Here is a 115,343-nt window from a genome sequence, read left to right on the forward strand (position 1 = left end):
CTGTCAGATCCGTCTAGAAGCTTATGAAAACGGCACTATGACTACTGGTTTTTATGAAACGTATCGTGCTTTTGTTAGTACCGCAACTACTGAAGGTTCTAAAGATGAAGTAGTAAAAGCTACTTTCACCCTAGCTATCGATGGTGCTCCACTTGAAGAAGGTCTACTACCGAAAGGTGAATAACAAATAGGGGGCTAAATGCCCCCAAACTAATATAAAGGATTATGTAAATGAACTACTTAGATAAAATTAAAAACGCAATGAAGCCAAAACTACAGGAAGTAGAAATTAATGGTATTACTTTTTGGGTTCATCGCCCTTCTGTAGCTGATTTCGCTAAATGTGACTCAGCAGAGAATACAATTATTCATTGTGTTAAAGATGAAAACGGCGATCCAATCTTTGCTAATGAAGATGTAGATGGACGTGTAAACGTAAATCAACTTGATTACGTACTAGCAGGTAAACTAAATGCCGCAGTAATTAAACTAACCGTAGAAGATGAAACTGATTCTATCGAAAAAAAATAATTACCTCCCCAGATCTACGCTATTACCTCAAGATGATTAATAAACGTGGTCTATCACCAGAAGAATTTGAAGAAGTAGATGAAGAACTATTTAAATATTTGATGATTTATGATTCTTTCATTGAACCTTCTGGTGCTCGTTTTGAAATGTTAAAACACGCTCACCTATGCCAAACAATTACCCTTAATAATTCGAATATGACTAAGGACGTGGCAAAAAGTATTAAGACTATTGATTATGATTTCCTAGGTATTCTGGATGGGGGTACTACTAAAGAGCGTAAAGAAGCTAGAGAGAAACAGAAATCTAGTGAAACACAAAGTTACCTCGCAAATAAAATGCAAAAGTTAAAGGATAAAAAGAATGGCAAATAATGGTGAAGATATCCGCGTTAGGTTATTAGGTGATCCCAGTAATCTAAAGCGTGCAATGCGTGAAGGTACAGACGCAGTAGAAGATTTTGGTAGTAGGGCAGGCGGGGCAGTGGAGGAATTCACAGGCCGCTTTACTGGTATGGCTGCTGGATTCGGCACGGCAATGACAGGTATAGCCGCTGCTGCTGCTATCGGTATTGGTGGATTAACCACTATGGTTAATTCAAGCCGTGATTATGTTCGTGAAATGAATGAAATCAGTAGGTCTACTGGTCTATCCGTAGTACAGCTACAACAGCTTGGAAATGCTTTTAGTGGCCTTGGGCTACAAATGGATAAATTCGGAGACTTTAACAAAGATACACTAGATAAATTAGGTGATGCTTTCCGTGCGGGTGGTGGTGTATCTGATGACTTAAAAGAATATGGTTTAAATCTTCAGGACTATAACAAATATCTAAAACAGGCTGATGGTGGTATGAAAGCAGTTATTCATACTTTCTATGCTATGCGTGATGCAGGTAAATCACAGGGTGAAATTGTCAACGTAATGGAAACATTGGCAAGTGATTCATCACATATGATTAGTACTTTACAAGGTTTCAATAGTGAATCCGAAGCAATGACCTATATACAAAGTCAGAACGCCGCAGTAAGTAATGAAGCCGCAGAGAAATACGCAGAATTTGATAAGAATCTAACCAAACTTACTACTAATATTAAAGGTACTATCGCAGATGGTTTAACTCCACTAGTTAATGCTATGAATGGTGTATATGATGCAGCAAACCAAAAGCCGCACGATGCAGGACTATTCACCGATTTAAATAACCGTATTAAAGAGTCTAAAGGTTCTCTACAGGATATGTTAGATATTTGGGAGAAACTACGCCAAGCTGGAGCATTAAACTATCAAGGTGCGGCACTACATACAGGTTCAATGGATAACGGTACTAAAGATCCGTACGCACAGCAAAAAGCAAATTTAGAAGCATTGGCAAATAACCTACAAGGTGATCTAGCTGCTATTAATGCTCCTAAAGGTGGTTGGGAAGATGTAGGTAAAAAACAGGAAGATGCAGCCAAGAAAGCCGAGCAATTACGCAAGCAAGCAGAAGCCGCACAAAAAGCCGCAGATACTAAACGCCTACAGGCACAGCGTAATCTAGAAAACGCACTAGCACAGGTTGGTGAAGATGGTTTTAAGATCCGTCTACAACAGTTCGATAGACAACAAAAAGCCCTACTTAAGACAATTGAAGATAGTGCTAAAGTGTTGGGAATATCACCTAGTGAATTGAAAAGCTATAAAGATGCCGCTAATGCAAGTGGTGCTACTAAACGTAATGATCTTATTAATGGAATGATTGGATATAGTGATCCTAACCAAAGTCTAAAAGATACTAATGGTTTAATTGGTTCCGGTGCTTTAAATGATTCACAGAAAGGCTATCTAGCTAATCAACAGAATCAACGTATCTCTGGTAGTAATCCATTCTCTGATGCTGCCGCAGCGAACCAGAAACAGCAATTAGCAGATAATAATGAAGCCCTACAATTAGAATTAAAACAGAATGACTTACTATTAGCAGGTCATGAAGATTATGAAAAACGTAAGGCAGAAATTACGGCTAAGTATAACGCTCAGGCTATAGATATTGAAAACCAGAACGCACAGGCACAATTACAGATCTTTGGTGACACTGCCGACAGTCTAGCTAATGGTATGGCTGCTGCTTTTGGTGAAAGTTCGGGTGCTGCTCAGGCGGCCTTTGCGATCAGTAAAGGTATTACGATGGCACAGACTGTACTATCTATCCAATCAGCATTAGCACAGGCGTTAGCAACTCCATTCCCTGCTTCATTGGCAAACTATGCTCAGATTGCTAGTTTAGGTATGAGTATTATCTCAACTGCTAAAGGTGCTAGTAGTGGTCAATTCCACGGCGGTATAGATTCAGTGCCAGCAAGTTATGATAATAAATCATTCATGCTTAAAAATGGTGAACGTATCGTACAGCCCGAAGCTAATAAAAAGCTTACGGCGTTTCTTGATAATCAGGCTAATAACTCTAGTAGTAGTGGTGATGGTATTACTATCTATTCCCCACTAATCGTTAAAGGTAACGTAGACGATCCAGAAACCTGGAATAAGATGATGAAGAAAAACCAGAATAACGTAGCACAAGCTGTTAGATCTAGTCAGAAAAGAAATACATAATCCAAGGGGGCTACGGCTCCCTTTTTTATTATAAATACAGGAGACATTTTATAAGGAAATAAAAATGGCGACTTTCACTAATTCAATTAAAGTGACCAATGTAACTCTATCTAGTACCGTACCCCAATATTCACAAAGGGCGTGGACGGGCGTAGAACTACGTAGATTAGTTGGTATTCAATACTACAAACTTCAATTCACACTTAATTTTGAAGTAAAAAACCGCCGTGAGGTTCAGGCATTCATTGCAGAATATCAGGCAGGAAAACCATTTACACTATCACTAGGTAGTGCGGGACTATATCAGGGTACACAAACAGGTGCTGTAACTGCTACCGCTGCCGCTACTACTGGTTCAATGGTAATTAGTACTAATACGAATAACTTACAGGCTGGTGATATGATTCAATTCACAAGCCATAAAAAGCTATATCAAATCGTATCTAAGACGGCTAATAGTATCACTATCTTCCCACAACTACGCCAGAACGTAGGGGTGAATGAAGTTATCAACTATAACAACCTCGTAATTGAAGCACGTCTAGACGTAGATCAAACCTTTGATATGGGTATTAGTAATGTTACCTCTATTCAATTCAACGCAACGGAGAATTTGTAATGGATGATTTACTAACTAATCCCGATTTAATTAAATATTGGAATCAATTTATGGGGGGTAATAAGACGGTACTAACCATCGCTAATATTATGGATCTTGCAATTCATGTAACGGCTTTTGAAGTATTACCCCGTTCTATGAGTGCTATCTATTGGAATGATGGTTTTGCTACCCTAGAAATGGATGGTAAAACATATACCCCATTCCCAGACTTAGTACAGGATTCTTTACCTTCATTCTCAGAAGAGAAAGGTATTAGCAATGACGCAATTGATTTCACTGTTTCAAACGTAGATAACGCTACTCGTATTGCTGCTATGGCGGGTGATCTTGATAATGCCAAGATTAATATCTTACTCGTTATCCTAAACCCATATACTAGTGAACCACTATATAGTCAATTACTATTTTCTGGCTATGTAGAAAATTTTGAATGTACGGTTAATCCATTTAGTGAAGTTAATGAAATGAAAGTAACCGTGAATAGTATCTATCAACGTCTAGACCGTACACCCAAAACCCTAGCGGCAAATAGTGTTTACCAATCTTATTATCCAGGTGATCAAATTATGTCACTACTAGGACAAGTAAACAAAGAAGATCAAGTATGGAGATATAAGTAATGGATCATAACGCAGTAGTTCAAATTTGCCAGGATGCTCTAGATAACCCATTTAAGCAGGGTACTAATGATTGTAATGTCGTAGTACTAAAACTTGTCGATCTATTAACTGGTTCGGATTGGTATTCTCAATGCCGATTTAAGACGCTTAAAGGGGGCTTGAAGCAATTGAAGGAACTAGGGGTAGAAACTACCTTTGAATTAATTCAAGACTGCTTAGAAGCCGTTACACATCCCATAGACGGGGATATATGGCTAGATCCTGCTGATGCTCACACTATGTGTATTGTCATATCTGGACGCCTACTAGGGGTAAATACAGAACATACAGAATTTAAACTAGTACCAAAACGTAAGGATGGTACGTATTACAGAATAAGGAAATAAAATGGGTGGTGGTGGATTAGGCGGTATTTTTTCCGCAGTTCTAACGGCGGTAGTAGTTGCTGCTGCCGTCTACTTTAGCGGTGGTACGGCACTTGCCGCTATTGGTTGGGGTGCAGCCGCAGGTGCGGTATCACTAGTAGCTACTAGTATGCTTTCACAGATTGGTGCTCAGGGTTATGGTGATGTAACTTCATCATTAAGCCGTAGTACATCGGGTACAACTGGTTTACCCGTAATATATGGTGGTCAATTACCACATAAGAGTGAAACAGATCAAAACGGTTCATTCGTACTAACTGGTACTATCAACAACTGGTATAACGTACCAAATGGTAGTTCTCAATATTTCTTCTCCGCACAGGTAGTAGCCTCTACGGGTGTTGAAAAGTATATTGAACAAATCTATTTCGATAACGTTCCCGTACTAGAAACGGCAATTAAAGCAGATGGTGTAGTAAGTGCTGGTATGTTACAAGAGAAATTCCGTGATGTATTACAGCTAGAGGTACGTTTCGGATCTGATGATTATACAACTACTTCTACACTTGCAAAACAATATGCGGGTACTAAGTGGACAGATAAATTTTATGGTAAAGGTGTAGTAGCCGTATATGCTGTAATTAAGAAAACACAAAATTCATTAGAGAATAACATCCTAACGAATGATAACTATAACATGACAGTAGAGTTAAAAGGCCAAGAGATCTACGATTTCTACACAGGTACTAAATTTGCTACGTCATGCCCCGTTAGCCAGATTTATGATTATCTAACTAACCCTATCTATGGTATGGGACTAGACACCCAATTAATTAACACAGATTCATTTATTGAAACTGCCGCATATTGTAATAGTGTGGGGCTATATTCAAATGGTGCTATTAGTTATCAAGATACTTATAAAAAGAATATCGAAAACATCCTACAGACATTTGCTGGTATTACCTATGTACACGCCGGACAAATCTGTCTAACTGTAGACCGTAAAACACTATCAGTTCATACATTTGATGAATCTAATATTGTTGGTGATTTAAAAGTTACTACGTCGGGAAATCAGGACTACTACAATACCCTAGATTGTCAATTTACCTCTGTTAAGAACTCATACGCAAGTGATGTAATTCGTATTCCTTCTGATATTAGTACAGATGATGTTATTAAATCTGATGGTCAAGTAATCCCCCTAAGCCGTGATTTCTCCTGGATTTATTCAGAAGCTACCGTAGAGAAGATTGCCAATAGTGAACTACGTAAGGCACGCTTTGCGGGTAAAACTGTTACCTTTACATCTAGTGAAGCATGGGATCTTAAAGTATGGGATGCTATTACTATTCAGAATACAGAATTAGGTATTAATGGTAAATTCAAAATTCTAAACAAATCAGTAGCAACTGACCAACAAAATATTGGTTATTGCCAGATCTCAGCCGTTGAATATCCAGATGCTATATTTGATGGTACGGACGGGTTAGTATTCCCTCCTGCTGGTTCTATTACTGGTGGTGCGGGTAATGTACTAACAGTTATTCCACCAACTAACCTAAGTGTAAACCGTAAAGGTTCTATCACTACTGGTAACGTGGTTACGGTCGATTGGGACGCTACCGTAGATCCTAATGTTCGAGGATATTATGTGTACTATAAATTGTCTAGTACTAACGTATGGACATTAGCAGGTAGTACAGCCCCAGCTATTACAGAATTTGATATCTACGGATTAGATAGTACGGCTAGTTATGATTACGCGGTTGAAGCCTATAACATCCTAAACCGTAAGTCTGATAAATTAACTCTAATGGGTATCGTAGCTGGTTTTAACTTTACTCTACCTGCCGTAACTGGTGTAGTACTCGCTAATAATACGGCTAGTGCTTTAGTAACAGATTCGGGTGATTTCAATATACGTTGGGATAATCAGAAAAACATCCGTGTAAATGGACGTGCCTTTAATGATTACTTCCGTTATTACATTATTAACGTATATAACGGTACTAGCCTTGTTAAGACATTCTACACTCAGGAAAACTTCTTCAATTATACTCTAGCATTGAATGAAGCTAAGATCCGTAAACCAACTATTGGTATTATCGCACAAGGTTATAGTACGGGTACGTATTCCCCAGAGGTTAAAATTACCGTAGAGAATAAGCAATGTGTACAGGCTACCGGATTAACACTAGGTGGTGGTTTTGGTAATCTATTCGTTTCTTGGACTAAATCAAATGAACGTGATTATGCTGGCTGTATTATTTCAATGACAACAGGTAATACTTCTAGGCTATTCATTTCAAATAAACCAGAATTTGATACAGTGCCTAATATTACTGATGGTGATTATAAAGTTAAGATTGCTTTCTTTGATATATTCGGACAAGACAACGTAGTATATACACCAGAACAAACTATTTCGATTAATTCACGTTATCAATATACACAGGAAGATGCTGATGAAATCAATACTATCCTAAATCTTGATAAACGTGTTGATGATGCGATTAGTGAAGCCGTAGATACTTCAAATAAGTATGCTAGTACTATTGTAAGTCAAAGTGAAAGTAGAACGGATAGTAAGATTGCTGCTAGTGATGGTAGGACTGATGCTAAAATAGTTGCGAGTGAAAAGACAATCACTACGAATTATACCACTGCTGATAACGCATTAAGCCAACGTATTAGTACCGTAGAAACTACGGCGAACGGTAACAAGGCAAACGTAACAGCATTACAGAAAACCGTTAGTGATAACCAATCGGCTAACGCAACCTCAATACAGCAGGTTAACGCACGTGTAGATACTACAAATAGTAATCTTGCGACTACTAACAGTAATTTGAGTACCACTAACCAAAACGTAGCTAGTGTATCTTCTCAGATGTCAGCTAAGGCCGATAAATCTACGGTAGATGCTAGTTATTCATTACAAGTTAATGCTAATGGTACGGTAGCGGGTATTCGTCTTGTAGCAAGCCAGGGTACTAGTAATAACTCTGCGATCTATTTTGCGGCAAATAAATTTATTGTTGCGGGAACTGATGCGGCTACTACTGGAGGCACAGCACCATTCGCAATCGTGAACGGTACTACATATCTAAAAACCGCAATGATTCAGCAAGGTAGTATTGGTTCAGCATATATAGCCAATGCCGCGATCACGAATTTGAAATTAGCTAGTGGTTCAGTCAATACAATTAATATAGTAGATGGTTCAATTTCTCAAGCGAAACTAGGTACAGCCGTAGTCGGGTCAGCCCAGATCGCCAATACTATTCAATCTACTAACTATGTAGCTAACTCTACTGGCTGGCAGATAAATAAGGCAGGTACGATACTTATTAATGGTTCTACGTCCGGTCAAGGTCGCATGACAATAGAAAGTGATCGTATCTCTGTTTATGATGCAAGCGGCACACTAAGGGTAAGAATGGGGAGATTATAATGGCATATGGAACACAAGTTTTAGTAGGTAGTACAGATATGGTTTCAATTGTAGATCCGGCGGTCTACTTGGACGTATTAAGCACTCCTACGAATGGTTCTAAAAATTATACAGTCCCGTCAGGTTATACCCTTCAATATATTGTAGGTGTTAATAATGGCAACTCTCAACCCACTGTAACAGTAAGTGGTAGTACTATTTCTTGGAATGGTATTTCTTCTAGTGCTATGTTGTGGGTATTTGTAGGGAGGTAATTATGGCTTATGGTGGACAAATATTAAGGAGTGATGGAACTTACTGGTTAACTCCAGATCAAACACCCCTTAATATGGTTAAAAGGCAAGACGTGAGCTACACGGCAAATAGTAACGTTCAATATTATGATACGGGTGTAGCTACATCTCGCCCGTGTTGTATTTTCTCCCGTTTAACTACGGGTGATCAAAATGGGCGTAACTTTGGCGGTTATCTAATACAAAGGAATGGTACGTGGCAATTCCAATTAAACGGTACACAGGGACCAATTACCGTACGTTGGTATGTCTTTAGTAACTATGTCGTAGCTCCTACGGCATATGATATAGCATATTATAATTCGAGTGGTACGGCGGTATGGAATGGCTCTAGCCGTCCCCTACAGCTTTACCGTGCGACAGTGACAAAAAACAATTCTGTAGCGGGTGGATATACGGTACTAAACGCAGGGCAAACTATTGCTATTATGCCTAGTTTCTCTGGTAGTGCGGTAGAGGGCATGATCCCAGGAACACCCCCACAATATTTCATTGCTTCATATTGTTATAAAGCCGTTGGTAATTTAATTAAAATTGATTTAGCAAGTATGATCACATCCTCTACGGGTGATTCATATGTACCTTTCTATATTGGTGTATGCTTCTACATTAGAACAGCATTATATGACTTATAAAAACAAAGGAAAAAGTATATGGATTGGTATAATTTTATTGCTGTTTTAATTGCTGGTATTAGTTTTCTATACACATATCTAAAAGGTAACTCTGATGAAATAGATGATATCGTTTCTCGTTTGGCACATTTAGAAGGTGTTGTAGATAACTCAAAAAAAGATATCGACCGATTAGAACAACAACAATCAGATCTGGATGATGCTATAGATAAAATGCGGGTGGATATTCACAAGCTTGATCTTAAAGTAGAACGGATTTTAGCAATTTTAGAAAAGTAAAAAAGGGGCATTAAGCCCCTTTGTTATTTCCAGTTTAATTGATTATTCATATCATCTACACGTGATTTTGTCTGCTTATACCATAGTGAATCTTTTGATTCTCTACGCATACCTTCACGATCTCCAATCTTTGCCGCTGCCAGTAGTTTTTTAAATTTACTAGTACCGGATAATCCCAACTGGAAGATCATTATAATAAGATAATCTTCAATATCCTTTGGAAGTGTGCCTAGATTAAGTGTAAGTAGTCCTGCTTTAGCCTTTTCGATATCATGAGCTAATAGTATATCTGCTTCAATCGGTGTAATCCCCTTACTGAAATCTTCACCTTTCTGTACTAAGTGACCGTACCCAATAGTAGGGTATCCAAGTGAATCTTTATAAACCCAGAATTTACCGTTTTTATAGTACCCAAGATGTTTTTGATAATCTAGGGAACCTTCATATAGTCGTAATCTTTCTTTTATATCTGCCATTACTAAATATTCCTATAGTTAATTTATATGGAAATATTTATGGAATGGAAACCATTTAACCCCGATGAATGGAGTATCTCAGATATTAATAGCGGTCAATATGCCGCTTTTGTATATCTAATGAAAGTAGAAGATGATTTCTACATCGGAATGAAACAAGTTTATAAAGGCATTAAAGACATTAAGAAACTAAAGCCTACGACAAAAGAATCTAACTGGCCTGTTTATACTAGTAGCAGTAAATCAGTAAATACAATGATAGAGAATGGGGCAGAGTACGAAAAGTATCTACTATGGTGTTTTCCTACGGCTAATCAGGCCGCAGTAGTAGAAGCTACCTTAATTGGTATTTTTGGTTCTCGTAGTGATTGTCTAAATAAAGCAATTATGTGTAAGGCAAGACTACCGAAGGATAACGGGGCAACATTCAAAATCATTCAGGAACTAATAGAGGTTTTATTATGAGCATTCAAGGGATAAGTAATACAAAAAGATATATAAACACACAGGGAAATAACTTAGGTAAAGATTTCCAAAAAACATTAATCAATCAGATGCGTACACTATCCCAGAAAATGCAAAATGATTTATCAAATAGTGTAGATAAGGGGGCAGTAGCTTTTACTAAGCGTGCTATTCTCTTTACGTATAAGACAAGCCCGTATGGGGGAGTTACATGTACTATTCTGGTTAAGAGACTACAGGCACGTTATCTATATGATGTAATAGTAGAATCTCGTAACTTTTCTAAATTCATCCCTACTAGTGCTGCTAGGTTAAGCCGTGAAGGTAACATACTTGGACTTAGAAATAATATTCGTAAAGGTCGATACAAGGTAGTTAAACAACGTGGTAAAGAAAGGCTAATTGATACTCAGGCTAAGAAACGTGATAAACGCGTTATTGGTTTAAGGGAAACTAAAAGCCGCCAAATCATCTATAACTTTTATGATGAAGCAGAGCAGGGTATTAGAATGATTATTAGTACAACACGTGGACACTTTAAGGTGGTAAAAGGATGAATATAGAAGATCATTTTGAAGGTGAAACACCGTACATCCAATTGAACGGTGAAACACCATTTGCAAATAGTAAACCAATTCAAAATTGTTTTATGAATAAGAAAGTTAAAAAGGAATTAAGCAAGAGCGGTTATTCTAGTAATAGTTATATGAATGTTATGTTTGAAAAGAAGAAAGCATTAAGAACTGGTGATACCTATACATGGTCATTACGTGATAGGGAATTTAATGTAGTACTACTAGATAAAACAGAACTATTCGTAAAAGGTAAACGCTTCTATGCTTACTGTATAGGAATAATTGAATAATGTTTAGTATTATCGCAGAACTACTATCTAAGGGAATGGACTTCTTTCTAAAGAGACAAACTATAGCTAAAGATGTACATACTACTAATGCCGAAGGGCAGATTGAAGTAAACAAAGAAGAGATTGAAAAAGTATCGTTTCATTGGCGTAACGCCCTTGGGTTCGTGATCACCCTAATCATTCTCTACAACTGGATTATCGTACCCGTACTTGATGCGTTAGGTATCGTCGTGATCCAAGTGCCACTAGGTCAACTAATGCAAGTCTTGCTTATCATGGTTGGTGGAAGCTAAGAAAGCCCCTTATGGGGCTTTTTCTATTTTCTACTTTTGACTACAGATACAATCATTAGTATAAGCACGATGCCACCAACTATACCATAACCCCAACGATCATTTATATTTGCTTGGTCGTCTGCTATTGATGCTACTAGTGCTACTAGTGCTACGGCAACGCCAGATAAAAACCAGAAATCTATTAATTGGTTTTTGTATTTAATAGGTTTTACGTGTTTTCTAATTATAGTGAAACCTGGGGTAATTGTAATTATCAATGCAATAACACCTAGTGTGCCTAATGTAGTAAGTCCAATGCATTTTAGTACTACTAGAGTTACTACTAATAAAACAATAGTTATTATATATGCTATAGATAAGTTTAATATTTCACGTAACCTTTCCATTTAATCCCCTAAATACTCGTACAGAAATTTGTATGGAGTATTTTATGGCAAGAGTAACAAAAAGGGAATCTACTAATCATAATAGGGTGATGGAGCTAGTACATTCCGATAAACAACTAACGCAAGATGATAAAGAGTTTATCTTCAATAACTATCAGGGTGATGGTATCGGTGCTACTGGTGCTTTCTTTACTCCCGAAATGCTAGCGTGGGATTTCATACTTGATGCTGGATGTAGTGGAGACTGCATAGAACTATGTGCGGGTATTGGTAGACTTAGTTACTATCAATTTCTACGCAATAACCCTACACACATCACATGTGTAGAACTCAATCCAGAATACGTACAGATCGGAAAGAGGGTCTTACCAGAGGCAGAATGGATCACTGGTGATGCACTCCAATACACACCAGATCGTTTCTATCGTGTCGCCTATGGTAATCCACCATTCGGTAAGATCAACACTTCAAAAGCGTATACAGGCCGTTATACAGGCTCAGAATTCGAATACAAGGTGATTGAACATGCTTCACAATTTGCTTCATACGGGGTATGGATAGTACCGCAAGGTTCCGCAGGTTTTAGGTATAGTGGGGTTCATTGTTATGAACGATACGAGAAATCCAAGTATCAGAAATTCACTAGTGAAACTGGTTTAACGTTAAAGCCAGGGTGTGGCATTGATACAAGTATCTACAAGGATGAATGGAACGGTACAAAGGTGATATGTGAAAGTGTCTGTGTAGATTATGACGGTACTAACATGTGATTCCGTGGTGAACTTACTGTACTAACTACGAACAGTCCGTCGTACCGCCGCCGATGTCCACCACCAGCACCCGTTTCTCTTCCGTCAGCGTGGCTTCAAAATCCAGCCCCGCCGCAACCGGCTCATACTGGAACACCACGTCACGGAAGCCTGCCCGGTGCGCTGCACGCTCAAGGATCCCCTGCGCCTGCTGGTTGGCTTCGTCGCCGCCCAGCCCCTGAAAGTTAATCGGACGGCCAATCACCGCCTGGGTGATGGCATCCGGCACCTGGGACTGCGCCTGATTGCGGATGTGCAGCATCATCGCGCAGACCAGATCTTCAAACATCGCCACCTGCTGCGGCTTCAGGCCGCTGGCGCCGAGGAAGGATTTCGGCGATTTAACGAAGTAGACCTCTTCCGGGTCTTCAATGTACTGCCCGAGGGAAGAGAGGCCGAACTGCACGCTGGACGGGGTAACGTCGATATCTTCCTCGCGGTTAAAGCTGACCGCACGGCGCAGCAGCGCCTGGGTCTCCGCCGCCGTGGCCGGAACCTGATGGTGGCGGAACAGCCACTCGCTCACCGCTTCACGCGTGGGCGCACAAAGCATTGACGGCAACAGCGTACTGCCGTTTTCCATTTTCAGGAGCTGCGGTTGTCCGTTTTGCATTATCGCAACCGAGCAGTTTGCGGTGCCGTAGTCGAATCCAATAAACACAATAAATCCCCATGCCGGTGAGAAGGGGCGAGACTTTAGCGAAATGTCTGCCAGGCGACAACAGGAATATGAAAGCAAGGCGCAAGGCGATCTTTCGGTTTATGCTGAGGTAAATACAAAAGGAGAGACGATGTACACCCTGAACTGGCAACCGCCCTACGACTGGTCGTGGATGTTTGGCTTTCTTGCCGCGCGTGCGGTCACGGGGGTTGAGACCGTTACGGAGGATTACTACGAGCGCAGTTTTGGCTATGCCGGGCACCAGGGCGTTTTCCGGGTTACGCCAGACAGCGCAACCCCTACGCTGGCGGTGTCGCTCAGCCCTGGCCTGATCCCGGTGGCGGATATCTGCCTCGACCGCATCTCCCGCCTGTTTGACCTCGATTGCGACCCGCTGCACATTGCGCAGACTCTCGGCGAGCTCGGCGCGGCGCGGCCGGGCTTACGTTTGCCCGGCGCGATGGATGCATACGAGCAGGGCGTGCGCGCCATTCTCGGGCAACTGGTGAGCGTGGCGATGGCGGCAAAACTGGCGTCACGGGTGGTGGCGCTGTGCGGTGAACCCATTGAGGATGCGCCGGGCTATCTCTGCTTTCCTCCGCCAGAGGTGCTGGCCGCGGCAGATCCGCTGGCGTTGAAAGCCCTCGGGATGCCGCTCAGGCGTGCGGAGTCGTTGATTCATCTGGCGCAGTCGGCGGTGGACGGTGAATTCCCGCTGTTCCCGCCTGCGAACGTTGAGGCCGGGATGAAGGCGCTACAACAGCGCCCCGGCATCGGGCGCTGGACCGCGAATTATCTGGCCCTGCGTGGCTGGCAGGCGAAGGATGTTTTCCTGCCGGATGACTATCTGATTAAACAGCGCTTTGCCGGTATGACGCCCGCGCAGATCCGTCGCTATGCCGAACGCTGGCAGCCGTGGCGCTCGTATGCGCTGTTACATATCTGGTACACCGACGGCTGGTCGCCGTCAGTTGATGGCGAAATAGCTGGTATTCAGCAGTAGATCAAGCGGCTGCGCTTCCCCGATGGTGTCGCCGTAAATAAAATCAACGCCGATGCCCGACAGCGTATCCATCATGATCGACTGATGGCATGGCCCGGCAATGGTTTTTATGCCCAGACGCTGGGCGTGGCCCTGAATGATTGTCACCATCATCTCATCCATCAGATTGCCGTGGACGTTGGTCACCATGTCTGTATCCAGCAGCAGATAATCGGCGGTGTTGGCGCTGAGCTGGCTGAAGACGTTCATATCGCGTCCGACCCGGGTCAGCACCACGCGACAGCCGGCCTGACGAAGCTTTTGCAGACCCTGCTGCACGTTTTCATCCGTATTGCTCAGCACATCAACGGCGATCGCCAGATGCAGCAGCCGCGCCGGCAGCGGACCTCTGGTGATCAGGTCGAGCAGCTCATCCACCAGCGTGACGCTGGCTAAACCCGCTTCTGAGAGCGGCAGCGCGACGCCCATTCCTTTGGCCGCCACCTGTGCGGCATAGGTACGGAAAAATTCGCTGAATATCCGTCGGTCCAGGGCGTGCAGCAGCTCCGGCTCCGCCAGCCCGGCGCGGAAGGCATGCTCTTCCAGCACTTCTCCCTGGCTGGTCCACAGCCGCAAGGAAATCAGCCAGAAGCTACTGCTCTCGGGAATGCGCGGCGAGGCGACGCTGCGGGCGATCATCAGCAGATGGTTATCTTTAATCATGTGCCACTGCTCATCCAGCGACATCATGCTGCGCGTGCTGTGGATCCGCTCCTGCTGGGGTTCGTAGACGGTGACCACGCCGCGCCCGCTGTTTTTCGAGGCGTAGCAGGCGATATCGGCCTGAGACATCACTTCCGCAGCCTGGTAATTGGTGTCGTCAATCAGCGTAATCCCCGCGCTGGCGCCAATGCGGTGCAGGCGTCCTTCCCAGGAAAAATGATAGTTGTTGATGGCGTCGATCAACCGGCCCGCAATATAGCGTGCGCTTTCGACGTTGCAGTCCGGCAGCAGCAGGCCAAACTCGTCGCCGCCCAGACGCGCCAGCACGTCGCTGGAGCGCAGCATGGTCAGCATTAGCGAAGAGAGTTCGCGCAGGAGAGCGTCGCCCGCCGCGTGGCCTGCCGTATCGTTCACCGCCTTGAAACGGTCAAGATCGATAAAGACCAGCGCGTGACGCTGATGGGTCTCCTGTACCGTCTGCAACAGGCGCTTAAGGTGGTTTTCAAAGCTGACGCGGTTCGCCAGGTGGGTAAGGGCGTCATGGGAAGCGCTGTAGCTCAGCTGGCGCAGCATTTTGCGCGACTCGGTGACGTCCTGAATCACCAGCACCGAGCCGATGGTGTGTCCTTCCAGAGTGCTGAGGGGGGTTATGCTGTAATGAATGTCGAAACTGCCGCCATTGCGGCAGTTAAGCACCACATCCTGTTCGATATCGGTACGGGACATATCGCCGCTGTGGATGTTTTCCATTAACGGACCGTTCTCGCCGAAGGTAATGTGCAGCACCTTCAGAATGGGCTGACCCAGCGCTTCGCTTTGCGACCAGCCGCTCATCTTCTCGGCGACCGGGTTCATAAAGGTGATGTTCATGTCGATGTCGGTACACAGCACCGCTTCGCCGATAGAGTCGAGGGTGATATGCAGGCGCTCTTTTTCCTGGAACAGCGCCTCGTTCAGCTGCTTCACCTCGGTCATATCCATGTTGATCCCTAACAGCCGCTCCACTTCGCCCTGTTTGTTCAGCACCCGGTTCGCCAGCGAACGAATGTGGCGAATGCCATCCTTGACGCGAATGCGAAATTCCAGCTTGAAAGGTACCCTGGCCTGGAGTGACTCACGCAGGACCTGTTCGGCGTGCGTACGATCTTCAGGCACCATGGCCGCATGCCAGAGCTGCCAGGTGGGTTTAATGTGCGGGGGGATTTCGTAAAGCTCAAACATCCGTTTATCCCAGCTGATCACGTCCGGCTCCAGATCCCACTCCCAAATCCCGATGCCACCGGCTTCGTTAGCGAGAGTGATACGCTCCATCAGACGCTTATTCACCCACTCGGTCTGTTTCAGATCGTTGATGTCTTCAATCTGGGCAATAAAGTAGAGCGGCGTGCCGTCGGCATGGCGCACAACGGAGACGGCCAGCAGCGCCCACACCACCTCGCCGCTGCGGGTGTAGTAGCGTTTTTCGAGGGTGTAGGTGTTGATCTCGCCGTGAATCAGCTGTTGCAACTGCTCCAGGTCGGTATTTAAATCTTCCGGCCAGGTTAACTGCTGGAACGTGAGCGACTGAAGCTCAGACTGGCTGTAACCGAGGAAATTGCACAGCGCCTTGTTGGCCTGGAGCCACTGGCCCTCAACGCCCACCAGCGCCATACCAATCGCGGAATACTCCATCGCATTGCGAAAACGTTCTTCGCTTTCCGTAATATGTTTACGCTCGGCCCTGAAGGCATACATCACCATCGTCATAATGTTGGCGGGAAGCAGCATCATCAGGAAGGGGAGCCACGGCGCGTTGAAGGTGACGATCATGCTGGAGGGCGTCATGGAGAGCGGATTTCGCGCCATCATCAGGGACACCATCATGATGGTGAATAAAAATATCAGGAACGCTTCCATACGCGGCAGACGCACCGCGCTCCACATCAGCAGAACGATAATGCAGGTGAATGGCCACGGCAGCCAGGTGATTGCCGTCCAGCTAAGAACCAGCGTGACGACCAGGGTCACCAGCGTTTCCAGCAGCAGTTTCGGGTTGCGGTGGCGCAGCAGGTAATGCGGCTTAAACAGCAGACCTAACGGCACCAGCGCCAGTGCGCCAATGGCTTCTGAAAGTACCCAGACAAGGAAATTACGCAGCGGCTCCGCGCTCGGCACCAGAAAATGAACCAGAACGCCCCCCACCAGCGGCGGCACCAGGGCACTGCCGAGGGCAAGCCGGACCCAGTCGTTGAGGTTTTGCAGCGGATTATACCAGGGGAGCAGCTTACGCAGTAACAGCGCGCCAACCGTGGCCTCAATGATATTGATCGCCGTGTAGGTGATGTTGATCGATGCCCATGAGAAGAGCATCCACGAGGCAAAAATATTGCCAAAGGAGCAGGCGAGCGCAATGCCGGGCCACATTTTTCCCGCATGGCGGTAAAACGCCACCATCATAATTGAAGTCGGGAACCATAGTGGCGCCAGCAGCGTACCGAAGCGAGTCAGCTCGAGGGAAAATAAGGTGAAGATGAACGTGACCAGACCCAGACAGACAAGCCGCAGTAAAGGATGTGGGGTAGTAACCAAAACCCGCTGGTATTGTTTATTCATTACCGCTCTATCCAGGGACGCCATGTTGTCAGGAGCCAGGTCCGGACGCGTGAAATTAATAATTTGGTTTATGCTAGTACAAACATTTTACAATTCATATGCTGAGTGGTCAGATTTTGACTTCATAGACTTATAAAATAGTTACTCTGCGAAGAAGGGTGATGAAATGGCGAAAAACCGCGCGTAAAAATTTTGCTAAAGGCGTGAAACAGCGCTTTTCAGCCCGCCTCGCATAACCTGCGCATTCGACTGGTATCACGCCCCCGAAATCCCTATAATTGCCGCGTTTGACGCTCCGGCGTCGTCCTTCCTTACATCCAGGTTAATCAGGTCGCTAAATTTATGACTGATAAGTCTCATCAGTGCGTCATCATAGGCATCGCCGGCGCATCGGCTTCAGGTAAAAGTCTTATTGCCAGTACGCTTTATCGCGAACTGCGTGAACAAGTGGGTGATGAGCATATCGGTGTGATTCCCGAAGATAGCTATTACAAAGATCAATCCCATCTTTCGATGGAAGAGCGCGTAAAAACCAACTACGACCACCCCAGTGCGATGGATCACAGCCTGCTGTTCCAGCATCTGGAAGCGCTCAAGCGCGGCGAGGCGATTGAGCTGCCCGTCTACAGCTACGTGGAACATACCCGCACCCAGGAAACGATCCGTATCGAGCCCAAGAAGGTGATTATCCTTGAAGGGATTTTGCTGCTCACCGACGCCCGTCTGCGCGAATCTATGAACTTCTCGATTTTCGTCGACACTCCGCTGGATATCTGCCTGATGCGGCGTATTAAACGCGACGTTAACGAACGCGGCCGCTCCATGGACTCCGTGATGGCGCAATATCAGAAAACCGTTCGCCCGATGTTCCTGCAATTTATTGAGCCTTCGAAACAATACGCCGATATTATCGTGCCTCGCGGCGGTAAAAACCGTATTGCCATTGATATCTTAAAAGCGAAAATCAGTCAGTTTTTTGAATAAGCCGTGTGAATTGTGTACCGTTCAGAGATAACCTGGTTTTGCCCTGACGCCGTAAGGCTTCAGGGCGCGATGCACGAAAGGAGAAAGTGCCATGCGTCTTTGTGACCGCGATATAGAAGCCTGGCTGGATGAAGGCCGCCTGTCTATCACCCCGCGTCCGCCGGTTGAGCGTATTAACGGCGTGACCGTCGATGTGCGTCTGGGGAATAAATTCCGCACCTTCAGCGGCCACACGGCACCGTTTATAGACCTCAGCGGGCCGAAAGACGAAGTCAGTGCGGCGCTGGATCGTGTCATGAGCGACGAAATCGTCATCGAAGAAGGAGAGGCGTTTTATCTCCATCCTGGCGAACTGGCGCTGGCGGTGACCTTTGAATCGGTCACGCTGCCTGCGGACCTGGTCGGCTGGCTTGACGGACGCTCTTCCCTGGCGCGTCTGGGCCTGATGGTGCACGTCACCGCGCACCGTATCGATCCGGGCTGGTCTGGCCGTATCGTGCTGGAGTTCTTTAACGCCGGTAAATTGCCGCTGGCGCTTCGTCCGGGAATGATGATTGGTGCGTTGAGCTTTGAACCGCTGACCGGCCCGGCAGACCGTCCTTATAACCGCCGTCAGGACGCAAAATATCGCGACCAGCAGGGTGCGGTTGCCAGTCGTATCGATAAAGACTGATCTGTGAGTTCACTGAGGAAGCCATGAGAAGAGTTCTGACAACGCTGATGATTTTGCTGGTGGTGCTGGTGGCTGGCCTTTCAGCGTTGGTGCTGCTGGTTAACCCGAATGACTTCCGGGCCTACATGGTGCGGCAGGTGGAAGCGCGCAGCGGGTATGAACTCAAGCTGGACGGGCCGCTGCGCTGGCACGTCTGGCCTCAGCTCAGCATTCTCTCCGGACGTATGTCCCTCACCGCGCCGGGTGCCGCGCAGCCGCTGGTCACGGCGGATAACATGCGTCTTGATGTCGCGCTCATCCCGCTCTTATCCCATCAGCTCCAGGTTGAACAGGTGATGCTGAAAGGGGCGGTGATTCAGCTTACGCCGCAAACCGAAGCCGTTCGTCAGGCGGATGCTCCGGTCGCACCGCGTGAAAACACCTTGCCTGACGTCCCGTCTGACACCGGCTGGTCGTTCGATATTGGTAATCTGAAAGTTGCTGACAGCGTGCTGGTTTTCCAGCATGAAGATGACGAACAGATCACCGTACGCAATATCAACCTCAGGATGGAGCAGGATGCCAACCATCACGCCACCATGGAGTTCTCCGGGCGGATCAACCGCAATCAGCGCGATCTCAACCTGTCGATGAACGCGAACGTGAACGCCTCTGATTATCCGCACCAGCTGACGGCGGACGTTCAGCAGCTTAACTGGCAGCTGACCGGCGCGGATTTACCCGCGAAGGGGATTGCCGGCCAGGGCACGATGCAGGCGGTGTGGCATGAAGAGCGCAAACAGCTCGAACTGAACGCGCTCAACCTCCAGGCCAACGACAGTGCCCTGAAGGGGCAGGCGAGCGTCACGCTTGATGAGAAACCTAAGTGGGTGCTGGATCTGCAATTCGACAAGCTGAACCTCGAGAACCTGCTTCCGCCCCAACCGGTGAACGCGACCGATGAGGGAGCCACGCAGGTGGGGCAAAGCCAGGTCACGCAGTCGCGTCCGGTGATCTCCTCAAATCTCGATCAGCCTGACTACAACGGCCTGCGCGGATTTACCGCCGACATTCTGCTGAAAGCGAACAGCGTGCGCTGGCGTGGGATTGATTTTACTGACGTCAGCAGCCAGATGTTCAACCACAACGGCCTGCTGGTCATCTCCGAGCTCAGCGGAAAAATGGGAGCAGGGAACCTCTCCCTGCCGGGCACGCTGGATGTGCGCAAAGACGTTGCCAGCGCCGCGTTCCAGCCGCGTCTGGAAAACGTTGAGATTGGCACCATCCTGAAAGCCTTTAATTACCCGATTGCCCTCACGGGGCAGCTGTCGCTGGCAGGGGATTTCTCTGGTACGAAGATTGATGCGGACGCTTTCCGTCGTAGCTGGCAGGGGCAGGCGCACGTTGAGCTGAAAGATTCGCGCATGGAAGGGCTGAACTTCCAGCAGCTGGTGCAGCAGGCGGTAGAGCGCAGCAGCAGCGTGAAAGCGAATGAAAACTACGACAGCGCAACCCGTCTGGACAGCTTTACCAGCGAGCTTGCCCTCGACAACGGTCAGCTCTCGCTGGACGACATGCAGGGGACTTCGTCACTGCTGGCGCTGACCGGAACCGGCGCGCTGGATCTGGTGAAAGAGACGGCAGACACCCGCTTCAACGTCCGCGTGAAGGCTGGCTGGGAAGGCGAAGGCCAGCTTGTGGAGTTCCTGAAAGAGACGCCGATACCGCTGCGCGTGTACGGAAAATGGCAGGAGTTGAATTACAGTTTGCAGGTCGATCAGATCCTGCGGAAGCACCTTCAGGATGAAGCGAAACGTCGGCTGAATGACTGGGCGGACCGCAATAAAGAGTCTCAGTCAGGTAAGGACGTGAAAAAGCTGCTCGATAAGCTGTGATGCCTGTTGTGCCGGGTGGCGGCTTTGTCTTACCCGGCCTATAAAAGCCAGACACCGTAGGCCGGGTAAGCGAAGCGCCACCCGGCTTTTTTACACCTCAAAATCCATCTCATCTTCACCGCGCAGCGGTATCAGCTGCACCTTCTGCACGCGATGGCTCTCTACCTGCAAGGTTTTGATCATGTAATCCCCCACCTGGACCTCTTCGCCCGGCTGCGGAATACGTTGCAGATATTCCATCAGCAAACCGGCGATGGTGTGGTATTCGCGCTTCTCATCCAGCGGAAGCGGAACGAACTGCACCAGATCTTCGAGCGGCATATGGCCGTTGGCGGTCCAGCTGCCGTCGGCGTTTTTCTGAATATCGTGACGCGCATCGATCTCATCCACCTCATTAGGCAGATTACCGGCGATGGTTTCCATCACGTCGCTGAGCGTTACCAGCCCTTCCACAGAACCAAACTCATCAACGACAAACGCGAAGTGGGTACGAGCGTTGCGGAACTGCTCCAGCGCGGAGAGCAGCGGCAGCGCTTCCGGGAAGACCAGCGGCTGGCGCACCAGCGCCCGCAGGTTGAGCGGCTCGCCATGGAGCTGCTGTTGCAGGAGGTCAATCACGTGTACGACGCCCAGCAGCTCTTCTTCCTCTTCACCGCCGGTCACGACCACGCGGGTGTGCTGGTTTTTATCCAGCAGGGCGCGGATCTGCTCTTCCGGCGCCGTCAGGTCAATATGCTCAATGTCATGGCGGGAGGTCATGATACTGCTCACCGAGCGCTGGTTGAGGTTAAGCACGCGCTCTATCATCCGGCGTTCCTGCGGGTTGAAGATCTGCCCGTCGCTGTGGTCGGCAAGCATCGCCGCGGATTCAGCATCCAGCTCGGCATCCTCTTTTTTGCCGCTCAGCAGGCGCATCACCGTATCTGCGGTGCGCTGTCGTAATGTCTGGTTCGCGGAGAGAAAACGGCGACGGTTGAAAATGGCCAGCTGGTTGAGAAACTCAATCAGCACCGAGAAACCAATGGCGGCGTACAAATACCCTTTCGGGATATGGAAGCCAAAACCATCCGCGACCAGGCTAAAGCCAATCATCAGCAGGAAGCTCAGACAGAGGATGACGATAGTCGGGTGACTGTTCACGAAGCGCGTCAGGGCTTTACTGGCGAGCACCATCAGGGTGATGGCGATGATCACCGCGGCCATCATCACCGCCAGATGGTCAACCATCCCGACGGCCGTGATCACGGAGTCGAGAGAAAAGACGGCATCCAGCACCACTATCTGCGCGACCACTGGCCAGAATTTTGCACCGCGTCGCTGGGTGGGGTTTTCACTGTCTTTTCCTTCCAGCCGCTCATTAAGCTCAACCGTGGCTTTGAACAGCAGGAACAATCCGCCGAAAAGCATGATCAGGTCTCGGGCGCTAAAGCTCAGACCCTGCACGCTGAATAAGGGTTTGGTCAGCGTCACCAGCCAGGAGATTGAGGCCAGTAACAGCAGACGCATCACCATGGCGAGCAGAAGACCCGTCACGCGGGCGCGGTCGCGTTGTGAAGGGGGTAATTTATCGGCAAGGATGGCGATAAACACCAGGTTATCAATGCCGAGCACTAATTCGATGACGACCAGCGTCACCAGCCCGGCCCAGATTGATGGATCGGCAATCCATTCCATAGTAAATGCAATACCTTCTGTTATATGACTAATGTCACACTTCGATCATGGATAAAGCCGACGGAAATTGCAATGCCGGGGTGAGATTTCTCTTAATGCTACACTCAGGTAAACCCCATTTGCCGGGCGGTGTAAATAAGTTAATTGCGAAGATTTAATTACATAAGACGATATTTAGGATATATCGCAATAAATGGTCTGGCGATCTATTTTGTCAATATAAAGAAAATCCGAAAACCTTAAAACTTTGCTCTTAATATTAATCTTAAAAACGAATATTAGGACGGTTGTCTCCTTGCCTGCTATTAGGTTAGCTGCAACAATTCTTCCAGCATCAAATGTTAAATCTCCTTGTTGCTATTTTTGTTTCGGTCTTTGGTGAAGGTTATACATTATCAATCGCCCCTGTGAGGCGTTTGATATATTTCGCAAAAGGCCTTATCCAAGAGGGTGTCTAACCATAACGCATTGTTTAGTCAGTGGATTGGTAACTGAAAGCCAAGGGCGGTAGCGTGCCTGAAAGCGTGTGAATCAGCCTCAATTATTCTGTCAATAGCCAATGGATGAATAAGCTTTTTTTAGGACTGATGCCAGTTATATTGCTAAATGATTAACTGCATTCTGATTGTCACCACGACCCGCGCTTATTTTAATTGCACAGGATAATTACTCTGCCAAAGTGATAAATAATCAATGATGAAATCCAAAATGAAATTGATGCCATTATTGGTGTCTGTGACCTTGATGAGTGGTTGCACGGTCTTTCCCGGCAGCAATATGTCGACAATGGGCAAGGATGTGATTAAACAGCAGGATGCTGATTTTGATCTCGACAAAATGGTGAATGTGTATCCATTAACCCCACGTCTGGTGGAACAATTACGCCCACGTCCAAATGTTGCTCAGCCAAATATGTCTCTGGACCAGGAAATTGCCTCTTACCAGTATCGCGTGGGTCCGGGTGACGTCATTAACGTGACCGTCTGGGATCACCCTGAACTGACCACGCCTGCGGGCCAGTACCGCAGCTCAAGCGACACCGGTAACTGGGTACAGTCCGATGGCACCATGTTCTATCCCTACATTGGCAAAGTGCACGTCGCGGGCAAAACGCTTGCTGAGATCCGTAGTGATATTACCGGCCGCCTGGCGCAGTACATTGCTGACCCGCAGGTGGACGTTAATATCGCCGCGTTCCGATCCCAGAAAGCCTATATCTCTGGCCAGGTCAATAAATCCGGCCAGCAGGCTATCACTAACGTCCCGCTCACCGTTCTCGATGCGATCAATGCCGCAGGCGGCTTAACCGACGGCGCTGACTGGCGCAACGTGGTGCTGACCCACAACGGCAAAGAGCAGCGCATTTCGCTTCAGGCGCTGATGCAAAACGGTGACCTGACCCAGAACCGCCTCCTTTATCCGGGCGATATTCTGTACGTGCCGCGCAACGACGATCTGAAAGTGTTCGTGATGGGTGAAGTGAAGAAACAGAGCACCCTCAAGATGGACTTCAGCGGTATGACCCTGACCGAAGCGCTGGGCAATGCGGAAGGCATCGATCTGACCGCCTCCAACGCCAGCGGTATCTTCGTGATCCGTCCTATCAAAGGCGAAAACGCGAAGGGCAAGATTGCCAACATCTACCAGCTGGATATGTCCGACGCGACGTCCCTGGTCATGGCAACGTCGTTCCGTCTCCAGCCGTACGATGTGGTCTATGTCACCACCGCGCCGGTTGCCCGCTGGAACCGTCTGATCAACCAGTTGCTGCCTACCATCAGTGGCGTTCGCTACATGACGGATACGGCGAGCGACGTTCATAACTGGTAAGCCGCGATGTTTAACAAAATTCTGGTGGTGTGCGTGGGGAACATTTGCCGTTCCCCCACGGCTGAAAGGCTGTTGAAAAATTACCAGCCTGCGTTAACGGTCGACTCCGCAGGGCTGGGCGCGCTGGTCGGAAAAGGTGCCGACGAACGTGCAGCAAGCGTTGCCCTTGAGCATAACCTCTCACTCGACGGGCACGTTGCCCGTCAGGTCTCTGGCCGGATGTGCCGGGAATATGACCTGATCCTCGCGATGGAAAAACGCCACATTCACGCGCTGTGCGATATCGCACCGGAGATGCGCGGCAAGGTGATGCTGTTTGGTCACTGGGATGGTGAGCGCGAAATTCCCGATCCGTATCGCAAGAGCCGCGAGGCCTTTGAGGCGGTATATACCTTACTAGACCAGTCTGCCCGTCAGTGGGCGCAGGCACTGAAAGCTCAGCAGGGATAACAATGACAGAAAAAACAAGACCTTCTGCCGCCCCGACGTCGGGCAGTGATGAAATCGATATCGGTCGCCTGGTCGGGACCGTTATTGAAGCGAAATGGTGGGTGCTGGGTATTACCGCCATCTTTGCCGTGGCGGCGATCGTTTATACGCTGTTCGCGACGCCTATTTACAGCGCCGACGCGCTGGTGCAGATCGAACAAAATACCGGAAACTCGCTGGTTCAGGATATCGGCTCGGCGCTGGCCAACAAGCCGCCGGCATCGGAAGCCGAAATTCAGCTGATCCAGTCGCGCCTGGTACTGGGCAAAACGGTTCACGATCTGGGGCTGGATATCGCGGTCACCAAAAACACCTTCCCGGTATTTGGTGCTGGCTGGGATCGCCTGATGGGGCGCAGTAACGATACGGTAAAAGTAACCGACTTCGTGATCCCAAAAGGGGCAGGGGACCAAACCTTTACCCTGACCGTGCTAGGACCAAAACAGTATCAGCTGACCAGCGACGCGGGCTTCAGCGCGCGCGGCGAAGTGGGGCAGATGCTGACAAAAGAGGGCGTCAGCATCAAGGTCAGCGCAATTCAGGCGCATGAGGGCGGGGAGTTTACGGTCACCAAATTCTCGACGCTCGGGATGATCAACAACCTGCAAAACAACCTGACCGTCACCGAAAACGGCAAGGACACCGGCGTCCTGAGCATGACCTTCACCGGTGAAGACAAGGATCAAATTCGCGACATCCTCAATAGCATCACCCGCAACTATCTGGAGCAGAACGTTGAGCGTAAGTCAGCGGAAGCTGCAAAAAGCCTGGCGTTTCTCAGTAAACAGCTGCCGGAGGTGCGTGCCCGTCTGGATGACGCTGAGAACAAGCTGAACGCGTACCGTCAGGACAAGGATTCCGTCGATCTGCCGCTGGAGGCGAAATCGGTTCTCGACTCCATGGTGAATATTGATGCGCAGCTGAACGAGCTGACCTTCAAAGAGGCGGAGATTTCCAAGCTCTATACCAAACGTCACCCGGCGTACCGCACGCTGCTGGAGAAACGTCGTACCCTGGAAGAAGAGAAGGCGAAGCTGAATGACCGCGTGACCGCGATGCCGAAGACGCAGCAGGAAATTGTACGCCTGACGCGTGATGTGGAATCCGGCCAGCAGGTTTACATGCAGCTGCTGAACAAACAGCAGGAGCTGAAAATCACCGAAGCCAGCACCGTCGGCGACGTGCGTATCGTTGACCCGGCGATTACCCAGCCGGGCGTGCTGAAGCCGAAGAAAGCGCTGATTATCCTCGGCAGCATTATTCTCGGCCTGATGCTTTCCATTGTCGGCGTGCTGCTGCGCTCGCTGTTCAACCGCGGTATCGAAAGCCCGCAGGTGCTGGAAGAGAACGGGATCAGCGTGTACGCCAGCATCCCGCTTTCAGAGTGGCAGAAGTCCCGTGACAGCGTCAAAACCGTTAAGGGCGTCAAGCGTTACAAACAGAGCCAGCTGCTGGCCGTGGGTAACCCGACTGACCTGGCGATTGAAGCGGTGCGCAGCCTGCGTACCAGCCTCCACTTCGCCATGATGCAGGCCAAAAACAACGTTCTGATGATGACCGGTGTCAGCCCGTCAATCGGTAAAACCTTCGTCTGCGCCAACCTGGCGGCGGTGGTGAGCCAGACCAACAAGCGCGTGCTGTTGATCGACTGCGATATGCGTAAGGGCTACACCCACGAGCTGCTGGGGACCAACAACGTTAACGGTCTGTCGGAAATCCTGCTCGGTAAAGGGGAAATCAGCGAGAGCGCCAAGCCGACGTCGATTCCGAAATTTGACCTGATCCCGCGTGGCCAGGTGCCGCCGAACCCGTCTGAACTGCTGATGAGCGAGCGCTTCACGCAGCTGATTGAGTGGGCGAGCAAAAACTATGACCTGGTGCTGATCGATACCCCACCAATTCTGGCGGTCACCGACGCTGCCGTGGTAGGGCGTCATGCGGGCACTACGCTGATGGTCGCACGCTATGCGGTGAACACCCTGAAGGAAGTGGAAACCAGCCTGAGCCGCTTTGAGCAGAACGGTATTGAGGTGAAGGGGGTCATTCTGAACTCCATCTTCCGCCGCGCGACCGGGTATCAGGATTACGGCTACTACGAGTACGAATACAAGTCTGACAGTAAATAATAATCCCCCTCATCCTAACCCTCTCCCCAGGGGGGAGAGAGGACTGCATGGTGCAGCTTTTCTCCCTCTCCCTCCGGGAGAGGGTCGGGGTGAGGGATAAGGGGAAGACCATGACCACACAACGCCCTTTGATTTCTATCTATATGCCGACATGGAATCGTCAGCAGCTGGCGATCCGCGCGATTAAATCGGTCCTGCGTCAGGATTACGATAACTGGGAACTGATTATCGTGGATGACTGTTCCTCCTCTTACGAACAACTGCAAAAGTTTGTTGAAGACCTGAACGACCCGCGCGTGGTGTACACCCACAACGCCATCAACTCCGGGGCGTGTGCGGTGCGCAACCAGGCGATTATGCAGGCGAAAGGGCAGTATCTGACCGGTATCGACGACGATGACGAATGGACGCCAAACCGTCTGTCAATCTTCCTGTCGCACAAAGCGCAGCTGGTGACCCACGCGTTTCTGTATGCCAATGACTATGTTTGCCAGGGCGAGGTCTATTCGCAGCCGGCCAGCCTGCCGCTGTATCCGAAATCACCGTATTCCCGCCGCCTGTTCTACAAGCGCAACATTATCGGCAATCAGGTGTTTACCTGGGCATGGCGCTTTAAGGAGTGCCTGTTCGATACCGAGCTGAAGGCCGCGCAGGATTACGACATCTTCCTGCGGATGGTGGTGGAGTACGGCGAGCCGTGGAAGGTGGAAGAGGCCACGCAGATCCTGCACATCAATCACGGGGAGATGCAAATCACCTCGTCGCCGAAGAAATTCTCGGGCTACTTCCATTTTTACCGCAAGCACAAGGACAAGTTTGACCGTGCCAGCCGGAAGTATCAGCTCTTCACCCTGTATCAGATCCGTAATAAGCGCATGAACTGGCGCACGCTGCTGACGCTGCTGTCGGTACGTAACGGCAAGCGTCTGGCTGACGGGCTTCGGGGGAAATAATGTTTCTGGAAGATTGCCGCGCTAACAGCTGGAGCCTGCGCCCGTGCTGCATGGTTCTGGCCTACCGTATTGCGCACTTTTGCTCGGTGTGGCGCAAAAAAAATGTGCTGAACAATATCTGGGCCGCGCCGGTGCTGGTGCTGTACCGCATCATCACCGAATGCTTTTTTGGCTATGAAATTCAGGCCGCTGCCACCATTGGCCGCCGCTTTACCATTCATCACGGCTATGCGGTGGTCATCAACAAGTTCGTCGTCGCGGGTGATGATTTCACCATTCGCCACGGGGTGACAATCGGCAACCGCGGGCCAGACAGCCTGGCCTGCCCGGTGATTGGCAATAACGTCGAGTTGGGCGCCAACGTGGTGATGATCGGGGACATTACCGTGGGTAATAATGTGACGATTGGCGCAGGCAGCGTGGTGCTGGACAGCATTCCGGACAACGCGCTGGTGGTGGGCGAGAAAGCCCGCGTGAAGGTGATTAAATGAACATTCTGCAATTTAACGTACGCCTCGCAGAGGGCGGGGCGGCAGGCGTAGCGCTGGATCTGCACCAGCGCGCGCTGCAAAAAGGACTCCAGTCGCGCTTTGTTTACGGTTACGGTAAAGGCGGCAAGAAAAGCGTCAGCCATGATAACTATCCGCAGGTGCTGAAGCAGACGCCACGTCTGACCTCCATCGCCAATATTGCGCTGTTCCGCCTGTTTAACCGCGACCTGTTCGGCAACCTGAATAATCTCTACCGCACCGTCACCCGCACTCGCGGCCCGGTTGTGCTGCACTTCCACGTGCTGCACAGCTACTGGCTGAATCTGGAAGAGGTGGTGGCGTTTTGTGGCAAGGTGAAGGCGCACAAGCCGGATACCCGATTTGTCTGGACGCTGCACGACCACTGGAGCGTGACCGGACGTTGCGCCTTTACCGACGGCTGCGAAGGCTGGAAAGATAACTGCCAGAAATGCCCTACGCTCAGCAACTACCCGCCGGTGAAGGTCGATCGCGCGCATCAGCTGGTTGAGGGTAAGCGTCAGCTGTTCCGCGATATGCTCTCGCTCGGCTGCACCTTTATCTCCCCAAGCCAGCACGTGGCGGACGCTTTTAATAGCCTGTACGGAGCAGGGCGCTGCCAGATCATCAACAACGGTATTGATGTGGCAACGGAAGCGATCCTGGCCGAACTGATGCCCGTAGCCGTTACCCCCGGTAAGCCGAAAATTGCGGTCGTCGCCCATGACCTGCGCTACGACGGCAAAACCAACCAGCAGCTGGTGCGCGACATGATGGCGCTCGGCGACAAAATTGAGCTGCATACCTTTGGCAAATTCTCGCCGTTTGATGGCGCTAACGTGGTGAACCACGGGTTTGAAACCGACAAGCGCAAACTGATGAGCGCGCTGAACGGTATGGACGCGCTGGTGTTCAGCTCCCGCGTGGACAACTACCCGCTGATCCTGTGCGAAGCGCTCTCCATCGGCGTACCGGTGATTGCCACCCACAGCGACGCCGCGCGGGAAGTGCTGGAGAAATCCGGCGGTAAAACCTTCAGTGAAAATGAGGTGCTGCCGCTGGTGCAGTTGTCGAAGGCCGATATAGCGCAGGCTGTTTTTGGCACGGACCTGGAATCGTTCCGCAACCGTAGCCGCAAAGCGTACAGTGGACAACAGATGCTGGAGGAGTATGTCTCGTTCTATCAGAATCTGTAGTTATCTGCTGCTGCCGCTGATCTACCTGCTGGTCAACGTTAAGATTGCCCAGCTCGGTGAAAGCTTCCCGATCACTATCGTCACCTTCCTGCCGGTTCTGCTGTTGCTTTACGTTGACAAGCTTAACCTCAAAAAGCTGATGATTTCATTGGGCATCGGGTTTGGTCTGACGGCGTTTAACTACATCTTTGGTCAGTCGCTGGACGCCAGCAAATATGTCACCTCCACCATGCTGTTTGTTTATATCGTTATCATTATTGGCATGGTGTGGAGTATTCGCTTTAAAACTATTTCTCCGCACAATTATAGGAAAATCCTCAGGTTCTTTTATATTGTCGTCGGGCTGATTGTTGTGCTTGCGGCAATGGAGATGGCGCAAATTATTCTCACAGGCGGCAGTAGCCTGATGGAAATAATTTCGAAATATCTTATATACAGTAACAGCTATGTACTGAACTTCATTAAGTTTGGTGGCAAGCGTACAACCGCGCTCTATTTTGAACCGGCGTTTTTTGCTCTGGCATTAATCTCAATTTGGCTCAGCATCAAACAGTTCGGTATCAAAACCCCCAAGACCGATGCTATGATTCTTGCAGGAATCGTTCTGTCAGGGTCGTTCTCCGGGGTAATGACGTTTATTCTGTTTTACCTGCTGGAGTGGGCGTTCCAGTACCTGAACAAAGAGGCGATTAAGAAAAAACTGCCGCTGGCGATAATCTCTCTGACGGTATTTTTAGTGGGCGTAATATTTGCGTTTCCGTACATTTCTGAACGTCTGGGTGATTTGGGAACGGAAGGTTCGTCGTCCTATTATCGCATCATTGGTCCACTGGTGATGGTGGGTTATTCCTTAACCCATATTGATGGCGTAGTAAGATTCGGCTCACTTTACGAATATGTTGCATCATTCGGAATCTTTAACGGTGCGGATGTCGGTAAAACCATAGACAATGGTCTGTATCTGTTAATTATCTATTTTTCCTGGTTCGCCGTACTGTTGACACTGTGGTATCTGTTTAAAGTTTTCAAAATGATGATTAACGCGTTTGGTGATAACCAGAACTTTCGCGTGCAACTTTATCTGTTCACACCGGTGTCGTTGTTTTTTACCGGGTCAATATTTAGCCCGGAATATGCATTCTTAATTGTATGTCCGTTTATTTTGCGCAAAGCGCTGAATATTACGAGCGTATGACGAAATGAGGTGATTTATGTTTCTTAGCGTCATTACTGTCGCCTTTCGTAACTACGAAGGGGTGGTAAAAACCTGGCGCTCGCTGCGCAACCTGGCGCGCGATCCGAGCCTCACCTTTGAGTGGATCGTGGTCGATGGCGGCTCGAACGACGGCACGGCGGAGTTCCTGGAAAAACTCAACGGTGAGTTCAACTTACGTTATATCAGCGAGAAAGATAAAGGTATTTACGATGCCATGAATAAAGGCATCAACATGGCGCAGGGGCGTTACGCGATCTTCCTCAATTCCGGCGATGTGTTCCATGAAGATGTGGCGCTGTTTGCCCGTCAGCTGGCGCGCCAAAAAGAAGATGCCATGTTTATTGGTGATGCGCTGCTTGATTTCGGCGAGGGGAAAAAAGTGCTGCGCGGCGCGAAACCAGGCTGGTATATCTACCACAGTCTGCCGGCCAGCCATCAGGCTATTTTCTTCCCAATGAGCGGCCTGAAAAAACAGCCTTACGATTTGCGCTATAAAGTGTCATCAGATTATGCCCTGGCCGCCAGCCTGTACAAATCTGGCTACCCGTTCCGTCGAATTAAAGGACTGGTATCTGAATTTTCAATGGGTGGCGTGTCAACCTCGAATAATCTGGAACTGTGCCAGGATGCCAAAAACGTGCAGCGTAAAATATTACGCGTGCCGGGGTTCTGGGCGGAATTATCTTATTTCTTACGTCTGAAAACGACGGGTAAAGCGAAAGCCTTATATAACAAAGCCTGAGATATAAGGATACGTAATGCAGGAATTAAATGGATTCTCCGTGCCGAAAGGTTTTCGGGGCGGGAGCGGTATTAAAGTTCAACTGTGGTGGGCTGTACAGGCAACGTTATTTGCCTGGTCGCCGCAAATACTGTACCGCTGGCGCGCATTTTTACTGCGTCTGTTTGGCGCAAAAATAGGAAAAAACGTAGTCATTCGACCTTCGGTGAAAATTACTTATCCCTGGAAATTAACGCTTGGGGATTACGCCTGGGTTGGGGATGACGCGGTGTTATATACCCTTGGCGAGATTACGATTGGCGCAAATTCGGTGGTTTCACAGAAGTGTTATTTGTGCACCGGCAGCCACGATTTTATGAGCCCGCATTTTGATATTACCGCTTCGCCTGTTGTGATTGGTGAAAAATGCTGGCTGGCAACAGATGTCTTTGTTGCACCCGGTGTTTCTGTTGGCGATGGCACAGTAGTCGGTGCCCGCAGCAGCGTTTTTAAATCGCTTCCGGCAAATAAAATTTGCCGTGGCAACCCCGCAGTGGTGATACGCGAACGCGTTGAAACTGAAAAACTTTGATAAGTACAGAGGAATATAAACATGTCTAAAGTCGCTCTCATCACCGGCGTTACCGGACAAGATGGTTCTTACCTGGCAGAATTGCTGCTGGAAAAAGGGTATGAAGTTCACGGTATTAAGCGTCGTGCCTCCTCATTCAACACCGAGCGTGTCGATCACATTTACCAGGATCCGCATGCGGCAAACCCGAAATTCCATCTGCACTACGGCGACCTGACCGATACCTCCAACCTGACCCGCATCCTGCAAGAAGTACAGCCGGACGAAGTGTACAACCTGGGGGCAATGAGCCACGTTGCGGTTTCCTTCGAGTCCCCGGAGTACACCGCTGACGTGGATGCGATGGGTACGCTGCGTCTGCTGGAAGCGATTCGCTTCCTTGGTCTTGAGAAGAAAACCCGCTTCTACCAGGCATCTACCTCTGAGCTGTACGGTCTGGTGCAGGAAATTCCGCAGAAAGAGACCACACCGTTCTACCCACGTTCTCCGTACGCTGTGGCGAAACTGTACGCTTACTGGATCACCGTGAACTACCGTGAATCCTACGGCATGTACGCCTGTAACGGCATTCTGTTCAACCACGAATCTCCGCGTCGCGGCGAAACCTTCGTGACCCGCAAAATCACCCGCGCGATCGCCAACATCGCTCAGGGCCTCGAGTCTTGCCTGCACCTCGGCAACATGGATTCCCTGCGTGACTGGGGCCATGCGAAAGACTACGTGAAAATGCAGTGGATGATGTTGCAGCAGGAACAGCCAGAAGACTTCGTGATCGCGACCGGCGTGCAGTACTCCGTGCGTCAGTTCGTTGAGATGGCTGCGGCACAGCTGGGCATCAAGCTGCGCTTCGAAGGCACCGGCGTGGAAGAGAAGGGTATCGTTGTTTCCGTGACCGGCCACGACGCACCGGGCGTGAAGCCAGGCGACGTGATTGTCCAGGTTGATCCGCGTTACTTCCGTCCTGCTGAAGTGGAAACCCTGCTGGGCGACCCAACCAAAGCGCACGAGAAGCTGGGCTGGAAACCAGAAACCACCCTGCAAGAAATGGTATCCGAGATGGTGGCCAAAGATCTTGAAGCAGCGAAAAAACACTCCCTGCTCAAGTCTCATGGCTACGAGGTTGCCATCGCGCTGGAGTCCTGAGAATGACAAAACAACGTATTTTTGTCGCCGGTCATCGCGGAATGGTGGGTTCCGCGATTGTTCGCCAGCTGGAACAGCGCGGCGACGTTGAGGTGATTGTCCGCACCCGCGACGAGCTGAACCTGCTTGACAGCAAAGCGGTGCAGGACTTCTTCGCCAGCGAACGTATCGACCAGGTGTATCTGGCGGCGGCGAAGGTGGGCGGCATTGTCGCTAACAACACCTACCCGGCGGATTTCATCTACGAGAACATGATGATTGAGAGCAACATCATTCACGCGGCGCATCTGTACAACGTGAATAAACTGCTGTTCCTCGGCTCATCCTGTATCTACCCGAAAATGGCGAAGCAGCCGATCGCCGAGAGCGAACTGTTGCAGGGCACGCTTGAAGCCACCAACGAGCCGTATGCGATTGCCAAAATTGCCGGGATCAAGCTGTGTGAATCCTACAACCGTCAGTATAACCGCGACTATCGCTCGGTGATGCCGACCAACCTGTACGGACCGCACGACAACTTCCACCCGAGCAATTCGCACGTGATCCCGGCGCTGCTGCGTCGTTTCCACGAGGCGACTGCCGAAAACGCCCCGGACGTGGTGGTGTGGGGCAGCGGTACGCCAATGCGTGAGTTCCTGCACGTGGACGACATGGCGGCGGCCAGCATTCACGTCATGGAGCTGGATCGCGAGGTGTGGCAGGAAAACACCGAGCCGATGCTGTCGCACATTAACGTCGGGACCGGCGTGGACTGCACCATTCGCGAGCTGGCGCAGACCATCGCGCAGGTGGTGGGCTACAAAGGACGCGTGGTGTTTGACGCCACCAAACCGGACGGCACGCCGCGCAAGCTGCTGGACGTGACCCGTCTGCATCAGCTGGGCTGGTATCACGAGGTCTCACTGGAGCAGGGGCTGGCCAGCACCTACCAGTGGTTCCTGGAAAACCAGCACCGCTTCCGGGGGTAATGATGTTTTTAAGTCAGGAAGATTTTGCCACGGTAGTGCGTTCCACTCCGCTGATCTCAATTGATTTGATCGTGGAGAACGAACGCGGCGAGTTCTTGCTGGGGAAACGAACCAATCGTCCTGCACAGGGCTTCTGGTTCGTGCCCGGCGGGCGCGTGCAGAAGGATGAGATGCTTACCGATGCGTTTGAGCGTCTCACTCTGGCGGAACTGGGTCTGCAACTGCCGATGGCAGCGGGCCAGTTTTACGGAGTCTGGCAGCACTTCTATGACGATAACTTTTCAGGCACCGGGTTCACCACGCACTACATCGTGCTGGGGTTCCGCCTGAAGGTGAGTGAGGCAGACCTGCGTCTGCCTGATTCTCAGCATGACGATTACCGCTGGTTAACGCCAGAGGTGCTGCTGGCAAGCGACAACGTCCATGACAACAGTCGGGCGTACTTCCTTGCGGAACGTCAGGCCGAGGTGCCAGGTCTATGAAAATCCTCGTCTACGGAATTAACTACTCGCCGGAGCTTACCGGTATCGGGAAATACACCGGCGAGATGGTCGAGTGGATGGCGAGCCAGGGACATGACGTGCGGGTGATTACTGCCCCGCCGTATTACCCGGAGTGGAAGGTAGGCGAACGCTATTCCAGCTGGCGCTACCGCCGCGAAGAGGGCGCCGCGACCGTCTGGCGCTGCCCGCTCTACGTGCCGAAACAGCCCTCGACGCTGAAACGTTTAATTCATCTGGGCAGCTTTGCCCTGAGCAGTTTCTTCCCGCTGATGGCGCAGCGTCGCTGGAAGCCGGATCGCATCATCGGCGTGGTGCCGACGCTGTTCTGCACGCCAGGCATGCGCCTGCTGGGCAAACTCTCCGGCGCGCGCACCCTGCTGCACATTCAGGATTATGAAGTGGACGCCATGCTCGGGCTGGGAATGGCCGGGAAAGGCAAGGGCGGCAAGGTGGCGAAGCTCGCCAGCGCCTTTGAGCGCAGCGGCCTGCACAACGTGGATTACGTCTCGACCATTTCGCGCTCGATGATGAACAAGGCGCAGGAGAAGGGCGTCCCGGCGGAAAAAGTGATCTTCTTTCCGAACTGGTCCGAAGTGGCGCGCTTCCGCGATGTGACAGACCAGGATGCGCAGGCGTTACGCGCGCAGCTCGGGTTGCCTGCTGAGCAAAAAATCATTCTTTACTCAGGCAACATCGGCGAAAAACAGGGGCTGGAGAGCGTGATTGACGCCGCGCTTCAGCTGAGCGAACACCCGTGGATGTTCGTGATAGTCGGGCAGGGCGGCGGTAAAGCGCGGCTGGAAAAAATGGCCAGCGAGCGCGGACTGACCAACATCCGCTTCTTCCCGCTTCAGTCTTATGACGCGCTGCCCGCGCTGCTGAAAATGGCGGATTGCCATCTGGTGGTGCAAAAACGCGGCGCGGCGGATGCGGTGCTGCCGTCCAAGCTGACAAACATTCTGGCAGTGGGCGGAAACGCGGTGATTACGGCAGAAGCCGCAACAGAATTAGGCCAGCTGTGCAACAGCTACCCGGGCATTGCCGTTTGCGTGGAGCCGGAATCGGTTCCTGCGCTGGTGACCGGAATTGAGCAGGCACTCGCCATGCCAAAAGAGAACACGGTGGCACGTGAATATGCCGAACGCACGCTCGAGAAAGAGAACGTGCTGAGCCAATTTATTGCAGATATACGGGGATAAATCATGAGTCAAACCACTTTGTATCCGGTCGTAATGGCGGGTGGATCCGGGAGCCGGTTGTGGCCACTGTCCCGCGTGCTTTATCCAAAACAATTTCTGTGCCTGAAAGGCGACCTCACCATGCTGCAAACGACGGTTAACCGTCTGCATGGCGTGGAGTGTGAAAGCCCGGTGGTGATCTGTAACGAACAGCACCGCTTTATCGTTGCCGAGCAGCTGCGCCAGCTGAACAAACTGACCGAAAATATCATTCTGGAACCTGCCGGACGCAACACGGCGCCTGCCATTGCCCTCGCGGCGCTGGCGGCAAAACGCAGCAGCCCGGACTGCGACCCGCTGCTGCTGGTGCTGGCGGCTGACCACGTCATCCAGCAGGAAGAGGCCTTCCGCGACGCGGTACGCGCCGCGATTCCTTACGCTGAGAACGGCAAGCTGGTGACCTTCGGCATCGTGCCGGATCTCCCGGAAACCGGCTATGGCTACATTCGCCGCGGCAGCGTTACGCCTGGTGAAGGCGACAGCGTGGCCTTTGACGTGGCGCAGTTTGTCGAAAAACCGAATCTGGAAACCGCGCAGGCGTACGTGGCCAGCGGGGAATACTACTGGAACAGCGGTATGTTCCTGTTCCGCGCCGGTCGCTACCTGGAAGAGCTGGAAAAATATCGCCCGGATATCTTGCGCGCCTGCGAAAAAGCGATGGCGGTGGTGGATCCGGATCTCGATTTTATCCGTGTGGACGAAGAAGCCTTCCTCGCCTGTCCGGAAGAGTCCATTGACTATGCGGTAATGGAACGTACGGCAGATGCGGTAGTGGTACCGATGGATGCGGGCTGGAGCGACGTCGGCTCCTGGTCGTCACTGTGGGAGATCAGCGCGCATACCCCGGAGGGTAACGTCCATCACGGGGATGTGATCAGCCACAAAACGGAAAACAGCTACGTCTACGCCGAATCTGGCCTCGTCACCACGGTAGGGGTGAAGGATCTGGTGGTCGTGCAGACCAAAGACGCGGTGCTGATTGCCGACCGTAATGCCGTGCAGGACGTTAAAAAAGTGGTGGAGCAGATCAAGGCCGATGGCCGCCACGAACACCATATTCACCGCGAAGTCTACCGCCCGTGGGGCAAATATGACTCCATCGACGCCGGCGAGCGTTACCAGGTGAAACGCATCACCGTGAAGCCGGGAGAAGGGCTGTCGGTGCAGATGCACCATCACCGCGCCGAACACTGGGTGGTGGTGGCGGGGACCGCCAAAGTGACCATCGACGGTGAAGTGAAGCTGCTCGGTGAAAACGAGTCCATTTATATTCCGCTGGGCGCCACGCACTGTCTGGAAAACCCGGGGAAAATTCCGCTCGACTTAATTGAGGTGCGTTCCGGCTCCTATCTGGAAGAGGACGACATCATCCGCTTCCAGGATCGCTACGGGCGCGTGTAGCACTCCGCATCATGCCCGGTGGCGCTGCGCTTTCCGGGCCTACGAATGACAAAAATAAATTTGGCCATTACATGGTCAGGGCCAACTGTTGCCTGAAAAAGGGGTCATCATGGAAAAATTAACCTGTTTTAAAGCCTACGATATTCGCGGCAAGCTGGGCGAAGAGCTGAACGAAGACATTGCGTGGCGCATCGGCCGCGCGTACGGCGAATACCTGAAACCAAAAACTATCGTGCTGGGCGGCGACGTGCGTCTGACCAGCAAATCCCTGAAGCTGGCGCTGGCGAAAGGGCTACAGGACGCGGGCGTCGACGTGCTGGACATTGGTCTTTCCGGTACCGAAGAGATCTATTTTGCCACCTTCCACCTGGGCGTGGACGGCGGTATCGAAGTGACGGCCAGCCATAACCCGATGGACTACAACGGCATGAAGCTGGTGCGTAAGGGCGCGCGTCCTATCAGCGGCGACACTGGCCTGCGCGACGTGCAGCGTCTGGCCGAGGCCAACGACTTCCCGCCGGTGAATGAAGCCAGACGCGGCAGCTATAAGCAGATTAACCTGCAAAAAGAGTACATCGACCACCTGCTGGGCTACATCAACGTGGCGAACCTCAAACCGCTGAAGCTGGTGATTAACTCCGGCAACGGCGCGGCAGGCCCGGTTGTCGATGCACTTGAAGCCCGCTTTAAGGCGATGAACGTGCCGGTGACCTTCGTCAAAGTGCACAACACGCCTGACGGCAACTTCCCGAACGGTATTCCTAACCCGCTGCTGCCGGAGTGCCGCGACGACACCCGCAACGCGGTGATTGAGCACGGCGCCGATATGGGTATCGCCTTTGACGGCGATTTCGACCGCTGCTTCCTGTTCGACGAGAAAGGGCAGTTTATCGAAGGCTACTACATCGTTGGCCTGCTGGCGGAAGCGTTCCTCGAGAAAAACCCGGGGGCGAAAATCATTCACGATCCGCGTCTTTCCTGGAACACCGTCGACGTGGTGAAGGCCGCGGGCGGCGAGCCGGTGATGTCCAAAACCGGCCACGCGTTTATCAAAGAGCGTATGCGTGAGGAAGACGCCATCTACGGCGGCGAGATGAGCGCCCACCACTATTTCCGTGATTTTGCCTACTGCGACAGTGGGATGATCCCGTGGCTGCTGGTGACTGAGCTGCTGTGCCTGAAAGGGCAGAGCCTGGGTGAACTGGTGCGTGACCGCATGGCGGCGTTTCCGGCGAGCGGCGAGATCAACAGCAAACTGGCGCAGCCCGCTGAGGCCATTGCCCGCGTAGAGCACCACTTTGCCATTCATGCGCTGGAGATTGACCGTACCGACGGTATCAGCATGGCGTTCCCGCAGTGGCGCTTCAACCTGCGCTCCTCCAACACCGAGCCGGTAGTGCGCCTGAACGTGGAGTCCCGCGCCGATACCGCGCTGATGGAAGCCCGAACGAAGGACATTCTGGCGCTGTTGAATCAGTAAAAACTGCCCCTCACCCCCAGCCCTCTCCCCAAAGGGGAGAGGGTGTTCAAGTTCCCTCTCCCCTTTGGGGAGAGGGGTAGGGTGAGGGGTAAGGTTTAGAACTAAAGGAACAACGATGACAAATCTAAAAAAGCGCGAACGAGCGAGAACGAATGCATCGTTAATCTCTATGGTGCAGCGTTTTTCTGATATCACCATCATGGTCGGCGGACTGTGGGCGGTGTGTTGGGTCAGCGGGCAGTCGTTCTTATACATGCACTTGCTGATGGCGTTGATTGCGCTGGTGGTGTTTCAGATGATCGGCGGCATGACCGATTTTTATCGTTCATGGCGCGGCGTCAAAATGACCACCGAACTGATGCTGCTGCTCCAGAACTGGACCTTAAGCCTGGTTTTCAGCGCAGGCCTGGTGGCGTTCAGCCATGATTTTGATAACCGTCTTGTGACCTATCTCTGCTGGTATCTGTTAACCAGCATTGGCATGGTGGTCTGCCGCTCGCTGATCCGCTTTGGCGCGGGCTGGCTGCGCAACCGCGGGTATAACCGTCGCTTCGTTGCCGTGGCGGGCGACCTGCCGGTGGGACAGGTGTTGCTCGACAGCTTCCGCAAAGAGCCGTGGTTAGGTTTTGAAGTGGTCGGGATTTATCACGACGCGAAGCCCGGCGGCGTGCCGTCCGACTGGGCAGGTAACTACGAACAGCTTATTGACGATGCGAAAGCCGGCAAAATTCATAACGTCTACATCGCCATGCAGATGAAAGATGAATCCCGCATCAAGAAACTGATGCGCGAGCTGGCGGATACCACCTGCTCGGTGATCCTCATCCCGGATGTCTTCACCTTCAATATTCTCCACTCCCGTATTGAAGAGGTGAACGGGGTACCGGTTGTTCCACTGTACGACACGCCGCTGTCGGGGATTAACCGCGTGCTGAAGCGCGTGGAAGATATCGTCCTTTCGTCCCTGATCCTGCTGCTCATCTCCCCGGTGCTGTGCTGCATTGCGCTGGCGGTGAAGCTCAGCTCGCCGGGGCCGATCATCTTCCGTCAGACCCGCTACGGCATGGACGGTAAGCCGATCATGGTGTGGAAATTCCGCTCCATGAAGGTGATGGAGAACGACAAGGTGGTGACCCAGGCGACGCAGAACGATCCGCGCGTCACCCGCGTGGGCAACTTCCTGCGCCGTACCTCGCTCGATGAGCTGCCGCAGTTCATCAACGTGTTCACCGGCGGGATGTCCATCGTCGGGCCTCGTCCTCACGCCGTGGCCCATAACGAGCAGTACCGCACCCTGATTGAAGGCTACATGCTGCGCCATAAGGTGAAGCCAGGCATCACAGGCTGGGCGCAGATCAACGGCTGGCGCGGCGAGACCGACACGCTGGAAAAAATGGAAAAACGTATCGAGTTCGATCTGGAGTACATCCGCGAGTGGAGCCTCTGGTTCGATATCAAGATTGTTTTTCTGACCATTTTCAAAGGCTTCGTGAACAAAGCGGCGTACTAAGATGAGCTTACGAGAAAAAACCATCAGCGGCGCGAAATGGTCAGCCATGGCCACCATCGTCATTATTGGCCTCGGCCTGGTGCAGATGACGGTGCTGGCGCGCATTATCGATAACCACCAGTTTGGTCTGCTGACCGTCTCGCTGGTGATTATCGCCCTGGCCGATACGCTGTCGGACTTTGGTATCGCCAACTCCATTATCCAGCGCAAGGAGATCAGCCATCTGGAGCTGACCACCCTCTACTGGCTGAACGTCGGGCTGGGGATCTTCGTGTTCGTACTGGTGTTCCTGCTGAGCGATGTGATTGCCGGCGTGCTGCATAACCCGGACCTGGCGCCGCTGATGCGCTCCCTGTCGTTCGCTTTCGTGGTGATCCCGCACGGGCAGCAGTTCCGCGCGCTGATGCAGAAAGAGCTGGAGTTCAACAAAATCGGCATGATTGAAACCAGCGCCGTACTGGCGGGCTTTACCTTCACCGTGGTCAGCGCCCATTTCTGGCCGCTGGCGATGACCGCCATCCTCGGCTACCTGGTTAACTCTGCCGTGCGCACGCTGCTGTTTGGCTTCTTTGGCCGTAAGATTTATCGCCCGGGGCTGCATTTTTCGCTGGCGTCTGTTTCATCCAACCTGCGCTTCGGCGCGTGGCTGACGGCAGACAGCATTATCAACTACGTGAATACTAACCTCTCCACGCTGGTGCTGGCGCGCATTCTGGGCGCGAGCGTCGCGGGTGGCTACAACCTGGCGTATAACGTCGCGGTTGTCCCGCCGATGAAGCTCAACCCTATCATTACCCGCGTGCTGTTCCCGGCGTTCGCCAAAATTCAGGACGATACCGAAAAGCTGCGCGTGAACTTTTACAAGCTGCTCTCCGTCGTGGGGATCATCAACTTCCCGGTGCTGCTGGGGCTGATGGTGGTTGCCAGCAATTTCGTACCGCTGGTGTTTGGCGAGAAGTGGAACAGCATCATCCCGATCCTGCAACTGCTGTGCGTCGTGGGGCTGCTGCGCTCGGTGGGGAACCCGATTGGTTCTCTGCTAATGGCGAAGGCGCGCGTGGATATCAGCTTCAAGTTCAACGTGTTTAAAACCTTCCTGTTTATTCCGGCAATTATTGTGGGCGGCCACACGGCGGGCGCCATTGGCGTGACGCTCGGCTTCCTGCTGGTGCAAATCGTCAATACCGTGCTGAGCTACTTCGTGATGATCAAACCGGTGCTGGGCTCCAGCTACCGTCAGTACATTCTCAGCCTGTGGCTGCCGTTCTATCTCTCCTTACCGACGCTTGCGGTGAGCTACGGCCTGGGCGTGGTGCTCAACGGGCATCTGCCGCTGGCGGCGCTGCTTGCGGTGCAGGTCGCGGCAGGCGCGCTGGCGTTCGCCGTGATGATTGTGCTGTCACGCAATGCGCTGGTGGTCGAGATGAAGCGCCAGTTTTGCCGTAACGAAAAAATGAAAACGCTGCTTCGCGCAGGCTAATTTTACGAGGCCATTATGAAATTACTTATTCTTGGCAACCATACCTGCGGCAACCGTGGCGACAGCGCCATCCTGCGCGGTTTACTGGATGCAATTAACACCCTTAAGCCTGAGACAGAAGTGGATGTGATGAGCCGTTATCCGGTCAGCTCATCCTGGTTACTGAACCGCCCGGTGATGGGCGACCCGCTCTACAGCCAGATGAAACAGCACAACAACGCCGCGGGCGTGATGGGGCGCGTGAAGAAAGTGCTGCGTCGCCGCTACCAGCATCAGGTGCTGCTTTCTCGCGTGACCGACACCGGCAAGCTGCGCAACATTGCCATCGCGCAGGGCTTTACCGATTTTGTTCGTCTGCTGTCCGGCTATGACGCCATTATCCAGGTGGGCGGTTCGTTCTTCGTCGATCTCTACGGCGTGCCACAGTTTGAGCATGCACTTTGTACGTTCATGGCGAAAAAGCCGCTGTTTATGATCGGCCACAGCGTCGGGCCATTCCAGGATCCGCAGTTTAACCAACTGGCGAACTATGTCTTCGGCCACTGCGACGCGCTGATCCTGCGTGAATCGGTCAGCCTCGACATGATGAAACGCAGTGAAATCGACACCACCAAAGTGGAGCACGGTGTGGACACCGCCTGGCTGGTGGATCATCAGGATGACAGTTTCCAGGCCAGCTACGCGGTACAGCACTGGCTGGACGTGGCGGCAAAGCAGAAAACCGTCGCCATTACCCTGCGTGAACTTGCGCCGTTCGATAAACGCCTCGGCACGACCCAGGCGGCGTACGAGAAAGCCTTTGCCGATGTGGTGAACCGCGTGCTGGACAGCGGTTACCAGGTGCTGGCGCTTTCCACCTGTACCGGTATCGACAGCTACAACAAAGATGACCGTATGGTGGCGCTCAACCTGCGCAACCTGGTGAACGACCCGTCCCGCTATCACGTGGTGATGGACGAGCTGAACGATCTGGAGATGGGCAAGCTGCTCTCCGCCTGCGACCTGACCGTGGGCACGCGTCTGCATTCGGCCATTATCTCGATGAACTTCGGCACGCCAGCCATCGCCATTAACTACGAGCACAAGTCCGCGGGCATTATGCAGCAGCTCGGCATGCCGGAAATGGCCGTCGATATTCGTCATCTGCTGGACGGGTCGCTGGGTGCGATGGTGGGCGACACGCTCGGTCAGCTGCCTGCGATCAACGAACGTCTGGCGGTGGCGGTAAAAGCCGAACGCGAAAAAGGTATTGGCATGGTGAAATCCGTACTCGACCGCGTCCGGGAGGGGAAATGAAGGTTGGTTTCTTCTTACTGAAATTTCCGCTGTCGTCTGAAACCTTTGTGCTGAACCAAATCACCGCGTTTATCGATATGGGGTATGACGTGGAGATTATCGCCCTGCAAAAGGGCGATACGCAAAACACCCATGCGGCGTATACCCGGTATGGGCTGGAGGCGAAAACCCGCTGGTTGCAGGATGAACCCACCGGACGAATGAACAAACTGCGCCATCGCGCCAGCCAGACGCTGCGCGGCCTGCATCGCGCCTCGACGTGGCGGGCGCTGAATATGTCGCGCTATGGGGCGGAGGCCCGCAACCTGATCCTTTCCGCCATTTGCGGGCAAACGGCGCAGCCGTACCGGGCCGATGTCTTTATCGCCCACTTTGGCCCGGCGGGCGTAACGGCGGCAAAACTGCGTGAGCTGGGGGTGATTGACGGCAAAATCGCAACCATTTTCCACGGTATCGACATCTCCAGCCGGGAAGTACTGAACCACTACACACCTGAATATCAGCAGCTGTTTCGCCGTGGCGACATGATGCTGCCGATAAGCAACCTGTGGGCCGGACGCCTGAAAACCATGGGGTGCCCGAGCGAGAAAATCACCGTTTCACGCATGGGCGTGGATATGGAACGTTTCACTCAGCGACCGGTCAAGGTGCCGGGCAAGCCGCTGCAAATTATCTCTGTTGCCCGCCTGACCGAAAAGAAAGGGCTGCACGTAGCCATCGAAGCCTGTCGCCAGCTGAAGGCGCGCGGAGTGGACTTCCACTACCGCATCCTGGGTATCGGGCCGTGGGAGCGTCGCCTGCGCACGCTGGTTGAACAGTATCAGCTGGAAGACGTGGTCGAGATGCCGGGCTTCAAGCCGAGCCACGAAGTGAAAGCCATGCTTGATGACGCGGATGTGTTCCTGCTGCCTTCCGTAACCGGCGCTGACGGCGATATGGAAGGCATTCCCGTGGCGCTGATGGAGGCGATGGCGGTCGGCATTCCGGTGGTCTCGACCCTGCACAGCGGGATCCCGGAGCTGATCACCTCTGAACACTCCGGTTGGCTGGTCCCTGAAAACAATGCGCTGGCGCTGGCGGATCGTCTGGCTGCGTTCAGTGATATCGATCAGCAGACGCTGATCCCTGTGCTGCAAAATGCGCGGCAAAAAGTTGAAGCAGAATTCAATCAGCAGGTGATTAATCGCCAGTTAGCGAGCCTGCTGCAAACGCTGTAACGCTGAGGTTGTATGCTGAAAAAGATTACCCGACGCCGATTTGTCTCTTCTTTATCCGTCCTGGCTGCCATGCCGCTGCTGTCGCCCCGTGCTGTGCGGGCGGCAACCGGGAAGACGGTTTCTGTCGATCGCTACAACAATAACGACTGGATCGCCGCCTTTAAGCAGGCATTTACTGAGGGCGATACCGTTGTTGTTCCCGCCGGGTTAACCTGTGAAAACATCAATACCGGCATTTTCATTCCTGATGGCAAAACCCTGCTGATCCGCGGTGCGCTGAAGGGCAATGGCCGCGGGCGGTTTGTGCTCCAGGAAGGCTGTAAGGTCATTGGGGAAGGAGAGGGGCGCACGCATAACATTACGCTGGACGTGCGTGGCTCCGACTGTGTCATTAAAGGGCTGGCGATGAGCGGCTTCGGCCCCGTCACCCAGATCTACATCGGCGGTAAAAAGCCGAGAGTGATGCGTAACCTGCTTATCGATCGCATTGCCGTGAGCCAGGCCAACTACGCCATTCTGCGCCAGGGTTTTCATAATCAGGTGGACGGTGCGCGCATAATCAACAGTAAATTCAGCCATTTGCAGGGTGACGCGATTGAGTGGAACGTGGCGATTAACGACCGCAATATCCTGATCTCTGACCACGTGATCGATAACATCAACTGCACAAACGGCAAGATCAACTGGGGGATAGGCATTGGGCTGGCTGGCAGCACGTACGACAATGACTATCCGGAACAGCAGACCGTTAAAAACTTCGTGGTGGCAAATATCACCGGCAGCAACTGTCGGCAGTTGGTCCATGTTGAAAACGGTAAACACTTTGTGATCCGTAATATCAAGGCCAGCAATATTACCCCCGACTTCAGTAAAAAGGCCGGAATTGATAACGCAACGGTAGCTATTTATGGCTGTGATAATTTCGTTATTGATAATATCGATATGGTCAACAGTGCCGGAATGCTAATCGGCTATGGCGTGATTAAAGGCGATTATCTGTCGATACCGCAGAACTTCAAACTTAACGATATACGCCTGGATAACCGACAGCTGGCGTATAAGCTGCGCGGGATACAGATTTCTTCGGGCAATGCCACGTCGTTTGTCGCCATTACCAACGTCAACATGCAGCGGGCAACGCTTGAGCTGCACAACAAGCCACAGCACCTTTTCTTGCGCAATATCAACGTGATGCAGGAGTCAGCGACGGGAGCAGCGCTTAAGATGAACTTCGACTTGCGCAAAGACGTGCGTGGGAAGTTTATGGCCAAAAACGAGACGCTGTTGTCGCTCGCGAACATAAAAGCGGTTAATGAAAAGGGGCAGAGTTCGGTGGATATTGATCGGGTCGATCAACACGTGGTGAATACGGAACGGTTGAATTTTGCGCTGCCGCACAGGTAATCCTACAGCCTATTTTGCGACTATTCCTGGTACGGGATCGCGATCTATTCAGATTACAACTACTGTAATTTGTGGTGGGGTGACCTAGGATTACTTCATATTTACGGCAAAACATGCTGGCGAAAACAGGTTTAAAAGCTATAATTCGTCAACCATTTTAAGGTGGAAGAAATAATGATTAATTTGAAAGCAGTCATACCGGTAGCGGGTTTGGGCATGCATATGTTGCCCGCCACAAAGGCCATTCCTAAAGAGATGCTGCCGATCGTTGACAAGCCGATGATTCAGTACATCGTCGACGAGATTGTTGCTGCGGGGATCAAAGAAATCGTTCTGGTGACGCACTCTTCGAAGAATGCCGTTGAGAACCATTTCGACACCTCTTATGAACTCGAGGCGCTGCTTGAGCAGCGTGTTAAGCGCCAGCTTCTGGCAGAAGTTCAGTCTATCTGTCCTCCTGGCGTGACCATCATGAACGTGCGTCAGGCGCAGCCGCTGGGTCTGGGGCACTCAATCCTCTGCGCGCGCCCGGTGGTGGGTGATAACCCGTTCATCGTGGTTCTGCCGGACATCATTATTGATACCGCTTCCGCCGATCCGCTGCGTTACAACCTGGCGGCAATGGTCGCGCGCTTCAACGAGACGGGCCGTAGTCAGGTGCTGGCGAAACGTATGAAGGGCGATCTCTCTGAGTATTCTGTAATTCAGACTAAAGAGCCACTGGAGACGGAAGGGCAGGTGAGCCGTATCGTTGAGTTTATCGAAAAACCCGATCAGCCGCAGACCCTGGACTCCGACCTGATGGCAGTTGGCCGTTATGTGCTGAATGCGGATATCTGGGCTGAACTGGAAAAAACCGAGCCGGGCGCCTGGGATCGTATCCAGCTGACCGATGCGATTGCTGAGCTGGCGAAGAAGCAGTCGGTCGATGCGATGCTGATGACCGGCGATAGCTATGACTGCGGTAAGAAAATGGGGTATATGCAGGCGTTTGTGAACTATGGCCTGCGTAACCTGAAGGAAGGGGCGAAGTTCAGAAGCCGGATTGAGAAGCTGCTTAAAGAGCACTAAACCTTCGGTATACTCCCGCAAAGTATTGATCTAAGGTGGTAAGCGTTCGGAATGGATAGAACGCTACCACCTTTTAATGTTTCTGACACAGATAAGAGCGAGTCTTAGTACGATAGTCTATAACTTTTTGCTTGTTTCTAAGTGAGATACGTCAGACAATTATCCGCATATTTTTATGAACCGGACCTGCGTATTCGGCGTTCAAAAATTTGTTATAGAATATAAGCATGTTGGTAGCTTAGGAGCCAAGGGCGGTAGCGTGGCCCGACCATATTGAGCGTTGTGGCTCATTCCCTTTATTAGTAATGCTAATATTTTACCTAAAGGCAGATTGATGGCATCTCTGTATTTTTTACTTCCTCTTTTATATATTATTTGCACCATATACTTTATAAAAGGCGTATATATTCGCGTTTTTACTATTTTTTACTTCGTGGTGAATTTTGTATATTATCTATCTGTCTGGATACAGGGTATTCCGCTAGAGGAGGGATATACTCAGGTATTTTGGTTCTCATTCTTAAGTTTATTCGCAATCCATTTGTCATATTTTATAACACCAATAAAAGTGTCCTCTCGGTATAATCATTCAGATGATTTGTCTAATTCATGGTTCAGAAGTATTAACTCAAAAATATTTGTCGTTTGTGGTCTGGTTTTATACATTTTTGCTTTGATGATTTATGTGAAAAATAATGGGGTCGCATTTGGTGGTGGTTACGAAGCTCGTCTTGAACAGAATTCGGGTGGCGGCCTGTCAATTATTTTAATGTACGCATTTGTTCCTTCCTCGATTGTGTTCTTTCTTCGTAAACCTACTAAATTACGTTTTATATTGGCAACCGCATTGGCTATTTTCTGTGGTTCTGTTTATTACTACGTTATAGGCGGCTCAAGAAATGTAATGGGCGCGGCAGTTCTTGCTATAACTTATTTTGCCTATGAGAAAAAAGTACTCCGTATAAATGAAATAGCTATACTATCAGCATGTTGCTGTGTAGCTTTAATTGTATTGGGTGCTCTGCGTTATGGATCCAGTCTTGATGATGTGATCAGTATGCTTCTGTCTGGCTCATCAGTCATGATTTCATTCGCTTTAGATTCTTTCTCTCCGATTTATGCAATCAAAGATATTATTGAATATATTGATAAAACAGGTAATATTCAGTATTTTTCAACCTTCTTCAATGAGTTTGCGATTATTGTTCCTCGTTTTTTATGGGAGTCAAAACCGATTAACTTTTTGAATAACGGCTATTTTTATACAACCTATATCCTGAATATGGATACGCAGTTGACCATATCACCAACGATAGTAGGTAGCTTTATTATTATGTTTGGCACAACCTGGTTTTGGCTTTGGGGACTTATTACTGGAAGCACATTAAAAATCATTGACGCAGTAACCAAAAAAACCAGGATGATTACGATAAAGATTACATTTATAACCTGCATTGGCTACTGCTTCTTCTGGGTGCGTGACGGTTTAGAAGTGTTTATGTATATCTCATTTAAATTCTTTTTATGTGTAATGATCATTAAAGCGATTAGCACGATAGTTGGTAGTCTATTGAAAAGGCCTTCGAATGAAAATTTTGCTCATAAGTAATATGTATCCAGGTTCGGATACGCCACATCTGGGCGGGTTCGTTAAAAACGCAGCTGATTCGCTCCGTAATAATGGACATGATATTGAATTATGTGTTCTTAATAAAATCTCAAAAAGCAAAGTTACTAAAATTTATAACTATCTTGTTTTTTATATCTCTATTTTGGTTAAAGTTCTTTTGACCAAAAGTGATTGTCTTTATTTGCATTATGCGTCTCATTGCTATCTGCCGGTAAAAATGGGCAATTGCGTCAGAAGAAAAAAAATTGTGGTGCACGTACACGGCGGTGACGTTAAGCGGCTCAACGGAACCAGTGGAATGTTCTTTCGTGTTAAGAAGGCAATTGTTTCTAATGCGTTGAAAAATGCGGTAAAAATAGTGTTTCCTTCAAAGTCTTATCTGGAATTTACCAAAAATGAATATCAACTCGATGAAGTTAAATGTGCAATAAGCCCTTCTGGCGGCGTTGATACCCAACTCTTTGCGTTTAAAAACCGTGAATTCGGTGCTCCGCTTAAACTCCTTTTTGCTGGACGACTCATCAAGAGTAAACGTGTGGATCTGGCAATACAGGCAATTGAAAACCTGTCCGACGATGATAAAAGTAAAATTCACTTAACTATTGTTGGGGATGGTCCAGAGCTGGGTTCGTTAGTGAAAAGTGCAGCTCATTTACCAAATATTGAATTTTCGCCTGCCGTAGGGCACGTTCGCTTGGCTGAAATTTTTCAGGAACATGATGTACTAATCTATCCTTCAGAAAGTGAAAGCCTTGGACTGGTTCCTTTGGAGGCGATGGCTACGGGGATGATTCCACTTCTAAGTAATATCCCCTCTTTCAACGAGTTCATCGATAATAACCAAAATGGTTTTATTGTTTACGAGGACGGACACTATAAAATTAAAATTGAGCAAATGCTCAAGATGTCACCGCAAACGCTTCAAGCGATGTCTCACCAAGCTAAGCAAACGGTCTTAAACAGCTATACGAAAGAAATAGCGCAAACGAAGCTGCTTGAGGCGTTTAAATGTTTGTAATTAATAAATTAATTTGGCTTGGATATACTGTATCTTCTGGAGCAGCAAGGGTTATAATCTTCTTTTTATTGACTCTTGTGTTTGTCCAAAAAGACATTGCGCTCTTTGCTGTTTATTATTCATTCTTAACTGTTGCAGTGATATTCCTCGGTCAGGGACTTGGTACAACGCTCATTAAAGATGGCTCTGAAGTGAGCATGAAATACTTTAATTACGTTTTACTCCTTAGTATTGCAGCAGCCTCGGTTATTACCTTAGCACTGGCGACTCCAACACTAGACTTAAATTTAATTGACACCTTAATATTCGCTGGCTCTCTTGCATGCCTGGCTATCAACCAAATCTATCGTTATTATTATATTTATTATAAAAAGGCACTACCTGGCTTAATTTATGATTTGCTAGCGCTGGTTCTTTTCGCGGCAGGAATGCTGCTGTGCAAACTGCATCTTGTCTCTTTAAAACCTCTTGATATTTTCTTCCTTGCTTACTTTATCGCGACAATAATTAACCAAATTATTTACTACATATATGTTAAGCGAGCGTGGATAACCGTATCTGATAGCAAGGCTTTCAATGGGCTAGATTGGAAATTCTCCCTAAATGTTGGCTTCGTGGGGCTCATTTCTACAGGGATCGTTTTTCTATTACCTTACTTTTCCCGTGAGTTACTTCCCGATGAATCAATGTCGGTACTGGGTCTCACAATTAGCATAATTGGAATTATATCTGTCTTCTCACGTGCATACATGAACTACTTTTATCGAGAGTTAGTGGAGTGTGCTAAATCCAAAGAAGAAAAAGTTTATCTTGCGATAAATAAAAAAGTTATCATCATATCAGCGCTTGTATGCTTTGGTAGTATCCTGCCACTAATCTTTTATGTTAAATTATCGCTTTCCTATGTAACCTTTAATGAAATACTGGCAATCGTCGTGCCTGTAATGCTTTTTACTCTCTCTTCGCAACTATCACTAGTTCAGTCAAATATAATATTATTCCTTGGTAAAGAAAAAATCTCACTGATATTCAACTTTTTTGTATTTATTGTGGTTCTGTCATTGTTTTTGGTATGGCAATACTTCATTAGTATTTCGGTGATATATCTTATCCCATTAATGTCTTTATTCCTGATGGTTTTATATTTAATCAGATACGCTTATTTTAGAATCCTGATCAGGACGGCTTTTAAGAATGGAGAAGCAGTTTAACATGAACATAGAGGATAGTGCTTTATTCATTTACGGCGAGGGAGGACACCGAGCCCAGATGAACAGATTGATGAAAAGAATTGGTGGAGAAATAAATAAAAATAAAATCAGTCTCTCAGATTATAAAATTAAGGAAGAATGGTCTGATAAGCATTATGTCACTCGTGAATTTAGAAATAAATATTCAACGTTCACTAGTGTGCTTCGCTTCAATCAGTTACATCAGATCAAGGTCTGTTTACAGATTCATAAAACTCATCGAATAAAAGTAGTCGTTTCAACGGGACCCGGTGTAGCTCTTATTCCCGCTTTTTATTTTAAATATATTGTTGGTGCAAAAATAATTCATCTCGAAACATGGTCCAGATTCGAAACGAAGTCCTTCACTGGTAGAATCATGTCTTTAATTGCGGATGAGTTTTATGTGCAGCACAAGACGCTTCTAAAACAGTATAAAAAAGCCAAATTTTCCGGAGTGCTATGAAAATTTTAGTGACCGTAGGCACCACTCGGTTTGATAAACTTATCAAGCAGATTGCATCAATTTCAGCGCTTCCACGTATGGCCAACAATTTTTTTATGTGCCAAAAGGCGAATGGCCTGTCAAACCCTGAAACAGAAAATTACAAGGAAGTTGAATTTATTCAATCTATTGAGAACGAATATTCTCATTATGATCTTGTAATCAGTCATGCAGGCGCTGGATCAATATTTTCTCTTTTAGATCACGAGAAAAAAATCATCATTGCCCCAAATTTAGATCGTTTGGATAAACATCAGTCTGACATTGCTAAATATATGGGGGAAAAGGAATTTGCAATGATTTGTTGGGATATCGAAGATCTCGAAAATCTAATCATTAATGCAAGTTCATTCCAGCCCAAGAAATTTGAATTAGTGCGATTTTTCAAGAATGATGAGTTTATTGACCATATAAATAACGCGTGATAGTACTCGATCGCTAAAGCCATTTAATAATATTTGCAGGTAACTTTTGATCATAAAAAATAGTTAATGCTTTGTGAAATTATTTGATAACGACTTTAGTATTGTTTAGAGTTATGAGAAGTGATTCCCAAGCCGCTATCATTCGCGGCGACCACACCTGACAGGAGTATGTAATGTCCAAGCAACAGATCGGCGTTGTCGGTATGGCAGTGATGGGGCGCAACCTGGCGCTCAACATCGAAAGCCGTGGTTATACCGTCTCCGTTTTCAACCGCTCCCGTGATAAGACCGAAGAAGTCATCGCTGAGAATCCAGGCAAAAAACTGGTTCCTTTCTATACGGTTAAAGAGTTCGTTGAGTCTCTGGAAACACCTCGTCGTATCCTGTTAATGGTGAAAGCGGGCGCAGGTACCGATGCAGCTATCGATTCACTGAAACCGTATCTGGATAAAGGCGACATCATTATCGATGGCGGCAACACCTTCTTCCAGGACACCATTCGTCGTAACCGTGAACTGTCTGCTGAAGGCTTCAACTTCATTGGTACCGGCGTATCCGGCGGTGAAGAGGGCGCTCTGAAAGGTCCATCTATCATGCCTGGTGGACAGAAAGAAGCTTACGAACTGGTTGCGCCAATCCTGACCAAAATCGCAGCCGTAGCTGAAGATGGCGAGCCGTGCGTGACCTATATCGGTCCTGATGGTGCTGGTCATTATGTGAAAATGGTTCACAACGGCATTGAATATGGCGACATGCAGCTGATTGCTGAAGCTTACTCTCTGCTGAAAGGCGGCCTGAACCTCTCCAACGAGGAGCTCGCAGAGACCTTCACCGAGTGGAACAAAGGCGAGCTGAACAGCTACCTGATCGACATCACCAAAGATATCTTCACCAAGAAAGATGAAGAGGGTAAATACCTGGTTGATGTGATTCTGGATGAAGCCGCGAACAAAGGCACCGGTAAATGGACCAGCCAGAGCTCTCTGGATCTGGGTGAGCCATTGTCCCTGATTACCGAATCCGTCTTTGCACGTTATATCTCTTCTCTGAAAGAGCAGCGCGTTGCAGCATCTAAAGTGCTGTCTGGCCCGCAGGCCAAACCCGCTGGTGATAAAGCGGAGTTCGTAGAAAAAGTTCGTCGCGCGCTGTATCTGGGTAAAATCGTCTCTTACGCGCAGGGCTTCTCTCAGCTGCGCGCGGCATCTGACGAGAATAACTGGGATCTGAACTACGGTGAGATTGCGAAGATCTTCCGTGCCGGTTGTATCATTCGCGCTCAGTTCCTGCAAAAAATCACCGATGCTTATGCTGAAAATGCAGGTATCGCGAACCTTCTGCTGGCGCCTTACTTCAAGCAGATTGCAGACGAATATCAGCAGGCGCTGCGTGATGTTGTTGCGTACGCGGTGCAGAACGGTATCCCGGTTCCGACCTTCTCCGCAGCGGTGGCATATTACGACAGCTATCGTGCTGCCGTTCTGCCAGCGAACCTGATTCAGGCACAGCGTGACTACTTCGGTGCGCATACCTATAAGCGTACGGATAAAGAAGGTGTGTTCCACACCGAATGGCTGGATTAATATACGGTTAGCCATGCCATCAAGCCCGGTAGAGATACCGGGCTTTTTTATCTTGCCCGATCCACCTACTGTTTAATGGAATAGATTGCGTGAAAATTCTAGTTACTGGCGGTGCCGGTTTTATCGGTTCCGCGGTTATCCGACATATTATTAGCAATACTCGGGATAGCGTTGTTAACGTTGATAAATTGACCTATGCCGGTAATCTGGAATCCTTGCGTGAAGTAAGCGATAGCGAACGCTATGTTTTTGAGCATGCCGATATATGTGATAAAGAGGCAATGGCGCGTATTTTTGCTACCCATCAGCCTGATGCGATAATGCACCTGGCTGCCGAGAGCCATGTCGACCGTTCTATTACCGGTCCCGCTGCGTTTATTGAAACCAATATTGTTGGCACCTATATCCTGTTAGAAACAAGCCGTGCTTACTGGTCTTCACTGGATGAGGCAGCAAAATCTACTTTCCGTTTCCATCACATTTCAACTGATGAGGTTTACGGCGATCTGCCTCATCCCGATGAACATTATGACTCCACCCCGTTACCGCTGTTTACTGAGAAAACAGCGTACCAGCCAAGCAGCCCTTACTCAGCGTCAAAAGCGTCCAGCGACCATTTAGTTCGAGCCTGGATACGCACCTATGGTTTACCCGGGATTGTGACAAATTGTTCGAATAATTATGGCCCATACCACTTTCCTGAAAAGCTGATTCCTCTTGTTATCCTTAATGCGCTGGATAATAAACCATTGCCGATTTACGGTAAGGGCGATCAAATCCGTGACTGGTTATACGTTGAAGACCATGCTCGTGCACTGTATACGGTTCTGACCACGGGTAAGCCGGGAGAAACCTATAATATTGGCGGTCATAACGAGAAGAAAAATATTGAAGTTGTTCAGACCATTTGTGATCTGCTCGATGAAATGGTACCGAAAGAAACATCCTATCGCGCACAAATTACTTATGTCGCGGACCGACCAGGTCACGACAGACGTTATGCAATTGATGCTCATAAAATTAGCGACGAGCTTGGATGGACTCCTGTGGAAACCTTTGAAAGTGGCATCCGTAAAACGGTTGAATGGTATTTGAATAACCAGGAGTGGGTATCGAATGTAAAAAGCGGCGCCTATAAGAGCTGGATTGAGCAAAATTATGGGGAGCGTAAGTAAATGACGAAACGTAAAGGGATTATATTAGCTGGCGGATCGGGTACACGTCTTTATCCCGTGACTATGGCCGTAAGCAAGCAATTGTTGCCAATTTACGATAAGCCAATGATCTATTATCCGCTCTCTACGCTTATGCTGGCAGGTATACGGGATATTCTGATTATCAGCACGCCTCAGGACACTCCGCGTTTTGAACAACTGCTCGGGAACGGTAGCCAGTGGGGATTGCATATCCAGTACAAAGTGCAACCAAGTCCTGATGGACTGGCACAAGCTTTTATTCTGGGTGAAGAGTTTATCGGTGAGGATAATTGTGCGCTGGTATTAGGCGATAATATTTTCTACGGACACGATCTCCCCAGACTGCTTGAAGGCGCAGCAAGCCAGCAAGAGGGTGCGACCGTATTCGCCTATCATGTCAGCGACCCGGAACGCTATGGCGTCGTTGAGTTTGATAAAGACGGTACTGCAATTGGCCTTGAGGAGAAGCCTCAGCAACCCAAGAGTAATTACGCAATAACCGGTCTTTATTTTTACGACAACGATGTGATTGAGATGGCCAAAAGCTTAACGCCGTCCGAGCGAGGTGAACTCGAAATTACCGACATCAACCGCATCTATATGCAGCAGGGACGATTGTCTGTCGCGATGATGAGACGCGGCTATGCCTGGCTGGATACCGGAACGCATCAGAGTATGATCGAGGCAAGCAATTTTATCGCCACAATTGAAGAGCGACAGGGGCTAAAAGTTTCATGTCCTGAAGAGATTGCGTTCCGACGAGGTTTTATTGATGCCGAACAACTTCGGGTACTCGCTGAACCATTGAAAAAGACCGGGTATGGTCAGTATCTGCTGAATCTGACCAAGGGATTAGTCTGATTTGACGAAGTAAGCAGTTTTCCTCTGCTTACTCTCGACTGCCCTTTAACGTCTTATTGTCGCTGTAAAACAGGTACTTTGCTTAGTGTAACGACAGGTCTTTTTGTTCAGCAAAAACATTTTTCAAAAAACCTGAAACCTTGACAGCGAATGAAGGTTAGCGATAAAAAACGCTTAGTTAATCATTGTGGTGACTGTGTTATGGTCATCAAAAACTCAAACGTGTAGAAGTCAAACAAATGAAAATAACTATCTCCGGAACAGGCTATGTTGGTCTCTCAAACGGTATTCTGATTGCACAAAACCATGAAGTGGTTGCGCTGGATATCGTGCAGGCAAAAGTGGACATGCTTAACCAGAAGAAGTCCCCGATCGTCGATAAAGAGATTGAAGAATACCTCGCGACCAAACCGCTGAACTTCCGCGCTACCACGGACAAAGAAGATGCTTACCGCGATGCGGATTTCGTCATCATCGCCACCCCAACCGACTACGATCCTAAAACTAACTACTTCAATACCTCAACCGTTGAAGCGGTGATTAAAGACGTTACGGCAATCAACCCGAACGCAGTGATGATCATCAAGTCGACAATTCCAGTGGGTTTCACCAAATCGATTAAAGAAGAGTTGGGTATTGATAATGTCTTCTTCTCGCCGGAATTTCTCCGCGAGGGCAGGGCGTTATACGATAACCTGCACCCATCCCGTATCGTGATTGGCGAGCGTTCCGAGCGTGCAGAGCGTTTTGCTGCGTTGCTTCAGGAAGGCGCAATCAAAAAAGATATTCCGGTCCTGTTCACCGATTCCACCGAGGCAGAGGCCATTAAGCTTTTCGCCAATACCTATCTGGCGATGCGTGTGGCTTACTTCAACGAACTTGACAGCTATGCCGAGAGCTTAGGTCTGAACACCCGTCAGATCATCGAGGGCGTGTGTCTTGACCCGCGTATCGGTAACCATTACAACAACCCGTCCTTCGGTTACGGTGGTTACTGTCTGCCAAAAGATACCAAGCAGCTGCTGGCTAACTATCAGGCGGTGCCGAACAACCTGATTTCCGCCATTGTGGATGCCAACCGCACGCGTAAAGACTTCATCTCGGATTCCATTCTGGCGCGTCAGCCGAAAGTGGTGGGCGTGTATCGCCTGATCATGAAGAGCGGTTCCGATAACTTCCGCGCTTCTTCCATTCAGGGGATCATGAAGCGTATTAAGGCGAAGGGCGTCCAGGTCATTATTTATGAACCGGCGATGCAGGAAGATGAGTTCTTCCATTCGCGTGTGATCCGCGATCTGGATGCATTCAAAAAAGAAGCGGACGTAATTATCTCCAACCGTATGGCGGAAGAGCTGGCGGACGTGAAAGATAAAGTCTATACCCGCGATTTGTTCGGCAGCGACTGATTAAAATCGTGATATAAAAAAACCCGGCAATCTGCCGGGTTTTTTGTTTTTAAACGTTATAGAAGTTGCGGTACCAGTCGACGAAGTTTTTCACGCCTTCTTTGACTGAGGTTTGTGGTTTAAACTCAATAACGTCATACAGCGCTTTGGTGTCCGCACTGGTCTCCAGCACGTCACCCGGCTGGATCGGCATCATATTTTTCACCGCTTCTTTGCCCAGCGCCTCTTCAAGCGCGGTGATGTAATCCATCAGTTCGACAGGTGAACTGTTGCCGATGTTATACACGCGATACGGGGCAGAGCTGGTTGCTGGCGAACCGGTTTCGACTGTCCAGTCGGCATCGGCCTGAGGAATGACGTCCTGTAGGCGAATAATCGCCTCCGCAATATCATCGATATAGGTGAAGTCGCGCTTCATCTTGCCGTAGTTGTATACGTCGATGCTGTTGCCTTCAATCATGGCTTTGGTGAATTTGAACAGCGCCATGTCCGGTCGGCCCCACGGGCCATAGACGGTAAAAAAGCGCAGGCCAGTGGTCGGCAGGTTATACAGATGCGAATAGGTATGAGACATCAGCTCATTGGCTTTTTTGGTTGCCGCATACAGGGAAACCGGATGGTCTACGGAGTCGTCAGTAGAAAACGGCATCTTACGGTTGAGGCCGTAAACAGAACTGGATGACGCATACAGAAGATGCTGAACCTTATTGTGGCGACAGCCTTCCAGCACGTTCAGGTGACCTACCAGGTTTGCATCAGCGTAGGCATGCGGGTTTTCCAGCGAGTAACGGACACCCGCCTGTGCGGCAAGATGGATTACGCGGTCAAATTTCTCATTGGCGAAGAGCGCAGCCATGCCCTCGCAGTCCGCTAAGTCCAGCTTGTGGAAGGTGAAACTCTCGGATTTAAGCAGTTCAAGGCGAGCGAGTTTGAGGTTAGGGTCATAGTAATCATTCAGATTATCAAGCCCAACAACTTCATGCCCTGCATCAAGCAGGCGCTTGCTGACATGAGAACCGATAAAGCCCGCCGCGCCCGTTACCAGAAATTTCATAGCTTCCCTCATTTACAGTGTTCTTATTGATGCCCCAGACATCAGAATCCAACTATGATAGCGCGTCGCCTTTAACTTACATAACCCATCTTTCCGATATAACTCATCGGATTCTTATAGAAAAATCCCCAGCAACAGATACACTATGGAAACAAGATTATTTTTGCCCTTTTTCATCTGTTAGGGATTGTATGACGCAAAACAACAATAACCTGGTCGCACGTAACAATGACCCGGAGCAAATTGATTTACTTGATGTAATGCTACAGCTGTGGCGTGGTAAGTGGGTAATAGGGGCTTTTATTGCTGCTTTTATCGTTCTTGCTGGCGTTTACATCACTGTAGCCAAAGAGAAATGGACGTCATCAGCCATCATAGCCCAGCCTGATGCGGCACAAATCGCCACCTATTCCAATGCATTGAATATCCTCTATGGCGGGGCAGCTCCCTCCATGTTAGACATTCAGAATCGTGCTATTGGACGTTTCAATTCCTCCTTCTCGGCATTAGCTCAGGCGCTGGAGAATCAGGAAGATCCGGAAAAACTGACTATTGAGCCTACCGTTAAAGGACAAAGTTTGCCTTTAACCGTAAGCTATCAGGGCGAATCCGCTGAAGCAGCTCAAAAGCAATTAGCTCAGTACATTCAGCAGGTTGACGAGCAGACGGCAAAAGAACTGACGCTTGATCTCAGAGATAACCTCAAGCAGCAGATCACAACCCTGAACGACTCCCTCCAGAATCAGGAGAAAGTTGCTCAGGAGCAGAAAGATCTACGCATCAAGCAGATTACTGAGGCGCTGAAGAACGCAGAAGCCGCTAAGATCACCACTCCGCAGCTTCAACAGACTCAGGATGTTACTCAGGAAACCATGTTCCTGTTGGGTACCGTAGCGCTCAAGTCAATGGTTGATAACGAAGCGTCTCGCCCGCTGGTCTTCTCAGGCGCTTACTACCAAACCAAACAAAATTTACTGGATATTCAGAACCTCAACGTTAACCCAGACACTATTCACGTCTATCGTTACGTCATGAAGCCGAACCTGCCTATCCGACGCGACAGCCCGAAAATTGCTATTACCCTCATCCTTGCCGTACTGCTCGGCGGAATTATCGGTTCTGCTGTCGTCCTCGGCCGTAACGCGCTGAGAAACTACAAGCCAAGAGCCTGATTTACACACAAAAAAAGACCGGGTCTCCCCGGTCTTTTTTATTTATGTCGTTTCCGCAAATTCTCAATCACCGTCGTTAAATCCAGTTCCTGATCCTGAAGCAGCACCAGCAGGTGATACATCAAATCCGACGCTTCGTTCGTCAGCTCCTCCCGATCATGCACGGTGGCCGCCAGCGCCGTTTCAACGCCTTCCTCACCCACTTTCTGCGCAATACGTTTGGTGCCGCTGGCGTACAGTTTCGCCGTGTACGAGCTCTCGGGATCCGCTGATTTACGCTCTGCCAGCAGCTGTTCCAGCTGATAGAGAAACAGCCACTGGTGGCTCGCCTCGCCGAAGCAGCTGCTGGTGCCTTTGTGGCAGGTTGGCCCAATCGGGTTGACCAGCATCAGCAGGGTGTCGTTGTCGCAGTCTGGCGTAATGCTGACCACATTCAGGAAGTGACCCGAGGTTTCCCCTTTCGTCCACAGGCGCTGTTTGGTGCGCGAGAAAAACGTCACCTTGCCGCTGTCGAGCGTTTTTGCCAGTGCCTCCTGGTTCATGTATCCCAGCATCAGCACTTCGCCTGAAACGGCATGCTGTACAACCACCGGCAGTAATCCGTCAGTTTTTTCCCAGTCCAGCTGCGCCTGTTGTTGCTCTGTTAACATACCCTGATCTCCACGCCCTGGTCGGCCAGGTACGTTTTTAACTCACCAATATTAATAATCTGTTTGTGGAACACGGAAGCGGCCAGCGCGCCGTCTACGTTCGCATCGCGGAAGGCTTCAAGGAAGTGTTCCATGGTGCCCGCGCCGCCGGAGGCAATCAGCGGAACCTGGCAGACCGCGCGCACTTTTTTCAGCTGCTCGAGGTCGTAACCGTTGCGTACGCCGTCCTGGTTCATCATGTTCAGCACGATTTCACCTGCACCGCGTTTTTGTACTTCCTGCACCCAGTCCAGCGTCTCCCATTGGGTGACGCGCGTGCGGCTTTCATCGCCGGTGTACTGGTTAACGTGATATTTTCCCGTCGCGGTATCAAACCAGGTGTCGATCCCCACGACAATGCACTGCACGCCAAAGCGGTCCGCCAGACGCGTAATCAGCTCCGGATCTGCAAGCGCAGGGGAGTTAATCGAAATTTTGTCCGCACCGAAAGAGAGAATTTTCGCCGCATCGTCAGCAGATTTAATCCCGCCCGCCACGCAGAAGGGAATATCAATCACCTCTGCCACGCGCGCCACCCAGCTTTTGTCCACCACGCGGCCATCGCTGGAGGCGGTGATATCGTAAAATACCAGTTCGTCTGCGCCTTCTTCGGCATAGCGTTTTGCCAGCGGAACGATGTCGCCAATGATCTCGTGGTTGCGGAACTGCACGCCTTTTACAACCTGACCATCACGCACGTCCAGGCAGGGAATTATCCGTTTTGCCAGCATTGAATCGCCTCCTTCACCGTAAATTTGCCTTCCAGCAGCGCGCGACCCACGATCACGCCACGTACACCGGTTCCGCGCAGAGCGGCGATATCCGCCAGGTCGCCGATACCGCCAGAGGACTGAAACGCCACCTGCGGATAACGGGCGCAAACCTCTTCATACAGCGAGACGTTAGAGCCTGCGAGCGTACCATCGCGTGAAATATCCGTGCACAGGACGTGCTTCAGCCCTACGGGGAGATACATCCCGACCAGCTCTTCCAGCGTTACGCCGGAGTTTTCCTGCCAGCCGCTGACCGCGACCTGCTTGTTACCCTGCGCGTCAATGCGCACATCCAGCGCCAGCACCAGTGCATCCGCACCGAAGCGGCGGAACCAGCCCTTGACACTCTCAGGATCTTTCACAGCGGTCGAACCCACTACCACGCGAGCCACGCCGGCGTCCAGTAAGGCGGCAACATCGGCTTCCGTACGCACGCCACCGCCCACCTGCACCGGGACGTCCACGCCAGCCACCAGTGTTTTAAGCAGCGGGATCTGGCGTTTGGCCGGATCTTTCGCGCCGGTCAGATCGACCAGGTGCAACACCTCAGCGCCCTCGGCGGCGTAAGCCTGTAACCGCGGCAGCGGGTCGTTACCGTAGTCGCGCTGCTGCCCGTAATCGCCCTGGTGGAGACGAACAACCGTGCCGTCAATTAAATCTAAAGCGGGAATTATCATCACATCTCCAGGAAGTTTTTCAGCAGTTGCGCACCGGCGGCGCCGGAGCGTTCCGGGTGAAACTGCACGCCGTAAAAGTTATCTTTCTGCACGGCGGCGGTGAACGCCTCGCCGTAATTGCACTGGGCGATGGTGTAGGCATTCACGTGCATGGCGTAGCTGTGAACAAAATAGAAGTACGCGCCGTCTTCAATACCCTGGAACAGCCTGTTGCCCGCCTTCGGATAAACGCGGTTCCAGCCCATGTGCGGCAGCGGCAGGCCGTGGTCGGTCATTTTCGGCACGTCTTCTTCTATAATGCCCAGCAGATCAACGCCGTTGCTCTCTTCGCTGCGGCGGCCAAGCAGCTGCATGCCGAGGCAAATGCCCAGCACCGGCTGAGTACAGGCTTTGATGAGATCTACCAGCTCGCGCTCATGGATCTGATCCATCGCCGCCTGAGCGGTGCCAACGCCCGGCAGAAAGAGTTTATCCGCACGCAGCACCACGTCCGGGTCGCGGCTCACCACCGGCTCGTAGCCGTGGCGCATAATCGCCGACTGTACGGAGTTCAGGTTGGCGCATCCGGTGTCCAGAATCACCACGTTCATTACAGCACTCCTTTCGACGAGGGCAGGGCGTCACCTTCCACGCGGATCGCCTGGCGCAGGGTACGGCCAAAGGCTTTGAACAGGCTCTCGACGCGGTGGTGATCGTTTTTGCCTTTGGTTTTCAGGTGCAGCGTCAGGCCCATAGTATAAGAAAGCGAGCGGAAGAAGTGTTCCACCATCTCGGTGCTGAGATCGCCCACGCGCTGGTAGGTAAAGTCGGCTTTGTATTCCAGGTGCGGACGCCCGGAGATATCCATCGCGCAGCGCGCCAGGCACTCGTCCATCGGCAGAACAAAGCCGAAGCGGTTGATGCCGCGCTTGTCGCCGAGCGCCAGCTTCAGGGCTTCGCCCAGCGCCAGGCCGGTATCTTCCACGGTGTGGTGATCGTCAATATACAGGTCGCCCTTAACGGTGATCTCCATGCGGAAGCCGCCGTGCGTGGCGATTTGATCCAGCATGTGGTCAAAGAAACCGACGCCGGTGTGGATCTTGCTGCCACCTTCGCGGTCGAGCCAGACCTTCACGTCGATCTGCGTCTCTTTGGTGTTGCGTTCAACGTGGGAATAGCGGTCGCGTCTGGTGAGCTGCTCGCCAATCATCGCCCAGTTTAGCGTGTCGCGGTTATAGCGCAGGCCCGCAATGCCCATATTGTCCGCCAGCGTGATATCCGTGACGCGATCGCCGATCACATAGCTGTTGCCTTTATCCAGCGCCTCTTCCGCCAGATAACGTTCAACAAGCTTCACTTTTGGCTTGCGGCAGTCGCACTCGTCGGCAGGCATATGCGGGCAGATCAGCACCTCGTCAAAGGCGATACCCTGCGAGGTCAGCACCTGCATCATCAGGTTGTGCGGGCCGTCAAAGTCTACCTGCGGGAAGCTGTCGGTGCCCAGACCGTCCTGGTTGGTGATCATCACCAGCTTATAGCCTGCTTTCTGAAGCTTCAGTAGCACCGGGATCACATCGGGTTCAAAGGCCAGCTTGTCGAAACGATCGACCTGAAAATCGCTGGGTGGCTCCGAGATGATGGTGCCGTCACGATCGATAAAGAGATACTTCTGACTCATACTTTCTCCGCTTTCAGGGCGTCAATCACGCGCTGGCTCTCTGCACGGGTGCCGACGGTAATACGCAGGCAGCCGCTCAGGGTAGGTTGTTTATTCTGGTCTCGTAAGATAATGCCCTGATCCCACAACGATTTAAATATCGCGCTTGAGGCGGTGAAGCGCACCAGGATGTAGTTGGTTTCCGAGTCGAACACCTGCTCCACGCACGGAATCGTTTTAAGGGCATCAACAAGATACTGACGCTCTTCCAGGATCTGCGCCACACGCTCGCGCATCGCGCTGATGCCCTGCGGGGCCAGCGCCTGTGCCGCAATATCGGCAACCGGCGTTGAGAGCGGATACGGGGCGATCACTTTCAGCAGCAGGTCGATAACCGCTTTATTCGCCAGCGTAAATCCACAGCGAAGGCCGGCGAGGGCGAAGGCTTTGGAAAGGGTACGCAGCACAACGAGATGCGGATACTCCTCAAGCCAGCCTGTCAGCGTCGCCTGCGGGCAGAACTCAATGTAGGCTTCATCAGCGACGACCAGCGCCTTGCCGCGCGTCATCTCCAGCAAGGTGCGGATATCCTGCGGATGAATAATCTGCCCGGTGGGGTTATTCGGGCTACAGACAAACACCACCTTCACGCCGTCAAGGTTATCAGCGATGCCCTGCAAATCCAGCTGCCAGTTGTCGAGCGCCTGCACGTTGCGGCAGGCCACGCCAAAGGTTTCGGCGCTGACGCTGTACATCCCGTAGGTGGGCTGGCAGTACATCACCGCGTCTTTACCCGGCTCACAGAAGGCGCGGATCAGCAGCTCAATCCCTTCATCAGCCCCACGGCTGACCAGCACCTGCTCAGGCTTCACGCCTGCATACTGCGCATAGTTCTCGATCACCGCTTTCGGCTGACACTCCGGGTAGCGGTTCAGCGTCTGCTGCGAAAGCTCAAAGGCCACCGCCGTGGGATATTCATTGGCATTCAGCCAGACGTCGCCGTTCCCGCCCAGCCGACGCGCAGACTGATAGGGCGTCAGGCGACGGACATTTTCGCGGGCTAATTCTTCGATGTTCATGCTTGCTCCTTCAGGGCGGCAACGCGCAGCGTCACGGCATTTTTGTGGGCAGTCAGGCGCTCGGCGGCGGCCAGGGTTTCAATGGTCGACGCCAGCGAGGCAAATCCCTCGCGGGAGAGTTCCTGCACGGTCATGCGCTTCTGGAAATCCGCCAGCCCCAGGCTGGAGCAGGTTGAGGTATAGCCATACGTCGGCAGCACGTGGTTGGTGCCGGAGGCGTAATCCCCGGCGGATTCCGGTGACCAGTCGCCGAGGAACACCGAGCCTGCGCTGGTTATGCAGTCGACCAGATCGCGCGCGTTACGGGTCTGAATAATCAGGTGCTCAGGACCGTACTGGTTGGAGATGGCGATGCACTGGTCAAGATCGCGGGCCACAATCAGGCGGCTGGCGGATAGCGCCTGACGCGCCGTTTCCGCCCGCGGCAGGTCAGCCAGCTGACGCTCAACGGCGTCGCCCACGCGTTTTGCCATGTCGGCATCTGGCGTCAGTAAAATCACCTGCGAGTCAGGGCCGTGCTCGGCCTGCGAGAGCAGGTCAGAGGCCACGAAATCCGGTGTAGCGCCGCTGTCGGCAATCACCAGCACTTCAGACGGACCGGCAGGCATATCAATCGCCGCGCCGTCCAGACGCTGGCTGACCTGACGCTTCGCTTCGGTCACGTAGGCATTGCCCGGGCCAAAGATTTTGTCGACCTTCGGAATGGATCCCGTCCCGAACGCCAGGGCGGAAATCGCCTGCGCACCGCCCACTTTATAGATCGCCTGCACGCCGCACAGCTTCGCCGCGTACAGGATCTCATCGGCGATCGGGGGAGGAGAGCAGAGCACCACCTTCTGACAACCGGCAATACGTGCCGGGGTGGCCAGCATCAGGACGGTCGAAAACAGCGGGGCAGAGCCGCCGGGAATATAGAGGCCGACGGACGCCACCGGGCGCGTCACCTGCTGGCAGCGTACGCCGGGCAGGGTTTCCACATCCACCGCCTGCAATTTCTGCGCGGTGTGGAAGGTATCAATATTTTTCACCGCGACGGCCATCGCCTGTTTGATGTCATCACCCAGACGATTGCTGGCATCAATGATTTCCTGCTCGGTAACCTGTAACGCGTCGACCTCAGTTTTATCAAACTTCGCGCTGTACTCGCGCAGCGCGTCGTCCCCGCGGGCTTTGACGTTATCGAGGATCTCCGCCACGGTGCGGGTGATGCTCTCCGAGGCGGAAATTGCCGGGCGCATCAGCAGCTCGCGCTGTTGCGCGTCGCTACAGGTATTCCAGTCGATGATTGTGTTAAAGCTCATGGTCGTTACTCCATCATCTTCTCAATTGGCAGCACCAGAATGGAGCTTGCGCCCAGCGCCTTAAGTTTTTCCATGGTTTCCCAGAACAGGGTTTCGCTGCTGACCATGTGCATCGCCACGCGCTGCTGGTCGCCCGCCAGCGGCAGAATGGTTGGACGCTCAGCGCCCGGCAGCAGGGCAATCACTTCGTCCAGGCGCTCGGTCGGCGCATGCATCATGATGTATTTGGATTCACGCGCCTGAATCACGCCCTGAATGCGAGTCAGCAGCTTGTCGATGAGCTGCTGTTTGGCGTCGGCCATCTCGCCGTCGCGCTGAATCAGGCAGGCTTTGGAGCGGTAGATCACCTCCACTTCGCGCAGGCCGTTCGCTTCGAGCGTGGCGCCGGTGGACACGAGGTCACAGATGGCATCGGCCAGGCCCGCACGCGGCGCCACTTCAACGGAGCCGTTCAGCAGACAGGATTTAAACTGCACGCCTTTTTGATCGAGGTAACGCTTCAGCAGGTGAGGGTAAGAGGTGGCGATACGTTTGCCGTTCAGCGCGGCCGGGCCGTCCCAGGCTTCATCGACCGGCGTAGCCAGCGACAGGCGGCAGCCGCCAAAGTCCAGACGACGCAGGGTAAAGTAGCGCGGATCTTCGCCCTGCGCGCGGCGGGTTAACAACTCTTCTTCCAGTACGTTTTCGCCGATGATGCCGAGATCAACGACGCCATCCATCACCAGGCCCGGGATATCGTCATCACGTACGCGCAGAATGTCGATCGGCATATTTTCAGCCAGGGCGATCAGGCGCTGGGTGTGCAGGTTGATTTTAATCCCGCAGCGGGCCAGCAGTTCGCGTGAATCGTCGCTTAAACGGCCTGATTTTTGAATAGCTATGCGTAAACGTGAGTTATCTAACATTCTGTGTTCCTCGTTAACCTGTTTTAACCTGTCTGAATGCGGTCCAAAAAAAACCCCCGGAAGAAGATCTTCCGGGGGCTTTTTCATGCGTTCATGCACCACTGGAAGATCCAAACGTCTTCCAGCACACATCGCCTGAAAGACTAGTCAGGATGATGGTGATGATGGTGGTTTTTAAAAGGAACGCGTGTCATATAAATTCTCGTTGAATGCTTATGCATTTGATGTCTTTTAACCTAAACCAGTTGTACGCCATAAAGCAAGGGCTTTTTTTGATCATTAATTCATTTCATATTGATGGTATGAATTGTGCGTTCCACCAGGCTGGCGTAGCCTTATAACAGGCATCGTTAAGCGGAGAATGTAATGAAAAAGGTCGCGATTGTCGGGTTAGGGTGGTTAGGAATGCCACTGGCGATGTCATTAGCCGCGAAAGGCTGGCAGGTGACAGGGAGTAAGACCACCCGAGATGGGGTTGAAGCGGCACGCATGTGCGGCATTGATGGTGTCGAGCTGCGTCTCGAACCCGAGCTTATCTGCGATACCGACGAACTGGATGAACTGATGAATGTGGACGCGCTGGTCATTACCTTACCGGCGCGGCGCAGCGGCCCGGGTGAGTCTTTTTACTTGCAGGCGGTGCAGGAGATTGTCGACAGCGCCCTGGCGCACCATATCCCGCGTATCATTTTCACCAGCTCCACCTCCGTCTATGGCGATATCGACGGTACGGCGAAAGAAAACACCGAGCGCCGTCCGGTGACCGCCAGCGGCCGGGTACTGAAAGAGCTGGAAGACTGGCTGCACAATCTGCCTGGCACGCAGGTGGATATCTTACGCCTGGCCGGACTGGTGGGGCCGGGGCGTCATCCGGGGCGCTTCTTTGCCGGTAAATCCGCGCCGGATGGCCAGCACGGGATTAATCTTGTGCATCTTGAGGATGTTATCGGCGCAATAGAACTGCTTTTGCAGGCTCCGAAAGGGGGGCACATCTATAATATATGTGCGCCCTCGCATCCGCCGCGCAGTACCTTTTATCCGCTGATGGCGCGCCAGCTGGGTCTGGCGCCGCCGGTATTCAGCGAGGCGCAGGGGGAACGCAAAGGCAAAATTATTGATGGCAATCGTATTTGCCATGAACTGGGATTTGAATATCAGTATCCCGATCCGCTGGTTATGCCCATGGAATAATTGCGCCGGCGGAGACAATCGCACACCGCAAGGGGGCGAAGATGAAACCGCTGCTGGATGTTCTTGTTATTCTGGATGCGCTGGAAAAAGAGGGGAGCTTTGCCGCCGCCTCGGCGAAGCTCTATAAAACCCCTTCGGCTCTGAGCTACACCGTGCAAAAGCTCGAGAGCGATCTTAATATCCAAATCCTTGACCGCACCGGGCATCGCGCGCGTTTCACCCGTACAGGGCAGATGCTGCTGGAAAAAGGGCGTGACGTGCTGCATACGGTTCGCGAGCTGGAAAAACAGGCCGTCAAACTTCACCAGGGTTGGGAAAATGAACTGGTGATTGGGGTTGATGATACATTCCCTTTCTCCCTGCTTACCCCGCTTATTGAGGCGTTCTATCAGCGCCACAGCGTCACCCGGCTGGTTTTTATCAATGGCGTGCTGGGCGGTTCCTGGGAGGCCCTGACGCAGGGCAGGGCGGATATCATCGTTGGCGCGCTGCATGAGCCTCCCCAGTTGAGCGAATTTGGTTTTGCGCGGCTCGGCGTTCTGGAGCAGGTTTTTGCCGTTGCGCCTCATCACCCGCTGGCGAATGAACCGGAGCCTGTTACCCGACGCGTCATTAAGAACTATCGCGCCATTGTGGTTGGAGACAGCTCTCGCCCCGAATGCGGCATTTCATCGCAGCTGCTGGATGAGCAGGAGGCCATCACCGTTTTTGATTTTAAAACCAAACTGGAGCTGCAAATAAGCGGCCTGGGGTGCGGTTACCTTCCCCGTTATTTAGCGCAGCGGTTTATTGACAGCGGAGCGCTGGTGGAAAAACAAGTTTTAGCGCAAAGCAGTAACGAATCGGTATGGGTAGGCTGGAATGAACAGACCGCCGGGCTTGCCAGCGCCTGGTGGCGAGACGAAATTTTAGCAAATAGTGCTATCGCCACAGTTTACGCTCAGGCAGATGATGGGAAATCAATCAGTTAGTAAAATTAATTTATGGGCAGGTTTCTCAATGTATTGCCTTTTGTATCTGGAATAGGGCAAAATGCCGCCGCTGCAAACAAATGAATAATCGACGATATAAAAGGCGTCGGTTATTTTTTTTTGCATGTACGAAACGAAACTAAAAACCAAGAGGCCGGGCTTCGTACCGGATAGATATTTACTAAAATCCGACAGTTGTTGTCGCTGAGGAAGAAAGAAATGGGGCAATTTTTCGCTTACGTGGCGGTTATCACCGTAAAGGAGAATAACTATGTCGCATAACGCAACTCCAAACACCTCTCGCGTGGAATTACGTAAAACGCTTACGTTGATTCCGGTTGTTATGATGGGCCTTGCCTATATGCAACCGATGACGCTGTTCGATACATTCGGTATCGTATCAGGCCTTACTGACGGTCACGTTGCAACGGCGTACGCCTTTGCGCTGGTCGCCATCCTCTTTACAGCGCTGAGCTACGGTAAACTGGTTCGCCGTTTCCCGTCCGCAGGCTCTGCGTACACCTATGCTCAGAAATCCATTAGCCCGGCGGTTGGCTTTATGGTGGGCTGGTCATCACTGCTGGACTACCTGTTCATGCCGATGATCAACATTCTGCTGGCAAAAATTTACTTCGAAGCGCTGGTGCCTTCCGTGCCGTCGTGGATCTTCGTTGTGGCGCTGGTGGCCTTTATGACCATCTCTAACCTGCGCAGCATCAAGACCGTGGCTAACTTCAACACCCTGATTGTGATCCTTCAGATGGGAATTGTTGCGGTTATCGTTGGGCTGATCATCTACGGCGTTTCCCACGGTGAAGGCGCAGGTACGCTGACCAGCACCCGTCCGTTCTGGTCTGAAGGCGCGCACGTAGTGCCGATGATCACCGGTGCGACTATCCTGTGCTTCTCGTTCCTGGGCTTCGACGGTATCTCTTCTCTGTCTGAAGAGACCAAAGACGCTGAGCGCGTGATCCCGAAAGCGATTTTCCTGACCGCGCTGATTGGCGGCCTGATCTTCATTGGTGCGTCTTACTTCTTACAGCTGTACTTCCCGGATATCTCTCGCTTTAAAGATCCGGATGCATCACAGCCTGAAATTATGCTGTACGTGGCGGGTAAAACCTTCCAGTGGGGCGTGCTGATCTTCTCCAGCGTCACCGTACTGGCTTCCGGTATGGCTGCGCACGCGGGCGTTTCTCGTCTGATGTACGTGATGGGCCGTGACGGTGTGTTCCCAACCCGCTTCTTCGGTTACGTGCATCCTAAATGGCGTACCCCGGCGTGGAACGTGCTGCTGGTGGGCGCTATTGCCCTGCTGGCGATTAAATTCGACCTGGTAACGGCCACGGCGCTGATTAACTTTGGTGCGCTGGTGGCGTTCACCTTCGTTAACCTCTCCGTGATTTCGCAGTTCTGGATCCGTGAGAAGCGCAACAAGACGCTGAAGGACCACATCAACTATCTGGTGCTGCCAGTGTGTGGTGCCCTGACGGTGGGCGCCCTTTGGATCAACCTGGAAGAGAGCTCAATGGTTCTGGGTCTGATCTGGGGTGCAATCGGTCTGATTTACCTGGCTTGCGTGACCAGAAGCTTCCGCAACCCGGTTCCTCAGTACGAAGACGTCGCGTAAGACTGTGTCGGGTGACGGCTATGCTCAACCCGACCTACAGTTTCGTAGGCCGGGTAAGCGTTAGCGCCACCCGGCAAAAAAAAGCCGGAGACATCGCCTCCGGCTTTTTTGTACCCGCTACTCAGACAATTTCTTGCGCATACTGGAACAGCGCTTTCAGCAGCGCCTGCTTCTCAGCATTCCCTTCATACTGACCGTAAAGCATCTCCAGCTCCTGGGCGTAGCTATTAAGAAACTCCGGCGTAAACACGTTGCGCCGATGCTGTAACCAGCGTTCCTGCTCTGCTTCATCCAGCGTGCCGGGATAGTTGCGCGCGCGATAATTAAACATCAGCTTCTCAATGCGCTTATCTGCGAAGGTGATATCCAGCGCGGGCAGGTTACGCGGGTCGGTTTGCAGCACGATATTCATCGCCGCGCGATCGGCGTCGCTGAAGAAGCCGTTATAAAGCTGCGCATCCACATTCTCAGACGGCACGAACGGCTCTGCTTCGGCAAAAATGGCGACGACTTTCTCGCGCACATGCGGGTTGTCGCGCAGCACTTTCAGGTTATCGAGGCAGTGCTGACGGTTAATCCCCAGCCGGTCGGCGTCTTCCGGGCGCAGCGTGTTGGCCTGCGCCAGCACCGGGCACTTATTGATGTGCACCAGTTTTACCGGTACGGCTGGCAGGTCACCCAGCGCCTCTTTCGGCGTATAGAGCCGTTCACGTAAGGTGTCGCTGTCGAGCTCAAGCAGCGGGGAGATATCTCCGGCGAGATCCACCATGATGACGGCGTTACGGTTGTCCGGATGCCAGGCAAGCGGCGCCACCCAGCTTGTATTCCCGCGCCACGCACCGAACATCCCTGAAATATGCACCAGCGGTTTCATCTGCGGCACGTCAATTAGCGTCATCAGCTTTTGCTTGCTGCGATGGCTCAACAGATACTCAAACAGGCGCGGCTGCGCGGTTTTTACAAGTTTCGCCATAGCGATGGTCGCGTAAACGTCTGCCATCGCGTCGTGGGCGTTGCTGTGCTCAATGCCGTTGGCCCGCGTCAGGTGCTCGAGCCTGAAGCTCGGCAAGCCGTCGTCGTTCTCCGGCCAGTTAATCCCCTCCGGGCGCAGCGCATAGCAGGCGCGCATGATATCCAGCAAATCCCAGCGTGAATTACGGTTCTGCCAGCTCCAGGCATACGGATCGTAGAAGTTGCGGTAGAAGATATTGCGCGTCACTTCATCGTCAAAACGGATGTTGTTGTAACCCACCACGCAGGTATTGGGCACCGTGAACAGGTCGTGGATGCGACGGGCAAATTCTGCTTCGCTAACGCCTTTATCCCGCGCTTCCTGAGGCGTGATGCCCGTCACCATTACCGCGCCCGGCTGCGGCAGATAGTCATCGGCGGGCTTACAGTAAAACACCTCGGGTTCGCCGATGACGTTAAATTCGTCATCGGTTCGGATAGCCGCAAACTGCGCCGGTCGGTCCAGCGCCGGATGGGTGCCAAAGGTTTCGTAATCGTGGAACAAAAAAGTCGGGCGCGCGGCAGAGTCAGACACCAGTAATCTCATCCTGTTAAAAATTGACGTCTCTATGGTAAACGATTGGGGTGAGCAGTCCGAATAAAAAGCACCGTCAGGCAAGAAATTTGCGAGATTTGTTCCGAAAAAATCTGCGTGCTGTCACATTTTTTTGCAATTAAGGCAGGTAACGACATCAGAACTCCCGTAAAAAGGTCATCGATTTTTACTGACCTGAGGATATACCGTTGAAACGCCGTCTGTTTATTGCTGTTTCTTTACTCGCTTCGAGTATTTCATCCGCGCTGGCTGCCGAGCCGCTGGATTTTTCACCTCAGCCGCCTGCCATCCAGGCTGGCTCCTGGGTATTGATGGATTACACCACGGGTCAAATCTTAACGGCGGGCAACGAACATCAGCAGCGTAATCCGGCGAGCCTGACCAAACTGATGACGGGGTACGTTGTCGATCGTGCCATTGATAGCCACCGCATCAGCCCCGATGACATTGTGACGGTCGGACGTGACGCATGGGCAAAAGGCAATCCGGTCTTTGACGGTTCGTCGCTGATGTTTCTGAAGGAGGGCGATCGGGTTTCCGTGCGCGATCTCAGCCGCGGCCTGATTGTTGATTCCGGCAATGACGCCTGCGTGGCGCTGGCGGATCACGTGGCGGGCGGTCAGCCGCAGTTCGTCAGGATGATGAATGACTACGTTGAAAAACTGAACCTGCGCGATACCCACTTCGAAACCGTACACGGGCTGGATGCACCGGGCCAGCACAGCTCCGCTTACGATCTCGCCGTGCTTTCTCGGGCCATCATTCACGGCGAGCCTGAGTTCTATCACATGTACAGCGAAAAGAGCCTGACCTGGAACGGCATCACCCAGCAGAACCGCAACGGCCTGCTGTGGGATAAGACCATGAACGTGGATGGCCTGAAAACGGGTCACACCTCGGGCGCGGGCTTTAACCTGATTGCCTCCGCGGTGGACGGTCAGCGTCGACTGATTGCGGTGGTGATGGGGGCTGACAGCCCGAAAGGACGTGAAGATCAGGCGCGCAAGCTGCTGCACTGGGGACAGCAAAATTTTGATACGGTGCAGATCCTGCATAACGGTAAAAAAGTGGGAACCGAGCGCATCTGGTACGGCGATAAAGAGCAGATCGCGCTGGGCACGGATCAGGACTTCTGGCTGGCATTACCCAAATCGGAAGTGCCAAACATCAAGGCGAAATACGTGATGGATAAAAAAGAGCTGGAAGCGCCGATCGCCGCGCATCAGCGGGTAGGGGAGATCCAGCTGTACGATCGTGACAAGGTGGTAGCGCACTGGCCATTGGTTACGCTGGAAAGCGTTGAAAAGGGCGGCCTTTTCTCCCGCCTCGGCGATTATCTGCATCATAAACTCTGACCTTTTTGGGCAGACTGGCAGTGTTGCGAGTCTGCTCACATAATAAACACTCCTGGTTTGCCGATAATCTCGATTCTGCTTTACAGTGTATATATATACAGTAATAAACGGAGGCAGCATGGACTACAGCATCAGGCAGCAACAGAAACGTACGATCGCTGGCTTTCATCTCGTGGGGCCGTGGGAAAAGACGGTCAAGCAGGGATTTGAACAGCTGGTCATGTGGGTAGACGGGCGTCATATTCAGCCGCAGGAGTGGGTGGCCGTTTATTATGACAATCCGGATGACGTGCCGGCAGAAAAGCTCCGCTGCGTTACCGCCGTAACGGTAACGGACGATTTCACTATCCCTGAGAACAGCGAAGGGGTGATGATGACCGAAATTGCTGCCGGAGAGTATGCGATTGCCGCCGCGCGCGTCGAAAATCATGATTTCGCCACTCCATGGTATCAGTTCTTCAACTCCCTGCTGGAAGACAACAAATTCCAGATCGCGGCAAAACCCTGCTTCGAACGTTATCTTAACGATGGCAATGCTGACGGCTACTGGGATATTGAGATGTTTGTACCGGTAGAGCACAAAGTGGGATAATCCTGCGGAATGCAGGGTTTTTCAGCCGGGCGCGATCCATCCGGCTGAAAACACAGTACAATTGTGGTTTGCCGTAGAGCTGGAGACGGGTGTGCGCCCCGACAAGTCATTAACCCCTTTTGAAATTCGGTTATACAAACATTATCGCGTGGTGCACGGTTGCCGCATTGCGCTGGCGTTTGTGTTGACCTTCGTACTGGTTCGTCTGCTGGATATCCCGGAAGGGACGTGGCCGCTGATCACGCTGGTGGTGGTGATGGGGCCGATCTCATTCTGGGGGAACGTGGTCCCGCGCGCTTTCGAACGCATAGGCGGCACCGTTTTAGGCTCAGCGCTTGGGCTTATCGCCCTGAAGCTGGAGCTGATTTCGTTTCCGGTCATGTTGCTGTGGTGCGCGGTGGCGATGTTTCTTTGTGGATGGCTGGCCCTCGGCAAGAAACCGTATCAGGCGCTGCTGATTGGCATTACGCTCGCGGTTGTGGTCGGCGCACCGGCGGGCGATATGACCACCGCATTGTGGCGAAGCGGGGACGTGATCCTTGGCTCGTTGCTCGCCATGCTGTTTACCGGCATCTGGCCGCAGCGCGCCTTCCTGCACTGGCGCATTCAGATGGCAAACTACGTCACGGCATTTAACCGGGTCTACCAGGCCGGGTTTTCGCCGAATCTGATTGAGCGCCCGCGGCTGGAAAAGCACCTGCAAAAAATCCTCAATGATGTGGTCAAAATGCGCGGGTTGATTACCCCGGCAAGCAAAGAAACCCATATCCAGAAAGCCATTTTTGAAGCTATTCAGACGGTCAGCCGTAATCTGGTCTGTATGCTTGAACTGCAAATCAATGCCCACTGGGCCTCACGCCCCAGCCATCTTCTGATGCTCAACGCGCATACGCTGAAAGAGACGCAGCAGATGACGCAACAAACCCTGCTGACCATCGCCCATGCGCTATATGAAGGTAACCCACAGCCGATACGGGCGAACAGCGAGCGGCTGAACGAAATCGTCGCCGAGCTCAAACAGCTGATGAATGAGCGCCAGGGCGACAATGTGGCGGAAACGCCCATCCATGGCTATGTCTGGCTGAGTATGGAGCTGGCGCGACAGCTGGAGTTGTTATCGCAGCTGATTTGCCGGGCGCTGCGCAAATAAAAAGCGTATGTGATGCCTGCTGCTTCGATTCAGCAACAATTAGGGTTATGATGGTTTTAAACGATATACTCATTGTCATTCGCAGCCGCTGTCTGTTAAAACGGTTGCTTTAAAGAATCCGAATCTCACATTATCAGGGGTATAAAAATGGAAACTACCAAGCCTTCGTTCCAGGATGTTCTGGAGTTCGTCCGCCTGTTCCGCCGCAAAAACAAGCTACAGCGCGAAATCCAGGACGTAGAGAAGAAGATCCGTGACAACCAGAAACGTGTCCTGCTGCTGGACAACCTGAGCGACTACATCAAGCCTGGCATGAGCGTTGAAGCTATTCAGGGCATCATCGCCAGCATGAAGAGCGATTATGAAGATCGCGTTGATGACTACATCATCAAAAACGCTGAGCTGTCCAAAGAGCGTCGCGACATCTCCAAGAAGCTGAAAGTGATGGGCGAAATCAAAAACGTCGACGCGAAAGGCGAGTAATCGCACACTCTGTTGCCCGGTGGCGCTGCGCTTACCGGGCCTTCAGGACTGTTATCACGTAGGTCGGGTAAGGCGAAGCCGCCACCCGACAATTTTACCGAACGCAGAAAAGCAAAAAGCCTGCTCTAAAAGCAGGCTTTTTAAATTTGGCTCCTCTGACTGGACTCGAACCAGTGACATACGGATTAACAGTCCGCCGTTCTACCGACTGAACTACAGAGGAATCGTTGTGGAGGCTTATCTTAGCGGCGAAAAAACTTTTGTCAAACCTGATCTCAGGCAAAAGCGTTTGTTTGATGATTCTGTCGTCATTTTGTTGTAAATCCAAACATAATTTTATGGAAAATACTTTGCAGGATACGCATTTCTGCCCCATCATTTGAAATGGAGTTTCAACTTTCTCGCTAAGGTCCATTTTGAACGTCACCGCACCCCTACGCCAGGCGATTATGCGCACGCCCTGGTATGCAAAACGTAAGAGTTATCGAGTTCTCTTCTGGCGTGAAATCACCCCCCTTGCTGTGCCTATTTTCCTGGAGAATACCTGCGTCCTGTTGATGGGTGTGCTGAGCACCTTTCTGGTGAGCTGGCTCGGTAAAGAAGCCATGGCCGGGGTAGGGCTGGCGGACAGTTTCAATATGGTGGTGATGTCCTTCTTTGCCGCTATCGATCTCGGTACGACGGTGGTGGTGGCGTTTAGCCTGGGCAAGCTCGATCCGAAGCGTGCCCGCGAAGCGGCCAGACAGTCGCTGATGATCATGACCCTCTTTTCGATCATCCTTGCGGCGGTTATCCATTATTACGGCAAAGAAATCATCGATTTTGTCGCGGGAGAAGCGACCAGTGAAGTGAAGGATCTGGCTCTCACCTACCTGGAAATGACGGTGCTGAGTTATCCGGCGGCTGCCATCGCGCTGATTGGTAGCGGTGCGCTTCGTGGTGCAGGGAATACCAAAATTCCGCTGCTGATCAACGGCGGCATGAACATCCTGAATATCATTATCAGCAGCGTTTTGATTTACGGCGTCTTTTCCTGGGAGGGGCTGGGCTTTGTCGGCGCGGGTTTAGGGCTGACCATTTCCCGCTATATTGGTGCGGCGGCGATAATTGGCGTACTGATGGCGGGAATTACGCCATCGCTGCGCCTGACGCTGAAAAGCTATTTCCGTCCGCTTAACTTCGCCATTATCTGGGAAGTGATGGGGATTGGGATCCCGGCCAGCATCGAATCCGTGTTGTTTAACGGTGGGAAACTGCTGACGCAGATGTTTGTTGCCGGGATGGGAACAGACGTCATCGCCGGCAACTTTATTGCCTTCTCCATCGCCTCGCTCATTAACCTGCCGGGAAACGCGCTGGGGTCGGCGTCGACGATCATTACCGGCAGACGTCTCGGAAAGGGGCAGATAGGGCAGGCGGAACGGCAACTTCGGCACGTCTTCTGGCTTTCAACCATTGGGCTGACGGCGATTGCGTGGGGAACTGCGCCTTTTGCCGGGCTGATGGCCTCGTTTTATACGCATGAAAATGACGTGAAAGAGGTCGTGAAGGTGCTCATTTGGCTCAACGCGGCGTTTATGCCAATTTGGGCCGCGTCCTGGGTACTTCCTGCGGGGCTGAAAGGGGCGCGCGATGCCCGGTTTGCGATGTGGGTCTCCATGCTCGGCATGTGGGGCTGTCGCGTCGTGGCGGGCTACACGCTGGGGGTAATGTTAGGTATGGGCGTTGTCGGCGTCTGGCTGGGGATGTTCCTTGACTGGGCCGTGCGCGGCGCGCTGTTCTACTGGCGCATGGTGAGCGGGCGCTGGCTGTGGAAATATCCGCGGAAAAAACCGGAGCAGGAGGTTTCGGAAACGGCAAGTGCCTGACAAATGTGCGAAGTGGAGAATAAATCGGCAAACGATTGAAAATCTGCATTCACCCTTTGACATCCTCAGGGCGCATCGATAATATGCGCCCCGTTCACACGATTCCTCTGTAGTTCAGTCGGTAGAACGGCGGACTGTTAATCCGTATGTCACTGGTTCGAGTCCAGTCAGAGGAGCCAAATTTAAAAAGCCTGCTTTTAAAGCAGGCTTTTTGCTTTTCTGCGTTCGTGAAATTGTCGGGTGGCGCTCCGCTTACCCGACCTACGGAATCCCAGGCCGGGTGAGTGGTGTGCGTGATGTGTCCTTGTTATCAGCGGAACGGTGGCTCATTAAAGGTGCGCAGCTTGCGGGAATGCAGTTTGTCGCCCTCTGCACGCAGTAAATCGATGGCGCGAATACCAATCTGAAGATGCTCTGAGATCGCCCCTTCGTAAAAACGGTTCGCCTGGCCCGGCAGTTTGATCTCGCCGTGCAGCGGTTTATCGGACACGCACAGCAGCGTGCCGTAAGGGACGCGGAAGCGATAGCCCTGCGCGGCAATGGTGGCGCTTTCCATATCGATTGCGACCGCACGGCTGAGGTTGAAACGCAGGGCGGAGGCGGAATAGCGCAGCTCCCAGTTACGATCGTCGGTGGTGACGACCGTACCGGTACGCAGGCGCTGCTTCACCTCTTCACCCGGCATGCCGCTCACCTCTTTAGTGGCGTCGTACAGGGCGCGCTGCACTTCCGCGATACTCGGAATAGGAATATCCGGCGGCAGAACCGCGTCAAGGACATGGTCGTCACGCAGATAAGCGTGGGCGAGGACGTAATCGCCAATCAGCTGGCTTTCACGCAGGCCGCCGCAGTGGCCGATCATCAGCCAGACGTCCGGGCGCAGTACCGCCAGATGGTCGCAGATGGTTTTCGCATTCGACGGGCCAACGCCGATGTTAATCAGCGTAATGCCCTGACCGTCGGCGGTGATCAGGTGCCAGGCTGGCATCTGGTGCTTTTTCCACGCCAGGTCGGAGATGGCCTCTTCCGGTGCTTCGGTTTCGGCGGTGATCCAGATCCCGCCCGCGCAGGAGAGGGCGATGTAAGGGCTGTCCGGGTCGAGGATCTGGCTACAGCCCCAGCGGACAAATTCGTCCACATAGCGGGTGTAGTTGGTAAACAGCACGAACGGCTGGAAATGTTCGGCTGGGGTGCCGGTGTAGTGGCGCAGGCGTGCCAGCGAGAAATCGACACGGCGGGCATCAAAGTGCGACAGCGGTGAAAACTCTGCCGGGTGATAGATCCCGTCCGCCGTCTCATCGCCAATCTGCGACAGCTCAGTGGTGGGGAAGTGGCGGGTCAGCCCCGCGCTCATGGAGCGATCCAGCGTCAGCGCCGAGCCGTCTATCACATACGGGTAAGGGATCTCGTGCAGGGACGGCTCAACGCTGATATGCGCGCCGTAATCCTGATACAGCAGGGTAAGCTGCTCTTCCAGATAGGGGCGGAACAGCGCTGGTCGCGTGATGGTCGTGCTGTAACAGCCGGAGTGGGTGAAACGCGCATAGGCGCGGGTTTTCGGATTGCTGCTGGCGCTGCCGTCCCAGGTGACAGAGAGCGATGGATAAACAAAAAGGCCCTGGGTTCTGGCCTTTTCATCGGGAAGTTTCCCTGTTTCGATATAGTCACTGATGGCGCTGCGCAGTGCATTGACGGACTGTTCATACAGCGCGTCGAGTTTTTCCAGCGCCTGAGCCGGGGTCAGGCTGGAGCCCTTATTATTCATGTCTGTCTCCTTGTTCCACAGGTGTGCGGCTTTACCCGATAGTATGTCACACGCCTGTGAAACAAAAGTGAGGAGATCAGCTGTGCGTGGTTTCCTTCATCAACAGGGCGGTGGCGGCAGAAAGCAGGCAACCCGCCAGCAGATAAATCGCCACGCTATGCCAGTTACCGCCCGAGAACGTCACCAGCGCGGCGGCGATAAACGGCGTAAACCCGCCGCCGACCACGCTCGCCACCTGATATCCCACGCCCGCGCCGCTGTAGCGGTAGCTTGCGCCAAACAGCTCGGTGAACATTGGCTGCTGCACGCAGACCACCATATCGTGAGCGATGTTCGCAAGCATGATCGCGAAGAAGACAATCCAGAAGACCGACTGTGCCTCCAGCGCCATAAAGAACGGCCAGGCGCTGAGTGTGCCGATGAGCGCCCCGGTGATATACACCCGTCGACGGCCAAAGCGATCCGCCAGCCAGGCGAAGCAGGGGATGGTCAGGCAGCTGATCCCGCCCACCACCAGGCCAATATTCAGGAACAATTCCCGCGGCAGGCCGAGGTTTTGCGTGGAGTAGTTCAGGGCAAAGGCGGTGACGATATACATCGTCAGCAGTTCGCACAGGCGCAGGGCGATGATTTTCAGAAAAGCGCCAGGGTGCTGCACCAGCGCTTCCATCACCGGCAGCCGTTTTTTCGCGACCGGTTTTTCGCGCTGCTGCCGCTCAAACTCAGCCGACTCTTCCATGCCGTTACGGATCCACAGGGCCACCACGACCAGCACAATGCTGAAGATAAACGGAATACGCCAGCCCCAGCTCAGGAACTGCTCGTCTGTCGTGAGCTGGCTTATTAGCGACACCAGGCCCGTGGAGAGCAGCAGACCCACGCCATAACCCACCTGCACGCCGCTGCTGTAAAAAGCTTTCTTGTTCTTCGGCGCGCTTTCCACGGACAGCAATGCCGCACCGCCCCATTCACCGCCGACGGCAAAGCCCTGAATGGCGCGCAGCGTCACCAGCAACACCGGAGCCCACCAGCCAATCGAGGCAAAGGAGGGCAAAATACCGATCAGCGCGGTGGCAATGCCCATCATCCAGACGGTGAGCATCAGCATACGTTTCCGGCCAAGGCGGTCACCGAAGTGGCCGAAAATTACCCCGCCCAGCGGACGAAACAGAAAACCGACGCCGAAGGTGGCAAACGCAGCAAGCGTACCCATGGCGGGGCTGATCTGGGGAAAGAATTCACGGTTAAAGACCAGCGCAGCGGTAATACCGTAGAGCAGAAAGTCATACCAGTCGACGACGGCGCCTGCGAAGCTACCTAAAGCGGCGCGGCGGGCGCGGTTAAGCGAAGGTGTCTCCTCGTTGCGGCGAGCGGAGATAAGGGTGGAGTCCATAGTTGTCCTGTCTGTACTGATTTTTAATTATTGGTATAAGAAAAGGTCACTCACATCGCGGCCGTCATATTGACGGAATGTATGAGACTACCGCGACAGGCGGCCTGAGAAAACGTTTTTATCTTTCCTGAAAGCGCAGAATAAATAATTTTCATCTTATCGGGCGACAACATAAATCAGCCTGTTTGGCTCCGGTTAGGGCTGAATGGTTTACAGTAATAATGATCGCTGCGTGACGTAAGCTGAGGGAATAACGATGCAACGCCTCTTTCCTGCACTGTGGGTAGTCCTGGTTTTAGTCGTATCTCCGCTGCATGCGGAGCCGAAAGTCTATGGCGAACAGCGTATTCACCGCTGGTGGGATGCATTAACGGACGATATTGCGCAAACCTGGGAACAGCCGGATCATTACGATCTCTACCTTCCGTTTCTGAGCTGGCATGCTCGATTCATGTATGACAAAGAGAAAACCGACAACTACAACGAAATGCCGTGGGGCGGGGGGCTGGGCGTGTCCCGCTACAACGACGAGGGCAACTGGAGCGCGCTCTTTGCCATGATGTTCAAAGATTCACATAACGAATGGCAGCCTGCGATGGGCTACGGCTGGGAGAAGGGCTGGTATCTGGATAACGCAAAAGATTTCCGTCTGGGGCTGGGGGCCGCTGCGGGGATCACGGCACGCGACGACTTTGCCAACTATGTCCCGCTGCCGTTTATCTTCCCGCTTTTCTCTGCCGGATATAAGCGCGTCACCGTCCAGTTCACCTATATTCCCGGGACCTACAACAACGGCAACGTGCTGTTTGCCTGGCTGCGCCTGGGCTTTTAGAGGGTGATCACTTTTTTGGCCACTGCGTTGGACAGGATCAGCAGCGAAAACAGGACCGACGTAACAAACGTAAGCACAATCAGAGCAAGTTTGGTGCTCAGGGACGTCACCGGAATGAGCGCGGTCAGTAGGTGAAACACCGAGTAGTGCATAATATAGACCCCGGTCATGGTTTTGCTAATGGCGGCCAGCACGGACTCTTTAAACTCCGCATTGCGGCGAAACCGCACGCCGTTGGCCGCAATCACCAGGGCAATAATCAGAATGTAGATTTGCGATCCGGTGAGGATAAAGGCGTTTCTGTCTGCTTTAAATAGCGCAAAAAAGAAGTGCCGCTCGTAAAACCACGTGAAGAGATAAATAAACGGTATGGCAATCACCGCTGCCCTGACCACATTTTTGCGGCCGATCCACGCCGCGATCTGCGGATCGCAAAAGAGCTGCCCCGTCAGATAAAACAGCAGCCACGTCCACAGGCGATACTGCGGCGACAATGAAAGGACATGGGCATCAGGATAGAGGGCTGACAGTAAATCGTACCCGTATGAGAAAAGCAGCAGGGCGGCAATCACCCCGCAAAAGAGCGTTCGTCGCTGGCTGAGCCACTCCACCACCGGGTGAAACGTGTAAATCACGATAAACGCGAACACGAACCAGGGCTGGATCAGATATCCACGCTGATAGGGCTCCCACAGGTAGTAAATCGTTACCCAGAACAGAAAGACGATCACCAGGCTTTTGATCTTATCCAGCTGCCAGCGCGTGCCGTGTCGGGATTGCCCGTCCAGATACCCTGCAACCACAAAAAATAACGGCGTGGCGATGGTCGAAATGAAGGTTAAAAAACCGAGGATCCAGTGATAGTCATAATCGTAATGATCCCAGGTGTTGTAGATGGTGAAAAAGGTAACCGCCGTCATACACCCCAGCGTCTTGATGATATTCAGCCCTGTCGCATTCATTGTTGTTCAGCTTTGTCCTTACGATGGAAACACGCGTAAATTACGGGGAGTACCAGCAGCGTCAGGATTGTAGCAAACCCAAGCCCAAACATAATCACAACGGCCATGCTCTGGAAGAACACATCCAGCAGCAGAGGGGCGAGGCCGAGTACGGTCGTAAAGGCGGTGAGGAGGATGGGACGCAGGCGCGACGTGGCGGCGTAAACGATCGCACTGTGCTGATCCTGCTGCACTTTCTGCTGTTCTATCTCTTCCACCAGCACAATGCCGTTGCGGATCAGCATCCCGCTCAGGCTCAGCAGGCCAATCAACGCCATAAAGCCAAAAGGGATGCCGGTAATTAAAAACCCCGGCGTCACGCCGATCAGCGCCAGCGGCACGGTCAGCCAGATGGCGACGGCGTTTTTCACCGAACTGAACATCAGCACCGTGATCACAAACATCACCAGATAGCCGAGCGGCAGCGTGGTAAATAGCCCCTGCTGCGCTTCGCTGGAGTTCTCCGCGTCACCGCCCCACTCAATGCTGTAGCCGTGGGGCAGGGGCAGGGCATCAATTTGTGGCTTCACGCGGGCGAGAATATCGCCGGAGGTTTGCTGGCTTAGCGGGTCAGGGTCGGTCTGCACGGTCAGCACGCGGGAGCGGTCACGGCGAAGGATCAGCGGATCTTCCCACTCCAGCGCGAAGCCGCTGATGACGTTGCTCAGCGGAATATACTGCTGCCGGGTCTGGCTCCAGACCAGAACGTTATTCAGGTGATTGGCGTCCAGCCGCTCGCTTTCCGGCGGGCGCACCACCACGGGCAACAGGTCGCTGCCTTCTCTGTACAGTCCTGCCCGACTGCCGGAGAAATTCATCTCCAGTGCGTTATCGACGTCCTGCTTATCCACGCCAAGCTCACGTCCCAGCGCGGTGACGTACTGCGGGCGGATCACTTTGCTGCGATTTTGCCAGTCGTTCCTGACGCTGTCCGTCGCCGGATCGCGCGTAAGGATGTTGTCTACCTGGCTGGCGATCAGACGCAGCCTGTCCGGATCGGGGCCTTTAATACGTATTTCAATGGCGCTGTCGCCGGAGGGGCCAAACATCACCCGCTTCGTGCTGGCGTTAACCTGCGGATAGTTTCGTGCGATGTACTCATCAACGTGGCGAGTCAGGGCGGGGATGTTACGCTGGTCGTCCATTCTCACCATAATTTGCGCATAGTTGCTGTACTGCCGCTGTCCGCTGTAGGTCAAAATAAATCGCATACTTCCCTGACCAATCGTCGAGACCGTAGTTTCCACGCCTGGCTGGCCGTTAATGGTTTTCTCGATATCACCGGTCATTTTCTCGGTCCAGTTAATGTCGGTACCGTAAGGGAGCCAGAGGTCGACAAAGAAAATTGGCGTACTGGAGGAGGGGAAGAAGTTCTGCCGCACCGAGCCAAAGCCCCAGATGGCGGCGGCCAGCAGTGCGGCCATCACTACCAGCGTTGGCGCTTTACGCCGTAACAGCGCGTTGAGCACACCCTGATAGATCCGATAGATGCGTTTGTCATAGGGATCCGTTTCGTCGGCCTTTGGCGGTGCAGCATCTCGTTTAAACAGCCACCACTTAATCAGCACTGGCGTAATGGTGAGGGCTGAGAACCAGCTCAGCATGAGCGAAATCAGCAGGACCTGAAACAGCGACTTACAGTATTCGCCGGTGGAATCCTGTGACAGCCCGACGGGCGCAAAGGCCAGGATGGCGATGACCGTTGCACCCAGCAGCGGCAGCGCAGAACGGCGAATAATGTCGCTAATGGCGTTCATCAGGGACGAGCCCTGCTGCCGGGCTACCAGTACCCCTTCGACAATAACAATGGCATTGTCGACCAGCATGCTGAGGGCGATGATCAGCGCACCCAGTGAAATGCGCTGTAGTTCAATACCCCAGAGATACATGATCAGCAGCGTGCCCAGCACGTTGAGGGCGAGGGAAAAGGCAATAATGATCCCGCTGCGTAAGCCCATAAAGATCAACAACACGCCGATGACAATCGCCAGCGCCATCAGGAAGTTAATGATAAATCCGTTAACGGAATGCCCGACCTCCGCCGCCTGATCGTAAAACAGGTCGATATGGATACCTGCCGGTTTCTCGGCTGACATCTGCTCTAGCTTCGCCTCCAGGGCATGTCCCACGTCGATCACGTTAACGCCGGGGATAAAGGAGACGCCCATGGTGACGGCTTTTCTGCCGTTGGCATGGTAGATGCTGGCAGGGGACGCATCCAGCCCGCGTGACAGGGTGGCAATATCCCGTAAGCGGGTAGCCGCCCCAACGCCGGGCGGGGTCACGATGAGATCGGCCAGCTCGTCAATACTTTCGAATTCACCGGTAGGATGCAGACGAATTGACTCGGTACCGGAGGGGATCTCTCCCGCGCTGGAGAGCACGTTCAGCCTGCTGAGCTGGGCAGAAAGCTGGTTCAGCGTTATCCCGCGCGCGGCCATTTTGCTCAGAGAAATGTCCACGTTAATCTGCTGAGTGAGGGCTCCGCCGATGGCCACTTTGCCCACGCCTGGCACGAGGACCAACTCCCGGCGCAGCTGCTCGGCATACCGGACCAGTTCCGGATTGCTGAATTCATCTCCGGAAATGGCAAAGAAAAAGCCGAACACATCGCCAAAATCGTCATTCACAAACGGGGTCACTACGCCGGGTGGAAACTGTCTGGCGGCATCTCCGACCCGGCGACGCAGTTCATCCCAGATTTGCGGCAGTGCATTTGAGTGGTAGCGCGAGGCTATATTGACCGTGATCTGCGACAGGCCGCTGGAGGAGATGGAGCTGACGTTATCCAGATAAGGTAACTGCTGAAGCGCATTTTCCAGCGGCAGGGTGACCTCTTCTTCAACCTGCTGCGCCGACGCGCCCGGATAATGGGTGATCACCACCGCCGTTTTGATGGTAAACGCCGGATCTTCCAGTCTGCCAATGTTCAACAGGGCAATAATGCCGCCTACGCCCAGCAGCAAAATCGTCAGCCAGACGCGAACCGGGTTGCTGATAAACTGACGAGAGATATCCATTACAGTCCCCGTTCACGCGTCCAGATACGTACCGGCTGGTTGGGATGTAGCTCCCCAACGCCTGCGGCCACCACGCGTTCACCGGCCTTAAGCCCACCGACGATGACGACCCCCTCAGCGCTGACTTGCCCCACGCTGACCATACGATCTTCAAGGTGCAACGTATCGCCTTCGCCCGTCACCACCCAGACATGTGGCTCATTGCGCGGGCGGTTATCCGGGTTAAAGACCGCTTCAACCGGCACTACCAGCGCCTCACTGCCCACACCAGCCGGAAGGTTGGTTAAATTGATGGTGACCGTTCCGCTGACGCCGCCCACGACGGGAAAATCATCCGGGCGGGGCATGGTTAAAATCACCTGCCAGGTCAATGTGTTGCTGTCGCTACTGCCTGAGTGCTCTTTGTACACAGCGGTAAACTCGCGACCGGGCAGGGCGTTGATCCTCACTACCGGTTTGTACTGCGCATTGCGAATATCGAAGGTGTTAAACAGGTTCTCTGGAAGGCTGAACACCACGTCCAGCAGATCGGTACGGGTCAAAGTGACGACGGGCTGGCCGGCGGAGACGACCTGATGATTTCGCACATGGACGCTGGCCGCTGTCCCGCTAAAGGGGGCGACGAGCGTCATCTGGCTTAATTCTTCGCGCGCAATCTGTAGCGCGGCGTTTGCTGAATCGCGGTTGGCGCGCTGGACATCCATCTCGGCTTTCGACACGGCCTGGCGTCCCGCCAGGGTCTGGAAGCGGTCGAATTGCCGCTGAGCCAGGGTCGCCGCCGTTTGCCTGTCGTTCAGGCGCTGCCGGGCTTCACGGGCGTTGAGGCTGGCGAGTCGTTGCCCCTGTTTGACAATGGCACCCTGGCGAATGTCCAGGGTCTCAATCTGCCCGGCTCGTTTGAACGCGAGATCCGTGGCGTCGCCGGATTCAATACGGGCGGGAAACACGCGCTGCTGCGCGTTGCCGGCCTTGACCACCTCTGCGACTTTTACCATTTTCGGCAGGGGCGCGGCGCGGTCGGGTTTCGGATCGCACGCCGTCAGCAGCAATAAAACAGCAGGCAGAAGAGAGAGGTAGCGCTTCACAGTATTCCCCTGATAATAATTGTTTTATTTATTTCGTCATCAATGCTGGGGTGGCGCTATTCTGCCAGGGCCGAGACGACCACATAGGTAAATAGACCGATTGCTGTGCTGGCGATAATGGCGAGCGCAATAAACAAACCAAGGCGAATCAGGCTTAAACCGTACATGCATTCCTCCATGAGGTAGAAGGTGGCGCGGGATAAAGAGAATAAACGTGTTGCATGCCTGACTATGAGCATAGTCGGTGAATAAATAAATGTTAAATAACCATTATTAGTGGCGTGACATACTCAGGCGAAACAAGCGTTACGATGGTGTATCCCCTTTGAATAACATCCTGATATTCCTGTGCTACGTTTAATAGCATCCATTCCTTTTTTCCGTAAAAGGCATTCACGCCTGTACCCATGGGTTTGATGCGATCTCTCCTGATTCACTCACTGTTGTGTTGGTTATAAAAAGGATGCTTGATATGTATAAAACGATTCTGGTGCCGGTGGATGTATACGAAACAGCATTGTCTGATAAAGCGCTACAGCATGCCCAATTCCTGGCGCAAAGCGCATCGGGTAATGTCCATCTGCTGTACGTTATGCCAAAGTTCTCGGCGGAACTGACCCGCGGTTTTATTGCAGACGCGAGAAAGATGGATGAATATATGATTAATAATGCTAAAGAAAAACTGGCTGCGCTGGTAAAAAAAATCAACCTGCCCGAAGCAAATGTCCATCTACATGTTCGCAGCGGGAATATACGTGATGAGGTAATCAAACTGGCGGATGAGCTTAACGTCGGTGCGATTATTGTGGGATCACGTAATCCAAATATTCAAACTCATTTATTAGGATCAGAGGCGGCGAGTATCGTTCGTTACGCGCATGTTCCTGTTTTCGTTATTCGTTAATGTCATGAAAGCAAGGTGATTTCTGAAAAGAACCTGAGGAAGGAACGATGATAACAGAAAAGCCTCACCGTCCGTATTATCAACAGACCGTTGATGAAACCCTGACAAATATCCAATCCAGCCTCGACGGACTTAGCAGTACAGAAGCCACCGCCAGGCTGGAAAAATACGGTAAAAATGCCTTACCGCAAAAACCGGGTAAACCTGGCTGGCTGCGCTTTCTGGCCCATTTCAACGATGTCCTTATTTACGTCCTTCTGGCGGCGGCGCTGCTGAAGCTGATAATGGGACACTGGGTGGATATGTTTGTCATTCTTGGGGTAGCCATTATTAACGCCCTGATTGGCCATATTCAGGAGAGCAATGCGGAGAAATCGCTGCAAAGTATTCGCAATATGCTCTCCAGCGAGGCTGTGGTCATCCGGCAGGGCAACCATGAAACTATCCCGACGACAGCACTGGTGCCCGGAGATATCGTCGTGATACGCGCCGGGGATCGCATTCCTGCCGATCTTCGCGTGACAGAGGCGCACAATCTGCGGGTGGAAGAAGCTATTCTCACCGGCGAATCCACGGTAGTGGAGAAAAGCAGCGATGCGCTCCACGGGGAGTTGCCGTTAGGCGACCGTTACAACCTGCTTTATTCTGGCACCACCGTCAGCTCCGGCGCGGGAAAAGGGTTGGTGGTGGCGACCGGTGGGGAGACCGAACTCGGCCATATCAACCAGATGATGTCAGACATTGAAAAACACCGTACCCCGTTGATGGTGCAAATGGACAAGCTCGGCAAGACCATTTTTATCACCATTCTGGTAATGATGCTGGCGCTGTTCGTTTTCAGTCTTATCTTCCGTGATATGCCCGTATCAGAGCTGGTGCTGTCGTTGATTAGCCTTGCGGTAGCGGCGGTGCCGGAAGGATTACCGGCCATTATCTCGATCATCCTCTCGCTGGGCGTGCAGGCGATGGCGCGTCGCAAGGCGATTATTCGCAAGCTGCCTACCGTGGAAACGCTGGGGGCGATGACGGTTATCTGCTCGGACAAAACCGGCACCCTGACCATGAATGAGATGACGGTAAAAGCGGCGATTACCGCGGACACCACCTACCGCGTGGAGGGAGACAGCTACGAGCCGGTGGGTACTATTCACCCCGTTGACGATCCGACACCGGTCACCGTGACCCCGGGATCTGTGCTTGAGCGCTATCTGCGCACAGTCGATCTCTGTAATGACAGCCAGCTGATCAAAGATGAGCAGGGGCTGTGGAAAATCACCGGCGGTCCAACCGAAGGCGCGCTGAAGGTGCTGGCGGCCAAAATCCCGCTTCCGGCAATTGACGCCGAGTTGCGCAGTAAAATCCCATTTGATTCGCAATATAAATACATGTCCACCCTCTATCGCCTGGGCGACGAAGAGGTGATGTTAATCACCGGTGCGCCGGACGTCCTTTTCCGTCTTTGCCAGCACCAGCAGACCCAAAACGGGCTGGAGCCGTTCAACCTGCACTACTGGGAAGAGAAGATTGAAGAGTATGCGCGCGAGGGATTGCGCATGGTGGCTGCGGCCTGGAAACCGGCTGCCAGCGGGCAGCGCGAGCTGACGCATGCGGATCTGCAAGAAGGGGTCATACTGCTCGGCATTGCGGGCATGATGGATCCCCCGCGCCCGGAAGCTATTTCGGCCATTGCCGACTGCTTGCAGGCGGGCATTCACGTGAAAATGATTACCGGGGATCATCCACAAACGGCGATGAGCATTGGACAGATGCTGGGTATTGGCAACGCGGCGAGCGCCATTACCGGGCGCGAACTGGAGGCGATGGACGACCACCAGCTGAGCGAGGCGGCGCAAAAATACGATATCTTTGCCCGCACCAGCCCGGAAGATAAATTCCGCCTGGTGCAGGCGCTGCAAAGTAAGCAGGAAGTGGTCGGAATGACCGGGGACGGGGTGAACGATGCGCCGGCGCTGAAGCGGGCGGATGTCGGCATCGCGATGGGGATCAAAGGTACTGAAGTCACCAAAGAAGCCGCCGATATGGTGTTAACGGATGATAACTTTGCCACCATTGCCCGGGCGGTCCATGAAGGGCGTCGGGTCTACGACAACCTGAAAAAGACCATTTTGTTCGTTATCCCGAGTAACATCGCCCAGGCCTTACTGATCATTATTGCCCTGCTGGCGGGGAACCTGATCCCACTAACGCCGGTACTGATCCTGTGGATGAACATGGCAACCTCGGCAACGCTGTCGTTTGGCCTGGCGTTTGAAGCGGGTGAGAAGGACATCATGAACCGGCCGCCGCGTAAGTCTAACCTGCATGTGATGGACGGGTATGCCATCTGGCGAGTGGTGTTTGTCGGCCTGATGATTGCCATCAGCGCCTTTGTGCTGGAGGCCTGGCTGCAACCACGCGGCTACTCACCGGAGTTTATCCGCACCGTGTTGCTGCAAACGCTGGTCACCGCCCAGTGGTTTTACATGCTCAACTGCCGCGTCACCGACGGCTTCTCCCTGAGTAAAGGTCTGCTGGCTAACAAGGGGATATGGATCGTGAGCGGCGTACTTCTGGCCCTTCAGCTTCTGATCATCTATGCGCCGTTCATGCAAATGCTGTTCGGTACCGAAGCGCTACCGTTCCGCTACTGGATCATTACCTTCCTGATTGGGTTTGCGATGTTCATGATTGTTGAAGCAGAAAAAGTCCTTACCCGGAGATGGCGCACGACGAAAAGATGACTGAATGAGTAGGCTAAGCCTGCCCACCGGCAGGCTTTCTCTTTGACTGAGTACAGAACACTATGATTCGATTTGCCTCGTTCGTTTTTACGCTTGGTATTCTGGTTCCCGCTGCATCTGCTGTAACCTACCCCCTCCCTCCCGAGGGCAGCCGCCTGGTGGGGGCACCGATCACCATCACCGTGCCTGAGGGCAATACTCTGCCGCTCGAAGCGTTTGCAGCGCAGCACGGACAGGGGTTGAGCAATATGCTGGAAGCCAACCCGGGGGTGGATCCGTTTTTACCGCAAGCCGGAACACAGCTGGTGGTACCCCAGCAGCTTATTCTGCCGCCAACGGTGCGCGAGGGGATTGTGGTGAACGTCGCGGAAATGCGACTTTACTATTATCCACCCGGCAGCAACACGGTTGAGGTGCTGCCTATTGGCATCGGTCAGGCCGGGCGCGAAACGCCGCGTAACTGGGTAACCGCCGTTGAGCGCAAACAGGAAGGCCCAACCTGGTCACCCACGCCAAATACGCGACGCGCTTACGCGAAAGAGGGGAAAACGTTGCCCGCGTTCGTTCCCGCCGGGCCGGATAACCCGATGGGGCTGTATGCCCTCTATATCGGCAGGCTGTACGCGATCCACGGTACCAACTCAAATTTCGGCATTGGTCTGCGCGTCAGCCAGGGCTGCATTCGCCTGCGTAATAACGATATCAAATACCTGTTCGATAACGTTTCGGTGGGGACGCGGGTACAGCTTATCGATCAGCCCTTAAAGGTGACCACCGAGCCGGACGGTAGCCGTTGGGTAGAGGTTCACGAGCCGCTGTCACGCAATCGCGCGGAATTTGAATCGACAAATAAGGTGCCGCTGCCCATTTCAGCCGCACAAAGGACGCAGCTAATAAGTGAAGGGGCGGGCGCTGAGCTGGAACGGCGGTCGGGGATGCCGGTGAAGCTTGCTATGCCCCGTGGCGCTGCGCTTACCGGGCCTACAGGACCGTAGGTCGGGTAAGGCGAAGCCGCCACCCGACAATTTTACCGAACGCAGAAAAGCAAAAAGCCTGCTTTAAAAGCAGGCTTTTCAAATTTGGCTCCTCTGACTGGACTCGAACCAGTGACATACGGATTAACAGTCCGCCGTTCTACCGACTGAACTACAGAGGAATCGTGTGAACGGGGCGCATATTATCGACCTGCGTACGCCTTGTCAAAGGATGGATCGCCGACTTTGAACTGTTTGCTGACAAAACCAGCAAAGTGATGTTTTTGCCAACGGAATGCACCATTATTGTGCAGATATACCCCGAATGGGGCAGATCGGAAACCGTTGTCCCCATCTCAAAACAGGCACCAGTGATTGGCTTTCCTTATTTTCAGCCGCTTAGCAGCGACATACACCCGCTGCTAAAAACTGGCATCCATATTGCAAAACCTGTTTAACAACACAGCCGTTACCGGCACGCTATTTTCGAACAGGGGGCAACATGAACTTAAGACGACTGAAATACTTCGTAAAAATCGTCGATATCGGCAGCCTGACCCAGGCGGCTGAAGTGCTGCATATCGCGCAGCCTGCGCTGAGCCAGCAGGTCGCGACTCTGGAAGGCGAAATGGACCAGCAACTGTTGATCCGCACCAAGCGCGGCGTAACGCCTACCGAAGCGGGAAAAATTTTATATACCCATGCCCGCACGATCCTGCGTCAGTGTGAACAGGCGCAGCTGGCCGTGCACAATGTGGGTCAGACCCTGAGCGGTCATGTCTCCATTGGCCTGGCGCCGGGAACGGCCGCATCGTCTGTCACCATGCCGCTGCTTCAGGCGGTGCGCGCGGAGCTACCGGAAGTGCTGGTTTATCTGCATGAGAACAGTGGTTCCGTGCTCAATGACAAACTGCTCAACGGTCAGCTGGATATGGCGGTGCTGTACGATCGCTCCCCGGTTGCCGGGATCACCAGCCAGCCGCTGCTGAAGGAAGATCTTTACCTGGTCGGTACCCGTGATTGCCCCGGCCAGAGCATTGATTTAACCGCTGTGGCAGAGATGAACCTGTTCCTGCCGCGCGACTACAGTGCCGTGCGCGTGCGCGTTGACGAAGCGTTCTCGCTGCGCCGTCTGACGGCCAAAATTATCGGCGAGATTGATTCCATCTCCACGCTGACTGCCGCCATTGCCAGCGGCATGGGGGTAACGGTTCTGCCCGAGTCTGCCGCACGTTCACTGTGCAGCGCGGCGAACGGCTGGATGGCCCGCATCACCACGCCATCCATGAGCTTACCGCTGTCGTTGAATATGTCCGCGCGCGGCTCCCTGTCACCGCAGGCGCAGGCGGTGAAAGAGATCCTGATGTCTCTGGTCAGTAAGCCGTCGCTGGAAAATCGCGAGCTGCAACTCGTCAGCTGATATTCCAAATAAGCATAAGATGCTGGTTTTTATTATTTGTTCTCCAGCCCGCCTGACTCTAACAATAGCCTTATGTCAGATGCGCCGGAGTGAATTGTGAATTTCCAGCAACTTAAAATTATTCGTGAGGCGGCCAGGCGGGATTACAACCTGACCGAAGTCGCCAATATGCTTTACACCTCTCAGTCGGGCGTCAGCCGACATATCCGCGAGCTGGAGGAGGAGTTAGGCATTGAGATTTTTATCCGTCGCGGCAAGCGCCTGCTGGGTATGACCGAGCCAGGCAAGGCATTGCTGACCATCGCTGAGCGCATTCTCAACGAGGCCAGCAACGTTCGTCGGCTGGCGGATCTCTTTACCAACGACGCTTCGGGTGTGCTGACTATCGCCACCACCCATACACAGGCGCGTTACAGCCTTCCGACGGTTATCAAAGCATTTCGTGAGATCTTCCCGGACGTACGTCTCGAACTGATCCAGGGCACGCCGCAGGAAATTGAAGTGCTGCTGCATAACGGTGGGGCCGATATCGGTATCGCCAGTGAACGGCTGAGCAATGACCCGCTGCTGGTGGCGTTCCCGTGGTTCCGCTGGCACCACAGCCTGTTATTACCCGCCGAACACCCGCTGAACCAGGTTTCACCGTTGACGCTGGAAGAGATCGTCAAATGGCCGCTTATCACCTACCGGCAGGGCATTACCGGGCGTTCGCGCATAGATGAAGCGTTCAAGCGTAAAGGGCTCACGCCGGACGTGGTGCTGAGCGCGCAGGATTCCGACGTGATCAAAACCTACGTCGAGTTAGGGCTGGGGATTGGCCTGGTGGCCGAGCAGTCTGGCGGAGAATATGAGGACGGTAATCTGGTGCGTCTGGATACACGTCATCTGTTCGATGCGAACACCGTCTGGCTCGGGCTGAAGCGCGGGCAGCTTCAGCGTAACTATGTGTGGCGTTTTATCGAGCTGTGCAATGCGGGGCTCTCCGTAGATGAGATCAAACGCCAGGTGATGGAGCCGGAAGAGGTGGCGATTGATTATCAGATTTAGTTTTTGCCCGGCGGCGCATTGTCTGCCGGGAACGGTAAGAGTGGCTCTAAGTCTTCCTGGGTGATGCGTGTACCGAGTTAAATAAAATAATGCCATCCATAAATGAATGGCATTATTATTTTATTCCTTAATGGCTAATTTCTTTTAGACATATTTAAAAAGTGTATCCGGCAGTTAAATAGTAGGCCCACCCCGTAGAGTCTATACGGGTAATCTGCCCTTTGCTATTATATGCTTTACTGCCTTCTTCAAATTGCCCACCATGATAGAAATAACGAAGGGTGGCGCCATAGCTCCAGTGAGAGTAAACTAAGCTGAGGATATGGGTAGAAACTATTGAGTCATTAGTACGGGAGTAAAAGGATTGCTCGCCACCTGATTCGTCTTTTAAGTCTGAGCCAAAATCAAAATTGGTGAAACCGATGTAATTTAGCTTGCCGCCAAACAGTGTAGTTAAAGGAATAGCATATTTTAATTTAAAGCGATATCCATCCCATTCGTTTTCGTTGGCGGCGTTATAATTATTCCCCTGGTATTTAGCGTAGATGTTTGCAGATAAAGTCATCGGTAATCCCGTATCAATATCCGTCCCAATTCCCATATACCAGGTACTTTGACGCTGTCCTTCGTTAGTACCCGCATCATAAATATAGTTGTGAGCAAAATACCATTCTTTAAATGGACCAACGCTCAAATCAAGTCCCGTTAATTTGTCGATGCTAAAACGTGGCTCTATTTCTGTAAAGAATGGCGAGCCATTGTCCCAAATACCAATATCGTTGTCATTTCCCAAACCAAAAAATTTAGGCAAATCCGCATAGCCGTAAAAATCAAACCAATCCACATGGGCCCACGCACGGTATTCTGGATAGAGATCCGACCTTTTTTGTGGCCCAAAGCGAGTAGAGTTGCTGCCGACTATGTTAATGCTTTGATGCCACCAGTCTGATAGATATTCATTATTACCAGAGTCCGCAAACGCAATCATGGGGAGCATTATCAATGCGCCTGGTAAAAGATATTTCATTTTTTTTCATGCGTGTATTTCCTTTAATGGGAGTATGTTGAAAAGCGAGTGGTATTTAAAATACATGTCAGTATTTAATCACTTCTTGTTTAATTCATTTTGCTGCGCTTACATCAGTCACCCTCATTTCATGATCGGGTTTAACTGGGCTATGCGCCTTCACATAATCAATAATTGAATCGGCAGAGGTAGTGCTGTTAATAGTTTTAATATTTTTCCCTTTTAAAAATGCTTCAAATCCATCGCCACCTGTCGCACAAAATGAGTGTGTAGCAACCCGATATATCCTGGTCGGATCTATGGGTTGATTATTGACAGTGAATTTAATGAGACGTTTGCCCAGCGGTTTTGTACTGTCATAGACAACATGAACGCTTTTTGATACTTGCAAAATACCATTGGTGAGATTAGTCGCATGGATCATTAAATCGGTAAGATCTTTTCCGGTAAGATCCATTTCAACCAGGTCATTATTAAACGGGAAGGTGGTAATAACATCGCCGTAGGTTAAATTTCCCTGTGGGAAATCAGCACGTATCCCTCCGCTGTTTTGTAATCCAACGACGGCATCCGGCACTTTTGCCATCATGGCATCAATTATCAAATTACCGACGGGTGATGATTCCCCATATGAACGCGTAAAGTGCGCCGTTGTCGAACCAATAACCTGGCCAGTGATTTTTTTCAGCCTGGCATTCCACTCATCAATTTTAAGCTGTACTTTTGGATCAGGTTTATATTCATCAGCAAATACAGTGATTAATTCACCTTTGTAACTCTCAATTTTCATCGTCTGAGGGTTAAAATCCAATACTAATTTACCAATGTCAGTACCATAGGCATCCGTTGAAACAATGAGAGTGTCATTAACTTTAATCGGTTCTGGCGTCCCTACATGGGCATGGCCTGTGATTAATACATCAATACCCTTAAATTTCTTCGCGGTATCGATATCAGCTTGTAGCATTCTGGCTACGTCTTTGTTTCCATAGCTTGACTGGCGCGCTGGCGTACCTTCATGAATAAGCAGCACGATGATATCTACTTTACCTTTTAAGGCATCAAGCCCTTTTTGAATATAAGGCTCTTCATCACGCGCCTCTGAACCAGCGTAAGCCTTGGCCGCAATCGTGTCATAAAATGCAAATTTCTGATGTACCCCGATTACGCCAATTTTGATGCCATCTTTTTCGACAATCGTCCAGGGGGTATTCCAGACGGGCTTTTCACTGTTGGTATAAAAAACATTACCTAACAAAATGGGGAAGTGTGCTCTTGATAACTGCTTAACCATGTTATCAACGCCATAGTCAAATTCGTGGTTTCCCACTGACACAGCATCAAAGGGCATGGTGTTCATGATATCAATAATGGCTTCGCCTTTGGTCAGGGTACTTATATAGGGCCCGGTAAAGTAATCACCTGCATCAAAGAAAAAAACATCTTTACTTATTTTCTTAGCATCATTGACGATGGTCGCTATATTCGCAAAACCTCCTACCAAACGTTCTTTGTCAACGGTGGGTAGTTTCCCAGGAGAGACATGAGCATGTAGATCGTTGGTATAGTAAATTGTTACATCTTTTGCATGAACTGAGGCGGTTAACGTTGCGAACCAACATAACGTAATCAGGCTCAGCTTTATATTTTTCTTCATAATCAATTCCCTTGAAAAAAACAATAGCTTGAAAAGGGTCCATGTAGAGGTATGAACCCTTAAACGTTTATTTTATTTCAATGCATTCAGCACCAATGCGGCGCCAAAAGCCTGTATGGTAATAACCTTTACTTTTTCACATCAGCAACGCGCATGCCGTTGAGCTGCTCATCCGTAATAGTGTTACCCGCTTTGAAGTAATCGATCACGGCATTAGAAACGTAGTAACCGCCTGTTGTATTACGCGCTTTACCCTCGGTAAAGGTGGTAAAACCATCGCCGCCGTCAGCAAGGAAGCTCTGAGTGGCAATGTGGTAGACTGTCGCATCCTCAATCGGCTTGCCATTAAGGGTAAATACGACGACCCGCTGACCGATTGGTTTACTGCTGTCATACTTCACCTCCAGGCCTTTTGAAACCTGCAAGACGCCATTACTTAAACTTGCGGCATGTTCCATCAACGTGCGTAATTGTTTACCCGTAAGATCCATTGTGGCCAGCTCGTTAGGGAAGGGGAACGTACTGATGACGTCACCCATCGTAATCGCGCCCGACGGGATCTCATTGCGAATGCCGCCCGAGTTGGTCAAGGCTAGCTGAGTATTTTTACCCGCAGCCACCAGTAGAGCGTCCGCAGCCAGATTACCCAGCGGGGCTGATTCACCATACGCGCGCGTCAACTCAACCGGCGACTGCGCCACCGTTTGTTGAACTACTTTATCCAGTTTCTTATTCCAGCCGTCTATAACCTGTTTCGTTTGCGGATCGGGCTTCCACTCATCGGCGTAAATGGTTTTAAGCTCAAAATTTTTCATCGTAAACTGATGCGGCTTCGTGTAGTCCAGTACCAGTTTCCCCACATCAATGCCGCCGCTGTCGGTCGAGAGGATCAGCGTATTGCCAACTTTAATCGGTTCCGGCGTACCGACATGCGCATGTCCCGTAATCAGAATATCCAGACCTTTCACCTGGCTTGCAGTTTGAATATCTTTATCCAGTGCACGTCGTACGTCGGTCCCTCCCATACTGGACTGACGCGCCGGTGTACCTTCATGGACCAGCAATACGGTCAGGTCGACTTTGCCTTTCAGTTCATCCAGATAGCGCTGTAACCACTTAATTTCATCCCGCGCTTCAATGCCTACGCGCGTTGCCGCGGAGACGGTATCATTGAAGGCAAACACGCCGTGCAAACCAATGACGCCAATTTTCACGCCATCTTTTTCGATGATGGTATAAGGTTTATCCCAGAATAATTTGCTGCTGTTCTCATAGAATATGTTGCCCTGTACGACAGGGAATTTCGCCTGGCTTAGCTGTAATAATGTATTATCCCAGCCATGATCAAATTCATGATTACCTATCGTTACAACATCAAACGACATGGTATTCATAATATCAATAATTGCTTTTCCCTTCGTTAAGCTACTAATATAAGGGCCAGTGAAATAGTCACCTGCATCAAAAAACCATGTCGCTTTACTTTTTGATTTTTCCTCTTTTACCAGAGTAGTGATATTCGCCCAGCCACCAATATCCCGTTTGCCGTCAGCAATCCATGGCACTTTATAAGGTTCTACATGAGCATGGAGATCATTGGTATAAAGGATGGTGACATCCTTAGCGCAGGCCCAAAATGGTAGCGTCGTCAGAATACCCGCAGCGATTAACTTTATCTTCATAAGTCGTTCCTTTCAGTCATATAAAGATTCGCTACTTTACGTTCTGAAAGGATTTTTTATGCGAACCTGCTCACACACTTATGCAAGAGTTATGCGGCAAAATCACCGACCCATTCAAATCGTTGGTGATTAATATTGATTCTGTTTACGATTAATACCTGTAAATCGTTTGGTTGCCGTAATTTAGGGCTGCCAGTCTCAGCATCTGAAGATTACAGTTGGCCAGACTACAGGCTGGGATATCCAGCATTGCACTGCCGGGCATGTGGGAGTTATCCCCCTCTGTTTAATGAACAACAATTTAATGAATGGCTTTTTTCTTGCTTAAGCGCCTATGCCTTAGAAAACGGTTATTTTTGCCCTGAATGTTATTGCCCGAAAACTATTTGTTATGGTTATAACCCACGGGGGACACAGCGCGTTCAGTGCCGCGCCTGCAAAAAAGTCTGGACACCCAAACAGCAAAAGCAAAGAAAAATAGTGTATCCAGAACGTGTTGAAACTGTGTCACTGGTTGTACCGTTCCAGGGGAGAATTGCAGAACAGAAATTGTATGTCCTGATCAGTTTTGATGCCATTCGCGGTAATATTATTCATCTCTCCACTAATTTTACTGAGCATCAAAGTGGGGAAACATTACGTTATCACTGGAAGGGAAATATCGAGCCTGATTTGCATCACGCTGATATTGTAAAACGCGTTGATATGCGAGAGACACAATTTCTGCGTCGGAGCCAGTTCGATGAAATACAGTATGGAAGCGCGGCTCTGAAATGTAACGCCAGAGGTTCGATTGTGCGCCCGGTGATAGCGGCTCACGGGCATTTTCGAATACTGAATCTCCTCTTTCCTGAGGTAAAGATGCATGTTATTTCACACGAATGCTTTCTTCGGGGAGCAGTCATTACCGCCTGGGCAAATTTGTTTCGCCTGGGGCAAGGTGAAATGTGGTTTATAGAAGAAGAAATCAACGATAATGATAGTGATATACCCTGGAATTTTCAGAGAACGTCACAGCATGGCTGGTGGCAAAGTCAGTGGCAGCTTTGGGAGCAGGGAAGAAACCGTAAGATGGTTTGCCCATTAACAGGGGGGGATAGCAGTAACGCTAAAAGGCTCTCTTTAACGGCCAGCAGGTGCTTTATCAACTGGCTATATAAACAAACGCATTTTAGTCGCAGCGCGCAACTATCCGCAGGGCGGGTGACGCAAATACTACTTTCCCTGGCGCAAGACTATAACGATAAATTTACATTAGCGCCTTCAGGTATGAATAATGGCTCAATCTTTTCGGCGATGAAGTCATGACCTGTGCGCTTCGTATATAGCATCAAGGGGTCATGGCTCGACATGACCCCCTATTAACATATGCAGTGATCAATTGCATCTGTTCCAGATTGTTACATCATTTGATTAATTTGCATAAATAGATGCCGCAGTGATGACGTCAGTAAGCTCCGTTTCATTAAATAATCTTGCACGGTAGGCCTCCCCAGGGTATTGAGGAGCGCCATCAGATAAAGAAATCACATCATAGATAGAGGCAACCATATTACCGTCTACGTCACTGATAAAGAATGAGCGCGCATGGCAGGTAAAAATAGTGAAATAATCACCATGATCAAACACGCCTCCCATAAAGTCGGTCCATTGGAGGATAGGCGTCGTTGGGAGTTCAACAGGCGCATGAATCTCAACAGCGGTGCCTGCTGCTAAGTCGACCGCATAGAACAGAATGCGGGCTGGATCTGTTTGATAGGGGTCCGACGTCGCTGCGTCATTTATCGGACGAATAACGGGGTTGCCATTTTCATCTACGCAAGATCGGTTATCGAACACTGATAAGACAAATTTTCCTGCGGTAGGATCGATACTGGCAGAAAAAGCACTATTATTCGTAATGCACACCGTATGGGCACCATTTTCAAAATGAGTAATACCCGAATTATCAATATGAATAGTCGCTTGTTTTGCCGGGAACTGAGGGTTGAAATTACCTGTGTCGATTGCCCACAAGATACTGCCATCAACGATAGAGATACCAAAAGTTGTACTCGTTGTGCGAGAATGGACAATAATGGCTTCTTCGTTATTTGGGCTGCTTGCAATCCATGTAAGAGAGTTAAAATGGACATCATTAGGCGTATTGTTATTCAGAATTTGAGAACCACTATATTCGCTGGTATAGTTTTTCGCCCAAATCATTTTCCCTGTCTGATCGTTAAATTTCAGAACCAGCGCATCTTGCGCCATCGTGTTGGTTAGTCGGTTAGGGCTATCGGTGCCAAACATATAAATGTCGCCCGCGGAGTCCCAGACTACATCATGAGTATTTGCATAGTGATTGCCATCAGCATCACGCATGTCGAATTCAAGGACGACATTGCCCATGATATCAATTTTGAAAAAGCGACGGCCGTACCACGCCATATCTTCGTCGCTGCCGGTATAGAGGTAGCCATTGTGGATCCGCAGCGGCTGGAGATGATAAACCGATAAGAAGTTAAAACGCAGGTCACCATTTTGGTCATAACCTCGGCCAGTGGATTCCATTAACCAACTGTTTCCCCATACAGAGGTAAATAGTGCAGGATCGGTTTGCTCAATATCGAGGTAGAAGATGACAGATGTATCATATTCCTGATCTTCTGTACTGATGATAAATGGCTGATTGAAAACTTCAGTACCCGTGTCATCCTTAAATACGACCTGCACACTGTTTGCATATTGCGCATAAAGACCAATAACAGGGATTTTAATGGTTTGAGTAACACCATAAATGAGATCCGATGTATAGGTAAAATCTACGCTGGTTGGACTGGTCGTCCTTTTTGTAACAGTGTAAGAATAACTTACCGGGGTATCTGAGGTAAAATAAAGGTATGCAGCGAGCTGGTTGTCGGCTGGTGCAAGTTCAGTTTTAATATAAGTAATTGTCATGATGGTATTCCTTTTATTTCATTCAATAAGATATATGGTTTTTTTCAGCGCAATTAAGCATCGCCTGTATAAATAACGAGTAAATAAACGCCTGACGGATAATTTTGAGCTTTGATAATTAAAAGCGATTTTGTATTCTCATTCTCCTATTATAAAATTTATGTAAAAAGAACATGGTTAATCATCCGGAAAATAACGATGCGCTGTATTCTCTGCGGAAATATACATATCAAATGTGTTAGGTTCTATTCAGGATACATCTTTCGTGATAGCTGAAAATGAACGCCATCCTTTATTTCCGTCCAGTTGCCACCCCACTCAACATCAACAGATAGCTCCTTAGCGGCCTGAAAAACAGCCGTTGCAATTGTCTGATAATGTTTAAAATCCCATGAAACGGTACCGTTGATGACCGCAAATACATCGACGGCGTGCCCCGTTAAATGCCTGCTTTTAGACGTTAAGGATTTTCCTAATGCTAATAGCTCAAGCTGTCGTTTTTGGTTTCTTACCCCTTCAGAAATACCGAAGTCAACAGGCGATAATTTCAATGCTTTTCTCATCACCTCCGAAAGATCTTTATGTACTCCTTTAAGGTTCTTTTCAGTCTTTCTACTAAATTCATGATTTATCATTACTATCTCCAGAGATTTTCTTCCAGTAATAATTAAGAGCAACAACACCCATTGCACCTGATATACCGCTGACTGCAAGCGAAGTATGAAATACTGAACCAAGGCTTTGTGACATCAACCCAGCAAGTACACCGGTAAATCCTGATACAATAATTTGTGCTAACGCAGAAAATAAACTTCTTCCCGACTGGCCTGACTTAACGTCAAGGAGATATCTGACAAGTCCTCCCCACGCGCCAAATAATATTATGTAAAGCCAGCTAAAAAATGCATTTGATGATGGGTCTTTCCATGGCAAAGCAATTACCTCCATAGGGTATATAAGTAAAAAACTTTAGCTCTTGATGAGATTATTTTTCCTGGTCTAACGATTTGCTTTTGCTATGCGATAAATAATAAACGTTGAGCAATCCCGTTTTGTGATGAATATCACACGGAATGTAATTAATAGTTTTTGCCGATCGATATTTGATGAATGATAGTTATGTGTTATTAATATTAATGATTCTATTTATTAGTGGAATATATAACAGGGACAGGTGAGGAGGTGGGGGTAAACACTAAAACGGCAACGGGCGCCGTCCTGCATTTCTCATGCGCTGAAAAGCAAAAAGCCTGCTCTAAAAGCAGGCTTTTCAAATTTGGCTCCTCTGACTGGACTCGAACCAGTGACATACGGATTAACAGTCCGCCGTTCTACCGACTGAACTACAGAGGAATCGTGTGAACGAGGCGCATATTATCGACCTGCGTACGCCTTGTCAAAGGGGAAAACACCGTTTTTGTTCGTTTGCCGAGAATTTCAGCAAACCGATGATTTAATAGCAAATTTGCTTTCAAATTGCACAGCAAATCGCGCCGCCCGCAGGCGGCGCGCAGGATCAGAACAGAACGGAGTAGTTCAGGCCAAACGTACGTCCACGGCCTTTATAAGTATAAAGACCCGGTGAGCCATAGGTTGGGCTATACAGCCCCGGTGCGCGCTGGCCCCAGGCGGTGGTGTAGTCTTTGTCCAGCAGGTTTTCCACGCTGAAGCTGACTTTGCCCACCGGCAGGGCGTAGCTGCCCAGGAAATCAACGGTATTATAGCCATCAATCTTCTTACCGTCGGCGTCAGACACGTCGAAGGTTTGTGTGCTCTGCACGCGCAGGGCCCAGTCGCCCGGCGCCCAGTTAACCCATGCGCTGGCTTTAGACGGGCTGGCGCTGTCGACCGTCAGCTTCTCCCATTTCCCGTTTTCACGCGTTTCGGACTTGATGGCGTTAAAGTTCGCCCCGGTGCTCCAGTCGCTGTCGGTGAAGAAATAGTCCACCTGGCCTTCAACCCCATAGATACGACGTTTATCGTCCTCCAGGTTGATGGTCATGTCGCTCTTGTTGATGGTGATGGTTTTATCCGAGAGCGAGTAGTACGCCGCCACCTGGGTACGCAGGTTATCGCCGGTGAAGCGCCAGCCCAGCTCGTAAGCATTGACCTTAATACCGTCCAGCGTTGAGTCGTTCACGTTGACGCTGTTTTGCAGGCGATAGTGACCATCGACCAGCTGATAGGTGCCGGAGCCGTAGTACTTCGCCAGGTCCGGGATCTCGAAGCCCTGGGAGAAGTTAAACCACAGCTGCTGCTGTTCGGTCAGACGTCCAAGGATCCCGGCGTTAAACAGGAAGTTGTTGTAGTCGGTTTTCCCGCCCGGCACCGCGTCAGCGGAGGTCGCTTTGCCCGTGGCGATTGCCTGCTGCTGGGCGTAGCCGACAAAATCGTCCACCTTGTTTTCGGTGTACTGGTAACGCACGCCGCCGCTCAGGGTGATGGCGTCAATGTCATAGCTGGCTTGCAGGAACGGCGCGAGGTTGGTAATGCTGTAACCCGGATAACGGCCCACGTTGTAGGCATTGTCCAGCTCCATGCCGCCGCTCGCCGCCGCTTTGCTCAAGTCAAAGAACTGCTGGTTGGCATCGAACGTTTCGTGGTCGGCATCCACACCCCAGGTGAGGGTCAGGTCGTCCATCGGCTTGCTGTTTAGCGTCAGCTTGCCGCCGTAAAAATCGGTTTTCTGCTGGGAAGCGCCAATGCTGGTCACCGCGCCTTTGCTCAGCGTCGGGAACGGGTAGTAGGTCAGGCTCTCGTCACGGTAGTAAATCTGCGCAACCAGATCCTGACCCCAGAAATCGGTGTTCGAGTATTGCAGGTTGATCAGGTGACGCTCTGTGCCCGGGATACGGTCAGAGTTCAGGTTATCTTTATTATAGGCTTTGGCATCGCCCGTGACCGCAGCGAAATTCTCCCCAAGGAACAGGCCGTGCTTGCCGTCGGATTCGCTCTTGTAGTACTGCGTGGTTAACTGGAGCTGCTGATGATCGTCGATGTTGATGGTGCCTGTCCCCATCACGTCGATACGGTCGGAATACTGCAAGCCGGTCTGGGTGTTATCGATAATCACCTCGTCGCCGTTGCCGTCATACCAGCCGCCGTAGCGCTGATAGGAGACCGACAGACGGCCAGAGGCGTTGTCATTGCCGCCGCTCACGGCTGCGGAGACGTTCTCATCATGGTCGTTATGGCTGTTAAACCCGCTTTTTGCCCCGGTCTGGAACTCCACTTCGGTCTCCGGCTGGCCTTTTTTGGTGACGATGTTCACCAGACCGCCGGTACTGCCGCCGCCGTACAGCGAGGTGGCGCCGGAAATGACTTCGATACGGTCAATGTTGAACGGATCGATAGAGTCGAGCTGGCGGCTGTCGCTGCGGGAAGAGTTCAGACGTACGCCGTCCACCATCACCATCATGGAGCGACCGCGCAGGTTCATGCCGTAGTTGGTACGTCCCTGGCTGCTGACGTCCATGCCGGGGATCAGCTGGGCCAGCACGTCTTTAATCTCTTTCCCGCCCTGAACCTGCTGCTCAATTTCCGCCCGCTCAATAACCCAGGTGGTTTGCGCCATCTCTGCCACGCTGCGATGTGCCCTGCTGGCGGAGACCACAATATCTTCTTCCTTTTGTTCTTCCGCCCACGCAGAGGTAGAAAGCATGGCAAGCAAGCACGGATTTAAAACCCAAAGATGAGAACGTTTCATTGTTATGTTGATCCTGAATGTGTGTGTCAGTACTCGGTGGTCTTCATTAATGATTTAAAAACCTGGCTGCTCTCCGGGCTGGTGGTGCTCCGCCAGTGGATCACGCCGGGGGTGGTTGCCAGCTCAAACGGCTCGTCATCGTGAGCGCGATTCAAAATTCGCGCCGCGCGCCAGGCCATCAGGCTGAGCTGGGGTTCGGCAATACCGAGACGGTGCATCCCGGCATTGACGGCAAACAGGCGGTTGCTCTGCGGGCCGTCCCATTCAAGGGTGAAATCGTTGTTGATGCAGAAGGCTTCATCCTCATCCAGACGCAGTCGGGAAGAGAGCGGGGCGAGAAACGCGGGCTGCACGGCGCGGTAGCCGGTGGCGAAAATCACCACGTCGCTCTCCAGCTGTTCGCGCCCGCCGTCCAGGTGATGCTGGATGCTGAGGCGATGTCCGGTTTCCTGGCGCGTCAGCGCCGTCACCGAGCGGGACGGCATCAGATGCGCCCAGGGTTTTTCGCGCAGCACTTCGAAGCGGTGATACATGGCGCGATAGATGGCCAGCAGCGACTCCGTGGTGATCCCGTCGGAGGTCATCTTCTGCTCCTGCAACATCTGACGTCGGGCGTCGTCACCAAGGGTCGAGAAGCTGTCCACGTACTCCGGCGTGAAATATTCGTTAGCAAACGCGGCTTCATCCAGCGCGTTGTAGTTGTTGCGGCGCGACACCCAGTTGAGGCTCAGCGGCTGCCCCCATTCCCCACGGAAGATATTTAAAAACAGATCCGCACCGCTCTGGCCGCCGCCGACGACGGTGACGCGCTTGCCCGCTAAATCCGGCGTGCGCAGCATCATTTCGCTGGCGTGGAAGCAGGTGTCGTCCTGCGCGGTGACGCAGTCTGGGAGATTGATCTGCTTCCCAATCCCCACGCAGACGTGGCGCGCCAGGAAGCGATCCCGCTGGGTCACGACCTCAAACAGGCCGTTTTGCTCATCAAAGCTGACCTGCTGTACCTGCTGGCTGAAGGCCAGGTTAGTGAGGTTATCCGCCGCCCAGCACAGGTAGTCGGCAAACTCCTCGCGCGACACGGTGCGCTGCTCGGTGGTGAGGAAACGGTAGAACTTTTTGCGCTGTACCAGATAGTTCAGAAAGCTGTGGCGTTTGGTAGGCTCCACGGCGCTGACCAGATCCTTCAGGAAGCTGGTCTGCATATGGCAGTCCGGCACCATCATCCCCGGGTGCCAGGAGAAGTGCGGCTTGCGTTCAAGAAACAGCGAGCTAAAACCGTCCAGCCCCTCTGCCAGCGCGGCAATACTGAGGTTGAACGGACCGATACCAATGCCGATGAAATCATAGGTTTTCATTGCGCTGACTCCTGGGAGACCAGAAAAAGAGGGTTATCAAGATCGCAGACGTAGTTCGGCAGCATGCGGCTGCCGCCGTCGTGTTCAGAGAAGGTCAGTTTGACCGGGTTGAGGATCACGCGAATAATCTGCGGCTTAAACAGGTCGAACTTCGCGAAGCGCGCCGTAAGATCCGGATGGGCGGCCATATAGCGACGTAACACCAGCGCTAGGATCTGATAGAAGCGGGTTTCGCTCACGCCGCATTGCAGGGTGAGGGGGGATATAAAGCGCAGTACCGTGACAAAGTTGCCGGTTTGCAGGTCGTGGATGATGTAATCCGCGCTGAGGCGCGCCGTCACCGCTTTTACCTGCTCCGGCAGGCTCTGCGCCTGCGGGAAATCTTCATCCACCAGGCGCATGTCGCCCTGGAAATCCTTCAGCAAAATGCGCTGCGGAACGTAATCTTTCATCACCAGCGTGACGTTCTGGCCGTGGGCGATGAGCGCCACCCCGTAGCGACAGAGCAGGTGATAGAAGGGGATCACCGTCGCCTCAAACAGCTTTTCCAGCCATGCGTCAGCGGTTAACCCCGAGCGTTTGATCCACGCGTCAATCAGCGGGCGCCCCTGGTTATCGGTTTCCATCAGCGCCGCCATCAGCACCGCCTGTTCGCCATCCTGTAAATAGCAGGATGGGTTCTCGCGCCAGATCACCCCCAGCATCTCCTGATAGCGGTACGGCGCCTCAGGCAATGCGGCATAACCCGGATGCGACAGATATCCGGCTGCGGGTTCGCCAAGCACCTGCGCCCCGGAGTGAATCAGCGTGGCATCGCTGGCGAACTGCTGCTGTAGCCAGCGCGAGGCCAGCGGACCGGCGGCGATATACTTGCCCGGAATACCGCGATAGCAGGAGGTGTTGTAGATAGTCAGCGGCAGCTTGATGTCATACGGCGCGCGACGGCTGGCGTTGGTCAGCGTGCGCAGGGACTGCTGCGCCAGATACTCATCGCCGAACTCACCCAGCTCTACCATCTCACCGCGCGCGAGCTGCGCCAGGAAATGAATGGCAATTTTTTGCTGCCACTGCCACGGGTGCAGCGGCACCGGCAGCCAGCTGTCGTCCAGATCCAGCTCCTGCCAGCGGGCGTCGAACCGCTCGCGCTCGGCATCGTCCATGGCGCTGGAGAGCAGGGCGTTAATATCGCAATCGGTGTCGCTGCTCCAGACCAGACGCTCGCGCTGCACGGCGACCCAGTGCAGGCGGAAACGCCCGCGATATTCCGGCGCGTACAGGCGCAGGGCATCCAGCCCCCAGCCGCGGCGTCCCTTGTTGAAAATAAACTTCGGGTGACCGCGCATCAGGCACTGTAGTTCGTCCGGGTCGAGGTGGATCAGCGCATCGGCATCCAGCGTTTCACGCGCCTGCAACAGCTGCATGTCACCCCGCAGCGTGGCGTAGAGATCTTCCATGTGCTCCGCCGTTTGCGCGTCGCTCATCTCCAGCACGGTGGCCAGTTGCAGCAGCGCGTTTTCCGCTTCAACCGTCGCGCCGCTGGTGGTGGTCAGGGTATCAGGGTCAATGTGCAGCCAGCCCCAGATCCCACGCGTGGCGCGAAACTGCCAGCACGCGTTACCCATACTGATGCGCCAGTTGTCCGCCGAAACCGGCTCGGCGCGCAGGGTGCGTTCATATTCCAGTTCGGCGAGGATCTTCGCCACCATCTCGCGGTTCACTTTCTGCCAGAGTGCGTTCACAGTTCCACCTCGTGGAAGAAGTGATGACGCTCGCTCATGATCAGACGGGAGCGTTTGTGCGGGAAATCGAACTCTTTCACCGTGTCGAAACCGGCGGACGCCAGATGGCGGAACAGACGCTGGTTGTCGAAGCGCGGCTCGGCGACAATGCGCGTGGTGCGCGGTTCATCGAGATACAGATAGTGGCTCAGGCCGCGCAGCCAGCTGCGGATGTATTGCGCCCCGCGCCAGTTCTCTTCACCCACCAGCATGTGCAGCCCGCGGTCAAAGGGCTGCCAGCGGTAGTGGCGACCAATGCGGTCTTCTGCCGCCCAGTAGAGTTCAAAATAGCCGAACGGCTGATCGTCAAAGCAGCCGATCACCGGGTAACAATAGGTCGAGTCGAGCTGGCGACGCAGGAAGTTCTCCTGCTCGGCCTGCGGACCGGCCATCTCCCAGAAGGCATTTACGCGCGGGTTGTTCATCCAGCGGGTAAAACGCTCGCCGTCCTGGGCCACATCGGCCACGCGGAAGCTCAGGGTGCGTTTAATTTGCGGATCGTAACGGCGATACACCTCACCCTGCGGGCGGTGAGGGCGCAGCGGGAAGTACAGCTGACGGCTTTCGTCAAACTGCATTCCGCCGCTCGCCTGTGGACGTTCGCCTTTCAGCCACAGCGGCAGCTGCCAGAAAATTTCACGCGCCAGATAATCCCCGTGAACGAGGCTAAACAGCGCCTGCGCCTGAGGTTCATCCTGCCAGGCTGCCCACGGCAGGGTAATGCCGGTCAGGGCGGGCGCGGCAACAAACAGCTGGTCGAGGGCGTCCACCAGCCAGCCGTCCGGGAGCCCGGTCAGCCGCTCCAGCACCGCGCTGCCGTCGAGACCCAGCGTCAGCGGCAGGTTTTGTTCCGTGACCGTGCAGCGAAAGCCGTAGCCGGAATGGACGATATTCGCGTTTGCCATCACGCCTTCTCCTTATAAAACGGGTTGCTAAAGTCGAAATAGATCACCGCCGGATCGACGATGGTGTTTTCGTTGCGATCGTGCAGATAGCAGAAGAAGTTGCCTTTGCAGTTCCAGGTCGGGCTGTCGAGCACGTAATCGAGGCAGCGGGTCTGCTTCGCCGTGGTGCGCAGTTCGGCCAGCGCGTCACGCACGCGGGACATCAGGTTCTCTTCGCTGTCGAAGCCGGCGGCGGCGAGCGCGGCGGTGACGGCAAGGGTAGAGTTCAGCAGCAGGTAATAAGGGAAGTAGCGCAGCAGCTGGCTCTCACCGAAGCGGTTTTCCACCTCGGTTTCACCTGCCTCTTTCAGCCACGCGTCGGCCCCTTCGGTCCAGGCGCTGCCCTGGCAGTCGCGGTAGATCAGCCCAACGGGGAAATCCTGCTGCATCTCAACGAGGATATTTTGTTGGTGCGCCAGCAGGACCAGACCGTAGTCCGCCTCGGCGCTGAACAGCGGAAGCAATACCCGGTCGCAGTAAGCGTCCAGCCAGCAGCGCGCGGCCTGGGCGAGCGGGAGATCCAGACGCTGGCTCAGACGACGCACCGCCGCGGCGAGCAGGCTGTCGCCGCCGTCCGGCGCGGCCTGGGTCAGGCTCACCAGCACGTTGGTTTGCGTTTCAGGGGTATCGAACAGCAGGTTGACGCGCAGGGCCATCAGGCTCTCTTCCTGAACGACGCCGTGCTCATCGCACAGCCCCGCCCAGCCGTCCTCCTGCATCACGCGCATGGTCGGGTAGCGCGCCTGAAGTTCCTGCCAGCGTGCCGTTTTCGCCAGCCGCGCCAGGCGCATGCCGCGCTTAACCTCTTTCACCGACAGCGTGCGCACGGAGTTGGTCAGCCGCACGCTCAGGGAAAACTTAATCATGTCGCTGTTGGTTTCGCTGTACAGCGAGCGGGAAGAGCTGGTGGGCAGCCATTGCGCACCGGCTTCGCCCAGATCGCGCAGGGCGCCTTTTTCTACCAGACGCTGGCACCAGTCCTGCTCCAGCAGATAGTCGGCCTGCCACGGGTGCATCGGCAGCAGCCAGCAGGTGTCGGTGAAGTGACCGAGAAGGGCCGGCGCGCTCTGCGCTGCAAAGCGCAGCAGACGTTCCCGCAGGGAGACATTCAGGCTGTCGCCGGTAATCAGCTCATGCTCAACCGCAAACCAGCGCAGCGGGAAGCGGGAGGCGAAATCCGGCAGATAGCGACGCGCCTCGGCCTCGTTAAACGGCTCGTGCGACTTTGGGGCAGGATGAAAAGCATGGCCGACCAGCAGCGCCTGTTCCGCTTCGGCAAAGGTCAGCGGCTTATCGCGCAGGTTTGCCCAGTTGTGGCGTAAATCAATGGCCTGCCAGGTATGCGTATGGCTTTCCAGGACGCGCTGCTTAAAGCGAGCCAGCGTATCAGCATCCAGATCGCCTTTTACCGTCTCTTTTTGAAGAATGAAATCAATCAGTTGATGAAATGTGACCGTGTCACCGCCGTCGCTGTCGGCCTGAATCAGCGTTGCCGGAAAACAATACTGGTGATGCTGCGTGGGGGAGAAATAGCGTACCGGAACCCGAATGGCCTGGGTTGGGGAGAGCGGGATATGAATCTGTGATAACTCATCCGCACGGGTTGCGGGAAGATAATGCCAGTCCTTCGTTTCGCGCAGCAGCGCGTTCAAAAAACACTGAGCCGCAACATCTGTACCGGCGGAGCGGGGCAGAGTACGCATAGTTGTACCTCATTCCATGACTGATAATAATTCTCGTTATGATATTCATTCTGTTTACAGTGGCAACTATTTTTGCAATATTTGTTTTCATAAACTTCATAATTTCCACACATTTATTGACATTATCTTCACAATTTTATGCGCACCCGTACTGAGAATCTCACTGACGTTGTGACCCCTAAAGCTAACTGGCCCCTGGCACTGGGCGCCGGTTTATTAGGTATTGGGCAAAACGGTTTGCTGGTTATGCTGCCGCAGCTGGTCTCCCTGACCGGACTGTCGCTCTCCGTCTGGGCCGGGCTGCTGATGTTCGGCTCGATGCTCTTTTTACCCGCATCGCCCTGGTGGGGACGCCAGAGCGAGCGGCACGGCTGTAAGATCGTTATGCTGGCCTCGCTGGGCGGCTATCTGGCGAGCTTTGTCGTGATGGCGCTGGTGGTCTGGGCGATGGCGAACGGCGCGCTGAATGCTCTCTGGGGAATGGCAGGCCTGGTGCTGTCGCGCATGCTGTACGGCCTGACGGTATCAGGGCTGGTGCCTGCGGCCCAGACGTGGGCCATTCAACGCGCGGGGCTGGATAAAAGGATGGCGGCGCTGGCGACGATAAGCTCTGGCCTTAGCTGCGGGCGTCTGCTGGGACCGCCCCTGGCCGCGCTGATGCTCAGCGTCAGCCCGGTCGCACCGCTCTGGCTGATGGCGCTGGCACCGTTTATCGCGCTGCTGCTGGTGCTGCGCGAAGCCGCCGATCCCCCGCTGCCGCCGGTGGCGCACCAGTCGACGCGGTTACAGGCCTCCATGCTGCCTTTCCTGGTGCTGGCACTGCTGCTGGCGGCGCTGGTCAGCCTGATGCAGCTTGGTTTATCGCCGCATCTTCACCCGTTATTTAATGGCGATGCCGTGCAAATCAGCCATCATGTCGCGCTGCTGCTGAGCCTGGCCGCGCTGGCGACCCTGGCGGCGCAGTTTCTGGTGGTACGCCCGCAGCATTTTACCCCGAGAGTTTTACTCTTAATTGCCGCGGTCTTGATGGTGGCGGGTCTTGGGCTGATGTGTCTCGCCAGTTTAGCCCTGTTCTACGTGGGAATTGTCATCACTTCGCTGGGGGCCGCCATGGCAACGCCGGGATACCAGCTTTTGCTCAACGATCGGCTGACGACGGGCAAAGGCGCAGGGGTGATCGCCACCAGCCATACGCTGGGGTACGGTGCCAGCGCGCTGCTGGTACCCGTGGTGACGCGCTTTTACGGTGAGCAGTTTTTGATTACTGCCGCATGGGGAATGGCGCTGCTGTTTCTCGCGGTGAGCGTGTGGGTACGATCGACCGATCGTACCTCTGCTGAACATTAGTGGAACGGATGAGAGGATGTGCTGGCTGCGTCCTCACTTTGCCGCAGACGCTGAAGCGGATCCTGCTGATAAAACTGGCAAAAACGCTGCCATAGCGCCGGGAAGCGCGGAGCGAAAAGCTCAGGTGCGCTAAAGAAATACTCGGACAGTACCGCAAAACACTCGGCGGGATCGGTCGCGGCATAGGCATCAATGCTGGCCGCGCTTTCACCCACCAGGTCTATCTCATCCTGAATGTTTTCCATCGCCGCGTGCAGGTCGTGCTCCCATCCCGCGACTTCACGCAGCGGGATCAGCGGCACGCCGCTGGCGCGATCGCCGTTGCGGGTATCCAGCTTATGCGCCACTTCGTGAATGATCAGGTTGAAGCCCGAGGCATCGAACGAGTCCTGAATATCCAGCCAGTTGAGGATGATTGGCCCTTGCTGCCAGCTTTGCCCGGACTGCACCATACGCTGGTTGTGCACCAGCCCGATGTCATCCTCCCACTCATCATCGACGATAAACGGCGCCGGGTAGATCAGCACTTCGTGGAAGCCATCCAGCCATTCGATACCCAGCTCCAGCACCGGCAAGCAGAAGAGCAGGGCGATGCGGGAATTTTTAAGCGGATCCAGTTCGAAGCCCTGTAGCGGTACCAGCCGTTTTTGCTGTAAAAAACGCTCGGCTAGCTGAATGAGCTTTGATTGCTCTTCAGGCAAGAGATTCGCCAGCACGGGGATCGCCAGAGCCTCATCCCAGGGCAGCGCCATATTTCGACCAGCGTCGTTCGTTTTCCAGGGCCACTTAATCATCGCTTTGCTCGTTACTCGCACGTGAACAAAATGGAAAGGTCAGGGGCTGTTAGCATGCCAACATACTCTGTTAAGCAGTATGACACTCCTCTTCGGCTGCATGCAGACTGGCAGCCTGTTTAAGAGGAATCCAGCCCGCATAAACTATCACTATGTGCCGTCAGGTTGATAGCGCTTTAGGGGTATCCCCTTCATTTTGTGAAGTATGTCGTGCGCGACTATGATAAATCTCTTCTTACCCTACCGTGCTTAAGGATCCCGTCAGTATGCCCGTCAATTTTGACCTCAACGATCTCTATGCCTTCCGCGCTTTACTGGAATATGGCAATTTCCGTCTTGCGGCGGAGTCTATCTGCCTTTCCCAGTCGGCGTTGAGTCGCAGAATTGAAAAGCTGGAGGCGGCACTGGGGACAAAACTGTTCGACAGAACCACCCGGCGCGTCACGCTGACCCTGTATGGACAGACCTTTGCCGACCGATGCGGACAGCTGCTTGCTGATGTGGAGTCCATGCTTTCGGATATCGATAAGGCCAGCGAGGAGCGTACGGGGCTAATCACCGTGGCGACGGTGCCGTCCGCCGCCTGTTACTTTATGCCGGATGTTATCCGCCGCTTTCAGTCCCGTTACCCCCGCGTGCGCATAAAACTGATCGACAGCAGCGCCGGAAATGTTATCGAGGCCGTCACCCGCGGACAGGCGGATTTTGGTATCTGCTTTGCCCGGAGTTTGCAGCCCGACATCGAGTTTGTCCCGCTGGTGGAGGATGTCTACGTGGCTGCCTGCCGGCGCGACAGCCCGCTTGCAAAAAGAAAAAGCCTGACGTGGCAGGCTTTTTATCAGCAGGATTATATCGGTCTGGATAAGACCTCCGGCAACCGCAATCTTCTCGACCAGCGGGTCGGGCATATTCGGCCTGAGCGCCCCAGCATCTGCGAAACGCGGCACGTGACGACCATGCTGGGGATGGTTGAAGCCGGGATCGGCATTGCGGCCGTTCCCGCCATGTCAATGCCCCGCGCAGAGCATTCGCTGCTGACGTCGGTACCTTTAACCGAGCCTGAGGTCAGGCGAACCGTGGGGCTGATCCGCCGCCGCGGGCGGATCCAGTCCTATATTGCTGCCGAACTCGAAACGCTGATTACCGAGCAGTATCGCGAGGTGCACTGACGGGCGTTAAGCCCGTTGCCGTAATGACGCTGGCGGCCTGTGGCGAAGAGAGAAAGGCCAGCAGCGCTTTTCCCTGTTCGGGATGGTCAGCCTTCTGCGTTACGGCTCCGGCGAAACGGGTAATGTACTGCATGTCGTCAGGCAACTTACCCACAAACGTCACCCCCGGGACCGGCAGAAGCTCGCTCACCTGCTGAAAGCCGAGATCGTATTTCCCTTTTGCCACTTCAGACGCCACCGGGATGCGCTCAACCCGGTGCGCTTTATCGTGGACCTGGCCGTCGATGCCCAGCTTACGGAACAGCTGGCTCTCTACATACCGGCCGCTGGCGCTGTCGGAATAAGCCATGGAATGCGCCTTCAGCAGCGTTTGCCGCAGGGCAGGCACCGTACTGATATCCGGCATCGGCGCGCCCGCTTTGACGACCATCCCGACGGGCGAATCCGCCAGCTCCACGCGGGAGCCTGGCGCGGTCCTGCGATCCTGTTCCAGTTTCGCCAGCGCATCGCCCACCATAATCACCACGTCCGCTTTTTCGCCCCGGGCGAGCCGGGCCGGAATGGCCTGCGGCGTTTTGCCCATCGACGGGCCGGAGATCACAATGAGCCTGTCGCCGCTTTGCGCTTCGTACTGCGGCGTCAGCTTCTCCAGCGCCGCTTTGAAGCCGCCAGAAATCATCACCGTCACATCCTGCGCAAGCGCGCCCGCGCTGAGGGTGGCGAAGGTCAGGGCGGCAATCACCGTTCTGAATGTAAGCATGAGGGATCACTCCTTAACGGCAGTTTGCAGGATTAACGTGCGACGACGATAGAGATAAAGCGTTGCCAGCAGGGCGCAAACGGCGGCAAAGCTCATCCAGTAGCCCGGAGAGGCTTTGTCGCCGGTGTACTCAATTAAGGCAGTCGAAATCACCGGCGTGAAACCGCCAAAGACCGCCGTTGCCAGGCTGTAAGCCAGTGAGAAGCCCGCCACGCGCACCTCTGCTGGCATGATCTCCGTCAGGGCCGGGATCATCGCGCCGTTATACAGGCCATAGAGGAAAGAGAGCCACAGCAGCACGGTCAGCATCATTGAGAAGCTCGGGGCTGCGGCCAGCATCGTCAGTGCCGGATAGCTGGTCGCCAGCGCCAGCAGCGTCATGGCGATCAGCACCGGTTTACGCCCGAAGCGATCCGACAGCGCGCCGCCCACCGGCAGCCAGATGAAGTTGGACACCGCCACCAACAGCGTGACCAGAAGACTGTCCGACGCGCTAAGCATCAAGACTTTTTTACCGAAGGTCGGCGCGTAAACGGTAATCAGGTAAAACGCGGTGGTGGTCATCGCCACCATCAGCATGCCCGCGACGACTACCGGCCAGTTGGCGAGCAGCGTTGTGAAGACCTGACGCATTGCCAGATGGTGGCGACGGGCGCTGAATTCCTCGGTCTCTTCGAGCTTGCGGCGCAGGAAAAAGATAAACGGCACAATCAGACAGCCAAACAGGAACGGAATACGCCACCCCCATTCGCGAATGGCACTCTCTTCCAGCACCACATTCAGGGCGAAGCCCATCGCCGCCGCGATCATAATGGCGACCTGCTGGCTACCCGACTGCCAGCTGGTGTAGAAACCCTTGCGGCCCGGCGTGGCGATCTCCGCCAGATAAACCGAAACCCCGCCCAGCTCGGCGCCTGCCGAAAAACCCTGCAACAGGCGGCCGGTCAGCACCAGCAGCGGCGCCCACAGGCCAATGCTCTGGTAAGAAGGGATCAGCACGATCAGGAAGGTTCCGGCGGCCATAATTGACAGGGTGACGATCAGCCCTTTACGGCGACCCACTTTATCAATGTAAGCCCCCAGCACAATGGCCCCGATCGGACGCATCAGGAAGCCCGCGCCAAAGACGGCGAAGGTCATCATCAGGGACGCAAAT

At 52.2% G+C, this 115,343-nt stretch carries 103 protein-coding genes, 4 tRNA genes, 1 pseudogene and 1 other annotated feature (2 of these 109 only partly in view); of the genes and pseudogenes, 70 read left to right on the forward strand and 38 right to left on the reverse strand.

Annotated elements, in window-relative coordinates:
* The 11 genes from ACWKXX_RS07680 to ACWKXX_RS07730 all read left to right on the forward strand — a co-directional run.
* Nucleotides 1-184 carry the 3' portion of a hypothetical protein gene (locus tag ACWKXX_RS07680; protein WP_454540788.1) on the forward strand. 275 nt of this gene lie to the left of the window's left edge, so the window shows 184 of its 459 coding nt (coding positions 276-459); the start codon falls outside the window, past its left edge; it ends in the stop codon at nt 182-184.
* A 47-nt stretch (nt 185-231) separates the two neighbouring features.
* Nucleotides 232-531, forward strand: a complete 300-nt coding sequence (locus ACWKXX_RS07685) for a hypothetical protein (RefSeq protein WP_454540789.1) — start codon at nt 232-234, stop codon at nt 529-531.
* Nucleotides 532-563: 32 nt separating this feature from the next.
* Complete coding sequence (locus tag ACWKXX_RS07690; protein WP_454540790.1) at nt 564-905, forward strand: hypothetical protein; 342 nt, start codon at nt 564-566, stop codon at nt 903-905.
* On the forward strand, nt 895-3,126 hold the full coding sequence (locus tag ACWKXX_RS07695) for a hypothetical protein (protein ID WP_454540791.1): 2,232 nt from the start codon (nt 895-897) through the stop codon (nt 3,124-3,126). The genes ACWKXX_RS07690 and ACWKXX_RS07695 overlap by 11 nt, the downstream gene beginning before the upstream one ends.
* 64 nt (nt 3,127-3,190) lie before the next feature.
* A complete protein-coding gene (locus ACWKXX_RS07700) occupies nt 3,191-3,745 on the forward strand; it encodes a hypothetical protein (RefSeq protein WP_058700368.1) in 555 nt (184 codons plus the stop codon).
* Nucleotides 3,745-4,368, forward strand: coding sequence for a hypothetical protein (locus tag ACWKXX_RS07705; protein ID WP_058700367.1), 624 nt, complete (start codon nt 3,745-3,747; stop codon nt 4,366-4,368). The genes ACWKXX_RS07700 and ACWKXX_RS07705 overlap by 1 nt, the downstream gene beginning before the upstream one ends.
* A complete protein-coding gene (locus ACWKXX_RS07710; protein ID WP_454540792.1) occupies nt 4,368-4,754 on the forward strand; it encodes a DUF6950 family protein in 387 nt (128 codons plus the stop codon). The genes ACWKXX_RS07705 and ACWKXX_RS07710 overlap by 1 nt, the downstream gene beginning before the upstream one ends.
* 1 nt (nt 4,755) lies before the next feature.
* A complete protein-coding gene (locus tag ACWKXX_RS07715) occupies nt 4,756-8,193 on the forward strand; it encodes a phage tail tip fiber protein (RefSeq protein WP_454540793.1) in 3,438 nt (1,145 codons plus the stop codon).
* A complete protein-coding gene (locus ACWKXX_RS07720) occupies nt 8,193-8,447 on the forward strand; it encodes a hypothetical protein (protein WP_454540794.1) in 255 nt (84 codons plus the stop codon). Before ACWKXX_RS07715 ends, ACWKXX_RS07720 begins: the two co-directional genes overlap by 1 nt.
* Nucleotides 8,448-8,449: 2 nt before the next feature.
* The gene (locus ACWKXX_RS07725) at nt 8,450-9,121 is read left to right on the forward strand and encodes a hypothetical protein (RefSeq protein WP_454540795.1); all 672 of its coding nucleotides are present in this window, start codon (nt 8,450-8,452) and stop codon (nt 9,119-9,121) included.
* Between the two features lie 18 nt (nt 9,122-9,139).
* Nucleotides 9,140-9,400 (forward strand): hypothetical protein, encoded by a 261-nt coding sequence (locus ACWKXX_RS07730; protein WP_058700364.1) that lies wholly within the window; start codon nt 9,140-9,142, stop codon nt 9,398-9,400.
* 23 nt (nt 9,401-9,423) lie between these two features.
* On the opposite strand, the gene ACWKXX_RS07735 is transcribed toward ACWKXX_RS07730, so the two are convergent.
* Nucleotides 9,424-9,876 (reverse strand): glycoside hydrolase family protein, encoded by a 453-nt coding sequence (locus ACWKXX_RS07735; protein WP_454540796.1) that lies wholly within the window; start codon nt 9,874-9,876, stop codon nt 9,424-9,426.
* Nucleotides 9,877-9,915: 39 nt separating this feature from the next.
* Here ACWKXX_RS07735 and ACWKXX_RS07740 point away from each other — a divergent pair, with 39 nt between their 5' ends.
* From ACWKXX_RS07740 to ACWKXX_RS07755, 4 genes are read left to right on the forward strand one after another with little or no spacing between them, the layout of a single operon-like run.
* A complete protein-coding gene (locus tag ACWKXX_RS07740; protein WP_045349231.1) occupies nt 9,916-10,341 on the forward strand; it encodes a GIY-YIG nuclease family protein in 426 nt (141 codons plus the stop codon).
* Entirely contained in the window at nt 10,338-10,898 is a 561-nt protein-coding gene (locus ACWKXX_RS07745) for a hypothetical protein (RefSeq protein ID WP_454540797.1), read from the forward strand. The genes ACWKXX_RS07740 and ACWKXX_RS07745 overlap by 4 nt, the downstream gene beginning before the upstream one ends.
* Nucleotides 10,895-11,206 (forward strand): hypothetical protein, encoded by a 312-nt coding sequence (locus tag ACWKXX_RS07750; RefSeq protein WP_454540798.1) that lies wholly within the window; start codon nt 10,895-10,897, stop codon nt 11,204-11,206. Before ACWKXX_RS07745 ends, ACWKXX_RS07750 begins: the two co-directional genes overlap by 4 nt.
* Entirely contained in the window at nt 11,206-11,499 is a 294-nt protein-coding gene (locus ACWKXX_RS07755; protein ID WP_454540799.1) for a 3TM-type holin, read from the forward strand. Before ACWKXX_RS07750 ends, ACWKXX_RS07755 begins: the two co-directional genes overlap by 1 nt.
* 23 nt (nt 11,500-11,522) lie before the next feature.
* Here the strand turns inward: ACWKXX_RS07755 and ACWKXX_RS07760 are convergent, their stop codons facing one another.
* Entirely contained in the window at nt 11,523-11,888 is a 366-nt protein-coding gene (locus ACWKXX_RS07760; RefSeq protein WP_261666145.1) for a hypothetical protein, read from the reverse strand.
* 44 nt (nt 11,889-11,932) lie between these two features.
* On the opposite strand from ACWKXX_RS07760, the gene ACWKXX_RS07765 reads away from it, so the two are divergent.
* Nucleotides 11,933-12,658, forward strand: a complete 726-nt coding sequence (locus ACWKXX_RS07765; protein ID WP_454540800.1) for a methyltransferase — start codon at nt 11,933-11,935, stop codon at nt 12,656-12,658.
* Nucleotides 12,659-12,686: 28 nt separating this feature from the next.
* On the opposite strand, the pseudogene yegD reads toward ACWKXX_RS07765, so the two are convergent.
* Nucleotides 12,687-13,358: pseudogene (gene yegD, locus ACWKXX_RS07770) on the reverse strand (molecular chaperone); the annotation flags it as partial.
* 130 nt (nt 13,359-13,488) lie between these two features.
* On the opposite strand from yegD, the gene alkA reads away from it, so the two are divergent.
* Complete coding sequence (alkA, locus tag ACWKXX_RS07775) at nt 13,489-14,361, forward strand: DNA-3-methyladenine glycosylase 2 (protein WP_015572369.1); 873 nt, start codon at nt 13,489-13,491, stop codon at nt 14,359-14,361.
* Here the strand turns inward: alkA and ACWKXX_RS07780 are convergent.
* Nucleotides 14,326-17,655 (reverse strand): diguanylate cyclase, encoded by a 3,330-nt coding sequence (locus tag ACWKXX_RS07780; protein WP_045328795.1) that lies wholly within the window; start codon nt 17,653-17,655, stop codon nt 14,326-14,328. The two genes, alkA and ACWKXX_RS07780, sit on opposite strands and share 36 nt — an antisense overlap.
* 342 nt (nt 17,656-17,997) lie before the next feature.
* Between ACWKXX_RS07780 and udk the strand changes: the two genes are divergently transcribed.
* The 3 genes from udk (at nt 17,998) to asmA (ending at nt 21,186) form a co-directional block, all read left to right on the forward strand.
* Complete coding sequence (gene udk / locus ACWKXX_RS07785; protein ID WP_000130320.1) at nt 17,998-18,639, forward strand: uridine kinase; 642 nt, start codon at nt 17,998-18,000, stop codon at nt 18,637-18,639.
* A 91-nt stretch (nt 18,640-18,730) separates the two neighbouring features.
* Nucleotides 18,731-19,312: a dCTP deaminase gene (dcd, locus tag ACWKXX_RS07790; protein WP_006811250.1), complete on the forward strand. Its 582-nt coding sequence runs from the start codon at nt 18,731-18,733 to the stop codon at nt 19,310-19,312.
* 23 nt (nt 19,313-19,335) lie between these two features.
* Nucleotides 19,336-21,186, forward strand: coding sequence for an outer membrane assembly protein AsmA (gene asmA / locus ACWKXX_RS07795; RefSeq protein WP_032654208.1), 1,851 nt, complete (start codon nt 19,336-19,338; stop codon nt 21,184-21,186).
* A gap of 90 nt (nt 21,187-21,276) precedes the next feature.
* On the opposite strand, the gene ACWKXX_RS07800 is transcribed toward asmA, so the two are convergent.
* Nucleotides 21,277-22,860 (reverse strand): TerC family protein, encoded by a 1,584-nt coding sequence (locus ACWKXX_RS07800; protein ID WP_015572372.1) that lies wholly within the window; start codon nt 22,858-22,860, stop codon nt 21,277-21,279.
* Nucleotides 22,861-23,553: 693 nt separating this feature from the next.
* Here ACWKXX_RS07800 and ACWKXX_RS07805 point away from each other — a divergent pair.
* The 30 genes from ACWKXX_RS07805 (at nt 23,554) to ugd (ending at nt 57,053) form a co-directional block, all read left to right on the forward strand.
* The gene (locus ACWKXX_RS07805; RefSeq protein ID WP_003862079.1) at nt 23,554-24,690 is read left to right on the forward strand and encodes a polysaccharide export protein; all 1,137 of its coding nucleotides are present in this window, start codon (nt 23,554-23,556) and stop codon (nt 24,688-24,690) included.
* A 6-nt stretch (nt 24,691-24,696) separates the two neighbouring features.
* Complete coding sequence (gene wzb / locus ACWKXX_RS07810) at nt 24,697-25,140, forward strand: low molecular weight protein-tyrosine-phosphatase Wzb (protein WP_003862078.1); 444 nt, start codon at nt 24,697-24,699, stop codon at nt 25,138-25,140.
* Between the two features lie 2 nt (nt 25,141-25,142).
* Entirely contained in the window at nt 25,143-27,305 is a 2,163-nt protein-coding gene (gene wzc / locus ACWKXX_RS07815) for a tyrosine-protein kinase Wzc (protein ID WP_015572374.1), read from the forward strand.
* 110 nt (nt 27,306-27,415) lie between these two features.
* Complete coding sequence (gene wcaA / locus ACWKXX_RS07820) at nt 27,416-28,258, forward strand: colanic acid biosynthesis glycosyltransferase WcaA (protein WP_017383272.1); 843 nt, start codon at nt 27,416-27,418, stop codon at nt 28,256-28,258.
* Nucleotides 28,258-28,749 (forward strand): colanic acid biosynthesis acetyltransferase WcaB, encoded by a 492-nt coding sequence (gene wcaB / locus ACWKXX_RS07825; protein WP_003863505.1) that lies wholly within the window; start codon nt 28,258-28,260, stop codon nt 28,747-28,749. The genes wcaA and wcaB overlap by 1 nt, the downstream gene beginning before the upstream one ends.
* The gene (gene wcaC, locus ACWKXX_RS07830) at nt 28,746-29,963 is read left to right on the forward strand and encodes a colanic acid biosynthesis glycosyltransferase WcaC (RefSeq protein WP_032669515.1); all 1,218 of its coding nucleotides are present in this window, start codon (nt 28,746-28,748) and stop codon (nt 29,961-29,963) included. The genes wcaB and wcaC overlap by 4 nt, the downstream gene beginning before the upstream one ends.
* Nucleotides 29,938-31,158, forward strand: coding sequence for a colanic acid polymerase WcaD (gene wcaD / locus ACWKXX_RS07835; protein ID WP_015572375.1), 1,221 nt, complete (start codon nt 29,938-29,940; stop codon nt 31,156-31,158). Before wcaC ends, wcaD begins: the two co-directional genes overlap by 26 nt.
* 16 nt (nt 31,159-31,174) lie before the next feature.
* Nucleotides 31,175-31,921, forward strand: a complete 747-nt coding sequence (gene wcaE, locus ACWKXX_RS07840; RefSeq protein ID WP_003863510.1) for a colanic acid biosynthesis glycosyltransferase WcaE — start codon at nt 31,175-31,177, stop codon at nt 31,919-31,921.
* Between the two features lie 16 nt (nt 31,922-31,937).
* Nucleotides 31,938-32,492, forward strand: coding sequence for a colanic acid biosynthesis acetyltransferase WcaF (gene wcaF, locus ACWKXX_RS07845; RefSeq protein ID WP_015572376.1), 555 nt, complete (start codon nt 31,938-31,940; stop codon nt 32,490-32,492).
* A gap of 21 nt (nt 32,493-32,513) precedes the next feature.
* Nucleotides 32,514-33,635: a GDP-mannose 4,6-dehydratase gene (gene gmd, locus ACWKXX_RS07850; RefSeq protein WP_003863514.1), complete on the forward strand. Its 1,122-nt coding sequence runs from the start codon at nt 32,514-32,516 to the stop codon at nt 33,633-33,635.
* Between the two features lie 2 nt (nt 33,636-33,637).
* Entirely contained in the window at nt 33,638-34,603 is a 966-nt protein-coding gene (gene fcl / locus ACWKXX_RS07855) for a GDP-L-fucose synthase (protein ID WP_023303988.1), read from the forward strand.
* A 2-nt stretch (nt 34,604-34,605) separates the two neighbouring features.
* Entirely contained in the window at nt 34,606-35,085 is a 480-nt protein-coding gene (locus tag ACWKXX_RS07860) for a GDP-mannose mannosyl hydrolase (RefSeq protein ID WP_261666505.1), read from the forward strand.
* Complete coding sequence (wcaI, locus tag ACWKXX_RS07865) at nt 35,082-36,305, forward strand: colanic acid biosynthesis fucosyltransferase WcaI (protein ID WP_022651482.1); 1,224 nt, start codon at nt 35,082-35,084, stop codon at nt 36,303-36,305. The genes ACWKXX_RS07860 and wcaI overlap by 4 nt, the downstream gene beginning before the upstream one ends.
* Nucleotides 36,306-36,308: 3 nt before the next feature.
* A complete protein-coding gene (cpsB, locus tag ACWKXX_RS07870) occupies nt 36,309-37,745 on the forward strand; it encodes a mannose-1-phosphate guanyltransferase (RefSeq protein ID WP_047738846.1) in 1,437 nt (478 codons plus the stop codon).
* A gap of 109 nt (nt 37,746-37,854) precedes the next feature.
* A complete protein-coding gene (cpsG, locus tag ACWKXX_RS07875; RefSeq protein ID WP_261666147.1) occupies nt 37,855-39,225 on the forward strand; it encodes a colanic acid biosynthesis phosphomannomutase CpsG in 1,371 nt (456 codons plus the stop codon).
* 115 nt (nt 39,226-39,340) lie between these two features.
* Entirely contained in the window at nt 39,341-40,735 is a 1,395-nt protein-coding gene (gene wcaJ, locus ACWKXX_RS07880) for an undecaprenyl-phosphate glucose phosphotransferase (protein ID WP_006811236.1), read from the forward strand.
* A gap of 1 nt (nt 40,736) precedes the next feature.
* Nucleotides 40,737-42,215: a colanic acid undecaprenyl disphosphate flippase WzxC gene (gene wzxC, locus ACWKXX_RS07885; RefSeq protein WP_261666148.1), complete on the forward strand. Its 1,479-nt coding sequence runs from the start codon at nt 40,737-40,739 to the stop codon at nt 42,213-42,215.
* A gap of 15 nt (nt 42,216-42,230) precedes the next feature.
* Nucleotides 42,231-43,511 (forward strand): colanic acid biosynthesis pyruvyl transferase WcaK, encoded by a 1,281-nt coding sequence (wcaK, locus tag ACWKXX_RS07890; protein WP_006811234.1) that lies wholly within the window; start codon nt 42,231-42,233, stop codon nt 43,509-43,511.
* Nucleotides 43,508-44,728, forward strand: coding sequence for a colanic acid biosynthesis glycosyltransferase WcaL (gene wcaL / locus ACWKXX_RS07895; RefSeq protein WP_261666149.1), 1,221 nt, complete (start codon nt 43,508-43,510; stop codon nt 44,726-44,728). Before wcaK ends, wcaL begins: the two co-directional genes overlap by 4 nt.
* Nucleotides 44,729-44,740: 12 nt before the next feature.
* Nucleotides 44,741-46,132 (forward strand): colanic acid biosynthesis protein WcaM, encoded by a 1,392-nt coding sequence (gene wcaM / locus ACWKXX_RS07900; RefSeq protein ID WP_454540801.1) that lies wholly within the window; start codon nt 44,741-44,743, stop codon nt 46,130-46,132.
* Between the two features lie 174 nt (nt 46,133-46,306).
* Nucleotides 46,307-47,203, forward strand: coding sequence for a GalU regulator GalF (gene galF / locus ACWKXX_RS07905; RefSeq protein ID WP_045142424.1), 897 nt, complete (start codon nt 46,307-46,309; stop codon nt 47,201-47,203).
* Nucleotides 47,204-47,537: 334 nt separating this feature from the next.
* Nucleotides 47,538-48,812, forward strand: a complete 1,275-nt coding sequence (locus ACWKXX_RS07910; protein WP_017693092.1) for a WzyE family oligosaccharide polymerase — start codon at nt 47,538-47,540, stop codon at nt 48,810-48,812.
* Nucleotides 48,790-49,851 carry a glycosyltransferase family 4 protein gene (locus ACWKXX_RS07915; RefSeq protein ID WP_226874335.1) on the forward strand — a complete coding sequence of 354 codons (1,062 nt, stop codon included), beginning with the start codon at nt 48,790-48,792 and terminating at the stop codon, nt 49,849-49,851. The genes ACWKXX_RS07910 and ACWKXX_RS07915 overlap by 23 nt, the downstream gene beginning before the upstream one ends.
* Nucleotides 49,842-51,062: a hypothetical protein gene (locus ACWKXX_RS07920; RefSeq protein ID WP_017693094.1), complete on the forward strand. Its 1,221-nt coding sequence runs from the start codon at nt 49,842-49,844 to the stop codon at nt 51,060-51,062. Before ACWKXX_RS07915 ends, ACWKXX_RS07920 begins: the two co-directional genes overlap by 10 nt.
* The gene (pssD, locus tag ACWKXX_RS07925) at nt 51,046-51,546 is read left to right on the forward strand and encodes a PssD/Cps14F family polysaccharide biosynthesis glycosyltransferase (protein WP_017693095.1); all 501 of its coding nucleotides are present in this window, start codon (nt 51,046-51,048) and stop codon (nt 51,544-51,546) included. Before ACWKXX_RS07920 ends, pssD begins: the two co-directional genes overlap by 17 nt.
* A complete protein-coding gene (pssE, locus tag ACWKXX_RS07930) occupies nt 51,543-52,010 on the forward strand; it encodes a PssE/Cps14G family polysaccharide biosynthesis glycosyltransferase (RefSeq protein WP_063931560.1) in 468 nt (155 codons plus the stop codon). The genes pssD and pssE overlap by 4 nt, the downstream gene beginning before the upstream one ends.
* A 173-nt stretch (nt 52,011-52,183) precedes the next feature.
* Nucleotides 52,184-53,590, forward strand: a complete 1,407-nt coding sequence (gene gndA, locus ACWKXX_RS07935) for an NADP-dependent phosphogluconate dehydrogenase (RefSeq protein ID WP_023303973.1) — start codon at nt 52,184-52,186, stop codon at nt 53,588-53,590.
* 89 nt (nt 53,591-53,679) lie between these two features.
* Nucleotides 53,680-54,765 (forward strand): dTDP-glucose 4,6-dehydratase, encoded by a 1,086-nt coding sequence (gene rfbB / locus ACWKXX_RS07940; RefSeq protein ID WP_017693098.1) that lies wholly within the window; start codon nt 53,680-53,682, stop codon nt 54,763-54,765.
* Nucleotides 54,766-55,647, forward strand: a complete 882-nt coding sequence (gene rfbA, locus ACWKXX_RS07945) for a glucose-1-phosphate thymidylyltransferase RfbA (protein ID WP_017693099.1) — start codon at nt 54,766-54,768, stop codon at nt 55,645-55,647.
* Nucleotides 55,648-55,886: 239 nt separating this feature from the next.
* Complete coding sequence (gene ugd, locus ACWKXX_RS07950) at nt 55,887-57,053, forward strand: UDP-glucose 6-dehydrogenase (protein WP_003859477.1); 1,167 nt, start codon at nt 55,887-55,889, stop codon at nt 57,051-57,053.
* A 49-nt stretch (nt 57,054-57,102) separates the two neighbouring features.
* Here the strand turns inward: ugd and ACWKXX_RS07955 are convergent, their stop codons facing one another.
* Nucleotides 57,103-58,107: an NAD-dependent epimerase gene (locus ACWKXX_RS07955; protein WP_063931559.1), complete on the reverse strand. Its 1,005-nt coding sequence runs from the start codon at nt 58,105-58,107 to the stop codon at nt 57,103-57,105.
* A gap of 191 nt (nt 58,108-58,298) precedes the next feature.
* Here ACWKXX_RS07955 and wzzB point away from each other — a divergent pair, with 191 nt between their 5' ends.
* Nucleotides 58,299-59,279: an LPS O-antigen chain length determinant protein WzzB gene (gene wzzB / locus ACWKXX_RS07960; protein ID WP_017693102.1), complete on the forward strand. Its 981-nt coding sequence runs from the start codon at nt 58,299-58,301 to the stop codon at nt 59,277-59,279.
* Nucleotides 59,280-59,317: 38 nt separating this feature from the next.
* Here the strand turns inward: wzzB and hisIE are convergent, their stop codons facing one another.
* The 9 genes from hisIE to hisL form a co-directional block, all read right to left on the reverse strand.
* Nucleotides 59,318-59,929, reverse strand: coding sequence for a bifunctional phosphoribosyl-AMP cyclohydrolase/phosphoribosyl-ATP diphosphatase HisIE (gene hisIE, locus ACWKXX_RS07965; RefSeq protein ID WP_063931558.1), 612 nt, complete (start codon nt 59,927-59,929; stop codon nt 59,318-59,320).
* On the reverse strand, nt 59,923-60,699 hold the full coding sequence (gene hisF / locus ACWKXX_RS07970) for an imidazole glycerol phosphate synthase subunit HisF (protein ID WP_003859481.1): 777 nt from the start codon (nt 60,697-60,699) through the stop codon (nt 59,923-59,925). The genes hisIE and hisF overlap by 7 nt, the downstream gene beginning before the upstream one ends.
* Nucleotides 60,681-61,418 carry a 1-(5-phosphoribosyl)-5-[(5-phosphoribosylamino)methylideneamino]imidazole-4-carboxamide isomerase gene (gene hisA / locus ACWKXX_RS07975; protein WP_015572395.1) on the reverse strand — a complete coding sequence of 246 codons (738 nt, stop codon included), beginning with the start codon at nt 61,416-61,418 and terminating at the stop codon, nt 60,681-60,683. Before hisA ends, hisF begins: the two co-directional genes overlap by 19 nt.
* The gene (hisH, locus tag ACWKXX_RS07980; protein ID WP_045906557.1) at nt 61,418-62,008 is read right to left on the reverse strand and encodes an imidazole glycerol phosphate synthase subunit HisH; all 591 of its coding nucleotides are present in this window, start codon (nt 62,006-62,008) and stop codon (nt 61,418-61,420) included. Before hisH ends, hisA begins: the two co-directional genes overlap by 1 nt.
* The gene (hisB, locus tag ACWKXX_RS07985) at nt 62,008-63,075 is read right to left on the reverse strand and encodes a bifunctional histidinol-phosphatase/imidazoleglycerol-phosphate dehydratase HisB (RefSeq protein WP_015572397.1); all 1,068 of its coding nucleotides are present in this window, start codon (nt 63,073-63,075) and stop codon (nt 62,008-62,010) included. Before hisB ends, hisH begins: the two co-directional genes overlap by 1 nt.
* Nucleotides 63,072-64,133: a histidinol-phosphate transaminase gene (gene hisC, locus ACWKXX_RS07990; protein ID WP_032103469.1), complete on the reverse strand. Its 1,062-nt coding sequence runs from the start codon at nt 64,131-64,133 to the stop codon at nt 63,072-63,074. The genes hisB and hisC overlap by 4 nt, the downstream gene beginning before the upstream one ends.
* Nucleotides 64,130-65,434, reverse strand: a complete 1,305-nt coding sequence (gene hisD, locus ACWKXX_RS07995) for a histidinol dehydrogenase (protein WP_047716643.1) — start codon at nt 65,432-65,434, stop codon at nt 64,130-64,132. The genes hisC and hisD overlap by 4 nt, the downstream gene beginning before the upstream one ends.
* Nucleotides 65,435-65,439: 5 nt before the next feature.
* A complete protein-coding gene (gene hisG / locus ACWKXX_RS08000) occupies nt 65,440-66,339 on the reverse strand; it encodes an ATP phosphoribosyltransferase (protein WP_000886595.1) in 900 nt (299 codons plus the stop codon).
* Nucleotides 66,340-66,383: 44 nt separating this feature from the next.
* Nucleotides 66,384-66,507 (reverse strand) — a sequence feature (His leader region).
* Nucleotides 66,483-66,533, reverse strand: coding sequence for a his operon leader peptide (gene hisL / locus ACWKXX_RS08005; RefSeq protein ID WP_099516347.1), 51 nt, complete (start codon nt 66,531-66,533; stop codon nt 66,483-66,485). (Overlaps the previous feature by 25 nt.)
* Nucleotides 66,534-66,705: 172 nt before the next feature.
* Here hisL and ACWKXX_RS08010 point away from each other — a divergent pair, with 172 nt between their 5' ends.
* The 4 genes from ACWKXX_RS08010 (at nt 66,706) to ACWKXX_RS08025 (ending at nt 70,131) form a co-directional block, all read left to right on the forward strand.
* Complete coding sequence (locus ACWKXX_RS08010; RefSeq protein ID WP_232950233.1) at nt 66,706-67,530, forward strand: SDR family oxidoreductase; 825 nt, start codon at nt 66,706-66,708, stop codon at nt 67,528-67,530.
* A 41-nt stretch (nt 67,531-67,571) separates the two neighbouring features.
* A complete protein-coding gene (locus tag ACWKXX_RS08015; RefSeq protein WP_015572401.1) occupies nt 67,572-68,501 on the forward strand; it encodes a LysR substrate-binding domain-containing protein in 930 nt (309 codons plus the stop codon).
* Nucleotides 68,502-68,720: 219 nt separating this feature from the next.
* Nucleotides 68,721-68,783: a membrane protein YoeI gene (gene yoeI / locus ACWKXX_RS08020; RefSeq protein ID WP_099458931.1), complete on the forward strand. Its 63-nt coding sequence runs from the start codon at nt 68,721-68,723 to the stop codon at nt 68,781-68,783.
* On the forward strand, nt 68,773-70,131 hold the full coding sequence (locus tag ACWKXX_RS08025; RefSeq protein ID WP_006811203.1) for an APC family permease: 1,359 nt from the start codon (nt 68,773-68,775) through the stop codon (nt 70,129-70,131). The genes yoeI and ACWKXX_RS08025 overlap by 11 nt, the downstream gene beginning before the upstream one ends.
* A 121-nt stretch (nt 70,132-70,252) precedes the next feature.
* Here the strand turns inward: ACWKXX_RS08025 and sbcB are convergent, their stop codons facing one another.
* On the reverse strand, nt 70,253-71,689 hold the full coding sequence (sbcB, locus tag ACWKXX_RS08030; protein ID WP_369700083.1) for an exodeoxyribonuclease I: 1,437 nt from the start codon (nt 71,687-71,689) through the stop codon (nt 70,253-70,255).
* 191 nt (nt 71,690-71,880) lie between these two features.
* On the opposite strand from sbcB, the gene dacD reads away from it, so the two are divergent.
* The 4 genes from dacD (at nt 71,881) to ACWKXX_RS08050 (ending at nt 75,278) form a co-directional block, all read left to right on the forward strand.
* Complete coding sequence (gene dacD / locus ACWKXX_RS08035; protein ID WP_047740833.1) at nt 71,881-73,053, forward strand: serine-type D-Ala-D-Ala carboxypeptidase DacD; 1,173 nt, start codon at nt 71,881-71,883, stop codon at nt 73,051-73,053.
* A gap of 118 nt (nt 73,054-73,171) precedes the next feature.
* The gene (gene sbmC / locus ACWKXX_RS08040; RefSeq protein ID WP_017383302.1) at nt 73,172-73,645 is read left to right on the forward strand and encodes a DNA gyrase inhibitor SbmC; all 474 of its coding nucleotides are present in this window, start codon (nt 73,172-73,174) and stop codon (nt 73,643-73,645) included.
* Between the two features lie 91 nt (nt 73,646-73,736).
* Nucleotides 73,737-74,795 (forward strand): FUSC family protein, encoded by a 1,059-nt coding sequence (locus ACWKXX_RS08045; RefSeq protein ID WP_017693112.1) that lies wholly within the window; start codon nt 73,737-73,739, stop codon nt 74,793-74,795.
* A gap of 147 nt (nt 74,796-74,942) precedes the next feature.
* A complete protein-coding gene (locus ACWKXX_RS08050) occupies nt 74,943-75,278 on the forward strand; it encodes a DUF496 family protein (RefSeq protein ID WP_000450410.1) in 336 nt (111 codons plus the stop codon).
* A gap of 147 nt (nt 75,279-75,425) precedes the next feature.
* On the opposite strand, the gene ACWKXX_RS08055 is transcribed toward ACWKXX_RS08050, so the two are convergent.
* A tRNA-Asn gene (locus tag ACWKXX_RS08055) sits at nt 75,426-75,501 on the reverse strand.
* 226 nt (nt 75,502-75,727) lie between these two features.
* On the opposite strand from ACWKXX_RS08055, the gene emmdR reads away from it, so the two are divergent.
* Nucleotides 75,728-77,146, forward strand: coding sequence for a multidrug efflux MATE transporter EmmdR (gene emmdR, locus ACWKXX_RS08060; RefSeq protein WP_023324934.1), 1,419 nt, complete (start codon nt 75,728-75,730; stop codon nt 77,144-77,146).
* A 103-nt stretch (nt 77,147-77,249) separates the two neighbouring features.
* Nucleotides 77,250-77,325, forward strand: a tRNA-Asn gene (locus ACWKXX_RS08065).
* Between the two features lie 131 nt (nt 77,326-77,456).
* On the opposite strand, the gene ACWKXX_RS08070 is transcribed toward ACWKXX_RS08065, so the two are convergent.
* Nucleotides 77,457-78,911 carry an AMP nucleosidase gene (locus tag ACWKXX_RS08070; RefSeq protein ID WP_015572404.1) on the reverse strand — a complete coding sequence of 485 codons (1,455 nt, stop codon included), beginning with the start codon at nt 78,909-78,911 and terminating at the stop codon, nt 77,457-77,459.
* A 76-nt stretch (nt 78,912-78,987) separates the two neighbouring features.
* A complete protein-coding gene (gene shiA, locus ACWKXX_RS08075) occupies nt 78,988-80,304 on the reverse strand; it encodes a shikimate transporter (RefSeq protein WP_096205601.1) in 1,317 nt (438 codons plus the stop codon).
* A gap of 256 nt (nt 80,305-80,560) precedes the next feature.
* Between shiA and pagP the strand changes: the two genes are divergently transcribed.
* Entirely contained in the window at nt 80,561-81,136 is a 576-nt protein-coding gene (gene pagP, locus ACWKXX_RS08080; RefSeq protein ID WP_261666153.1) for a lipid IV(A) palmitoyltransferase PagP, read from the forward strand.
* On the opposite strand, the gene ACWKXX_RS08085 is transcribed toward pagP, so the two are convergent.
* The 3 genes from ACWKXX_RS08085 to ACWKXX_RS08095 are packed head-to-tail and all read right to left on the reverse strand — an operon-like array spanning nt 81,133 to nt 86,242.
* On the reverse strand, nt 81,133-82,056 hold the full coding sequence (locus ACWKXX_RS08085) for an acyltransferase (protein WP_026080612.1): 924 nt from the start codon (nt 82,054-82,056) through the stop codon (nt 81,133-81,135). The two genes, pagP and ACWKXX_RS08085, sit on opposite strands and share 4 nt — an antisense overlap.
* Nucleotides 82,057-82,094: 38 nt before the next feature.
* Entirely contained in the window at nt 82,095-85,157 is a 3,063-nt protein-coding gene (locus ACWKXX_RS08090) for an efflux RND transporter permease subunit (protein ID WP_261666154.1), read from the reverse strand.
* Nucleotides 85,157-86,242: an efflux RND transporter periplasmic adaptor subunit gene (locus tag ACWKXX_RS08095; protein ID WP_261666155.1), complete on the reverse strand. Its 1,086-nt coding sequence runs from the start codon at nt 86,240-86,242 to the stop codon at nt 85,157-85,159. Before ACWKXX_RS08095 ends, ACWKXX_RS08090 begins: the two co-directional genes overlap by 1 nt.
* Nucleotides 86,243-86,714: 472 nt before the next feature.
* Between ACWKXX_RS08095 and ACWKXX_RS08100 the strand changes: the two genes are divergently transcribed.
* The 3 genes from ACWKXX_RS08100 (at nt 86,715) to ldtA (ending at nt 90,882) form a co-directional block, all read left to right on the forward strand.
* A complete protein-coding gene (locus tag ACWKXX_RS08100; protein WP_003859525.1) occupies nt 86,715-87,146 on the forward strand; it encodes a universal stress protein in 432 nt (143 codons plus the stop codon).
* 47 nt (nt 87,147-87,193) lie between these two features.
* The gene (locus ACWKXX_RS08105; RefSeq protein ID WP_261666156.1) at nt 87,194-89,887 is read left to right on the forward strand and encodes a cation-transporting P-type ATPase; all 2,694 of its coding nucleotides are present in this window, start codon (nt 87,194-87,196) and stop codon (nt 89,885-89,887) included.
* 62 nt (nt 89,888-89,949) lie between these two features.
* Nucleotides 89,950-90,882 carry a L,D-transpeptidase gene (gene ldtA / locus ACWKXX_RS08110; RefSeq protein ID WP_261666157.1) on the forward strand — a complete coding sequence of 311 codons (933 nt, stop codon included), beginning with the start codon at nt 89,950-89,952 and terminating at the stop codon, nt 90,880-90,882.
* 85 nt (nt 90,883-90,967) lie between these two features.
* Here ldtA and ACWKXX_RS08115 read toward each other — a convergent pair.
* Nucleotides 90,968-91,043, reverse strand: a tRNA-Asn gene (locus tag ACWKXX_RS08115).
* Nucleotides 91,044-91,363: 320 nt separating this feature from the next.
* Here ACWKXX_RS08115 and nac point away from each other — a divergent pair.
* Together nac and cbl are read left to right on the forward strand one after the other, a co-directional pair.
* Nucleotides 91,364-92,281 (forward strand): nitrogen assimilation transcriptional regulator NAC, encoded by a 918-nt coding sequence (gene nac / locus ACWKXX_RS08120; protein WP_003859531.1) that lies wholly within the window; start codon nt 91,364-91,366, stop codon nt 92,279-92,281.
* Between the two features lie 96 nt (nt 92,282-92,377).
* A complete protein-coding gene (gene cbl, locus ACWKXX_RS08125; RefSeq protein ID WP_045142649.1) occupies nt 92,378-93,328 on the forward strand; it encodes an HTH-type transcriptional regulator Cbl in 951 nt (316 codons plus the stop codon).
* A gap of 154 nt (nt 93,329-93,482) precedes the next feature.
* Here the strand turns inward: cbl and ACWKXX_RS08130 are convergent, their stop codons facing one another.
* From ACWKXX_RS08130 to ACWKXX_RS08140, 3 genes are all read right to left on the reverse strand, one after another.
* On the reverse strand, nt 93,483-94,355 hold the full coding sequence (locus tag ACWKXX_RS08130) for a nucleoside-specific channel-forming protein Tsx (protein ID WP_454540802.1): 873 nt from the start codon (nt 94,353-94,355) through the stop codon (nt 93,483-93,485).
* Between the two features lie 94 nt (nt 94,356-94,449).
* Entirely contained in the window at nt 94,450-96,012 is a 1,563-nt protein-coding gene (locus ACWKXX_RS08135; protein ID WP_180240593.1) for a bifunctional metallophosphatase/5'-nucleotidase, read from the reverse strand.
* Between the two features lie 128 nt (nt 96,013-96,140).
* A complete protein-coding gene (locus ACWKXX_RS08140; protein WP_261666158.1) occupies nt 96,141-97,694 on the reverse strand; it encodes a bifunctional metallophosphatase/5'-nucleotidase in 1,554 nt (517 codons plus the stop codon).
* Between the two features lie 132 nt (nt 97,695-97,826).
* On the opposite strand from ACWKXX_RS08140, the gene ACWKXX_RS08145 reads away from it, so the two are divergent.
* Nucleotides 97,827-99,002 (forward strand): cytoplasmic protein, encoded by a 1,176-nt coding sequence (locus ACWKXX_RS08145; RefSeq protein WP_284329791.1) that lies wholly within the window; start codon nt 97,827-97,829, stop codon nt 99,000-99,002.
* A gap of 105 nt (nt 99,003-99,107) precedes the next feature.
* On the opposite strand, the gene ACWKXX_RS08150 is transcribed toward ACWKXX_RS08145, so the two are convergent.
* From ACWKXX_RS08150 to ACWKXX_RS08190, 9 genes are all read right to left on the reverse strand, one after another.
* Nucleotides 99,108-100,634, reverse strand: a complete 1,527-nt coding sequence (locus ACWKXX_RS08150; protein WP_261666159.1) for an aryl-sulfate sulfotransferase — start codon at nt 100,632-100,634, stop codon at nt 99,108-99,110.
* Between the two features lie 245 nt (nt 100,635-100,879).
* Nucleotides 100,880-101,269, reverse strand: coding sequence for a M15 family metallopeptidase (locus ACWKXX_RS08155; protein WP_017693120.1), 390 nt, complete (start codon nt 101,267-101,269; stop codon nt 100,880-100,882).
* On the reverse strand, nt 101,256-101,582 hold the full coding sequence (locus ACWKXX_RS08160; RefSeq protein ID WP_017693121.1) for a phage holin family protein: 327 nt from the start codon (nt 101,580-101,582) through the stop codon (nt 101,256-101,258). The genes ACWKXX_RS08155 and ACWKXX_RS08160 overlap by 14 nt, the downstream gene beginning before the upstream one ends.
* A 329-nt stretch (nt 101,583-101,911) precedes the next feature.
* Nucleotides 101,912-101,987: transfer RNA gene (locus tag ACWKXX_RS08165), tRNA-Asn, on the reverse strand.
* Nucleotides 101,988-102,150: 163 nt separating this feature from the next.
* Nucleotides 102,151-104,340 carry a TonB-dependent siderophore receptor gene (locus ACWKXX_RS08170; protein ID WP_032654151.1) on the reverse strand — a complete coding sequence of 730 codons (2,190 nt, stop codon included), beginning with the start codon at nt 104,338-104,340 and terminating at the stop codon, nt 102,151-102,153.
* Between the two features lie 26 nt (nt 104,341-104,366).
* Nucleotides 104,367-105,692 carry a lysine N(6)-hydroxylase/L-ornithine N(5)-oxygenase family protein gene (locus ACWKXX_RS08175; RefSeq protein WP_261666160.1) on the reverse strand — a complete coding sequence of 442 codons (1,326 nt, stop codon included), beginning with the start codon at nt 105,690-105,692 and terminating at the stop codon, nt 104,367-104,369.
* Nucleotides 105,689-107,431 (reverse strand): aerobactin synthase IucC, encoded by a 1,743-nt coding sequence (gene iucC, locus ACWKXX_RS08180; RefSeq protein ID WP_284329613.1) that lies wholly within the window; start codon nt 107,429-107,431, stop codon nt 105,689-105,691. Before iucC ends, ACWKXX_RS08175 begins: the two co-directional genes overlap by 4 nt.
* Complete coding sequence (locus tag ACWKXX_RS08185; protein WP_045349386.1) at nt 107,428-108,375, reverse strand: GNAT family N-acetyltransferase; 948 nt, start codon at nt 108,373-108,375, stop codon at nt 107,428-107,430. The genes iucC and ACWKXX_RS08185 overlap by 4 nt, the downstream gene beginning before the upstream one ends.
* Nucleotides 108,375-110,117: an IucA/IucC family protein gene (locus tag ACWKXX_RS08190; RefSeq protein ID WP_045349387.1), complete on the reverse strand. Its 1,743-nt coding sequence runs from the start codon at nt 110,115-110,117 to the stop codon at nt 108,375-108,377. Before ACWKXX_RS08190 ends, ACWKXX_RS08185 begins: the two co-directional genes overlap by 1 nt.
* A 138-nt stretch (nt 110,118-110,255) precedes the next feature.
* On the opposite strand from ACWKXX_RS08190, the gene ACWKXX_RS08195 reads away from it, so the two are divergent.
* On the forward strand, nt 110,256-111,464 hold the full coding sequence (locus tag ACWKXX_RS08195; RefSeq protein ID WP_015572420.1) for an MFS transporter: 1,209 nt from the start codon (nt 110,256-110,258) through the stop codon (nt 111,462-111,464).
* Here ACWKXX_RS08195 and mtfA read toward each other — a convergent pair.
* The gene (gene mtfA, locus ACWKXX_RS08200; protein ID WP_003859539.1) at nt 111,461-112,258 is read right to left on the reverse strand and encodes a DgsA anti-repressor MtfA; all 798 of its coding nucleotides are present in this window, start codon (nt 112,256-112,258) and stop codon (nt 111,461-111,463) included. The two genes, ACWKXX_RS08195 and mtfA, sit on opposite strands and share 4 nt — an antisense overlap.
* A gap of 266 nt (nt 112,259-112,524) precedes the next feature.
* Here mtfA and ACWKXX_RS08205 point away from each other — a divergent pair, with 266 nt between their 5' ends.
* Entirely contained in the window at nt 112,525-113,427 is a 903-nt protein-coding gene (locus tag ACWKXX_RS08205) for a LysR family transcriptional regulator (RefSeq protein ID WP_003859540.1), read from the forward strand.
* On the opposite strand, the gene ACWKXX_RS08210 is transcribed toward ACWKXX_RS08205, so the two are convergent.
* Nucleotides 113,399-114,187, reverse strand: coding sequence for a substrate-binding domain-containing protein (locus ACWKXX_RS08210; protein WP_261666161.1), 789 nt, complete (start codon nt 114,185-114,187; stop codon nt 113,399-113,401). The two genes, ACWKXX_RS08205 and ACWKXX_RS08210, sit on opposite strands and share 29 nt — an antisense overlap.
* A 6-nt stretch (nt 114,188-114,193) precedes the next feature.
* A protein-coding gene (gene tcuC, locus ACWKXX_RS08215; protein ID WP_017693129.1) for an MFS transporter crosses the window boundary here: on the reverse strand, nt 114,194-115,343 show its 3' portion. The gene runs 152 nt beyond the window's last position; only the last 1,150 of its 1,302 coding nucleotides appear in the window; the start codon falls outside the window, past its right edge; it ends in the stop codon at nt 114,194-114,196.

Source organism: Enterobacter sp. UPMP2061, assembly GCF_053709615.1.

Bases quoted from the DNA above. Each gene is read 5' to 3' on its own strand.
- ACWKXX_RS07685 (WP_454540789.1), top strand. From the start codon at position 232: ATGAACTACTTAGATAAAATTAAAAACGCAATGAAGCCAAAACTACAG.
- ACWKXX_RS07690 (WP_454540790.1), top strand. From the start codon at position 564: ATGATTAATAAACGTGGTCTATCACCAGAAGAATTTGAAGAAGTAGAT.
- ACWKXX_RS07695 (WP_454540791.1), top strand. From the start codon at position 895: ATGGCAAATAATGGTGAAGATATCCGCGTTAGGTTATTAGGTGATCCC.
- ACWKXX_RS07700 (WP_058700368.1), top strand. From the start codon at position 3,191: ATGGCGACTTTCACTAATTCAATTAAAGTGACCAATGTAACTCTATCT.
- ACWKXX_RS07705 (WP_058700367.1), top strand. From the start codon at position 3,745: ATGGATGATTTACTAACTAATCCCGATTTAATTAAATATTGGAATCAA.
- ACWKXX_RS07710 (WP_454540792.1), top strand. From the start codon at position 4,368: ATGGATCATAACGCAGTAGTTCAAATTTGCCAGGATGCTCTAGATAAC.
- ACWKXX_RS07715 (WP_454540793.1), top strand. From the start codon at position 4,756: ATGGGTGGTGGTGGATTAGGCGGTATTTTTTCCGCAGTTCTAACGGCG.
- ACWKXX_RS07720 (WP_454540794.1), top strand. From the start codon at position 8,193: ATGGCATATGGAACACAAGTTTTAGTAGGTAGTACAGATATGGTTTCA.
- ACWKXX_RS07725 (WP_454540795.1), top strand. From the start codon at position 8,450: ATGGCTTATGGTGGACAAATATTAAGGAGTGATGGAACTTACTGGTTA.
- ACWKXX_RS07730 (WP_058700364.1), top strand. From the start codon at position 9,140: ATGGATTGGTATAATTTTATTGCTGTTTTAATTGCTGGTATTAGTTTT.
- ACWKXX_RS07735 (WP_454540796.1), bottom strand. From the start codon at position 9,876: ATGGCAGATATAAAAGAAAGATTACGACTATATGAAGGTTCCCTAGAT.
- ACWKXX_RS07740 (WP_045349231.1), top strand. From the start codon at position 9,916: ATGGAATGGAAACCATTTAACCCCGATGAATGGAGTATCTCAGATATT.
- ACWKXX_RS07745 (WP_454540797.1), top strand. From the start codon at position 10,338: ATGAGCATTCAAGGGATAAGTAATACAAAAAGATATATAAACACACAG.
- ACWKXX_RS07750 (WP_454540798.1), top strand. From the start codon at position 10,895: ATGAATATAGAAGATCATTTTGAAGGTGAAACACCGTACATCCAATTG.
- ACWKXX_RS07755 (WP_454540799.1), top strand. From the start codon at position 11,206: ATGTTTAGTATTATCGCAGAACTACTATCTAAGGGAATGGACTTCTTT.
- ACWKXX_RS07760 (WP_261666145.1), bottom strand. From the start codon at position 11,888: ATGGAAAGGTTACGTGAAATATTAAACTTATCTATAGCATATATAATA.
- ACWKXX_RS07765 (WP_454540800.1), top strand. From the start codon at position 11,933: ATGGCAAGAGTAACAAAAAGGGAATCTACTAATCATAATAGGGTGATG.
- alkA (WP_015572369.1), top strand. From the start codon at position 13,489: ATGTACACCCTGAACTGGCAACCGCCCTACGACTGGTCGTGGATGTTT.
- ACWKXX_RS07780 (WP_045328795.1), bottom strand. From the start codon at position 17,655: ATGAATAAACAATACCAGCGGGTTTTGGTTACTACCCCACATCCTTTA.
- udk (WP_000130320.1), top strand. From the start codon at position 17,998: ATGACTGATAAGTCTCATCAGTGCGTCATCATAGGCATCGCCGGCGCA.
- dcd (WP_006811250.1), top strand. From the start codon at position 18,731: ATGCGTCTTTGTGACCGCGATATAGAAGCCTGGCTGGATGAAGGCCGC.
- asmA (WP_032654208.1), top strand. From the start codon at position 19,336: ATGAGAAGAGTTCTGACAACGCTGATGATTTTGCTGGTGGTGCTGGTG.
- ACWKXX_RS07800 (WP_015572372.1), bottom strand. From the start codon at position 22,860: ATGGAATGGATTGCCGATCCATCAATCTGGGCCGGGCTGGTGACGCTG.
- ACWKXX_RS07805 (WP_003862079.1), top strand. From the start codon at position 23,554: ATGATGAAATCCAAAATGAAATTGATGCCATTATTGGTGTCTGTGACC.
- wzb (WP_003862078.1), top strand. From the start codon at position 24,697: ATGTTTAACAAAATTCTGGTGGTGTGCGTGGGGAACATTTGCCGTTCC.
- wzc (WP_015572374.1), top strand. From the start codon at position 25,143: ATGACAGAAAAAACAAGACCTTCTGCCGCCCCGACGTCGGGCAGTGAT.
- wcaA (WP_017383272.1), top strand. From the start codon at position 27,416: ATGACCACACAACGCCCTTTGATTTCTATCTATATGCCGACATGGAAT.
- wcaB (WP_003863505.1), top strand. From the start codon at position 28,258: ATGTTTCTGGAAGATTGCCGCGCTAACAGCTGGAGCCTGCGCCCGTGC.
- wcaC (WP_032669515.1), top strand. From the start codon at position 28,746: ATGAACATTCTGCAATTTAACGTACGCCTCGCAGAGGGCGGGGCGGCA.
- wcaD (WP_015572375.1), top strand. From the start codon at position 29,938: ATGTCTCGTTCTATCAGAATCTGTAGTTATCTGCTGCTGCCGCTGATC.
- wcaE (WP_003863510.1), top strand. From the start codon at position 31,175: ATGTTTCTTAGCGTCATTACTGTCGCCTTTCGTAACTACGAAGGGGTG.
- wcaF (WP_015572376.1), top strand. From the start codon at position 31,938: ATGCAGGAATTAAATGGATTCTCCGTGCCGAAAGGTTTTCGGGGCGGG.
- gmd (WP_003863514.1), top strand. From the start codon at position 32,514: ATGTCTAAAGTCGCTCTCATCACCGGCGTTACCGGACAAGATGGTTCT.
- fcl (WP_023303988.1), top strand. From the start codon at position 33,638: ATGACAAAACAACGTATTTTTGTCGCCGGTCATCGCGGAATGGTGGGT.
- ACWKXX_RS07860 (WP_261666505.1), top strand. From the start codon at position 34,606: ATGTTTTTAAGTCAGGAAGATTTTGCCACGGTAGTGCGTTCCACTCCG.
- wcaI (WP_022651482.1), top strand. From the start codon at position 35,082: ATGAAAATCCTCGTCTACGGAATTAACTACTCGCCGGAGCTTACCGGT.
- cpsB (WP_047738846.1), top strand. From the start codon at position 36,309: ATGAGTCAAACCACTTTGTATCCGGTCGTAATGGCGGGTGGATCCGGG.
- cpsG (WP_261666147.1), top strand. From the start codon at position 37,855: ATGGAAAAATTAACCTGTTTTAAAGCCTACGATATTCGCGGCAAGCTG.
- wcaJ (WP_006811236.1), top strand. From the start codon at position 39,341: ATGACAAATCTAAAAAAGCGCGAACGAGCGAGAACGAATGCATCGTTA.
- wzxC (WP_261666148.1), top strand. From the start codon at position 40,737: ATGAGCTTACGAGAAAAAACCATCAGCGGCGCGAAATGGTCAGCCATG.
- wcaK (WP_006811234.1), top strand. From the start codon at position 42,231: ATGAAATTACTTATTCTTGGCAACCATACCTGCGGCAACCGTGGCGAC.
- wcaL (WP_261666149.1), top strand. From the start codon at position 43,508: ATGAAGGTTGGTTTCTTCTTACTGAAATTTCCGCTGTCGTCTGAAACC.
- wcaM (WP_454540801.1), top strand. From the start codon at position 44,741: ATGCTGAAAAAGATTACCCGACGCCGATTTGTCTCTTCTTTATCCGTC.
- galF (WP_045142424.1), top strand. From the start codon at position 46,307: ATGATTAATTTGAAAGCAGTCATACCGGTAGCGGGTTTGGGCATGCAT.
- ACWKXX_RS07910 (WP_017693092.1), top strand. From the start codon at position 47,538: ATGGCATCTCTGTATTTTTTACTTCCTCTTTTATATATTATTTGCACC.
- ACWKXX_RS07915 (WP_226874335.1), top strand. From the start codon at position 48,790: ATGAAAATTTTGCTCATAAGTAATATGTATCCAGGTTCGGATACGCCA.
- ACWKXX_RS07920 (WP_017693094.1), top strand. From the start codon at position 49,842: ATGTTTGTAATTAATAAATTAATTTGGCTTGGATATACTGTATCTTCT.
- pssD (WP_017693095.1), top strand. From the start codon at position 51,046: ATGGAGAAGCAGTTTAACATGAACATAGAGGATAGTGCTTTATTCATT.
- pssE (WP_063931560.1), top strand. From the start codon at position 51,543: ATGAAAATTTTAGTGACCGTAGGCACCACTCGGTTTGATAAACTTATC.
- gndA (WP_023303973.1), top strand. From the start codon at position 52,184: ATGTCCAAGCAACAGATCGGCGTTGTCGGTATGGCAGTGATGGGGCGC.
- rfbA (WP_017693099.1), top strand. From the start codon at position 54,766: ATGACGAAACGTAAAGGGATTATATTAGCTGGCGGATCGGGTACACGT.
- ugd (WP_003859477.1), top strand. From the start codon at position 55,887: ATGAAAATAACTATCTCCGGAACAGGCTATGTTGGTCTCTCAAACGGT.
- ACWKXX_RS07955 (WP_063931559.1), bottom strand. From the start codon at position 58,107: ATGAAATTTCTGGTAACGGGCGCGGCGGGCTTTATCGGTTCTCATGTC.
- wzzB (WP_017693102.1), top strand. From the start codon at position 58,299: ATGACGCAAAACAACAATAACCTGGTCGCACGTAACAATGACCCGGAG.
- hisIE (WP_063931558.1), bottom strand. From the start codon at position 59,929: ATGTTAACAGAGCAACAACAGGCGCAGCTGGACTGGGAAAAAACTGAC.
- hisF (WP_003859481.1), bottom strand. From the start codon at position 60,699: ATGCTGGCAAAACGGATAATTCCCTGCCTGGACGTGCGTGATGGTCAG.
- hisA (WP_015572395.1), bottom strand. From the start codon at position 61,418: ATGATAATTCCCGCTTTAGATTTAATTGACGGCACGGTTGTTCGTCTC.
- hisH (WP_045906557.1), bottom strand. From the start codon at position 62,008: ATGAACGTGGTGATTCTGGACACCGGATGCGCCAACCTGAACTCCGTA.
- hisB (WP_015572397.1), bottom strand. From the start codon at position 63,075: ATGAGTCAGAAGTATCTCTTTATCGATCGTGACGGCACCATCATCTCG.
- hisC (WP_032103469.1), bottom strand. From the start codon at position 64,133: ATGAACATCGAAGAATTAGCCCGCGAAAATGTCCGTCGCCTGACGCCC.
- hisD (WP_047716643.1), bottom strand. From the start codon at position 65,434: ATGAGCTTTAACACAATCATCGACTGGAATACCTGTAGCGACGCGCAA.
- hisG (WP_000886595.1), bottom strand. From the start codon at position 66,339: ATGTTAGATAACTCACGTTTACGCATAGCTATTCAAAAATCAGGCCGT.
- ACWKXX_RS08010 (WP_232950233.1), top strand. From the start codon at position 66,706: ATGAAAAAGGTCGCGATTGTCGGGTTAGGGTGGTTAGGAATGCCACTG.
- ACWKXX_RS08015 (WP_015572401.1), top strand. From the start codon at position 67,572: ATGAAACCGCTGCTGGATGTTCTTGTTATTCTGGATGCGCTGGAAAAA.
- ACWKXX_RS08025 (WP_006811203.1), top strand. From the start codon at position 68,773: ATGTCGCATAACGCAACTCCAAACACCTCTCGCGTGGAATTACGTAAA.
- sbcB (WP_369700083.1), bottom strand. From the start codon at position 71,689: ATGAGATTACTGGTGTCTGACTCTGCCGCGCGCCCGACTTTTTTGTTC.
- sbmC (WP_017383302.1), top strand. From the start codon at position 73,172: ATGGACTACAGCATCAGGCAGCAACAGAAACGTACGATCGCTGGCTTT.
- ACWKXX_RS08050 (WP_000450410.1), top strand. From the start codon at position 74,943: ATGGAAACTACCAAGCCTTCGTTCCAGGATGTTCTGGAGTTCGTCCGC.
- emmdR (WP_023324934.1), top strand. From the start codon at position 75,728: ATGCGCACGCCCTGGTATGCAAAACGTAAGAGTTATCGAGTTCTCTTC.
- ACWKXX_RS08070 (WP_015572404.1), bottom strand. From the start codon at position 78,911: ATGAATAATAAGGGCTCCAGCCTGACCCCGGCTCAGGCGCTGGAAAAA.
- shiA (WP_096205601.1), bottom strand. From the start codon at position 80,304: ATGGACTCCACCCTTATCTCCGCTCGCCGCAACGAGGAGACACCTTCG.
- pagP (WP_261666153.1), top strand. From the start codon at position 80,561: ATGCAACGCCTCTTTCCTGCACTGTGGGTAGTCCTGGTTTTAGTCGTA.
- ACWKXX_RS08085 (WP_026080612.1), bottom strand. From the start codon at position 82,056: ATGACGGCGGTTACCTTTTTCACCATCTACAACACCTGGGATCATTAC.
- ACWKXX_RS08090 (WP_261666154.1), bottom strand. From the start codon at position 85,157: ATGGATATCTCTCGTCAGTTTATCAGCAACCCGGTTCGCGTCTGGCTG.
- ACWKXX_RS08100 (WP_003859525.1), top strand. From the start codon at position 86,715: ATGTATAAAACGATTCTGGTGCCGGTGGATGTATACGAAACAGCATTG.
- ACWKXX_RS08105 (WP_261666156.1), top strand. From the start codon at position 87,194: ATGATAACAGAAAAGCCTCACCGTCCGTATTATCAACAGACCGTTGAT.
- ldtA (WP_261666157.1), top strand. From the start codon at position 89,950: ATGATTCGATTTGCCTCGTTCGTTTTTACGCTTGGTATTCTGGTTCCC.
- nac (WP_003859531.1), top strand. From the start codon at position 91,364: ATGAACTTAAGACGACTGAAATACTTCGTAAAAATCGTCGATATCGGC.
- ACWKXX_RS08130 (WP_454540802.1), bottom strand. From the start codon at position 94,355: ATGAAATATCTTTTACCAGGCGCATTGATAATGCTCCCCATGATTGCG.
- ACWKXX_RS08135 (WP_180240593.1), bottom strand. From the start codon at position 96,012: ATGAAGAAAAATATAAAGCTGAGCCTGATTACGTTATGTTGGTTCGCA.
- ACWKXX_RS08140 (WP_261666158.1), bottom strand. From the start codon at position 97,694: ATGAAGATAAAGTTAATCGCTGCGGGTATTCTGACGACGCTACCATTT.
- ACWKXX_RS08150 (WP_261666159.1), bottom strand. From the start codon at position 100,634: ATGACAATTACTTATATTAAAACTGAACTTGCACCAGCCGACAACCAG.
- ACWKXX_RS08155 (WP_017693120.1), bottom strand. From the start codon at position 101,269: ATGATAAATCATGAATTTAGTAGAAAGACTGAAAAGAACCTTAAAGGA.
- ACWKXX_RS08160 (WP_017693121.1), bottom strand. From the start codon at position 101,582: ATGGAGGTAATTGCTTTGCCATGGAAAGACCCATCATCAAATGCATTT.
- ACWKXX_RS08170 (WP_032654151.1), bottom strand. From the start codon at position 104,340: ATGAAACGTTCTCATCTTTGGGTTTTAAATCCGTGCTTGCTTGCCATG.
- ACWKXX_RS08175 (WP_261666160.1), bottom strand. From the start codon at position 105,692: ATGAAAACCTATGATTTCATCGGCATTGGTATCGGTCCGTTCAACCTC.
- ACWKXX_RS08185 (WP_045349386.1), bottom strand. From the start codon at position 108,375: ATGGCAAACGCGAATATCGTCCATTCCGGCTACGGCTTTCGCTGCACG.
- ACWKXX_RS08190 (WP_045349387.1), bottom strand. From the start codon at position 110,117: ATGCGTACTCTGCCCCGCTCCGCCGGTACAGATGTTGCGGCTCAGTGT.
- ACWKXX_RS08195 (WP_015572420.1), top strand. From the start codon at position 110,256: ATGCGCACCCGTACTGAGAATCTCACTGACGTTGTGACCCCTAAAGCT.
- mtfA (WP_003859539.1), bottom strand. From the start codon at position 112,258: ATGATTAAGTGGCCCTGGAAAACGAACGACGCTGGTCGAAATATGGCG.
- ACWKXX_RS08205 (WP_003859540.1), top strand. From the start codon at position 112,525: ATGCCCGTCAATTTTGACCTCAACGATCTCTATGCCTTCCGCGCTTTA.
- ACWKXX_RS08210 (WP_261666161.1), bottom strand. From the start codon at position 114,187: ATGCTTACATTCAGAACGGTGATTGCCGCCCTGACCTTCGCCACCCTC.